Origin of the sequence: Enterobacter sp. MF024, assembly GCF_005843915.1 — a bacterium.
GTDB classification, from domain to species: Bacteria; Pseudomonadota; Gammaproteobacteria; order Enterobacterales; family Enterobacteriaceae; genus Enterobacter; species Enterobacter barmai.
This window is the reverse complement of record NZ_VCBB01000001.1, coordinates 450,373-563,406: the sequence shown is the minus strand read 5'-3', so window position 1 is coordinate 563,406 and position 113,034 is coordinate 450,373. Positions and strand designations below refer to the sequence as shown.

Here is a 113,034-nt window from a genome sequence, read left to right as displayed (position 1 = left end):
TCTACCAGCCCGTTCACCTGGGTCAGGTCCTGCTCCCAGTGCTCGCTGACGCTCAGCACCGCCGTCACCAGCTCGCGGGTATCGATCTGCTGGTCGTGATGCCGGGTCCACAGCTGCTGGAAACGGGTTAACCAGTGCGCGTCGTCCTGCACCGGGTAGCTCTCGCCGTTACGTTCCGCGCGGTAGAAGGCAATGAGCGCCGCCAGGGCAAAGGTCAGACGCGTCGGAAGCTTGCCGGTAGCCTGCTGCCCTGCCAGAAGCTGCGGCAGGATGCGGGTGCGGTACTTGGTCATGCCGTTGAGGGCAATCGACAGCAGCTGATGCTTGATATACGGATTGCGGAAGCGGCCCGTTACCGCGCTGGCAAACGAGGCCAGCTCATCGCGAGGCAGATCCAGCACCGGGATGATCTCTTCGTGAATTGCTTTTTCGACAAAGGCGCAGATCTCCGTGTCGTTCATCGCCTCGCCTACGGTATCCAGTCCGGCCTGGAACGCCACCGGCACCAGCGCGGTATGCGCCCCGTTGAGGATCGCCACTTTGCGCTCTTTGTACGGCTTGATGTCATCCACAATCAGCACGTTCAGCGCCAGCTTGTCGAGACGCAATTCCTGCGCCAGCGATTTTGGCCCCTGGATCACAAACAGATAGAAATGCTCGGCGGTATCGAGGAAGGCATCGTGATAGCCAAGGGAGGCTTCAAGCTCCGCCACTTCGTCGCGCGGATAACCGGTGACGATACGGTCAACCAGGGTGGAGCAGAAGGTGTTGGCATCGTTCAGCCACTGGGTAAAGGCCGCAGGCAGCGCCCACTCCTGGGCATAGCGCAGCACCAGTTCACGCAGGGCGTCACCGTTATAGTCGATGAGTTCGCACGGCACGATCGCCCAGCCTTTATCGGCAGCACCGTTGAAATGGCTGAAACGTTCGAACAGCAGGCGGGTCAGTTTCGCCGGATAGCTGACCGCTGGCGCATCCTCAAACTTATCCCCGGCGTGATAACTAATCCCCGCTTCCGTGGTGTTCGAGAAGACAAAGCGCATTTCCGGGTTGTGCGCCAGCTTCAGGAATTCATCGTACTGGTCGTAGACGCTGATTTCACGGTTAACCGAGCGGATCAGGCGCGCGTCGCTGACCGCTTCGCCCTGCTCGTTCAGGCCACGAATGATGGTGGTATAGAGGCCGTCCTGAGTGCTCAGCGAAGGCGGGAAGTCACTTTTAATCGGGCGGACAATCGCAATACCGGCGTTCAGATCGGTATGCTCGTTGAGCAGGTCGATTTGCCAGTCAATAAACGCGCGCAGGAAGTTGCCCTCACCAAACTGGATGATACGTTCAGGATAGAGAGCACCGGGGAAATCACGTCGGTTCAGTGTGTTCACAATGGGGGTCCTTGTAATGATTAGTCATACAGCCTGATAAGATTGGTACGATAACTTATCAAACTTAACGACCATGAAACCCCGTTTTGATCAAACCTCGTGTGAATTGTGACAGGATCTATAAGAACTTGTAGAACACTGAGGTCGCCGTCATCTCGCCATCCGGCATCAGGGCGTAGCGCGGGATCTCGCCCACTTTCTTCCAGCCTGCCCGCTGATAGAAGGTCTCCGCCCCGCTGCCGGTGGCGGTGTCCAGCACCAGCACGGTTTTGCCCTGCTCGCGGGCGACGACTTCCAGGGCCTGCATCAGGCGGCCTGCATCGCCGCAGCGGCGCGCATTCTGGTGAACCAGCAGTTTGGCGACGTCCGCCCGGTGCGGCTGATTTTCAGGTTGATCGACGATCAGTTGTACGGTGCCGGTCAGCTCGCCCTGGGCGTTGGTCGACACCAGGACGGTGCGTTCTCCGCGCCCGACGCTGTCAGCCACGCCTTGCCAGAACGCGCTGGCCTTCTCATGGCTGTAAGGCAGCATAAAACTCACCGAGGCCCCGCCGGTCACGCAGCTGTGAAGGATGTCGGCTAACTGAGGGAGATGCGCGAGAATCTCCTCGCGCGAAAAAATCTGGACTGCAGGTGATGACATCGTTTTTCTCCTTTTAATCAACGGCATCACCATGCGCGTTACAATTTTGCAACACAAGCACAATTAACAGAGGATTTTCTTATCTCAACAGCCGGTACCGCGCTGCTGTTTCATGGAGTACATCATCTGGTCGGCGGTTTTCAGCCAGCTCTGCAGATCGTCGCGGTCATGGTTGAATTCGCTCACTCCCCATGAAAACGACAGCGCCCAGGGATATTCGGCATGCTCGTTCCAGCTCGCCGCCTGTTCGGTGAGAAACTGCATCGCGATCCACGCCCCCTTCTCGTCGCTGTTGGCGAAGAGGATGGCAAACTCATCCCCGCCGTAGCGCGCCAGCACGTCGGCTTCACGGAAGGTGGATTTCAGCAGACCGGCCACCGCCTTCAGGGCGTGGTCACCATCGGCCCGGCCATAGCGCGCGTTGATCTGCTTAAAGCGATCGAGATCAAGCCAGGCCAGGGTCAGGGGCTCTGCCCGACGGCGGGCGGCGCGAATGGCATAGGTCGCCAGATGATGAAAGCCACGGCGGTTATAGAGCCCGGTCAGGTCGTCAGTGATCCTTGCGCAGGTTGCGGCGAACTCCACCTCGACCAGCGCGGCCAGGTCTGCGAGCGCCTCGATGTCGGCGGGCGAAAATATGCGCGGCTGATGATCGATAATGCACAGCGAGCCCACCGTGGCGCCACCGGGCAGGTGCAGCGGACAGCCCGCGTAAAACCGGATCGGGTTGTCGTCGGTGACCAGCGGGTTATCGGCAAAACGGGGATCGTCCAGGGTATCCTGCACTACCAGCGGGGTTTTACTGAGGACGGTGTGCCCACAAAAAGAGAGATTTCTCGGCAGGTTGGTGCTGTCACCACCGTCTGCGGATTTTACAACCACGACATGCTCGTCCACCAGGTTTATCATCGCCACCGGCACGCTGAAGAGACGTTTAGCCAGCCGGGTGAGCCGGTCGTATACCGGGTGTTTTTCAGGTTCGAGCAGTCCGGATTCGCGCAAAGCGCTGAGGCGCTCTGCTTCATTGTTGGCGAGTGTTGGTGATTTCATACGGGCTCCGTCCGGACGTCAGGCTTTTTAAAAGCTTAGCGCATCCTGAGGCCGGTTAGTGGGCAAATATGCGGTTTTTCCCGTCGCGTTTCGCCTGATAGAGCGCGGCGTCGGCAGCCTGTAACCAGTCCGTAACATTTCCCATCTCCCGGGTGGCGCAGGCAATGCCGATACTCATGGTGCACTGAACCGCCTCTTCGGCGACATCTTCTATTACCGCCGCCGCATCCATAATCCGCGTGGCGACCATTCGTGCTTCGTCGAGGGTGGTGTCGGGAAGCAGGATCACAAACTCATCCCCGCCCAGACGCGCCGGGGTATCGCTCTGGCGGGTGGCGATGTGCAGTATCTGTGACACTGTCACTAATAGCATATCCCCCACCTTATGGCCGAAGCGGTCGTTGACCTCTTTAAAGTTGTCGATATCGATAAACATCAGCGCCGAATCGCGACAGGTTTGCTGCAGTTTATGCAGCTCATGATCGATGCGTTTCTCCAGCAGACGCCGGTTGGCAATGTCGAGGAGCGGATCCATCATCGCAATACGCTCCAGCTCGCGGGATTTAAAGCGCAGCCGCACGGCGATGCTGTTAGTGAGCACGCTCAGCGCCACGGTATAGATCCCAATCAGCGGCAGCGTGGCGTACATAGTGCGCTGGGAAACCCACGGCACCAGCGCCATCCCCTGGGTCAGCCAGCTGGCCATAAACACCGCCAGCATCACCGCACCGGCTTTTTTCATCAACGGGAAACCACCCGCCGCCAGCCGGTCGGCAAGTAAGATCGTGGCAATGGTGACAGAGGGCAGCGGGTTGGCCGCCATCATGGCGATCCAGAAGCCGCCTGCCCCGGCGTCAAACACCAGGTTCTGATGTTCGGTACGCAGCGGCGAGGGTGAGCGCCGGGCGCGCCACCAGGCCAGCGTCGGCCAGACAAAAGCGTTGACCGCCAGAAGACCTATAAGCCAGCCTGAACGTTGCTGTTCCAGCAGGACAGAGAGGATAGGTAAAAAGCAGAGAAAGGTTCCAAGCACTCGCATCAGATACATGCGTTTGATAAACCGACTGCCAGGCACGCGAGGGGGTTTACTGAGTCTGTCAGTTCCGTTCATCACACGAATTTTCCGATATAATCACCCCTTTATATTATTGACGATGAAAATGCGTATCAAGGCATTTATCAGTTTTGTAAATATATGGCAGGTGCCGGTCCCATGGGCATGCAAACGTTTACAGCTGTTCCGTAGCCGTTGCGTTTTGTTCGGCAGTTTTTATCTCTGTCATTCGGGCGCTGGTACGATTTCGGCCTGCTTTTTTCGAACGATACAGATAATCATCCGCTTCGGTCATCAGACGATTAAATACGTCCGTCAGCTGCGACGGCTCCGATTTCCCACTGCCCAGACCAATACTGACGGTTAAAAACAGCGACTGACCGCGCCAGTCGAACGGATGTTGTTCAACCGTAGTGCGGATACGTTCCGCCAGGGCGTACCCCCGCTCTGCGGAAGCTGAATTGACCACCACCGCAAACTCCTCACCGCCCATCCGCGCCACCAGCCCTTCGTTGCCCACCGTCTCCTGCACTTTGCGGGCAAAGGCGGCCAGCACGGTATCACCGCACTCGTGACCATAGTTGTCGTTGATACTTTTGAAGTAGTCGATATCCAGCAGCATCACCGTCAGACGCGGGCTACTGCGCTTACCTTCACTGTTTTTAAGCGCCTCATAGAGCCCGGAGCGGGAGTAGACCTGGGTCAGATAGTCATAATCGGCGCGCAGGGAGACCTGGCGGATCAGCGAGTTGATGGCCGCCATGCTCACCGACACCATGACCGGACAGATGGCCATGGTGGCGATCCCAAGCCTGGCCGAGAACATCATCGGCGTGGTGATCGGCGTCGTCGCCACAATGGTAATAATGGCGTTGCCGACCAGGGTGATCTCCACCGCGCCGGTAACAAAGGTCAGAAGACAGGTGGCCGGCAGCGAATAGCGCACCGCACACCAGATCAGCGCCGGCATCGGAAACGCCAGCGCACCGGCCCCGCCGATCGCCACCGAGGCCACGACGGAGATAATCAGCACGACGACCGGCATCAGGTGATCGGCACGCATAGCCCGGTTGAACCTGGGCCAGGTGATGGTCAGCATGCAGGGCACGATTAACACCCCGGTGGAGAACTGTTCGCTAAACCAGTCGGCGACCAGTGGCCAGAAGTCGCGACTGTCCACCCCGCCCGACACTGCCGCCCCGACCAGAGCACACAGCAGTGCGGCCAGCAGACAATAGTTAAACAGCCTCAGCGCATTCACCGGATCCGGAGTGGTATTTTTTAGCCGTTTATCACGCTGGACCAGCAGGGCAACAATAACGATAAACATCATATTCGACAGGTTAATACCCAGCGAGGTAATGCCCCAGTTGGTGGTGATAAGGTCATACAGCAGCATGGCAATATAGGATACTGCGTAATAATGCAGCCGGTTCAGGTAAGCGTAACGGGCAAACAGGCCCGCCATCACGCCATTCAGCGGCCAGAACATCGACAGGGATTCCACCAGACGCAGCTGCGCGCCAATAAAATAGAACAGCGTGGTTAATACAAATATACCCGCTGCATTTCGGAACGGGGATTGCGGGTCAAATAATGTGAATGTTCTGGTGTTAGCAGAAGGCATGCAATTTCAATCCGTAGGGTTGCTTTTAACACTGAGTTAGCATCCGCGCGGATGAATGTTAAAAGTTTGGCATTAATTTATATCACATTAATGGGATAACGATCATCATCCCTTTAGCTCTGCTTATTAGTTGTGCCGTCAGCATAACGGCACAGCGGCTTAATAGACCGAACGTCCCAGCTGCTGGGTGAGGTGTTCCAGCACCGCCACACCCGCCAGGGAGTTCCCCGTTTCGTCCAGCTCCGGGCTCCAGACCGCAATCGCCATCTCATGAGGGACAATCGCCACCACCCCGCCGCCGACGCCCGACTTAGCCGGCAACCCCACCCGCCAGGCGAACTCACCGGCGTTCTGATACATTCCGCTCGTCGCCATCAGGGCATTGACCTGCCGGGCCTGCATCGGCGTCACGACGGGCTCAGACAGATGCGAGGCATAACCCTGGGCAGCCAGAAACAGAAAGGTGTTCGCCAGCTCGACACAGTTCATCTTCAGGGCGCAGTAGTGGAAGTAGTTTTGCAGGACCGTCGGCACGTCGTTATGGAAATTACCGAACGACTTCATCAGCCAGGCGATCGCCGCATTGCGCGCCGAGTGTTCGAATTCGGAGCGGGCAACAGCGGCATCGTAGCCGATATCACTCACCCCGGAGAGCTGGCGCACGATCTCCAGCATCCGCTGGCGCGGTGCGCTCAGACGGCTTTGCAGCATGTCGCATACCACCAGCGCCCCGGCGTTGATGAACGGGTTACGCGGTTTGCCCTGTTCGATCTCCAGCTGCAGCAGGGAGTTGAACGGCTGCCCGGAGGGATCTTTCCCGACCCGCTGCCAGATCTCGTCCTCGTCATACTGGCGCATGGCCGCCACCAGGCTCAGGACTTTGGAAATCGACTGGATGGAGAAACGCTCTGTGGCATCCCCGGCCTGAAAGTGTTGTCCGTCCACGGTGCTGATGGCAATCCCGAGTTTGTTGCCGTTGACCGAGGCCAGCGCCGGGATGTAATCGGCCACTTTGCCCTTGCCCAACAGAGGACGTACTTGCGCCAGAATGGCGTCCAGCATCTGATTAGTGATGTTCGCAGCCATCGGTTGCTCCTTGCTCACAGGCCAAAAACGGCCTGCGAGTATAACAGAGGCTTATGGATGACGTCAGGCAGGAAGTCGGAACCGCGAAACGGCCTGCAACAGCAGCCCGGATTCATCATGCAGCCGCAGGGAGGCTTCGGAGGCGGTATTCACCAGCGCATCGGTCTGGCGAGCCACCTGGTTTAGCGCCTGTAGCTGGTGGGTCATGCGGTGAATGCTGTCGCCCTGGCTGAGGGTGGCAACGGAGATCTCATTCAGCAGGCTGCAGAGATTACCCACCAGGCCGATGACCTGCTGCAGGTTATCCTCCAGCCGGGTGACCGCTTTCGAGCCATCTTCGATGCCCTGCAGCGAGTGGTTGATCAGCTCCTGGATAGTCTGGGTCGAATGGCTGCTTTTGCGCGCCAGCAGGCCCACTTCCCGCGCCACCACAGCAAAGCCGCGTCCCTGATTCCCGGCATGGGCCGCTTCGATGGCGGCGTTCAGCGCCAGAATGTTGGTCTGGAAGGCCACGTTATCGATGATCGCCACGATGCCGCGCATCTCCGAGGAGCGCTCCACGATTGCCGCCATTGAGGCATTAACCGTCTCCATCATCCGGTCGCCGCCCGCCGCCATCTCCCGGGCTTCGTCCGCCCGCGAGCTGGCCAGTCTGGCATAGCCGCTGTTCCCCTCGACGTGCGTTTCCAGCGCGGCAATATGCGCCGTCACCTCTTTCAGCTCCTGCGCCTGACGCGCAGACTGGTGATACAGATCCTGATTCCCCTGCGCCAGCGAGCCGATGTTGCTCACCATTGAGGTGGTGGCCTCGCTGACCTGGGTCACCAGCTGCTGCAGCCCCTGCTGCAGGGTATACACGCTGTCGCCAAGCTGCGCAATCTCGCGGTTAAAACGTTTAACAGTGGGTGCAGGCGCAGAGAGATCCCCCGCCGCCAGCAGATTGATATGGGCGATCAGCCGACGCAGCGGGACGATCACCCAGCGGGACATCGCAAACCACACCGCCACTGCGATAGCCAGCAGCACCACCGGAGCCAGTAAAAACAGCGATTGCAGCTTCGAAAGACTGGCGGTCAGCAACTGTCGTCCCTCGGTTGCGCGCTGGGCGCTGGCCTGCTGATAGCGGGCATAGTTGTCATTAAAATCCGCCTGAAACGCCTGGGCGGGCACGGCAAAAAAGGCATCAATCGACTGGCCGTTCACCAGCCCGTCGGCCTGTTCGCGGATGGCATCGAAAAAGAGTTGGTAGCTGTTAAGCAGCGCCTCATCCCGCGGCGGGCTCATCGCCTGCCACGCCTGCCAGGCCTGCTGTGAATCGCGTAACGCCTGTTGCGCCTCGTCCATCAGGCTGTGCCAGCTTCCGTCCGAACCGGTCTCTTTATCCTGCATAAAGTAAACCCCCGCCCGGTTAAGCAGATCGCTTGCCGCCAGCAGGGAGATACGCGCCTGATCGACCTTCGCCTGTTGCAGATAAGCCATCTGGTTACGCTGTTCATTGCGCTGAGCATCGCGCAGCGAGACGGAAAGTAAGACCGATGAAGAGATTTGCAGCGCGGAAAAGAGCCCGATGATGCAGAAGATCCCCGCCAGCAAACCAAACTGCCGGGGAGTAATGCGACGAAAAATTTGCATTAAGTTCATAATTTATTCATTAACAATGACTTAGACGTGGGCGAGTCTACGCAGTGAAAATGACAGAACTATTTCAGAATGATGACAGACGCCCGGCGGCGCTGCGGAGGTAAACGCAAAACGACAACCTCAGGTTGTCGTTTTTGGTGTTTGCGCCCTCTCCCACAGGGAGAGGGACGGGGTGAGGGCAACAGACCGCATTGAATCCTCTGCGGTGTTATTGCCCGGCGGCGCTGCGCTTGCACAGGTCTGGGATTTTGTAGGCCGGGTAAGCGCAGCGCCACCCGGCAAAACATCGGCAGAGGATTAAACCCGGTCTTTCCACACCGTCTGCACATTACAGAACTCATGCAAACCAAAGTGCGACAGCTCCCGGCCAAAGCCGCTCTTTTTCACCCCGCCAAACGCCACGCGGGCATCGCTGGCGCTGTAACCGTTGATAAACACCCCGCCGCACTCAAGCTGACGGGCAAAGCGATCCGCGGCCTCCTGGCTTGCGCTAAACACCGTCGCCGACAGGCCAAAATCGCTGTCGTTGGCCAGGGCCAGCGCGTGATCGGCATCGGTTGCTACTGTGATGGCCGCTACCGGACCGAACATCTCCTGACGAAACGCGGTCATGTTCGGGGTAACGTTGCCCAGCACGGTCGGCGCATAGTAGTTCCCTGCCCCGGCCACCTTCTCGCCGCCCAGCAGCAGGGTTGCGCCTTCGGCAAGCGTCGCCTGCACCTGCTGATGCAACTCGTCGCGCAGATCGAAACGCGCCATCGGCCCGAGGTAGTTCTCCTCGTTATCGGGTGCGCCCATCTTCAGCGCCGCAGTGGCGGCGACAAACCGACGGGTAAACTCATCGGCAATTCCCGCTTCGACGATAAAGCGCTTGGCCGCGGCACACACCTGCCCGGTGTTCTGATAGCGCCCTGTCACCGCTGCTTTCACCGCCAGATCCAGATCGGCATCGTTAAGGACAATAAAGGGATCGGAACCGCCCAGCTCAAGGACGCATTTTTTCAGCGCGGCCCCGGCCTGAGCACCAATCGCCGCCCCGGCGCGCAGGCTGCCGGTCACGGTGACGGCCGCAATGCGCGGATCGGCAATCATCTGGCTTACCCCGTCGTTGGTGGCATTCAGCTGACCGAACACCCCCTGCGGGAATCCGGCATCGGTAAAAATCGCGTCGATCAGGTTCGCGGCACCCAGCACGTTCGGGGCGTGCTTCAGCAGATAGCTGTTGCCTGCCAGGATAATCGGCACCGCGCCGCGCAGCACCTGCCACAGCGGGAAGTTCCACGGCATCACCGCCAGCACCGGGCCCAGCGGGCGATATTCAATCACCGCGTCCGCCACCTGGGTTGCTTCGGTGCTCAGCATCGCCGGACCATGTTCGGCATACCAGTCGCAAAGTCCGGCGGATTTCGCCACCTCCCCGCGCGCCTGGGCGATGGGTTTGCCCATCTCACGGGTGATCATCTGCGCCATCTCTTCGCCACGGTTGCGCAGGGCTGCACCCAGATCGCGTAATTTTTGCGCACGCGCCTCTACAGGCACGCTGCGCCACTGGCGAAACGCGGCGTCGCTTTGGGCAAGCGCACGTTCAACGTCGGTCACGGTGGCCCACGGCCAGGAAGCCAGGGTTTCGCCGTTAGTCGGATTAATGGACAGGGCATGGGTCGCAGATGAAGTCGTCATGATGTGCTCCGTGTGTTAAGTGTTGATTTAGTGTGGCGCACTCTGCTATTTCTTAAAAATGAATAATAATAACCACCTTATTCACGAAGCGAGAACGATATGGATCTGACCCAGCTGGAGATGTTTAACGCCGTCGCCCAGACCGGCAGCATTACCCAGGCCGCGCAGAAGGTGCATCGCGTGCCCTCAAATCTGACCACCCGCATCAAGCAGCTGGAGGCAGATCTTGGCGTCGAGCTGTTCATCCGCGAGAACCAGCGGCTGCGCCTCTCCCCGGCGGGACATAACTTTTTACGCTACAGTCGGCAGATCCTCGCCCTGGTGGATGAAGCGCGGATGGTGGTAGCGGGCGATGAGCCTCAGGGCCTGTTCACCCTAGGTTCGCTGGAGAGCACCGCAGCCGTGCGCATCCCGGCCTCGCTGGCGCAGTTTAACCAGCGCTATCCGCGCATTCAGTTTGCGCTGGCGACCGGTCCGTCGGGGACGATGATTGATGGCGTGCTGGAAGGCACCCTGAGCGCGGCGTTTGTCGATGGGCCCCTGTCCCACCCCGAACTTGAAGGCATGCCGGTCTACCGGGAGGAGATGATGCTGGTGGTACCGGCCGGGGATCCTGAGGTTAAACGGGCCACCGAAATCAGCGGGCGCGACATCTATGCCTTTCGCGCGAACTGTTCCTATCGCCGTCACTTTGAAAGCTGGTTTCATGCGGATCGCGCCACGCCGGGACGCATCCATGAGATGGAGTCCTATCACGGCATGCTGGCGTGTGTGATTGCCGGAGCGGGCATCGCGCTGATGCCGCGCTCAATGCTGGAAAGTATGCCTGGTCATCAGCAGGTGGAAGCCTGGCCGCTGGCGGAAAACTGGCGCTGGCTCACCACCTGGCTGGTGTGGCGCCGGGGTGCAATGACCCGGCAACTGGAGGCGTTTATAGCACTGCTAAACGAAGGTCAGCCACCAGCAACTTCTCCATAAACAGGCTCAGCGGGTCGGGTTGATACGGCGCAAACGCCGCGCACTGCTGGTAGCCGCTGCGTTCATACAGAGAGATGGCCGACAGCTGCTTGATCCCGGTCTCCAGTCGCAGGGTATGACACCCGCGGCTCTGGGCTTCATCTTCCAGCGCCGCCAGCAGCTTTTCCCCCAGCCGCTGCCCGCGATGGGTCGGGTCAATATAGACCCGCTTCATCTCCCCGCTGCCGTCGCCGTTCAGCACGATTGCCCCGCAGCCGACGGCGTTAAGCTGGCGATCGCGGATCACCATCATAATCAGTGCATGCTCAGGAAGCTGGGTCAGATCCAGCAAATGGTTGCTCTCTGCCGGATAAAGCGTGCTCTGATACTGGTCCAGAGCAGCAATCAGGGTGGTGATGTCCGGATGGGCGGGTGATTCAGAGGTGATGGAATACATGGCAGGCTCCTTTTGTCGTTTTTCTCCACCTTAACGCCGGCGGACAAACGGAGCGGCATATTTTTAACTTATAGCTGCGTCTGACTATTGCGCCCTCAGGGCGCTAAGGTCAAGGTCGTATCCAGCTGGCTTAAGGTCTGCTGCACGCCTTCGTCCAGACGTTTATCGGTGACGATATCCGTCAGGGAGTTGAGGTGCACCACGTTAAACAGCGACCAAGCGCCATATTTCGAGCTGTCGGCCAGCAGGACGCGGCGTCGGGCGTTGGCAATCAGATCGCGCTTCAGGGCCGCCTTCTCTTCCGTCGGGGCGGTGATGCCGCGCTCCAGATCCCAGCCGTTACAGCTGACAAAGGCGATATCCGGCCAGATATTTTGCAGCATACGGCGGCCATGCTCGCCGATGCAGGACTGGCTGGTATCGTCGATGCGCCCGCCAATAATCGTCACTTCAATCTGCTTAAACTCCGATAAAAACAGGGCGATATGCAGATCGCTGGTGATCACGCGCAGCGGAAGATGGGTCAGCTGACGCGCGAGTTCAATCATCGTGGTGCCCGCATCGAGCACCACCGCGTCGCCGGCTTTCACAAAACTGGCCGCCGCGCAGGCGATATCGTGTTTCTCCGCCAGGCTGCGGTGCATCTTTTCACTGGTGGTGGGCTGGGAAGGGATGAACCGGTTAAGGGTGACGCCGCCGTGGGTACGGCTGATAACCCCCTCCTGATCGAGCTTAATCAGATCGCGGCGAATGGTCGCGGGCGAGGCATCCGTTGCCGCCACCAGCTGATCCACCGTCACCAGATTGTGCCCTTTCAGGTAGTCCATTATCTGTTCTAACCGGCTATATCCCTTCATATTATTCCCGTGTGATTTGCATCGCTAACTGGATAGAAACCGTCATGCTCTCAGACTTCGCTTTACCTGTCCACGCAATGTCGAACGCGGTACCGTGGTCGGCAGAGGTCCGGATAAACGGCAGCCCGGCGGTGATGTTCACCCCGTCGTAAAAACCGAGTAATTTTAGCGGAATATGCCCCTGATCGTGATACATCGCCACCACCATGTCGTACATGCCCTCGTGGCACTGCATAAACACCGTATCCGGCGGGCACGGCCCATACACGTTCAGCCCCTTCGCTTTCATCGCCTCAACGGCCGGGCCAACAATCTTTATCTCTTCGTCGCCAAACAGGCCGTTCTCCCCGGCGTGCGGGTTAACCCCGGCCACGGCGATACGCGGATTGTCATAGCCCACGCGTTTGAGGAAGGTATCCGCAATGCCAATCACGGTTTTTACCCGATCCTGGTTCAGGGTATCAAGGAATTTGCGCAACGCGATGTGGGTGGTGATGTGAATGACCTTCAGCTGATCCGTATAGAGCACCATCGCGTAATCTTTGCTGTCGGTCAGGTGCGCCAGCAGCTCGGTGTGGCCCGGATAGTGATGGCCCGCCAGATGCAGCGCCTCTTTGTTCAGCGGCGCGGTGGCAATGGCTTTCACTTCGCCCGCCATAGCCAGCTCGGTCGCGCGACGCACGCAGCGGTAGGCCAGATCCCCCGCCTGGGCCTGCACCACGCCCGGCTGTAACGCCTCGGGATCGGCCAGGGGTTCATCCAGCACGTTGATGATTGCCGGGCCAAAATGCGCCTCGCTGACGCGGGAGACCACCCGCAGCTCTGCCGGGGCGGTGATGCCCTTCTCCAGCACCCGTTGCAGGGTTCTGGCGCAACCGACCACCACCACCGGCGCGCCGGACAACTCGCCCTCGGTCAGGGATTTGATAATGATTTCCGGGCCGATGCCCGCCGGGTCACCCATCGTTACAGCAATGATATTAGTCACTCATTTTCTCCTCGATAAAATGCAAAACCTCAAGCAGCGTGGTTTCAGTACCAAAACCGCCCGCTTTGGTCATGACTGGCCCCTGCCAGCGACAACCCAAAAATCGACCGAACGGCACGCACTGGGCCACCTGTCCGGTTATGGCAAAACCTTGCGCGTTAAGCGTGCTGGCGACCGCCATGGCTACGTCGCCCCCGGAGACATACAGCGCCGCCGGACGGCTGGTTTCCAAGGCGTTACGCGTCAGCTCCCCGAGAAACGCGCTTATGGTCTCCCCCAGCGCGGCGCGGCTTAACCCGCGCTGCTCGCATAGCGCGTCTATCTGATGACGGGCCTGGGTATCGGCGCAGGTATGCACCACGCAGTGCTGGCCTGCCGCCAGCGCCGCCGCGATCTGCTGCTGGTATCCGTCCATCGCCGCGTTAAACACATCATTGATATCTATTAGTACCGTGCTGACATTGTCCTGACCGCGCACGCGCTGGATCTGCTGCTGAGCGATTTCACTCATCGAACCGATGACCGCCAGCAGCTGGCGCGGAGTGGCAAGACGGCGGGCCAGGGCATCGCACAGCCCGGCGGAGCCCACCAGCAGCGGGCGCTCATCCCGGGCAAACGCCGCAGCGATAATCCGATCCAGATCGTCGTCGCTGCGGGCATCCACAATCACTAACCGGGCATCGCTCTCCAGGGCTGCCGCAAGCTGTTCAGGGGTGATCACCCGGCTTGCAAGCGTGGTTTGTTCCGCCAGCACTGCTGCGATTTGCGCGTAGCGCACCGGGGTTTTCGGGTCGCTGGCAAATTCGGTGTCGGTAACAGGCACCCCCTTCACCAGGCAGACGCCGTTTTCCGTGGTGCGCCCGGCCGCCGGGAACGCCGGGGCGATAATCGCCTGCCGTTTACCGCTGAGCGCAAGTAGCGCCTCAATCTCAGCGCCCGGGTTGCCGCGAAGGGTCGAGTCAATTTTCTTGATAAGCCAGTGAGCGGCGTGAACGTCGGCGGCATACTGCGCCAGTTTTTCAGCGGCCTCTGATGCCTTCATCGCCCGGCTATCGCTATTAATAACCAGCGCATCGGTGTCGTCGGTAAAGGGTGTCTTAAAGGCGACGCTGACCTTTTTGCCGCTCAGCGCCAGGCTCACACCCGCATCATTGGCACCGGTAAAGTCGTCGGCAATCACCACGATGTCTCTGTTCAGGTTATTCACTTTCATCCCCAGAGGTTTGCATTTCCTGTTAATGATTATATTCAATCATGATTGATTATATGTGAGCAAGATCAAGTTATTCGGTTTACGAATAAATTATAAATTTAGACACACGATGACTGTGATTGGCTGCGTTGAGCGAAATCAATCACAGACGCAGCAACAGGAGAGCGAAGTGTTAACCATTAACAGTACGATTATCAGCGGTGCGGGTGCGATCCCGGCCCTTGCACCACTGCTGGCAGGTAAGACGCGCCTTTTACTGGTCACCGACGGCAATATCGCCCGTCTGGACGCCGCCCGCGCCATCCGCGCCCTGCTGGAAGCCGACAACCGTAGCCTCAGCGTGATTGAGAGCGTGCCGCCGGAGCCAACGCATCACGACGTCCGCGCCCTGCTGGCGGAGATCGACAATACCGCTTTTGATCTGGTGGTGGGCGTGGGCGGCGGCAGCGTACTGGATGTGGCGAAGCTGCTCTCCGTGCTGTGTCATCCGGCATCACCGGGTCTGGATGCGTTGCTGGCGGGTGAAAAACCGACCGAGCGCCTCGCGTCACTGCTGATCCCGGCCAGCGCCGGTACCGGCTCTGAAGCCACGCCGAACGCCATCCTCGCCATTCCCGAGCAGAGCACCAAAGTCGGCATTATCTCCCCGGTTCTGCTGCCGGATTACGTGGCGCTGCTGCCGGAACTCACCACCAGCATGCCGCCGCACATTGCCTCTTCAACCGGGATCGACGCCCTCTGCCATCTGATCGAGTGCTATACCGCCACCGTCGCCAACCCGGTGAGCGATAACGCGGCGCTGACAGGACTGCGCAAGCTGGTGAATAACATCGAAACCGCCTGCGCCGAGCCGCACAACCTGATGGCGAAGCTCGAAATGCTGTGGGCCTCTTACTACGGCGGCGTGGCGATTGCCCATGCCGGGACCCATCTGGTGCATGCCCTTTCCTATCCGCTTGGCGGCAAATATCACCTGCCGCACGGCGTGGCGAACGCCATTCTGCTGGCGCCCTGCATGCGCGTGGTGCGCCCGGACGCGGTAGAAAAATTCGCCCGGGTGTGGGATCTGGTGCCAGGTGCCGATACCTCCCTGTCGGCGGAGGAGAAATCCCACGCGCTGGTGGCGTGGTTTGCCGCGCTGGTGCGCCGCCTCAATTTACCGGACAACCTCGAGACGCTGGGCGTACCGCGGGAAGATATCGCTTCGCTGAGCGATGCCGCGCTGAACGTAAAACGCCTGATGAACAATGCCCCGCGTCAGGTCAGCCATGCCGAGGTACAGGGCATCTACCAGACCCTGTTCCCCGAAATTTAAACTCGAAGGAGTGAACAATGCGTAACAAGATTGAAGGCGTGCTGACGGCGATCGTCACCCCCTTTACCGATGACGGCGACCTGCATCTGCCGGGGCTGAAGCGTCAGCTCCAGCGGCAGCTGGCGGCGGGAAACGGCATCTTCTGCGGCGGCACCAACGGTGAGTTTTTCGTCCTCACCGAAGAGGAAAAAGTGGCCGTCACCCGCACCTGCGTGGAAGAGGTCGCCGGGCGTGCACCGGTGGTGGCGCATATCGGGGAGATCTCCACCCGGGCCACTATCCGTCTCGGTAAGCAGGTTGAAGCCCTGGGCGTGGATGCCGTTTCGGTGATCACCCCGTGGTTTGTGCCCCTGACCCAGGCGGAACTCATCAGCCACTACACCGCGATCGCCGATGCCCTGAGCGTGCCGGTATTCCTCTATAACATCCCGGCGCGTACCGGCAACACCATTGAGCCGCAGACCGCGCGGGTGCTGGCCTCGCATCCGAATATCATCGGCATTAAGGACAGCGCGGGCAGCTACGAGAGCCTGAGCGGGTTCCTGAAAGCCGCCGAGGGTATCGACGGTTTCGACGTGCTGAACGGCCCGGACTCGCTGATCCATCAGGGCTTTGTCGAGGGCTGTTCGGCCTGTATTTCCGGGCTGGCGAACGTTGCCCCGGAGGCAATTAACGCCATCTGGACGCGTTTCCATGCGGGGGATATCGACGGCTCGCGCCAGGCGCAGGAAGGGGTTACTGAACTGCGGACCAGCTTGTACAAAGTGGCCTTCTCCCCGGCGGCGGTGAAAAAAGCGCTGCAGGTGATGGGCGAAGAGGTGGGTGAAAGCCGCTACGCGGTGGCTTTCGATGCGCAACAGACTGAACAGATCCGCCAGATAGTGACCAAGTCACTGCAGTAACCGGCGTTTGATTTCGTCCATAAGAATACCGGGCACCACGGGTGCCCAGGTTTCCTACGCCCTGAAGAGAGGCAAAGATGAACAATTTTACCGCTGAAGATACCCTGATCATCGTAGGCATCGTCATTGTCTACATCCTGTTTACCACCTGGCTGACCTTCCGGTTGCGCAGTAAAAACTCCGGTGATTTTATGGAAGGCTCCCGGGCGATGCCGGCGTTTATCGTCGGGATCCTGCTGATGTCTGAATACATCGGTGCTAAATCCACCATCGGCACCGCCCAGGCGGCGTTCGAAGACGGTTTTGCCGCCTCCTGGTCGGTGATCGGCGCGGCCATCGGCTTCCCGCTGTTTGGCCTGCTGCTGGTGAAACGCATCTATAACACCGGCAAAATCACCATCTCCGGGGCGATTGCCGAGAAGTACGGCACCAGCACCAAAAACATCATCTCGATTATCATGATCTACGCCCTGCTGCTGGTGAACGTTGGCAACTACGTTTCTGGCGCGGCGGCGATCTCCACCGTCCTGAAGGTCAACCTGCCGGTTGCCGCCTTTATCACGGCTATCGTCAGTACCTTCTACTTCGCCTTTGGCGGCATGAAGGGCGTGGCCTGGGTGACGCTGCTGCACAGCGCCCTGAAGTATTTCGGTATCCTGGTGATCATGGGCTTCGCGCTCTCGAAAACCGGCGGCTTTATGCCGATGATCGAGCAGATGCCGTCATACTACTGGACCTGGGACGGCAACATCGGGGCCAGCACCATCTTTGCCTGGCTGATCGGCACCATCGGCTCCATCTTCTGCACCCAGTTTGTGATCCAGGCTATCTCCTCCACCAAAGACGTGAAGTCGGCCAAACGCGCCACCTGGGTCGCCTTCTTCTTCTGCCTGCCGATCGCCCTGGCGATTGCGGTGATTGGCGTTGCCGCCAAGTATCTCCACCCGGAGATCGACAGCCTCTACGCCATGCCTATCTTCCTGCAGGACATGAACCCGTGGGTGGCCGGTCTTGTGACAACGTCACTTGTGGCGTCGATTTTCGTCAGCGTGAGCACCGTGGCGCTGGCCATCGCCTCGCTGGTGGTGAAAGATTTCTACGTGCCGTACCGCAACCCAACCCCGGAGCAAGAGTTTAAAGCCACCCGCTGGATGTCGCTGCTGATTGGCTTCCTGCCGCTGATTTTCGTCCTGCTGGTGCCGGAAGTGCTGAAGCTGTCGTTCTTCACCCGCGCCATCCGCCTGTCGATTACGGTGGTGGCGGTGATTGCCTTCTATGCGCCGTTCTTTAAGAGCACCCGCGGGGCGAACGCTGGTCTGATTGGGGCCTGCGTCGTGACCTCCCTGTGGTATCTGCTTGGCGACCCGTTTGGCATCAACAATATGTATATCGCGCTGATCACCCCGGCGGTGATTATGGTCCTCGACCGTCTGATCCCGAATAAAGCGGATCGCAAAGCGCCTGCCCCTGTTCAACATAATGGAGTCTGATATGTCTGTAACCGTAACCCGTGACGGGATTGTTCGCCCGCAGCCAGAGGACGGCCGCGTGGAAACGGCGATGTTGCCCTCTTCCTGCCCGCAGAACCACGCAGCGAACCTGCTGCCGCTGCCGGATGGCACCCTGATGTGCGTCTGGTTCGGCGGCACCCAGGAAGGGATCGCTGATATTTCGGTGTGGGGGTCGCGCCTGGCTCCCGGCAGCAACCAGTGGAGCGAGGCGGTGAAACTCTCCGACGACGCCAGCCGCTCGGAGCAGAACCCGGTGCTGTTCCTCGCCCCGGACAACGTGCTGTGGCTGCTGTGGACCGCCCAGCTCTCCGGCAACCAGGATACCGCCATCGTGCGCTATCGCCAGTCACGCGATCTGGGCCAGACCTGGGGCGAGATCGCCACCCTGCTGGATAAGCCCGGCACCTTTATCCGCCAGCCGATTGTGGTGCTGGATAACGGCAACTGGCTGCTGCCGGTCTTTTACTGCCGCACACAGCCGGGTGAAAAATGGGTGGGCAACGATGACATCAGCGCGGTGAAAATCTCTGAAGACCAGGGTCAGAGCTGGCGCGATGTCGAGGTGCCTGAAAGCCTGGGCTGCGTGCACATGAACATCACCGCCCTAAACAACGGCCACCTGGTGGCGCTGTACCGTAGCCGCTGGGCGGACAATATCTACATCAGCCAGTCGCTCGACAACGGCGAAAGCTGGTCTGTGCCGGAGCCGACTGAGCTGCCGAACAACAACTCGTCGATTCAGGTTACAACGCTTGCCAGCGGTGAGCTGGCGCTGGTGTTTAACCACATGAGTGCGGCGGGTGCGCTGGAGCGTCGCGCCTCGCTGTACGACGAGATCGACGACGGCGACGGGCGTAAAGAGCCGGAGGTCACCCACGGCCGCGCCGCCTTCTGGGGCGCCCCGCGCGCGCCAATGACCGTGGCGATTTCCGCCGACGGCGGGAAAAGCTGGGCCTGGCAGCGCAACCTCGACGAGGGCGACGGCTACTGCATGACCAATAACTCGCTGGAGAAGCTCAACCGCGAGTTCTCCTATCCGAGCATTAAACAGGGTGCCGACGGGTCGCTGCATATCGCCTATACGTACTTCCGTCAGGCGATCAAATACGTGCACGTCTCGCCGGAATGGGTGAAGGAGTCGCAACGGTGATTATCGGACACCTTAATGCCCTGCCGCTGGCAGGGCTCCCCGCCGCTCTGCGTGAGATACTCGATCGCCCGGACTGCTCTCTGGCGGCGCTGGCCGCCCGGGATGACGGACGCTGGCAGCCGGAAGGCTGTCCGTGGTTCTGCCATATCGGCCCGGCGCAGACCCAGCCGCAGGCGCAGCGCCATACGGAATATCATCATCAGTGGGCGGATATTCAGGTGGTGCTGTCGGGTGTGGAAATCATCAACGCCGGAATGCAGTCCCTGGCGCAGGAGGGCGACGAAGAGCGCAAGCCGGATCTTTTTATCGCCCCCGGGGCAGTGCATCCGGTGAGCATTACCCTGAAGCGTGCAGATTTCGCGGTGTTTCTGCCCGGCGAGCCGCATCAGGCGCTGTGTGCGGCTGATGCTACGATGACCGTGCGCAAGGCGGTATTCAAAGTGCCGCGCGCGCTGCTGGAGGTGTGATATGCGCACTGCCATCGTCACGGGTGCCAGTTCCGGTATCGGCGAAGCCATCGTGAACCGCCTGCTGGCCGAGGGCTGGCAGGTCACGGGGTTAAGCCGCCGCGGGGTGGATAATGCGCATCCGAATTTCACCAGCCTGAGCGTGGATTTGAGTGACACTGTCACGTTTGCGACTGCGTTGAATGCGCTTCCGGTGCCGCAGGCGATTGTTCACGCCGCAGGAATGATGGCCGCCGCCCCGCTCGGGGAGCTTGACCATGCGGTCAGCGCCAGACTGTGGGGGCTGCATATTCACGCCGCCGAGATCCTGTTTAACCACTTTGCGCCGCGGATGAGCGCGGGCGGACGGCTGGTGGCCATCGGCAGCCGCACCTCCCGCGGTGCGGCGGGTCGTTCGCAATATGTTGCCACCAAAGCCGCGCTGGTGGGGATGGTGCGCAGCTGGGCTGCAGAGCTGGCTCCGCGCGGGATCACCGCCAACGTGGTGGCCCCGGGTGCGACCCAGACCCCGATGCTGAGTGCCCCCGGACGGCAAACGTCCCCGCCAAAAGTGCCGCCGATGGGGAGATTAATCGCCCCGGAAGAGGTGGCGGCGATGGTGAGTTATCTGCTGAGTGCCGAAGCCGCACCCGTCACCGGGCAGGAGCTGGTGCTGTGCGGAGGGGCGTCGTTGGGGTGAGATTTGCGGCCTGTTTGCCGGGTGGCGGCTACGCCTTACCCGGCCTACAAGATCGTAGGCCCGTGCAAGCGCAGCGCCGCCGGGCATAACCACCGCAGAGGAATCCCCCGGTTTTAGTAGGCCTGTGCAAGCGCAGCGCCGCCGGGCATAACCACCGCAGAGGAATCCCCCCGGTTTTAGTAGGCCCGTGCAAGCGCAGCGCCGCCGGGCGATGCCGAGGGGGATTGTGCGGCCTGGTGCCCTCACCCCGGCCCTCTCCTTTGGTCCGAGGGTGCAAACACTAAAAACGGCAACTTGCGTTGCCGTTTTGCTTTTATCTCCGCAGGAACACGGTGCCTTTCAGATAGAGCGCCGCCTGGCCGCCGATCAACACCCGGTCGCCCTTCAGCTCGCAGCGCAGATCCCCGCCGCGGGGAGAAACCTGTCGCGCCAGCATGGCGGTTTTACCCAGCTTCTCGCTCCAGTAAGGGATCAGCATGCTGTGGGCGGAGCCGGTGACCGGATCTTCCGCCACCCCTTCGCCCGGACAGAAGAAGCGGCTGACAAAATCATACTCGTCCCCCGGCGCGGTGACGCAGACCATCTTGTCCAGCGGCATCATGCCGTCGATATCCGGGGTTAAGGCCTCGACCTGCTGCTGGTTTTCCAGCACCACCAGGTAATCGCGCCCTACCCGCACCTCTTTCGCCTCGCGGATACCCAGGGTGCTGAAAAGCAGTTCAGGCGGGTTCGCGACCGGCTCGCAGCCCCACGCCGGGAAGTCGAGGGTCAGCCAGTCGCCGCTGCGCTTGACCTTAAGCTCGCCCACAAAGCGGGTGGAGAAGACAATCTCGGTCTGCGGATAGTCGAGATACTCAAAAATCACATGCGCGCTGGCAAGCGTGGCGTGACCGCAGAGGTTGATTTCGTACTGCGTGGTAAACCAGCGCAGTTCAAAGCCGGTGTCGGTGCGCACGAAAAACGCGGTTTCCGACTGGTTGTGCTGCTGTGCCATCTTCAACAGAACGTCATCCGGCAGCCAGGCCTCCAGAGGGCAAACGGCTGCGGGATTCCCACCAAACGCGCGGTCGCTAAACGCATCGACCAGATAGAATTCTATTTCTTTCATTGGGTTAACCCTTATTTAGCGCAAAAACAGATGACCTTTCATATACAGCGATGCCTTGCCGCTCATCAGCACCCGGTCGCCCTTCAGTTCACAACGCACGTCGCCGCCCCGGGCAGAGACCTGCCGGGCAAAGAGCGACGTTTTGTTGAGCTTTTCGCTCCAGTACGGGATCAGCATGGTGTGCGCCGAGCCGGTGACCGGATCTTCCCACAGCGCCACGCCCGGCGAGAAAAAGCGGCTGACAAAATCGTACTCGCCCTCGCCCCGGGCGGTTATCGACACTTTATGCTCGCCCGGCGTCATGGCGTGGATATTCGGAGCTACCGCCTCTACCTGCTCGCGGTTTTCCAGCACCAGCACCCAGGCGCGCCCCTTGCGGGCCTCGACGTAATGGCTTATCCCCAGCGCGTGGAGCATCTCTGGCGGCGGGGTCTGTACTTGCGTCGGACAGGCCGGGAAATCGAGCGTTAACCAGTCGCCGTCGCGGCTGACGGTGAGCCTGCCGGACGCCGTATCAAAATGGATCCGGGTATCTGGATAGTCCATCTCGTTGAACAGCACCCAGGCGGTGGCCAGGGTCGCGTGACCGCAAAGATTGACCTCGCCGTGGGTGGTAAACCAGCGCAGTTCGATGCCGTCATTATGGCGCACAAAAAAAGCGGTCTCCGACTGGTTATGCTCTTGCGTCATCTTCAGCAGCGTCTCGTCCGGCAACCACTCCGGCAGCGGACACACCGCCGCCGGGTTACCGCCAAATGCACCATCGCTGAACGCATCGACCAGAAAAAACTCGATATCCTGCATCGCTTTACCTGTTGTTAACGTTATGTTGCATCCTATATTCATGGAAAAGAACCGATTTCACCAGCGATTACTGCGCCATCACAGTGAGATCTGCATCACAAAATGATTGTATTTCCACCAGGGAAGGTTTTAAGATCGTCACACCTCATTTACGTAATCAATCCCGGACATCCCTATGACAACCAACACAGTTTCCCGCCGGGTCGCGTGGCTACGGGTGGTGACGCTCGCCGTTGCCGCGTTTATCTTCAACACCACGGAATTTGTTCCCGTCGGCCTGCTCTCGGATATCGCCAGCAGCTTCGGCATGGAGACCGCCCAGGTGGGGATCATGCTCACCATCTACGCCTGGGTCGTGGCGCTGATGTCGTTGCCCTTTATGCTGCTCACCAGCCAGATCGAACGCCGCAAGCTGCTGATCGGGCTGTTCGTGCTGTTTATCGCCAGCCATGTGCTGTCGTTCCTGGCCTGGAACTTTTCGGTGCTGGTGATTAGCCGGATCGGCATTGCCTTTGCCCACGCGATTTTCTGGTCGATTACCGCCTCGCTGGCCATTCGTCTGGCTCCGGCCGGGAAGCGCGCCCAGGCGCTGAGCCTGCTGGCGACCGGCACCGCCCTGGCGATGGTGCTCGGCCTGCCGCTCGGGCGCATCGTCGGGCAGATGTTCGGCTGGCGCACCACCTTTTTCGTTATCGGCCTTGGGGCGCTGTTCACCCTGCTGTGCCTGATTAAACTGTTGCCGAAACTGCCGAGCGAACACTCCGGATCGCTGAAAAGCCTGCCGCTGCTGGTGCGTCGTCCGGCGCTGATGAGCCTCTATCTGCTGACGGTGGTGGTTGTGACGGCGCACTACACCGCCTACAGCTATATCGAGCCGTTTGTGCAGACGGTCGCCGGGTTTAGCGCCCGTTTCGCCACTATCCTGCTGTTACTGCTGGGTGGCGCAGGCATTATCGGCAGCGTGCTGTTTGGTAGACTCGGCAACCGTCACGCCTCCCTGCTGGTGAGCAGCGCCATTGGCCTGCTGCTGGCGTGTCTGCTGCTTCTGCTGCCCGCGTCGGGAAGCGAGATGAATCTGGCGCTGCTGAGCGTTGTCTGGGGCGTGGCGATCATGATCATCGGTCTCGGGATGCAGGTAAAGGTGCTGGCCCTGGCGCCAGATGCCACCGACGTGGCGATGGCGCTTTTCTCCGGGATTTTCAATCTGGGGATTGGCGCGGGTGCGCTGGTGGGGAATCAGATCAGCCTGCATATTTCGATGGCGTCGATTGGCTATCTGGGGGCGATACCGGCGCTGGCGGCGTTAATCTGGTCGGTGCTGATCTTCCGCAAATGGCCGGTTACGCTGGAAGAGCAGCCGCATCACGGTTAGAGAAAAGTCCGGGCGGCAGGACGCCGCCCGGTTTGGTTATGACGGATAGGTCTGAATAATTTCAAGCACGCCGTTGATAATAAACTGCACGCCCATGCAGACCAGCAGGAAGCCCATCAGACGGGAGATCGCCTCGATACCGTCTTTACCCACCCAGCGCATAATCGCGCCCGAACTACGCAGACATCCCCACAGGATCACGCCGATAAGGGCGAAGATCAGCGGCGGTGCAATCATAATTACCCAGTCCGGGAAGTCAGAGCCGCTGCGCACCGTCGAGGCGGAACTGATAATCATCGCAATCGTACCTGGCCCCGCGGTGCTTGGCATGGCCAGCGGCACGAAGGCGATGTTCGGTGCTTCTTTATCCTGCATCTCCTCAAGCGTGTCCTGCGCGTCGCTGGCATGCGTCGCTTTCGGGGCCGGGAACAGCATTCTGAAGCCGATAAAAGCAACAATCAGGCCACCGGCGATGCGCAGGCCGGGAATGGAGATCCCGAAGGTGTTCATCACCAGTTGTCCGGCGTAGTACGCCACCATCATGATCGCGAAGACGTAAACAGAGGCCATGAGCGACTGATGATTACGCTGTTCACGGTTCATATCCCCCGCCAGACCCAGGAACAGCGCAACGGTGGTTAATGGGTTCGCCAGCGGCAGCAGAACCACCAGCCCAAGACCAATTGCTTTAATTAAATCAACCATTTTACTGAGTTGTCCTTATCAAAAATGAACCACGCAAGTATAGGGTGAAAACCCCTGTTTCGACTACGCGCGCTTCGTAAGTAATATTTTCGCGCCGAAATCAATTCACCACGATGATATGTCGTTCTACGAAGCGGGCAAAAAAGTGATCTGAATCGCTTTAGCAAATCGTGTCATAAGCAAATGCATTCAGTTGACTTATAGTTGCCTGAGCAATAATATCTGCCGTGATTAAACTACTTGCCAGGGCAACCATTGTGAAAAGCACCAGTGACCTCTTCAACGAAATCATTCCGCTGGGTCGCCTTATCTATATGGTTAACCAGAAGAAAGACCGCCTGCTCAATGACTATCTGTCACCGCTGGATATCACCGCAACGCAATTTAAAGTGCTCTGCTCCGTGCGCTGCGAGGTGTGTATCACCCCGGTTGAGCTTAAGAAAATCTTATCCGTCGACCTCGGCGCGTTGACGCGAATGATCGACAGGCTGGTCTGCAGGGGCTGGATTGAGCGCCGCCCTAATCCGAATGACAAACGCGGCGTGCTGTTGCAACTGACCAGTGACGGCGCGGAAATGTGTGAACAATGTCATCAATTAGTAGGACAAGAACTGCACCAGGAACTAACAAAAAACTTAACGGCGGACGAAGTGGCAACTCTTGAGCTCTTGCTTAAGAAAATCCTGCCGTAAACAGAAAGAGGTATGACGATGTCCAGACGCAATACTGACGCCATCACTATTCATAGCATTTTGGGCTGGATCGAAGATAACCTGGAGTCGCCGCTCTCGCTTGAGAAAGTGTCTGAGCGTTCAGGTTACTCAAAATGGCACCTGCAACGGATGTTCAAAAAAGAGACCGGCCACTCATTAGGCCAGTACATCCGCAGCCGCAAATTAACGGAAATCGCACAGAAGCTGAAGGAAAGTAACGAGCCGATCCTGTATCTGGCTGAGCGTTACGGGTTTGAATCGCAGCAAACGCTGACCCGCACGTTCAAGAACTACTTCGATGTGCCACCGCATAAATACCGTATTACCAATATGCACGGGGAATCCCGGTATCTGCTTCCGATCAATCACTGTAACTGCTAATCGCCTGTATTAAGACGTATCGAGGAATATATGAAACTGTTAGCTTCCGCCGCCTTCACCGCACTGGTGCTGGTCTCTGCCCAGAGTTTTGCGGAGCAAACGCCTTCTGTGCCGCAGCCTCACAGCCGCGACACGATGATCCTGCCGACCGCTAACGGTCAGTCGCCCCACGATTTTAACCATATGGGCGCAGGCAGCGACAAATCCGACGAGTTAGGGGTGCCGTATTACAATCAGCACAATTAATTCGTTTTGCCCCGCCCGCGCGGGGCTTTTTTTTAGCCCCTCACCCGCGCCGTCCGGCGTACGCGAAAGCCAAAGACGTTAATATAGAGTCCAGCCATCACCAGAACGGCCCCAATCAGCTGCAGCGCCCCGAGTTTTTCATTGAGCAGCAGTGCCGCACTGGCGATCCCGACGACCGGAACGAGCAGCGACAGCGGTGCCACCCGCCAGGTTTCGTAGCGTCCGAGCAGCGTGCCCCAGATGCCGTAGCCGATGATGGTGGCGACAAACGCCAGATAGACCAGCGACAAAATGGTGGTCACATCGATAGTCACCAGGCTGTTATACATCACCGTCGGGCCATCCAGCAGATAAGACGCCAGCATAAACGGCACAATCGGGATCAGGGCGCTCCACACCACCAGCGACATGACTGCCGGACGCGTCTCGAGCTGCATGATCTTTTTGTTAAAGATATTGCCGCACGCCCAGCTGAAGGCGGCCGCCAGGGTCAGCAAGAAGCCCAGCAGCGCGACGTGCTGTCCGTTGAGACTGGCCTCTGCCAGCACCAGCACCCCAACCACCGCCAGGGCGATCCCCGCCAGCTGTTTGCCCTGAAGCCGCTCGCCAAACACCAGCGCCCCCAGGATGATGGTGAAGAACGCCTGCGCCTGCAGCACCAGCGAAGCCAGCCCGGCGGGCATGCCGAAGTTAATGGCGCAAAACAGGAAGGCGAACTGACCGAAGCTGATGGTCAGGCCGTAGCCCAGCAGCAGACGAAACGGGATCTTCGGACGGGCAACAAAAAACAGCGCCGGGAAGGCCACCAGCATAAAGCGTAAACCGGCCAGCATCAGCGGAGGCATATTGTGCAACCCGACCTTGATCACCACAAAATTCAGCCCCCAAACCACCACCACCAGTAATGCCAGCAGCCCGTCTTTACGCGTCATACCCTGCCCCTGTTTATTAAATTTTTGTAAACACTTATCAAAGTAACGAAAAAATCCGAAGAGGAACAGATCATTATTTCTGGCAGTCAGGCGAAGCACTTAGGGATAAATTTGGTGCTATACAAGCCCCTTATGGCGTGATAATCCTGATAAGACATAACAAAAAATTCACACGCAATTGTCGGGCAGGAAAATGAACACATCACTCAGGCGCTCAACCGCAGCGCTGCTGGCGTCATCGTTATTACTCACCATTGGACGCGGCGCCACGCTGCCGTTCATGACCATCTATCTGACCCGCGTCTTCAACATGAGCGTGGAGAATATTGGTTATGCCCTGACGGTGGCCCTGACGATTGGCGTGGTTTTCAGCCTGGGTTTTGGCATTCTGGCCGACAAGTTCGATAAAAACCGCTACATGCTGATCGCCATTTTCGCGGTGGCGCTGGGCTTTCTGGCGATCCCGCTGGTGGATAACGTGGTGCTGGTGGTGCTAGCCTTTTCACTGATCAACTGCGCCTATTCGGTCTTTTCCACGGTGCTGAAAGCCTGGTTCTCTGACGTGCTGAGCCCGGCGGAAAAGGCGCGGGTGTTCTCGCTGAACTACAGCTTTCTGAACATTGGCTGGACCATCGGGCCACCGCTCAGCACCCTGCTGGTGATGTACAGCCTGCAGCTACCGTTCTGGGTCGCGGCCTTCTGCGCCGCCCTGCCGCTGGTGTTGATTCAGCGCTATGTGCAGAAAAGCGTGGCGGCCGACGGTGAACACGCCCCGGTGCCGTGGCAGCCGTCGGTGCTGCTGCGCGATCGGGCGCTGTTCTGGTATACCCTTTCCGGCCTGCTGGCCTCCTACGTGGGCGGTTCGTTCGCCAGCTGTATTTCGCAGTACGTGCTGGCGGCGGACTACGACAGTGATTTTGCCCAGAACGTGGTGGCCGTGGTGCTGCCGGTAAACGCCGCATTGGTGGTCTCGCTGCAGTACATCATTGGCCGCAAGCTGTCGGCGCGGAATATCCGCCCGTTAATGACTCTCGGCACCCTGTTTTTTGTCCTCGGTCTGGCGGGGTTTATGCTCTCCGGCGAGAACCTGGTCTACTGGGGGATCGCAGCGGCGGTGTTTACCATCGGTGAGATTATTTATGCGCCGGGTGAGTATATGCTGATCGACAATATCGCCCCGCCGGGTATGAAAGCCAGCTACTTCTCCGCCCAGGCGCTCGGCTGGCTCGGCGCGGCGTTTAACCCGATGATCACCGGACTGATCCTGACCCATCTCCCGCACTGGTCGCTGTTTGTGATTATGATGGTCGCCATCGTGCTGGCGTGGATGATGATTTTGCGCGGGATGCGGGTGAAGGCGTGGGTTGAGGCGCCAGGTTTAGTCTCGCGGTAATTGCCCGGCGGCGCTTCGCTTGCACGGGCCTACAAAGTCCAAAACCGTACGCCGCAACCAAAATATCGCCCGGCGGCGCTACGCTTGCCGGGCCTACGAGGGCCACAAAACGTAGGCCGGGTAAGGCGGAGCCGCCACCCGGCACACAGGCCGCACCGAAATTAATGGTGCAACATCTCCTCGACAACCTGCTCTTTATACATTTCGTTTGGATAATAGGTCGGCCAGTTATCCATCTCTTTTAATAACGCCTCGTGGGAGGTGTTGCCCATAAAGATATGGAAATGGCTGGACTGGCGCGGGCCGATAATATGGTCGCTGAACTGGACAAATTTCGGTGCCTGACTGCTGGCGTCCTTACATTCAAACAAATAGCGCACGCCTTTTTTGCCCGACGCGTAGGTCAGGATCTTGTAGCCATTAGAGACATACTCACAGCTGGCGACGTTTTTCCCGCGATGAAACTCCATCACGTTATTTTCAATGCCGATGCTCTCGACGTCGGTGGCATAACCGGTGCGGTAATAAGCTTTTACCTGCTCAAAGGTTTTGCTCTTCTCTTTCTCGGCTTTCTTTTTAAATACCGGGTCGAGATCGCCGCTCAGCAAAAACGGATAGACCGACTGCCAGACGCCGTCCCAGTTGGAGAGCGGGCGATCCTTGACGTCTTTATCTTCAAATACGCCGTTCGCCGCTTTTTGTTCCGCTTCGGTCATTTGATGTCCATGCGAATGGGCATAGAGCTGGCCGCTGACCAGCATTGCCCCCAGAGTTATTGCAAATTTACCAATATGTCCTGCCAAGATAATGTCCTCACTCCGTTTAGAGAGTGAGGATGTTATATTATAACATTGCACAAAACAACCCTGTTAAATCGCCACCAGGCCGCGTACCCCCTCCTGCTCCATATTCTCGCCGCGTCCGCGCTGAATAATGCTTCCCCGGGACATCAGCAGATAGCTGTCGGCCAGTTCGGCGGCAAAGTCATAGAACTGCTCCACCAGCAGGATCGCCATGTCGCCACGGTTGGCTAGCTGGCGGATCACCTGGCCAATCTCCTTGATTACCGATGGCTGAATGCCCTCTGTCGGCTCGTCCAGAATGAGCAGTTGCGGACGGCTGGCAAGCGCCCGTCCAATCGTCAGCTGCTGTTGCTGGCCGCCCGAGAGATCGCCGCCCCGGCGCTGCTTCATCTCCTGTAAAACCGGAAACAGCCGCCAGATCTCGTCCGGCACCTGCTTCGCCTCTTTTGCCGGGAAACGCGACAGCCCCAGTAACAGATTCTCCTCCACCGTCAGGCGGGGGAAAATGTCCCGCCCCTGGGGCACGTAGGCCACACCCGCCTGCACCCGCTGGTGCGGTCTGGCCTGGGTGAGATTTTTGCCCTGCCAGAGGATCTCGCCGTTGCGCGCCGGGATCAGCCCCATCAGGCACTTCAGGAGCGTGGTTTTACCTACCCCGTTGCGCCCGAGCAGACAGGTAACTTCGCCGGGCAGCGCCTCAAAACTGACCCCGCGCAGGATATGGCTTCCGCCGTAATACTGATTCAGTTCGTTAACCTTAAGCATCCGCGCTCCTCAGCGTCCAAGATAGACTTCAATCACCTGCTCGTTGGCCTGCACCTCGCGCAGCGAGCCCTCCGCCAGCACCCGGCCCTGATGAAGAACCGTGACGTGATCGGCAATGGTTTCGACAAAGCCCATGTCATGCTCCACCACCATCAGGGAGTGTTTGCCCGCCAGGGTGCGAAACAGCTCGGCGGTGTACTCGGTCTCGGCGTCGGTCATCCCGGCAGCCGGTTCGTCCAGCAGCAGCAGGTGCGGCTCCTGCACCAGCAGCATGCCGATCTCGAGAAACTGCTTCTGGCCGTGGGACAACAGCCCCGCCCGGCGATGACGCTCCGCCCCAAGCCGCAACAGGCTCAGCATCTCGTTGATGCGGTCGCCCTGCTCGCTGCTCAACCGGGCGCGCAGGCTGGCCCACACCGATTTATCGCCTTTCATCGCCAGCTCGAGGTTTTCCCACACCGTCAGGGCTTCAAACACCGTCGGCTTCTGGAACTTGCGCCCGATGCCCTGGCGGGCAATGGCTATTGAATCGAGAGTCGTGAGATCCGTGGACTGATCGTAAATCGCCCGCCCGCTCTGGGGCCGCGTTTTACCGGTGATGACGTCCATCAGCGTGGTTTTGCCCGCGCCGTTAGGGCCAATCACGCAGCGCAGCTCGCCCACGCCGATGTTCAGCGACAGGTCGGTCAGCGCCTTAAAACCGTCAAAGCTGACGTTGATCCCCTCCAGCTGCAATACCGGGTCGGTCTGGTCGCGATAGCGATCCCCGGGAAGCTGGCGGGTAAATAACGCTTCGGCTGGCTGCATCATTTATCCCCTTTGCGCAACAGGCCCATGACCCCGCGCGGTAAAAACAGCGTGACCGCAATAAAGATCAGCCCCAGAAACAGCTGCCAGTACTCCGGCATCACCACCGTAAAAAGGCTTTTCGCCCCGTTCACCAGCGCGGCGCCAATCACCGGGCCGATCAGGGTGCCGCGTCCGCCGAGGGCCACCCAGATCGCCGCTTCGATGGAGTTGGTGGGCGACATCTCGCCGGGGTTGATGATCCCAACCTGCGGAACGTACAACGCCCCGGCAAGCCCGCACAGCACCGCGGATAAGGTCCAGACCAGCAGCTTAAAGCCCCTGGGATCGTAGCCGCAGAAGGTCAGCCGGTTTTCCGCATCGCGCACCGCGGTCAGAATGCGGCCAAATTTGCTTTTCGCCAGCGCATAGCCCACCGCCAGCGACGCGGCCAGCAGCAGCACGGTGGCAATAAACAGCCCGATGCGCGTTGAGGTGGCGGTCACGGAGAAGCCCAGCAGCGTGGTGAAGCCGGTAAAGCCGTTGTTGCCGCCAAAGCCGGTTTCATTACGAAAGAACAGCAGCATCCCGGCGAAGGTCAGCGCCTGGGTCATGATCGAGAAATAGACCCCTTTGATTTTTGAGCGGAAGGCAAACCAGCCGAACAGCAGCGCCAGCAGGCCCGGCACCAGCACAATCAGCACCAGCGCCCAGGCAAAATGCTGGGTGCCCCACCAGTACCAGGGCAGCTCGCTCCAGGAGAGGAACGACATAAAGGCCGGTAAGCCGTCGCCCGCGGCCTGGCGCATCAGGTACATCCCCATGGCGTAGCCGCCGAGGGCAAAAAACAGGCCGTGGCCGAGCGACAGCATCCCGGCGTAGCCCCACACCAGATCGAGGGCCACGGCGACAATGGCGTAGCAGAGGATCTTACCCACCAGCGTCAGCATCCAGGTGGAGACCGCCAGCGGATGGCTGGCGGGCAGCAGGGCCAGAAACGGCAGCACCAGCAGTGCCGCAAGGATAAGGGCGCCGAGTATCGATACGCTGCGCGGCGCCTTGCGCGCCAGCGTTAAGGTCATTGGCTGGCTCATCAGTCGATTACCCTCCCTTTCAGTGCAAATAACCCCTGCGGACGCTTCTGAATAAACAGAACGATCGCCACCAGAATCACGATTTTACCCAGCACGGCACCCATCTGCGGCTCGAGGATCTTGTTGAAAATCCCCAGCCCAAAGGCGGCTGCTACGCTCCCGGCCAGTTGCCCGACGCCGCCGAGCACCACCACCAGGAACGAGTCAATGATGTAGCCCTGGCCCAGCTCCGGCCCGACGTTGCCCAGCTGCGATAACGCCACGCCGCCGAGACCGGCAATCCCGGAGCCCAGCCCGAAGGCCAGCATGTCGACGCGCCCGGTGGGCACGCCGCAGCAGGCCGCCATACTGCGGTTCTGCGTCACCGCCCGCACGTTCAGCCCTAAACGGGTTTTATTGAGGATGAGCCAGGTGAAGAACAGCACCAGCAGCACAAAGCCGAGCACCACCAGCCGGTTCCACGGCAGGATCAGGCTGGCGTACACCTGCACGCCGCCGGAGAGCCACGCCGGGTTCGCCACCTCGAGGTTCTGCGCGCCAAAGAGCATCCGCACCAGCTGGATCAGCATCAGGCTGATGCCCCATGTCGCGAGCAGCGTCTCCAGCGGTCGACCATACAGATGGCGGATCACCGTGCGCTCAAGGGCCATGCCCACGGTCGCGGTCAGCATAAAGGCTACCGGCAGCGCCACCAGCGGATAAAAGGTGAGCCACTGCGGGGTAAACTGCGCCATCGCCTGCTGCACCAGCCAGGTGGCATAAGCCCCGAGCATCAGCATCTCCCCATGGGCCATATTGATCACCCCCAGCAGCCCGTAGGTGATCGCCAGCCCGAGCGCCGCCAGCAACAGAATGGAGCCCAGCGACAGGCCCATAAAGGCCTGGCCCAGCAGATCGCTAATCGTCTGGCGATGTTCGATCTGGCGCAGGCTCTCAGCGGCAGCTTCGCGCACCCCGGCATCCGGCTCCGTCTGCGCGCGGGTGTAGGGCAGCAGACGGGCCTGCACTTCCGGATCGCTCGATTCACCCAGCAGCGTCACGGCCTGCTTACGCACCGCCGGTTGCTGGCTGGTCAGTTGCAGGCTGGCGACGGCGAGGCTCAGCACCTGACGCACGGTATCGTCACTTTCGCTCGCCAGCTGGCGTTGTAAGAAAGGCAGCATCTGCGGCTGGGGATCGCGCTGCAGCTGCCGCGCGGCCGCCAGCCTTTCGGTGACACTGTCACCTGCAAGCTGATGGGTGGCAAGCGCGGTGGCGGCCAGCACCCTGAGGCGGTTAGTCAGACGCACCGCTTTGGTCGCGCCCTGCGCCTGAGCGGCGTCACCGAGGGCAGTTAACCCGCCATCCAGGCGGGTAAAGGCGTGTTTGTTGTCGTCGACGACGAGGTTCTCTTGCTTTAGCGCCCGCAGCAGCGGCAGCCTGGCCGGATCCGGCGCGGCGGCCCACTGCTCAAGCAGCACGGCCTGCTGGCTGCGGCTGGCGGCAACAAAGTTATCGGCGTCCGTTGCCTGCGCCATCCCTGGCAGCAGTCCGGCAAGCCATACGAGAGCGAAGATCGTGCGCATGACGTTCATGGCTTTACCCCTTTAAGATCCGCAATCAGTTGCTGGCCGTTTTCATCGGCGTGTCAGGCTTTTTGTCATTCCCGGCGATATACGGGCTCCACGGCTGGGCGCGTACCGGCTCTTCGGTCTGCCACACCACGTTGAACTGTCCGTTGCCTTCGATTTCGCCAATCATCACCGGCTTATGCAGATGGTGGTTGGTGGCATCCATGGTCAGGGTGAAGCCCGACGGGGCTTTGAAGGACTGGCCTGCCATGGCGGCACGCACTTTATCCACATTGGTGGTACCGGCTTTTTCCACCGCCTGGGCCCACATGTGGATCCCCACATAGGTGGCTTCCATTGGATCGTTGGTCACGACCGTATTGGCGTTAGGCAGTTTCTGCGCTTTCGCCCAGTTTTTGTACGCCGCCACGAAGGTCTGGTTGGCCGGGTTATCCACCGATTCGAAGTAGTTCCACGCCGCCAGGTTACCCACCAGCGGTTTGGTATCGATACCGCGCAGCTCCTCTTCACCCACCGAGAACGCGACGACCGGCACGTCGGTGGCTTTCACGCCCTGGTTCGCCAGCTCTTTGTAGAACGGTACGTTGGAGTCGCCATTGATGGTGGAGACCACCGCGGTTTTACCTGCGGCGGAGAATTTTTTAATGCTGGCGACGATGGTCTGGTAATCGCTGTGGCCGAACGGGGTGTAGACCTCTTCGATGTCTTTATCCTGTACCCCTTTCGAGTGCAGGAAGGCGCGCAGGATTTTGTTGGTGGTGCGCGGGTAGACGTAGTCGGTGCCCAGCAGGAAGAAGCGCTTCGCCGCCCCGCCGTCCTCGCTCATCAGGTATTCCACCGCCGGAATAGCCTGCTGGTTAGGCGCGGCCCCGGTGTAGAAGACGTTCGGGGACATCTCTTCCCCTTCGTACTGCACCGGGTAGAACAGCAGGCCGTTCAGCTCTTCAAACACCGGCAGGACCGATTTGCGCGATACCGAGGTCCAGCAGCCGAACACCGCTGCCACCTTATCCTGGCTTAACAGCTGGCGGGCCTTCTCGGCAAACAGCGGCCAGTTAGAGGCCGGGTCAACCACCACCGGCTCCAGTTTTTTGCCCAGCACGCCGCCTTTGGCGTTGATTTCGTTGATGGTCATCAGCGCCACGTCTTTCAGCGGCGTTTCGGAAATCGCCATCGTTCCGGAGAGCGAATGCATGATGCCAATTTTAATGGTGTCGGCGGCCTGCGCGCTGAAACTCATCCCCATGGCCACGACGGAGGCCGATAAAGCAAAGGCTTTTAACAAGGTACGACGATGCATAATTTTCACTCCTGAAAAGAAAGCTGTGCGAAATCGTCCGTTACGGCGTGGACGCAGAAAGAGCAATCAGGATCAGACAGAGCAAAAAAGATGCCAGAACGAAAAATCTCTAGATTCAGGGGGCGGGAGAGGATTTTAAAGGCAGGTGCGGATCAGGATGGCACAGCGTTGCACTTTATTAATGCAACGCTGTGGAAAAGCGATTACCAGACTTCGCTGGCGATCTGGGTGACCAGGCGAACCTTGTCCCACTGCTGGGCTTCGGTCAGGGCGTTACCCTCTTCGGTAGAGGCAAAGCCGCACTGCGGGCTGAGGCAGATCTGGTCCTTCGCGACATACTTCGCCGCCTCTTCCAGACGCGCTTTCACCCCTTCCGGGTTCTCCAGCTCGCCGCTTTTGGTGGTGATAAGCCCCAGCACCACCTGCTGCTTGCCCGGACGGATAAAGCGTAACGGGGCAAAGTCGCCGCTGCGATCGTTATCGTACTCCAGGAAGAACGCATCGACATTGACGGTGCCAAACAGGATCTCCGCCACCGGCTCGTAACCCCCTTCAGAAATCCAGGTCGAGCGGAAGTTACCCCGGCAGACGTGCAGCCCGATGGTCAAATCGTCCGGCTTGCCTTCCAGCGCCTTGTTCAGCACACGGGCATAGGTGCGCGCCAGCTGGTCCGGGTCATCGGCACGCTCCAGGATCTGACGGCGCTGATCGTCCGAGCAGAGATAGGCCCAGACGGTGTCGTCCAGCTGCAGATTGCGGCAGCCCGCCGCATAAAAGGCGTGGATGGCATCGCGCCAGGTCTGGGCCAGGTCATCAAAGTAAACATCCAGATCCGGGTAGACCGTGGCGTCGATTACCTTGCGACCGCCGCGGAAGTGCAGCACGCTCGGGCTCGGGATGGTCATCTTCGGCTGAGCATTGCCGCTGACGCTTTGCAGATAGCGGAAGTCGTCGAGCATCGGATGGCTGCCGAAGCCCAGTTTGCCGGTGACGCGAACGCCGTGGGCTTTGGTCTGCACGCCGTTAAACTGGATCCCCTGCTCGGATTCGTAACGCTCCACGCCCTGCAGACCGTCGAAGAAATCAAAGTGCCACCAGGCGCGACGGAACTCGCCGTCCGTCACCACATTAAGACCGCAGGCGCACTGCTGTTCAACCACATGACGAATCGCTTCATCTTCTACCGCACGCAGCTGCTGGGCGTCGATCTCGCCGCTGGCGAATTGGACTCGCGCCTGTTTGATGGCGTCGGGACGTAAAAAGCTACCTACCACATCGGCACGGTACGGGGCGTGTTGTCGCTGCATGCTTATCTCCTTTAACTGCCGCCAGGTAATTGCCGACAGTGATAATTCATTATTTGAACTTTTAGACTTCTGGATGGCTATATGTCCAAAAGATGTCACAGCGCTGGCCCCGCGGCAAACGAGAAAAATTCATCGGTGTTGAAAAAAATTCATGTTGCAGCGGAAGGGTAAAAAAAACCGCCAGAGACTGGCGGTAAATGCTTGCATGGATAGATTTGTATTTTGATATCTACGGACCCGGCATTCCATACCAGGCTGCGGATCCTGACCAAGCTAGCATGATGAAGATAAATGAAGGCTAAACAACCTTGCTCTGTGCCCCCTGTTTGATTGCACTTTTCTGGCGCAAGGCACGGGATAACAGCCACACCAGGGTGCAGGCAATCACCGGTACCAGCCAGTCGAGCAGGCTGGCCATGTTCCAGACCTGCCAGTCAAACCCGCCCCACCACGGCATATTGGCGCGCTTGCCGTGTCCAAAGAGAGCAATCCAGCGGTATTCCGCCTGGGTCTGCTCCCGGGCGATAAACCACAGCGCCCCCAGCGCTCCGCCGACGCCCCATCGGCCCCATTTCAGGCCGCATAAACACTGAACGGTGACTGCCGCTAACGCGTGCATTAAAGGAGAAAAATCCATAAGCCTGACTGACGCTCTCTTCTTATAGCTACGTTAACCCATCAACATACGGGTAAAGTCGGCTCGGGTGAAGAGTAGAGCAGATATGCCCATAAAAAACCGCCCGAAGGCGGTTAAAAGTGTTTTTTATAGCGGTTTCCTGGTCACGTCAGGATCATCAACGACCGGCGGGTCATTCACATCGGGGACGTCAGGAATATCATCATCAGGAAGCGGTTCATCATCAGGAAGAGGATCAACGTAATCTGGACGATCGGTCATAAAACCTCCGTCAAACATAGTATGAGAGACTACTTAGCTTTACCCGGTTTCTGTTGGGACTGATCGTCTTTCGGGTTCTTTTGAGACTGCTTTGACTGATCTTTGTTAGCACCTTGATCGTTGGATTTCATTTTGAACTCCTGTGGGTAGATGCGGTAACTTGCCGCCATTAAAATATAAGACATGCTTATAGTTATATCGAGCGAGGCGAGAGCTTAAAGAGGTAAGCAATTATTTTATTTGATGAATGCTCAATGGGTTAGCGTGCGCAAACTTAAAAGATAAAACGAAAAAACCGGGCATCGTGCCCGGTTCTGTTTCCAGCCTGAAAAAGCCTTTACGAGCTCAACCCGCGATTCACCAGCATCGGTTCGATCTTTGGATCGTGCCCGCGCCACGCGCGATAAAGTTCAGCTAAATCAGTGCTGTTGCCACGGGACAAAATCGCCTCGCGGAATTTTTGGCCGTTCTCGCGGGTCAATCCGCCCTCTTCCACGAACCACTGATAGCCATCGTCGGCCAGCATTTGGGTCCAGAGATAGGCGTAATAACCTGCTGCGTAGCCGCCTCCGAAGATATGGGCGAAGTAGCTGCTACGGTAGCGCGGCGGTACGGCGGGGAGATCCAGCTGCTCGCGCTTCAGCGCTGCGGTTTCGAATGCCTCGACGTCTGCTGGCGCTTCGCTGGCGGCGATGCCGTGCCAGTTCATATCCAGCAGCGCGGCGCTGAGCAGTTCGGTCATGTCATAGCCTTTATTAAACTGGGTAGCGCTGAGCATTTTCTCGCGCAGGGCATCGGGCATCGGCTCCCCGGTCTGATAGTGGCGGGCATAGTGGGCAAAGACATCAGGATGGCTGGCCCAGTGTTCGTTAATTTGCGACGGGAACTCCACAAAATCACGCGGCGTGTTGGTGCCGGAGAGCGTGGCGTAACGCTGGCTGGCAAACAGGCCGTGCAGAGTATGACCAAACTCGTGGAACAGGGTGATAACATCATCCCAGGAGATCAACGCCGGCTGGCCTTCCGCTGGTTTCTGATAGTTGCAGACGTTGTAGATCACCGGGCGGGTATTGAACTCATTGGATTGCTCGACAAAGTTGCCCATCCACGCCCCGCCGCCTTTCGAGTCGCGGGCGAAAAAGTCACCGTAAAAGAGCGCCATCCCCTCACCGTTGTGATCGAAGATCTCCCAGACGCGCACGTCAGGATGGTAGACGGGAATGTCGTTGCGCTCGGCAAAGGTGATCCCGAACAGCTGGGTCGCCGCCCAGAATACGCCGTCGGTCAGGACCCTGTTGAGGGCAAAATAGGGTTTAACCTGCGTCTCATCCAGAGCGTATTTCGCCAGACGCACGCGCTCGGCGTAAAACGACCAGTCCCAGGCCTGCACCTGGAAATGCCCCTGCTCGTCATCAATCACTTTCTGAATGTCGGCCTGCTCCTGCAGGGCGCGACCCCGTGCGGCCGGGACGATCCCGCGCATAAACTGCAGCGCGGCGTCGGGGGTTTTTGCCATCTGATCGGCGATTTTCCAGCTGGCATAGTTGCTGTAACCCAGCAGTTCCGCCTGGCGGGCACGCAGGGCCACCAGCCGGGCGATCACCTCCCGGGTGTCGTTGCCGTCATTTTTTTGCGTGCGCAGCCAGGCCGCCTTGAAGAGATTTTCCCTGATCTTACGATCGCGCAGCTGTTGCAGCGCCGGCTGCTGGGTGGTATTCAGCAGCGGAATGAGCCAGCGGTCGCTGAGCCCCTTCTCTGCCGCGGCCTGGGCAGCCGCCGCCTGTTCCGCCGGGCTCAGGCCATCCAGCTGGTGCTGATAATCCACCACCAGCCCACCCGCTTTGTCCGCTGCCAGCAGGCGCTGGTTAAACTGGCTGATCAGAGTGGCCGCTTCGGTATTAAGCGCCTTCAGCTCCTGCTTTTCCGCCTCGCCCAACCGGGCTCCGGCCAGAATAAAGCGCTGATGAAGTTCTTCAATCAGGCGCAGAGACTCGGCGTCCGGCGCCATCGCCTGTCGATCGTTGTAGATGGCATCCACGCGGGCAAAGAGCGCATCATTGAGCCAGATATCGTTCGCCAGCGCCGCCAGCTCGGTTGAGACCGCCTCTTCCAGCTGCTGCAGATAGTCATTGGTGTGCGCCGAGGTCATAGCGAAGAAGACGCTGCTCACCCGGCTCAGCAGAGCGCCGCTTTTCTCCAGCGCCAGCACGGTATTGGCGAAATCGGGCGCATCCGCAGACCCGGCTATCGCCGCGATCTCCTCACGCTTCTGACGGATAGCGTCGTCGAAGGCCGGACGGTAGTGCTCGTCGCGGATCAGATCAAAATGCGGTGCCTGGTACGGCAGCGAGCTGTCTGCGAAAAAAGGATTGGTGCCAGACATATCAGACTCCTGAATATGATGAATCTCACCAGAGTAGGCCAGCCCGACATGCGCTGCAATATCTGCCGCCATAAGGGCATGAAAAGTCACCTTACTCTGCGTCAGATCACATGCTATGGTAGTACAACACAAAAAGCGTTGAGGAACAGTGAGATGATAATTTTAGTTACCGGAGCAACTGCGGGTTTTGGTGAAAGCATCACGCGTCGCTTCGTCGCCAACGGCCATAAGGTGATTGCCACCGGCCGTCGTCAGGAGCGTCTGCAGGAGCTGAAAGAGGAGCTCGGCGACAGCATTTTGACCGCACAGCTGGACGTGCGTAACCGCGCATCCATTGAAGAGATGATTGCCAACCTGCCGGCTGAGTGGCGTGATATCGACGTTCTGGTTAACAACGCCGGGCTGGCGCTGGGACTTGAGCCTGCGCATAAAGCCAGCGTCGAAGACTGGGAAACGATGATCGACACCAATAACAAAGGCCTGGTCTATATGACCCGCGCCGTGCTGCCTGGCATGGTCGAGCGCAACCGCGGTCACGTGATCAACATCGGCTCCACTGCCGGTAGCTGGCCGTATGCGGGCGGCAACGTCTATGGCGCGACCAAGGCCTTTGTGCGCCAGTTCAGCCTGAACCTGCGCACCGACCTGCACGGCACCGCCATTCGCGTGACGGATGTCGAGCCGGGCCTGGTTGGCGGCACCGAGTTTTCCAATGTCCGCTTTAAAGGCGATGACGACAAAGCAGGTAAAACCTACGAGAACACCACCGCCCTGACCCCGGAAGATGTTACCGAAGCCGTCTGGTGGGTGGCGACCCTGCCGAAGCATGTCAACATCAACACCGTTGAAATGATGCCGGTGACTCAGAGCTTTGCTGGCCTGAGCGTCCATCGCGGATGATCTTTCCCCGCCCGGCCTGCGGGCCGGGACTGGGATACCAGGCAAAAGAATGGTAGTATTTCCCGGTTAACTCTCTGAGAAATCACATCGAATGGCCGCTGAATCGCAACTTAATCCGACACAACCCGTTAATCAGCAAATTTATCGTATTCTGCGCAGCGACATCGTGCATTGTCTGATCCCGCCGGGCACCCCACTTTCTGAAAAAGAGGTGTCGGTCCGTTTTGATGTCTCCCGTCAGCCGGTTCGCGAAGCCTTTATTAAGCTTGCCGAAAACGGCCTGATTCAGATCCGCCCCCAGCGCGGCAGCTACGTCAATAAGATCTCCCTCAGCCAGGTGCAGAACGGCTGTTTTGTCCGTCAGGCCATCGAGTGCGCCGTGGTCCGTCGTGCGGCAGGCCTGGTTGACGACAACCAGTGTTATCAGCTGGAGCAGAACCTGCATCAGCAGCGCATTGCCATTGAGCGTAAACAGCTGAATGATTTCTTCCTGCTCGACGACGAATTTCACCAGAAGCTGGCGCAGATTGCTGGCTGCCAGCTGGCGTGGGATACCATCGAGAATATCAAGGCGACCATGGACCGGGTGCGTTACATGAGTCTTGACCACGTTTCGCCGCCGGAGATGCTGCTGCGTCAGCATCTGGATATTTTTAATGCGCTGGAAAAGCGCGACGCCGATGCGGTAGAAAAAGCGATGACCCTGCATCTGCAGGAAATTGGCGAGTCAGTGCAGTTAATTCGTCAGGAAAACAGCGACTGGTTCAGCGAAGAGTAAAACTTCCGCATCCCGTCGAATATTCGGGATGCGGCAAATTATTTGATTAACGCACCACTAATACCGGAATTTTGGCATAACGTAATACCGATTCTGCATTCGAACCCAGCAGATGGGTCGTCACGCCAGGCTTTTTCGAACCGATAACAATAATATCGAATTTACCTTCAGTCCCCGTCGCGATAATTTCATCCCGTACGCTGCCAAAACGCACTTCGGTATGCATTCTCTCCGGCGGTACATCAAAGAGCCGCTTTAATTCGTTCATCTTTCTCTTTGACTCTTCGGTCATATAGGCTTCGAACTTAGCGATATCCGACGAAAAGCCCCGCAGCAGCGCGCGACTGTTGACCGGAAGAACATTTAACAACGTGATTTCAGCATTATCCGCCCGGGCCAGAAATGCGGCGTGACGCACGGCCTTATCACTCAAATCCATTTCAAAGACATCGACAGGCATCAATATTTTCTTATACATACGCCCTTCTCCTTATATCGACAATGTGCTTGTTAACGATATTCAGAGTGACATGTTTTTATGAAACGAACCCTAAACGACTCGGTCAGGAAATAGGCGGGATAAGTAAAGAAGTGTTTATTGACTATGCCGCCGCGAACGGCGGCATAAAGAGAGGTTAAATCTGTGCGGCGTATTGTGCGACCGTGGCTTTGGCCCCGTCTTTTAATAATGTCGCGTAGGCATTCATCACTGCATCAACAAATACCTTATCCTGCGGTAACTCCTGGCCGAAAATAGTGTCAATTCCCAGCAGCGCTTTTACGCGGCTTTCGCCTTCCGCACTGCCTTTGACCGCCGCCTGAATCACCGGCAGCAGCGGATCGCACACCTCGATGGCTTCACCACGCTCGTCCACCCCTCCGACGTAACGCATCCAGCCCGCCACGCCCAGCGCCAGCAGCGGGAAGGGCTTCTGATGCACCCGGTGCCAGCGCACGGAATCCAGCATACGCTGAGGCAGCTTCTGGCTGCCGTCCATGGCGATCTGCCAGGTACGGTGGCGCAGCGCCGGATTGCTGTAGCGTTCGATCAATAGATCGGCGTAACGTCCGAGATCCACGCCGGTGACTTTCAGGGTCGAGGCCTGCTCGTTTAGCATCAGCGCGCGGGCGGCGCGCTTGTAGTTCGCGTCCTCCATGCAGTCGTTGATGTGCTGATAGCCCGCCAGATAGCCCAGGTAGGCCAGGAAGGAGTGGCTGCCGTTCAGCATACGCAGCTTCATCTCTTCGAACGGGATCACATCGGCCACCAGTTCAGCCCCGGCTTTCTCCCACGCCGGACGACCCGCGACAAAGTTGTCTTCAATCACCCACTGGCGGAACGGCTCACAGGCCACCCCTGCCGGATCGCGCACGCCGGTGATCTGTTCGATTTTGTTCAGCGTATCGGCGGTGACGGCAGGCACAATACGGTCGACCATGGTTGACGGGAAGGTGACGTGCGTTTCGATCCAGTCCGCCAGCTCAGCGCTCAACGCGCGGGCATAGGCGCAGGTCACGTTGCGCATCACATGGCCGTTCTCCGGCATGTTGTCGCAGGACATCACGGTGAAGGCTGGCAGCCCGGCTTGTTTGCGTCGCGCCAGCGCTTCTACCACCACACCCACCGCGGATACCGGCTGGTGAGGATTCTGCAGATCGGCGGCGATCAGCGGGTGATCGAGCATCAACTGCCCGGTAGCCGGGGCATGGCAGTAGCCTTTTTCGGTGATGGTTAACGAGACGATCGCCACCTGCGGCTCGCACATGGCATCCAGCACCGCTTCCAGCCCATCCACCTGGGCATGCAGCGCTTTTTTGACCACGCCAACCACCCGCGCCGTCCAGGCATCGGCAGACATTTCCGCCACGGTGAAGAGATTATCCTGCGCCTTGAGATCCGCGATCTGCTGCTCGCCGCCAATCAGATTGACCTCGCAATAGCCCCACTCACTGCCGTGATCGGCGGCCAGAATATCGGCATAGACTGCCTGATGCGCGCGATGGAAGGCACCAAACCCGAGATGCACGATGCGTGTCTGCAGGTTGTCGCGGTTGTATTGAGGAAGCGTGGCTTGCGCATGTAATAACGGATTTTTCATGATAGTACTCGTTAATGTGATTAAGCGATGGATCCGGGCCGGTTGATTCACCTGGCCTGGCTTACTAACCCAACTAGAATGGTAGGCAGAATAAAAAATTCTCTGCCGTTAACCATACTGATTGTTGGTACGTCGATATTGATTTACGTTAACTTTTCACCATCTGGTGTGACATCAATTGCAAGTTGTGTGACAGCATTAAAATGCTGTAAACCATTTATCCTGCAATGGTGGCCTTTTCACGCTGTTGGTCTGGCAGCGAATTCGGTGCTGTCCATAATGTGTCGTAGTCATGTCCGGTCAGATCCTCCACGATACGCCGTACGTGCGGTTCGACCGCCGCTTTTGAACCATTGGCCCTGAGGCGATCAACCTCCGCCACAAAGATCTGGTGAGTCTCTTTATTCAGCCGGAACGTCAGAGCCTGCCACATAGCCAGAATTAACAGCCCGGCGGTGCCGACGAACATCAGCATGGCGATCGTATGAATGGCTTCCGGCGGCTGAACCTGGCTGCCCTTCACAAAGCCGCCGTTTTGCAGCAGCAGGCCAACCACAAAGGTGGCGATGGCAACCGTGGTTTTGCGCGAGAAGGTCATCACCGCAGCGAACAGCCCTTCCCGGCGCTGACGGCTGACCATTTCGTCAATATCGGGAATAAACGGGAAAACGTTCCACGGCGTGAACTCCAGTACGCAGCGCCCGACCTGATACACCCCAGCCAGGATGAACAGCGTGGCAACGGTATTTAACGCCGGGATCTGATACACCGCCAGAAAACCGGCCAGGCACAGCATCATCAGGGCATAAGCGAAAACGTACAGCCGGGCCGGACCGTATTTGATGATCCCGAACCCGGCAATGAGCGTCACCGGCAGGCCGACAATGCTCATCGACAGCAGGCTCCCTGCCAGCGACGACGAGACGTTCAGGCAGTAAACGCAGAAGAAGACAAACACGGTGTTATAGACATCTTTGCCGGTGAACGACAGGAGATAAATTGCCAGATGCTTTCTGAAAGCGCGGATTTTCAGCGTCGAGGCGTAGGATTTGAACAGGTCAACGACCGCGCGAAGTTTGTCAGACAGGCTACCGGGTAAGGCTGATTTTTCCAGTTCCACCTGCATTTCCGGAGTGATCTCCCGCTCCCAGGTCACTTTCCATGAAATAAAGACGCAGACCATAAACAGCACCGCGAAAATCACGCCGTTTATCAGATAGGCGTTGGCGCTCTGCTCGCCAAAATAACCAATCAACAGCCCCGGAATAAAGGTCGCCAGAAAGGTACCGGACGCCGACATAAACATCCGGCAGGTGGATAACTTAGTGCGACCATTAAACTCTTTGGTCATCTCGGAAGGCAGGGTTTCCCACGGGATCAGCACCATGGCGGCGATGATCTCAAACGCCAGGTAGACCGCCAGATAAAACGCATAGCTCATTCCGTCGAGCCAGAGTAAGGCGTAAACCAGCATCAACGGCGCGCCGATCAGCAGGAAGAAACGCCGACGGCCAAATTTCTTACCAAAATAGTTTTTATAAAAGTGGTCCGTTAGGCTGCCCATAAACAGACTGACCACCGCATCGACAATACGGGCAATGGCAACAATTGATGCTGCTTCAATGGGCGACAGACCGACAAAGGTGGTGTAGAAAAATAATAGCCAGGCGCCAATAACGGTAAATGCGCCGCCGCCCATAATATCGGTCAGACCGTATCCAATACTGACCGGAATAGTGATGTTTTTATTTGCACGAGACATAGCGTTTCCTTACCTGAAAATAAATCCAGTGAATTCCCGATGCTTCTTTGATTTAGCGTTTAATCGTTTTTATTGAGAGGAAAAAAAAGACTCCCCTGTTTTCAGGAGAGTCTTTGGACATCAGGAAATGGCGCGATGTTTACCGCTCACCCTCACTGCGGCAGATTTGTCGTCTGCGGCGTCTTCCAGCGCGCTGAGGTCGCGATCGCATACTTCAGGCATCAGCAGGGCTGAAATCAGGCCGATGCAGGAGTAGACAATCACCATCACCACAATTGGCCACCAGGAGCCGGTCATGTTGCAGAAGATACCCGCCAGCACCGGACCAAAACCAACCGCAATCAGACCGCCCGCCTCTTTTGAAATCGCCATCCGGGTAAAGCGGTTACGCGAGCCAAACATCTCGGCCATGGTGATGTTTTCCAGGGCGAACAGACCGAGTACCGCAAAGTTATGGATAACGATAATCGAGGCCATGATCACGCCAGGGCTGTACGACTTATCGACAATAATCGAGATCATCGGGTAGGCCAGAATGATGGCCGAAATGCTCAGCAGAATATAAGGCAGACGACGGCCAAATTTATCGGATAACCAGCCCAGCAGCGGAATAGTAATAAAGCCGAGAATCGAGCTGATCATTAGGGCATCGGTCGGGATCGCTTTATCAAACAGCAGCGTCTGCACCAGATAACCGGCAAGGAAGGTCTGGATCAGGCCGGAGTTACCCGCCTGGCCGAAACGCAGGCCGGTAGCCAGCCAGAACGATTTGCTCTTCAGCATTGCACCCAGGGTGCTCTCCTGAGCAACAGCGGCCTGTGCCGGAGCCTCTTCAGCGACCTGCTCAAATACCGGGCTCTCTTTGAGATTCATACGCAGCCAGATGGCAAAGATCATCACCACCACGCTTGCGAGGAACGGCACGCGCCAGCCCCAGGCAATCAGCTCTTCACGGTCGAGGGCAAAGAACATTACCGCCCAGATCGCGGTAGCGCTCAGGGTGCCGCAGTTGGTGCCCATCGCCACCAGGGAGGAGATGATCCCGCGTTTCCCTTTCGGCGCATATTCCGCCAGCATGGTGCCTGCGCCAGAGATCTCCGCGCCTGCGCCCAGCCCCTGGATAATACGCAGCGTCACCAGCAGTATCGGTGCGAAAATACCAATCTGCGCATAGGTCGGCAGCACGCCGATGAGGGTGGTGCAGATCCCCATCATGGTGATGGTGATAAACAACACCTTCTTACGGCCTACGCTGTCGCCCATTTTGCCGAAGATAAAGGCGCCGACGATACGGGCGATATAGCCCGCGCCGTAGGTGCCCATCGCCAGGATCAGCGCCATCGCGGCCGACTGCTCCGGGAAGAAGATTTCGTGGAAGACTAACGCCGCGCCCAGCGAGTAAAGCTGGAAGTCCATAAACTCTAACGCGGTGCCAAGCCACCCGGATACGGCGGCTTTGATCAGGTCAGATGTGGATCTTTCATGTTGTACTTGAGTCATATTGGCTATCTCAACAGGGTAAGATGCGTACCGCTAAACCGCATTCACTATTATTATTCAGAGAACGTCAGTAATACCTTGCAGCACTGCCGCTGGTCTTTCTCGAACAGTTCAATGGCGTCTTTAACGTGCTGATACTCAAAGGTGTGAGTAATCAATTTATCGGGATCGATAAGTCCTTTCTCCAGCCAGTCGATGACCACCGGGAACTTATTGGCATTCAGGCGTGAGGAGAAAATAGAGAGCTCTTTGCCGGTAATCCCCTGCTGGGCAACCTGGCTTGGATCGCTGGAGAAGCCCATCAGCACAATCCGCCCGCCCGGCGAGGCGAGATTGACCGCTTCCTGCAAAATAGAGGGGTGACAGGCCGCATCAATAATCAGCGTTGGTTTGATGCCCTTCTCTTCCAGCACAGCCTGCAACGACTGATTACCATTGTTGATGACCCAGTCGGCCCCGCAGCGCTGCGCCATCTCCAGGCGCTCGTCGATGCGATCGACCACAATCACCTGTTTCACCTTGTAGACGCCCTTCAGCGCCTGAACGGTGACCAGCCCCATCGGCCCGGCGCCGTAGATAAGCGCCACGTCCTGCTCTGTCGGGCTGGCATGGCCGGTAACGTTGGCGGCAATCGTGAAGGGTTCAACCATGACCGCGTGCTTATCGCTGATGGCATCCGGAATGACCCACGCGTTTTTAGCCGGCACCACGGCGTATTCACTGAAGCCGCCGTCGCGGTGTACGCCCAGCACCACCAGCGAGGTGCAGACGTTCGGTTTGCCCACCGAGCACGGGTAGCAGTGCCCACAGCTGATCACCGGATCAACCGAGACGCGCTGGCCCAGGCGCGAGGTGTCGACGCCCTCGCCTACGGCATCGATGACGCCAAAGAACTCATGGCCGATCACGCGCGGGTATCTGGCGAACGGATTGTGGCCGCGATAGATATGGCTGTCGGAGCCGCAGATCCCGGCCAGCTTCACCTTGACGCGCACTTCGCCTGCGGCAGGAGACGGTAACGGACGCTCTTCGATCGCCAGCGCATTCGGTTGTTGAATAACGATACTTTTCATCTTCTGCTCCTTTACCAGTTCCACAGCGTGCCGTCTTCGAGACGGGCAACCGGCAGGTAAGCGGGATCGTAGGGATATTTCGCCGCCAGTTTTTCATCAAAATCGATGCCCAGGCCCGGCTTATCGCCCGGATGCATGTAGCCGTCTTCGAAGGTCCAGTTATGATGGAACACTTCCAGCATCTGCTCGGAATAGCCCATGTACTCCTGCACGCCAAAGTTCGGTACCCACAGGTCGAAGTGCAGCGCCGCGGCGTGGCAAATCGGTGACAGATCCGACGGACCGTGTGAACCGGTGCGCACCTGGTAGAGCGAGGCGAAATCGGCAATCCGACGCATCCCGGTGATACCGCCCGCATGGGTGATGGTGGTACGGATGTAGTCGATCAGCTGCTCTTCGATCAGCTGCTTGCAGTCCCAGATGCTGTTGAACACTTCGCCCACGGCAATTGGGGTGACGGTGTGCTGGCGGATCAGACGGAAGCACTCCTGGTTCTCGGCTGGCGTCGGGTCTTCCATCCAGAACATGCGGTACTGTTCGATGCTCTTACCAAAACGCGCCGCTTCGATCGGCGTCAGGCGGTGGTGCATGTCGTGCAGCAGGTGTTCATTAAAGCCATACTTGTTACGCACGGCGTCAAACAGTTTCGGGGTAAAATCGAGGTACTTTTCGGTTGACCACAGCTGCTCTTCCGGCCAGTTACCCTTGGTGGCAGGCTCATACGCCAGCCCTTTCCCTTTAGACATGCCGTAGGTGGTTTTCATTCCCGGCACGCCGCACTGAACGCGGATCGCCTTGAAGCCCATCTCTTTGTGGCGGGCGTAATCTTCCAGCACGTCGTCGATGGTGTGTCCGGTGGTGTGGCAGTAAACCATCACCCCTTCACGGGAGGCCCCGCCCAGCAGCTGGTACAGCGGCATATTGGCGGCTTTGGCTTTGATATCCCACAGCGCCATGTCGATGGCGGAAATCGCCGACATAGTGACCGGGCCACGACGCCAGTACGCGCCTTTATAGAAGAACTGCCAGATATCTTCGATACGGTGAGCATCGCGGCCGATTAACTGCGGGCAGAGATGATCTTTCAGGTAGGACGCGACGGAGAGCTCGCGGCCATTTAAGGTGGCATCACCCAGGCCGACAATCCCTTCGTCGGTGGTGATCTTCAACGTGACAAAGTTGCGCCCTGGACAGGTGACAAATACTTCAGCCCCTACGATCTTCATGTTCTGGTTCCTTACATCTTTTGTTGTGATGCAGGAAATTTACGCAATCACCCTACTACCATACAAGTATGAAGATCGAAAAATCGTCGCTTGATCACAGATTGGGCGCTTATGCGCGCCCCCAGCCTGCCACAATGATTAACATGCCACACAGCGCAACCGCCGCGCCAGCCCAGTCGTAGAGGCTCAGCTTCACGCCATCCACCACCCGCAGCCACAGCAGCGCGGTGCAGACGTACACCCCGCCATAGGCGGCATAGACGCGCCCGCTTGCCGCCGGATGCAGCGTCAGCAGCCAGACAAACAGCGCCAGGGCAACGCCCGCGGGAATTAACAGCAGCACCGAAGCGCCCTTTTTCAGCCATAGCCAGGGCAGAAAACAGCCGAGAATTTCGCACAGCGCCGTGGCGAAAAAGAGCAAAGTTGTTTTAAACATATTTAACGTTGTCTGATGAGTGATGGGTTATCATAACCGAATGTGAAAGGAACCCTTCCACATACCTGATGTGGGTATGACCTCAAAATGGACTGTTGTAGAATCCCGGTGGTTATTCGAATTTCCACCGCCAATAAGGAAATCGCTATGCGTAAATTGAGCACACGCCTCTGTATGGCTGCCCTGCTGGCCGCTGTTGTCATCGCGCCAGTATCCGCCAACACCAGCAAACTGATTATTGAATCCGGCGACAGCGCCCAGAGCCGTCAGAATGCCGCCATGGATAAAGAGCAATGGAACGACACCCGCAGCCTGCGCCACAAGGTGAATACCCGCGCGGAGAAAGAGTGGGATAAAGAGGATGTAGCCTTTGACGCGCGGGATAAGTGCCAGCAGAGCGCCAACGTCAACGCCTACTGGGAGCCCAACACCCTGCGCTGCCTCGACCGCCGCACCGGCCGCGTGATGGCCCCCTGATTTCTGCCTGCAGGCACCGCGCTGTACTCCGCGCGGTGCTTAGTAGTATTCGATGCTGTTTTTGATGGTGTACTTCCGCGACACCGCAGGTTTAACGCTTTCATCCACCACTTCCAGCTCGCACTCCACGGGATTATCGTGGCTGTCGTAATCACAGGTCTGCTTCACGTTGCCCAGCGGCTTCTCGTTCAACTGGCTTACCGAGGTGTAGTCCAGCTTCTTGCGCTTGTCTGCCGCCGGTGTCGCTGTAATCGAGAGATGCTGCTCCCCGGAGACGGTGGTTTTACCCAGCGGATAACCGTCGGCATCGTAGCGATAGTTCACTTCCATATCCTTGCCGTGGGAGCTGACGATGAACCCGTTGTCATCGGTATCCCATGAGATCCCCGACGCAGGCAGTTCCGCCAGCTGGCATTTGCCCTGCAGCCGCAGCTTTTTCTGCTGGGTTTGTGCATCAAGATAATAATTAGCGTCCAGCACCAGGGCGATGCCGGTGTTGGCCTCGAGATCGTGCAGTTCCAGGCTGTCAAAACAGCCTTCCGTGGAGAGCGTGCCGCTGACGCGCTTTGCCACTTCCCCTTTTTCATTGAACAGCGTCTGGCTGAAGTCTTTCACCGGCCCGCGCAGGGGATCGAAATCAAACTCGTTGGAAAAACTGGCCATTTCTGGCGTAAACGACAGCGGCGCGGCGGTGTTGTCACACCCCGCCAACAGTACTGCAAGGACAAGCATAAGCGCGTGTTTATTCACATGACCTACCGATAGCAGAAGATAATTCCAGGCATATTAACAAATACAACCGTTTACATTAGCTATTATTATAGTCACACACAGTCGTAAGGAGGCAGATATGAAACGGTTACCCTGGATTACTGCACTTTTGCTGGCGGGCATTGCCCCGGCCGCGCTGGCGGCACCCGATAACTGCGAACGGATCAAAAGCGACATCCAGCAGCGGATCATCAATAACGGCGTACCGGAAAGCGGCTTTATGCTGAACATTGTGCCTAACGATCAGGCCGATAAGCCCGACGCCGAAGTGGTAGGCCATTGCGCCAATGACACCCTCAAAATCCTCTATACCCGCACCAGCAGCGGCAACTATCCGGTCAGCGGAGGCGGCAATCAGGCCCCGGCGCCACGCGAGCCGCAGTGAGTTTTACCCCCGTTAACGCGGGGGAATCTCCTTTGTTTTGATGTACATTAATATTAACTCCCCCTTAATGGGTAACACTCCCCTCCATTAGCCAGATCGTCATCACGGCTGAAATCAGTTCTCAACGACGAACCTAATGGAGTGAGTCATGTCAGATAATGAGCCAAGCGGCGGGATCAGCCGCCGTACCCTTGTCAAATCGACCGCCATCGGATCCCTTGCGCTTGCCGCGGGCGGCCTGTCATTGCCCTTTGGTTTACGCCCTGCCGCTGCCGCCGTGCAGCAGGCGCGCGCGGATAAAGTGGTCTGGGGCGCCTGTTCGGTCAACTGCGGTAGCCGCTGCGCCCTGCGCCTGCACGTGCGTGACGATGAAGTTTACTGGGTAGAAACCGACAACACCGGCGACGACATCTATGGCAACCATCAGGTGCGCGCCTGCCTGCGCGGACGCTCGATCCGTAGACGCATCAACCACCCTGACCGTCTGAACTATCCCATGAAGCGCGTGGGCAAACGCGGGGAAGGCAAGTTCGAACGCATCACCTGGGATGAAGCCCTGGATCTGCTCACTGCCAGCCTGCGCGACGTGGTGGCTAAATATGGCAACGAAGCGGTCTACATTAATTACTCTTCCGGAATTGTCGGCGGTAATATTACCCGCTCCTCACCTTACGCCTCTCTGGTGGCCCGTTTGATGAACTGCTACGGCGGTTTCCTGAGTCATTACGGCACCTACAGCACCGCGCAGATCGCCTGCGCCATGCCTTACACCTACGGCAGTAACGAGGGCAACAGCACCTCGGATATTGAAAACAGCGAGCTGGTGGTGATGTTCGGTAATAACCCGGCGGAAACACGCATGAGCGGCGGCGGGATCACGTATTACATTGAACAGGCGCGGGAACGCTCGAATGCGCGCATGATCGTCATCGATCCTCGCTACACCGATACCGCCGCCGGGCGTGAAGATGAGTGGATCCCGATTCGACCGGGTACGGATGCCGCCCTGGTGGCGGGTATCGCCTGGGTGCTGATTAACGAAAACCTTGTCGATCAGCCGTTCCTCGATAAATATTGCGTGGGTTACGACGAAACCACCCTGCCGGAAGGCGCGCCCGCCAACGGGCATTACAAGGCCTATATTCTGGGCCAGGGCGATGATGCCACCGCCAAAACGCCGGAGTGGGCCTCACGCATCACCGGTATTCCTGTCGATCGGATCGTTAAGCTGGCCCGTGAAATCGGCACCGCGAAACCGGCTTATATCTGCCAGGGCTGGGGGCCGCAGCGTCAGGCCAACGGCGAGCTGACCTCCCGCGCCATCGCCATGCTGCCGATCCTCACCGGTAACGTCGGCATTAACGGCGGCAACAGCGGCGCGCGTGAATCCACCTACACCATCACCATCGAACGCATGCCGTTGCCGGAGAACCCGGTCAAAACCCAAATCTCCTGCTTCAGCTGGACCGACGCCATCGCCCGCGGTCCGGAGATGACCGCCACCCGCGACGGGGTGCGCGGCAAAGATAAGCTCGACGTGCCGATCAAGTTCATCTGGAACTATGCCGGTAACACCATCATCAACCAGCATTCGGATATCAACAAAACCCACGACATTTTGCAGGACGAGAGCAAGTGCGAAATGATTGTGGTGATCGACAACTTTATGACCTCTTCGGCGAAATATGCCGATCTGCTGCTGCCGGATCTGATGACCGTCGAACAGGAAGACATCATTCCCAACGACTATGCCGGAAACATGGGCTATCTGATCTTCCTCCAGCCGGTGACCGCGCCAAAATTCGAACGTAAGCCCATCTACTGGATCATGAGCGAGGTGGCGAAACGCCTCGGCCCGAACGTGCATCAGCGCTTTACCGAAGGCCGGACCCAGGCAGAATGGTTGCAGTACCTCTACGCTAAGATGGTAGCTAAAGATCCGCAGCTCCCCTCTTATGAAGAATTAAAAGCGATGGGAATCTATAAACGTAAAGATCCGAACGGCCATTTCGTTGCCTATAAGAAGTTCCGCGACGATCCGGCGGCTAACCCGCTGAAAACGCCGTCGGGGAAAATCGAGATCTACTCCAGCAGGCTGGCCGACATTGCCGGTACATGGCAACTGGAGAAAGACGAAACCATCAGCCCGCTGCCGGTCTATGCCTCCACCTTTGAAGGCTGGGACGATCCTGAGCGCAGCCAGTTCCCGCTGCAGCTGTTTGGCTTCCACTACAAGGCCCGCACCCACTCCAGCTATGGCAACGTGGATGTGCTGCAGGCCGCCTGCCGTCAGGAGGTGTGGCTCAACCCGGTGGACGCCGCGTCGCGCGGGATAGCAAACGGCGACATGGTGCGGGTCTGGAACGCCCGGGGCGAGCTGCGCATTCCAGCGAAAGTGACCCCGCGCATCATGCCGGGCGTCAGCGCCATGGGCCAGGGGGCGTGGCACGATGCCAACATGACCGGGGATCGCATTGACCACGGTTCGTGCATCAACACCCTGACCACCCATCGCCCGTCCCCGCTGGCGAAGGGTAATCCGCAGCACACCAACCTGGTGCAGATTGAAAAAGCGTAAATAATGAGTCAGCGCGGGGCAACCCGCGCAGTTGAAGGATGAAGTATGAGAGAGTCGTTTGCTTTTACTGCCCGCGTGCTGGGCGCCCTGTTTTACTACGCGCCGGACAGCCCCGAGGCCGCGCCGCTGGTCACGGCGTTGACCCAGACCGACTGGCTGCACGACTGGCCGCTGGATAACGAGCGGCTGGCCGCCCTTGCCGACGAACTGCGCGAGCCTTGCGATGAGCCCCTGCGCACCGCCTGGCAGCGTCTGTTTGTTGGCCCCTGGGCGCTGCCCGCACCGCCGTGGGGATCGGTGTGGCTGGATCGCGAATCGGTGCTATTCGGGGATTCCACCCTCGCGCTGCGCCAGTGGATGCGGGACAACGGCATCGCCTTTGAGATGGCGCAAAACGAGCCGGAAGATCACTTTGGCGCCCTGCTGCTGATGGCGGCATGGCTGGCGGAAACCGGCCGTGACGCGGAGTGCGACCAGCTGCTGGCCTGGCATCTGCTGCCCTGGAGCAGCCGTTTTCTTACCGTGTTCACCGAAAACGCAGGCCACCCCTTCTACCGCGCGCTGGGCAAACTGACGCAACTGACGCTGGCAGAGTGGCAGTCCGGCCTGCTGATACCGGTGGCCGAAAAGCCGCTCTACCGTTAACCTTTCCCTGGCTTACTTTTGCTGAGTAAGCCAGGCTCTCCAGCCCCCGAACGCGGTAATATCCTTCGCCCCCTGCAGTCCGTACTCCTCGCAGATAAACCCGGTTAACCAGCGCCCGTCCTCCAGCTCCACTTTCCCGAGCCCCAGCGGGGCAGGAATGCCCGCCAGAAAGGATCCCACTTCGGCGTGCGGTAGCTCCCACACCTCCACGGCAATTGCCGCCCCGCGTTCGCGGTCGCGCACCATGCCGGGCCGTTTGCCGTCGGCCAGGGCATACAGACAATAGTGCGGCGCGCTGCGGGTTGTCTCGCGCAAGGTGGCCCCGCGCTGGCGCAGCTGGTGATTGAGCGCCAGTCCGTCCAGATGCGCCCCGCAAACGACAACCGGCAGACGATCGTGACTGGCCGCTGTCGCAGGTGCCGTCTCGTGGAGGGCGCGATCCCCCGGCAAGGCCAGATTCTGCTGACGCTGTAACGCATCGGCAAGGCTCAGCAGGTACTGGTCGGTAAACGCCCGGCCAAACAGGGTCACGCCCGAGGGCAGACCGTTCGCCATATGCCCGGCCGGCACCGCCACGGCGGCATAGTCCAGCAGGTTCATAAAGTTGGTATAGACCCCAAGATCGGAGTTGCGCTTCACCGGCTCCTCCGCCAGTTCTGCCAGGGTCACCGGGCGCGGATAGGTTGGCGTGAGCACGAAGTCCAGCTCCGCCATAATGGCATCGCATGCCCGTTTGTAAGCCTGGAGTTTGTACTGCGCGTCAAAGGCCGCCACCGCATCGGTGTCAGGGGCTTTGCCCAGCACGTCACGAATCACCGGCAGAACCGCATCGGGCTGCTGTTCAATGAGTTTGCCCGCCACGTGGTAACGCTCCGCCACCCACGGGCCGTTATAGAGCAGCGACGCCGCCGCCAGAAACGGCGAAAAATCGATGGTCACCGGCACGCCACCCAGGGCGATCAAACGCTCTTTTGCCGCGTGGTACAGCGCTTCGCTCTCTGTGCAGCCAAGAAACTCCAGCCGGTCCGGCACGCCGAAACGGAAGCCTGCTGCGGGCACGCCAAACGCCTGCGCCCCGTTCCACGCCGGGTTGGCGCGGCTGTAGTCGTCGCGCGGATCCTGAACCGCCGTCAGGGCCAGCAGCTGGCTGGCTTCTGTCGCGGTGGCGGTAAAGAAGTTCACGCAGTCCAGGGTACGGCAGGCCGGAACCACCCCGGCGGTGGAAATTAGCCCTTTGGTCGCTTTCAGCCCGACGAGGTTGTTCAGCGCGGCGGGCACGCGCCCGCTCCCGGCAGTGTCGGTCCCGAGGGCAAAGCTCGCCAGCCCCAGCGCCACCGCCAGCGACGAACCCGCGCTGGAGCCCCCCGACGGATAGTCCGCATGGACGCTGTTGCGACACGCGCCATACGGGGAGCGGGTGCCGTTCAGGCCGGTAGCGAACTGGTCGAGGTTGGTTTTCCCCAGCGGAATAGCCCCCAGCGCAATCAGCTGTCGGACGATGGTCGCATCTTCCCGGGCCTGGTAAGCATAGGCCGGACAGGCGGCGGTCGTGGCAACGCCAGCCAGATCGATATTGTCTTTGATGGCAAACGGCACGCCGTAGAGCGGCAGCGTCTGGGGCGATCCGCCCTCAAGCGCCGCCAGATAGGGCTCCAGCTCTCCCGGGGTGAGCAGATAAATAAAGGCGTTGAACTCCGGGTTCAAAGCCAGCGCCCGCTCGCGCAGGGTGTTAATCACTTCGCGCGGCGTCAGGCGGCCGTCGCGGTAGGCCTGCGTCAGAACGTCGAGGCGCAAATCATAAGGATGCTTCATGCTGTTTTCTCCAGAACCACCACACACTGACCCGCGCGCACCGGGGAACCCGGCTGGACGCGCACCTGGCTGACAATGCCGTCCTGCGTGGCAAGCAGCGGGATCTCCATCTTCATCGACTCCAGCACCACCAGCACATCGCCCTCGCGGACGGCTTTGCCCACCTCAACGCTCACCTGCCACAGGTTGCCGGAGACCGGGCTGTCGATGCCCTCCTGCCCCGGCTGGAGCGGCGCATCGTCGCCCTCATCCGCCAGCACATCGCTGCTGTCGAAATGGGCCTGGCCGTTGGCGATCCAGCGCTCGCGCTCGGCGTTAAAGGCCTCCTGCTGATGGGTGCGGAAGGCGTCGATTTCCTGAGCTTCGTCGGCGAGGAACTGCTGGTACTCCGCCAGCTTCAGGCTGGTGTGTTCGATGCGCAGCGGATAGCGCCCCAGCGGGAAATCGCGGCGAATGGTGAGCAGCTCGTCGGCCGAGACCGGGTAGAAGCGGATCTGGTCGAAGAAGCGCAGCAGCCAGGGCTTGCCGCCAAAATCCGCCACCGCGTGATAGCGGCTCCACATCTGCAACGTGCGTCCGACAAACTGGTACCCGCCCGGCCCCTCCATGCCGTAAACACACAGATAGGCCCCGCCGATGCCCACCGAGTTTTCCGCCGTCCAGGTGCGGGCCGGGTTGTACTTGGTGGTGACCAGACGATGGCGTGGATCCAGCGGCGTAGCCACCGGCGCCCCGAGATAGACATCCCCCAGCCCCATCACCAGATAGCTGGCGTCAAACACCGTTTTGTAGACCTCATCAACGTTCGCCAGATCGTTAATCCGCCGGATAAACTCCAGGTTGCTCGGACACCAGGGCGCATCCCGGCGCACGGTGGTCATGTATTTGTCGATCGCCTTCTGGCAGGCCGGGTCGTCCCAGGAGAGCGGCAGCCAGACGATGCGCGACGGCACCTCCAGCGCGTCCTGCTCGCAGACCGCCAGCCACAGCCCGGCTACGGTATCCAGCAGGCTCGCCAGCGTGAGCGCCTCCGGCTGATAGTGGATCTGCAGGGAGCGGATCCCCGGCGTCAGATCGATAACCCCGTCCAGCGCCCGCGCCTCAAGGGCCTGCATCAGGGCGTGGGCGCGAAAACGCAGGACCAGATCCAGCTCCGGATCGCCAATTTCCAGCAGCAGATGGGTATCGCCCGAAAGCCGGGCCACCAGCCGCTTATCAGCCTGCCCCTGCTCCAGCACCACCGGCGAGGCCGGTTCCACGGGCTGCCACGCCACGTCCAGCGGCTGCAGGCTGGCAATCTGCGCGGCCTGCCCCTGAGCCAGCTGCCGGGCGGTAGCGATATCCACGGGCACAAAGCGCACTTTATCCCCCGCCTTCAGCTGCCCCACCGCGTGGAGATCGGCTTCGATGATGGTGACCGGGCAGACAAACCCGCCCAGGCTTGGGCCGTCCGGGCCGAGGATCACCGGCATGTCGCCGGTAAAATCCACCGCGCCGATGGCGTACGGGTTGTCGTGAATGTTCGACGGATGCAGCCCCGCCTCACCGCCGCTCTCGCGCACCCACTCCGGTTTCGGCCCAATCAGGCGCACGCCGGTGCGGCTGGAGTTAAAATGCACTTCCCAGTCGGTGGTAAAGAAGGTGTTCATGTAGCCAGGGGTGAAGTACTCCGGCGCGCCGTGCGGGCCGTAGATCACCCGCAGGATACGCACCGCATCGAGCCTGGTGCGCAAGGCCTGGGGCAGCGACTGCTCCGGGCATAACGACGTCAATGGCGAAAGATGCAGCACGTCGCCGGTACGCAGCGCGCGCCCGGCGTGGCCGCCAAACTGCCCCAGGGTAAAGGTGCTTTTGCTGCCGAGATAATCCGGCACGTTAAACCCGCCGCGCAGGCACAGATAGCTGCGCACCCCGTCGCCGCGAATATCGCCCATCCGCAGGGTCATGCCGCCCTGCACCCGGTAGACCCGGTTGTTCTCCAACGGCTCGCCGTCCAGGGTGAGGGCAATTTCCGCCCCGGTCACCGCCAGCTGGGCATCGCAGTTAAATTTCAGCGTCGGGCCGCTGAGGGTGATCTCCAGCGCGGCTGCCCCCTCGTCATTGCCGAGCAGGCGGTTGCCAAGACGCAACGCGCGGCTGTCCATCGGGCCTGATGGCGGTACTCCCACCGCCCAGTAGCCGGTGCGGCCCGGGTAGTCCTGAATCGTGGTTTGCGTTCCGGCGCTGAGCACCTCAAGGGTCGCGGCCTGATAGACCAGCCCTTCCAGACAGCGGGTCCAGGGCTGGCCGCTGGCAAACGGGGTGAAGGTCAAAATCTGCTGCAGGTAGCTGCGGTTGGTCTCCACGCCGTACAGGCGGGTGTCCCCCAGCGCGGCGTGCAGGGCGTCAATGGCGGCTTCACGCGTCGGCTGCCAGGCGATGATTTTCGCCAGCATGGGGTCAAAAAAGGGCGGCACTTCGCAGCCGGATTCCACCCAGCTGTCGATGCGCAGGGTGCGGCGGTCGTCCGCCGGGAAGGCCACCTCGGTGAGCAGGCCGGGAGAAGGCTGGAACTGACGGCCTGGATCTTCGGCATACACCCGCGCCTGAATGGCGTGGCCCGCAGGGGTCAGGCTTTCCGCCAGGGTCGCCAGCGCAGGCAATGTTCCGGCGGCCAGCTCGATCATCCAGCGCACCAGATCCACGCCCCACACCTGCTCGGTGACGCCGTGCTCCACCTGCAGGCGGGTGTTGACCTCAAGGAAGTAGAACCGGGCGGCGTCGCTGTCGTAGACGAACTCCACGGTGCCCGCGCTGCGGTAGTTGACCGCCTTACCCAGCTTGATTGCCGCCTGGCACAGCGCCTCCGCCATGCCGTCCGGCAGGTTGGGCGCCGGGGTCTCCTCCAGCACCTTCTGGTTGCGACGCTGTACGGAGCAGTCGCGCACGCCGAGGGCAATCACCTCTCCGTTGCCATCACCGAAAAGTTGCACCTCCAGATGGCGCGCCCGCTCGATGTACTTCTCGATAAAGACGCCCGCATCGCTGAAGTTGTTTTTACCCAGACGCCCCACCGCGTCGAAGGCGTCATTCAGTTCCGCCGCGCTATAGCAGACGCGCATCCCGATCCCGCCCCCGCCTGCGGTGCTTTTCAGCATCACCGGATAGCCCACCTCTTGTGCCGCCCGCAGCGCCTCGTTGACGTCCGCCAGCAGTTCGGTGCCTTCCAGCATCGGCACGCCGTGCGTTTTCGCCAGCGCGCGGGCGGTATGTTTCAGGCCAAACAGGCGCAGCTGCTCTGGCGTGGGGCCGACAAAGGCGATGCCCGCCGCTTCGCAGGCTTCGGCAAAGGCGGCGTTCTCCGAGAGAAAACCGTAGCCGGGGTGGATGGCCTGCGCGCCGGTAGCACGCGCTGCGGCGATGATTTTATCGCTGACCAGATAGGTATTCGCCGCCGGGCCGTCGCCCAGGCTGATGGCTTCGTCGGCCTCGCGGATATGCAGGCTGCTGATATCCGCCTCGGAATAGACCGCCACGCCGCCGATGTTCATGGCGCGCAGGGTGCGCAGAATGCGGCAGGCAATCGCCCCGCGGTTAGCAATCAGGAGTTTCGTCAACATAGTTCAGACTCAATCGTGGCGGGTCGTCCCGCCGGAAACTGGCTCACCGCATGGTCGTCCACGGGGAAAAAAGGTTTACGGCAGGATCCGTCCGGCACGGACTTCAAACAGGCGGTAGAGCATCTGGCGCAGGCGCTGCCAGCGTGTCGGCGTCAGTTCCATACCAGCACCTCCGCAGGGGTCGGGTTCCAGCCGTTGCAGGGGTTGTTCAGCTGCGGACAGTTGGAGATCAGCACGATGACGTTACACTCTGCGCGCAGCTCGACGTATTTGCCCGGGGCGGAGATGCCGTCGGCAAAGGTCAGACCGCCCTCGGGCGTGACCGGCACGTTCATGAAAAAGTTGATGTTGGCCCCGATGTCGCGCTTTTGCAGGCGGCCATCGTGCAGGCAGGCGCAGAGGAAGTTATCCCGGCAGCTGTGCATGTGGCGTTTGTCGAGGGCGTAACGCACGGTGTTGCTCTCCTGGGCGCAGGCGCCGCCGAGGGTGTCGTGCCGTCCGCAGGTATCCGCCACAATAGTCAGCAGCGGGTTGCCGAGGCTGGAGTAAAGCACGCTGCCGCTGGTGAGATACGCATTGTTCTGGCGACGCAGGGTGCGCTGGGCGTCGTAGCGCTCCCGTGGGTTGTCCGCGTTGTAAAACAGGGTGTCTACCGCCTGGTTGCCTTCCAGATCCAGCAGACGCAGGGTCTGGCCTTTTTTCACTTCGAACAGGTAGGGCTCTCCCGCCGGGATCACATGGCGGAAGCTGGCGTCCTGGGCACGTTTTTCGCTGGCTATGGTCATTGTGTGGCTCCTTACAGGGCCAAAAGTTGGGTGTTGGTGATGGCGCGTTCGTTTTCCGGGCGCGTCAGCAGGGCGTTGATCGCCGCCTGTTCGTCCGCCTGTCGCCAGCTCAGCTGCACCGGGCGCGGGGCGTACTCTCTGGAGGGGTCCATCGGGTGTTGCAGCGCGGTCATCACCACCAGGGTGTCCATCGGGGCGAACAGCTCCACGTAGCTGCCCGGCTGTGAGTAGCCGCTGTGGAAGCTGAACTGGCCCTGCTCGTCCACCGTGACCTTGCTGAAGAAGTTGACCACCATCAGCAGATCTTCAAGGTTGAGATCCCACTTGCCCATCTCCACCAGCAGGTTTTCGGTGCCGTTACGAAAGAAGCCGTTGCGCAGCTCCTGATAGCGCCCCTGCCCGTATTTCTCCGTGGCTTCCGTCGCATTGAGCACCCCGCCAAAGGGGTCGTGCCAGCCGCAGGTGTCGGCGGTGATGCCCGCCAGCACGCGGCCCATATCGGAGTAGAAGCAGTGCCCGGCGGTGAGGCGCGCGGTGTGCTGACCTTTCAGGGTGTCCGGCAGGTTCAGGCGCTCGCTCTTTTCATGGGCGTTGAGCATCATCAGGCTGACGTTTGCTCCGCCTTCGATATCGGTGATACGCAGAGCCTGTCCGCGCTTGAGCACAAAGGAGAGATGGCCGCCGCCAGGCAGGATCTCGTCGCGTAAAGTTGTCGTATTCACAGGTTTACCCTCTTAATGCATAAACGTTGTCGGAAACCTTCCCGCTCATCGCCGAGAGCCGCGTCTCGTTGAGCGGAATGTCGTAGGTGATGCGCGCCCCGTAAGCGTTAGGGGCCTGGGGATCGAGGCGCACTTTGTCGAACACCAGCAGGCGGGTGCCGAGGTTGAAGCCTTCGGAGAGATCGTGGGTGACCATAAAGACCGTCATGCGGGTTTCGCCCCACAGTTGCAGCAGCAGCGCATGCATGTCCTTGCGGATCCCCGGGTCGAGTGCGCCAAACGGCTCGTCCAGCAGCAGCACGCGCGGCTGCATGATGAAGGCCTGGGCAATGGCCAGACGCTGCTGCATCCCGCCCGAGAGCTGGGCCGGGTATTTATCCAGGGCATGGCCGAGGCCGACCTTTGCCAGCATCTCTGCCGCCTGCTCCCGGGCGGCGCGTTTTTTGGCGCCAAAAAGACGCCCCAGGAGCGGGGATTGCGGCAGTTCGAGGCCGATGGCCACGTTATTCAGCACGCTGAGGTGTGGAAAGACGGAGTAGCGCTGGAATACCACGCCCCGACGGCTGTCCGGCTCGGCGACCAGCGGTTTGCCGTCGAGGGTGATCACGCCCCGGCTGGGACGCTCCTGACCGAGCAGCAGGCGCAGAAAGGTCGATTTGCCGCAGCCGGACGCGCCGACCATCGAGCAGAACTCGCCCTCTTTAATCTGCAGGTTCAGGCGCTCCAGCACCACGTGGTCGCCGTACTCCTGCCAGATATTGTCGATGGTGATAAAACTCATGCTTTGCCTCCTTCAGCCCACGGGAAACAGCGCTTGTGCAGCTGGCGCAGGGCCAGATCCATCAGCCAGGCCAGCAGCGTGATCCACAGGACATACGGGATGATGACGTCCATCGCCATATAGCGGCGCACGAGGAAAATGCGGTAGCCGAGCCCGGCGGTGGAAGAGATGGCCTCCGCCGAGATGAGGAATAACCACGCTGACCCCAGCAGCAGGCGCAGCGAGGTGAGCAGGCGCGACAGCAGTTGCGGCAGAACCACCCGCAGCACCAGCGTCCAGCTGTTGGCGCCCAGCGTCTGTGCCTTAATCAGGATCTCCTGCGGGATTTCGCAGGCGCGATGCTCCAGATCCCGGGCCAGCATCGGGGTGATGCCAATGACAATCAGCATCACCTTCGACAGCTCATCCAGCCCGAAGACGATAAACAGCACCGGCAGGATCGCCAGGGGCGGGATCATCGACAGCACCGTCATCAGCGGCGAAAGCGACGCGCGCCACATCGGAAACACCCCGGAGGTGATGCCGATGCACAGGCCAATCAGTGAGGCGATCGCCAGCCCCACCAGCAGCCGGGCGAGGCTCACCAGTGTGTCGACCCAGAACAGATACTCGCCGCTGCGTTTGTCCGGGGTGAACGCCATCCGGGAGAGGGCATCCAGCATCTGTTGCAGACCGGGCAGCAGCTTGTCATGCGGGTTGGCGTCCAGCCGCACCGCCGAGCCAAAGAAGTAGGCGGCCAGCAGGAGGACAAACGGCAGCATTACCAGCATCAGCCGCATACCTGAGGTGGGATGGCGATTAATCTGTCGCATGGAAACTCCGTCACTCATCACAGCTGGCCCGCAGCGGCCATTTTCACGAAGCTGTCGTCAAAGCGCAGTTTCACGTTGCCGGCATCACCCTGAGTAACCTTGCCCGGGAAGCTCATGCCGATGAAATCGGCGCTCTGCGCCCCCTCGCCCAGCAGCCCTTTATCAAAGGAGAACGCCGCCACGCGCTGCATGGTTTTTGCCAGCTCCGCTGACGTGACAAACGCCAGGTTGTCCTGCGGGGTGTAGAACAGATGGGTGGTTTTCAGCTGCGCCTGATAGCCCGCCAGATCGGTGCCGGACGCTGCAGCCATCGCGTTCAGGGCGCTGGCGTCCTGGGCTTTCATCAGGCCCATCATTTCGTACCAGGCCCCGGTAAGGGCTTTGCCGAGCGCCGGGTTGTCCTTCAGGGTTTCGCTGTTGACCACCATCATGTCGATGAGCTCGCCCGGCACCTGCGAGGAGCTGAACACTTCGGTGGTTTTCGGCGTGGCTTTAATCACCGACAGCTGCGGGTTCCAGGCCACGGCGGCCTTAACACTGTCGGTGCCGAAAGCGGAGACGATATCCGCGTCGGAGGTGTTCACCACGGTGACGTCTTTCTCCGCCAGTCCGGCCTTCTCCAGCCCGCGCACCAGCAGATAGTGAGAAACCGAGAGCTCCGGCAGGTAGATCTTCATCCCTTTCAGGTCGGTGAGGGTTTTGCCCTCGCCTTTCATCACCACGCCGTCGTTGCCTTCGGAGTAGCTTCCGAGGATCAGCGCCGTGGTGTCGACCCCGCCCGCCGCCGGAATGGTCAGCGCATCCATGTTGGTCATGGTGCAGCCGTCAAACTGGCCTGCGGTGTACTGGTTGATCGATTCGATGTAGTCGTTGAGCTGTACAACGTTGATTTTGATACCGTACTTGTCGGCCCATTTATCGATGATTTTACTGGTGCTGATAGTGCCCCAGGGCATCCACCCGGCGTAGATGGTCCAGCAGACGTTGAACTCTTTTTTGACGGCGGCAAAGGTGGGGAGACTGACCAGCATCGCCAGAGACAGTACAAGTGAGCGGAGTAATGGCGTTTTCTTCATGCTTGACCTCTGAGTGGCACAAAATTAGGGGGCAGCGCGACACCGTGGGTGCTGCTGTCTCCCGGGCTTTTGTCCCGCCGTGTAACCTCTCAGAGGTCGCCAGCTCTTGGACCAGTCATCCACCTGCGTGGACCGGAACCCTAGCCAGCTATTTTCAGATTGTGTGGTGCACTGCCCTTTCAGGTTTAGCTTTGCAAGGGGTGTGCCAGAAAATTTTTATGAGGTTTGTCAGTATATTGGGATTTTTCAGCGGTGGGTTTTCACCGTTTTGGTGAGGGGGAACGAGGATGGTGCACTGTAGTGGTGCCCTGAAGGGCGCTGGCTTTCCAGCGCCCGCCGGACAACCGGATTACTTGTTCTCTTTCTTGTCTGAATTCATCGTCATCTGCTCGGCTGACTTGAGGTGCTGCTCAACTACCGGGGTATGCGCGTCGGCCAGCGCCATCACGTCCGCATCCTTAATGTTTTTAGCATCACTTTTCAGCTTAGACAGCACCATCTCGTGATCTTTAGTGCCGGCGTTTTCCATATACATTTTGTCAAATTCGGCACCGCTCGCTTTTTCCAGCTTATCGGCCATCGCCTTATGTTTGGCATCCGGTTCGGTCGGCAGCGTTACGCCTTTTTTCTCGGCAACCGCCTGAACTTTGGTCAGGGCGCTACCATGGTCATCAACCATCTTCTGGGCGAAGGCTTTGACGTCGCTGCTCTCGGCCTTGCTCAGGGCGAGCTTCCCGGCGGCGACTTCATTTATATTGGCCTGCGCCATATCTTTTAACGCTTTTTCATCGCTGGCGCTGAGCTTCTCGCCGGAGGCGCTTGGTTTTGCGGCGCTGGACTGCGCGGCGCTCGTCGTCTGCGCCTGTACGCCGACGGTGCAGAACAGTGCGGCTACTGCCGATGCGGCCAGCAGCGTTTTAAAGGTGTTAGGCTTTTGCATAATGTTCTCCTGCCAGTAAGGGATGAGGTTTTATCCGGTCGTTAACCGCGCTTCGTCTCCTGTATAAGCGATCAGTGCAGTTGTCAGTATAGGGGGCAGACACCTGAATCATGATTCTTTGGGAGTTTTTACCCATCGCGGTTTTATTCAGCACGGCGCGTTTTATTTGTGACCGCAGTGATGAGCCCCTACCAAAAACCACATTAATATCATGCCTTTATAGAAACATTTTTTAACACAACCTGTTTACATTGTAATGATTATTCATATCATCTTGATAATCACTATCACCTCTGAAGGTGATGTTCTTGCGGTACGGGGCGTCCAGGCCACCGGCACTTTAAAAAATCAGGATGATCACAATAATGAAATCGCACAGTTATCGCGCGCTAAGCTCTTGTTTATTTATGACATTAGCCGCTAATGCCTCTGCTGAAGTACAAAAAGATGACACGCTGGTGGTCGCCGCCAGCCGTACGAATCACAGCATCACCGACATGGCACAAACCACCTGGGTCATTGAACAGGCTGAAATTGAACAGCAGGTTCAGGGTGGGAAAGAGATCAAAGAGGTGCTGGCGCAGCTGATCCCCGGCATGGATGTCAGCAGCCAGGGACGCACTAACTACGGCATGAATATGCGTGGTCGTTCGATGATGGTGATGGTCGACGGCGTGCGTTTGAACTCCTCGCGCAGCGACAGCCGCCAGCTGGATTCTATCGATCCTTTTAATATCTCCCGCATTGAAGTTATCTCGGGGGCAACTTCCCTTTACGGCGGCGGCAGTACCGGCGGCTTAATCAATATCGTCACCAAAAAAGGCCAGCCGGAGACGGAAGTCGAGTTCCAGACCGGCATGAAAACCGGCTTCAACAGCCATAACGATAATGATGAGAACGTAGCTGCGGCTGTCAGCGGTGGTAACGACAACGCCTCCGGTCGTCTGTCAGTGGCGTATCAGCGCTTTGGCGGCTGGTATGACGGCAACGGCGACGAGGTGATCATCGATAACACCCAGACCGGCCTGCAATACTCCGACCGTCTGGACGTGATGGGCACCGGCACGCTGAATATTGACGATCACCAGCAGCTGCAACTCACCACCCAGTATTACAAAAGTCAATCCGACGGCAAGCACGGCCTCTATCTGGGCGAGAACTTCTCAGCGGTGACGGGCGATGGCAACGCGTACAACAAAAATAATCTCGACTCCGATCGTATTCCGGGCACCGAACGCCACCTGATCAACCTGCAATATTCCAACACCGACTTCTGGGGCCAGGATCTGCTCGCGCAGATTTACTATCGCGATGAAAGCCTGACCTACTATCCCTTCCCTACGCTTTCCGGCGGCCGGGTCACCAGCATTGGGGCGTCACAGCAAAAAACCGATTTCTACGGCGGCAAGCTCACCCTTAACAGCAAACCGCTGGATAATCTGACCCTGACATGGGGTATGGATGCGGAGCATGAAACTTTCGACGCCAACCAGCAATTCTTCGACCTCAACAAGGCGGCTGCCAGCGGCGGAATGAAGCTGGACAACGCCTATAACGTCGGCCGCTATCCGGGCTACAGCATCACCAACCTCGCGCCATTCCTGCAAAGCAGCTACGACTTCTCCGCCATCACCCTGAGCGGCGGCGTGCGCTATCAGTACACCGAAAACAAGGTGGATGACTTTGTTGGCTACGCGCAACAGCAGGCGATTGCCACGGGCAGAGCCACCTCCGCAGACGCGGTTCCGGGCGGGAAAACTGACTACAACAACGTGCTGTTTAACGCCGGCATTCTGGGGCATCTGACCGAACGCCAGCAGCTGTGGTTTAACTTCTCCCAGGGCTTTGAGATCCCGGATCTGGCGAAATACTACGGTTCCGGCACCTACCAGTTGGTAAACGGCCATTATCGTCTGGTCAACAGCGTTAACGTGAACGACTCAAAACTCGACGGGATTAAAGTTGATGCATACGAACTGGGCTGGCGCTACACCGGGGATAATCTGCGCACGCAGATCGCCGGGTACTATTCCCTTTCCGACAAGACCATCAACATCAATAAAAGCGACATGACTATCAACGTCGAAGATGACGAACGTCGTATCTACGGCGTTGAAGGCCAGATCGATTATTTCTTCACCGACAGCGAGTGGAGCACCGGTACAAACTTCAACGTCATCAAATCGGAAACCCGCGTCGATGGGAAATGGGAGAAGCTGACGGTCGACAGCGCCAGCCCGTCCAAAATGAGCGCATGGGTTACCTGGGCGCCGGGCGACTGGACGTTGCGTCTGCAAAGTACCCAGACGTTCGATCTCTCTGATGAAGCCGGCAAGAAGATTGAGGGCTACAACACCGCTGACTTCATCGGCAGTTACCTGCTGCCGGTGGGCAAGCTGAGCTTCAGCGTAGAAAACCTGCTGGATGAAGACTACACCACCGCATGGGGCCAGCGCGCACCGGGTCTGTACAGCCCAACCTACGGTGCTGAGAACCTCTATACCTACAAAGGCCGCGGCCGCACCTTCGGCCTGAACTACTCGGTTCTGTTCTGACAGTGAATGCCGCCCGCTAAGCGGGCGGCAGTTTAACCGCCATAGCGCAATTCCCTGTTTGCATTACACTCATAAACCAGACCAACACACCTGCGAATTTTGAAGAGATAATGCATGTCTGCCAGCGATTTATCCCAGATGGGCATCGCCAGCGTGGCGAAAAAGGTCAATGACGACGGCCATACCGTTATTGAGAAGTGCCCGGTTGGCGACGTGGAATACGCTTTTTATCACTCCGCCGCGACGGAGCTTAAACAGGCAGGCATCGCGACGCCAACGCTCTGGTACTCTGATGCCACCCTGCGCAAGTTAACCCTGGAGTTTATTCCTCACCCGGTTGAACAGTCGTCTGTCGCAAGTGATAACGCTATCCGTATGCTGGGACGTCTGCATCGTTACCCGGTAAATAGTGCCTGGCGCTACCATACCCACCAGTGGTCAGCATCAGCGCTGCAAAAATCGCTCCTGCTCCTGGCCATACCTGAAAAATGCGCGCAGCAGCTACGGCGATTTCAGCAGTGCAGCGATGTGCTGTTTAGCGGCCAGGGACTGGTTTCGGGTGACAGCAACGCTGGCAACTGGGGAAGAAGAGAGAACGGTGAATGGGTTCTTTTTGACTGGGAGAGATTCGGACAAGGGAGCCCTGGTATCGACCTCGCCCCTCTTATAAAGGGAATGGGGACGAAGCACACCTTTATCGATCTCGCTGAACGCTACTGCCAGCTGTCCGGTCAGCATAATGTCCATGACCTGGCGCGGGAAATAGCCATTGCCAAAGCGTGGATTGTCACTGAGGTGATTGTGTTGTTGGATGCGCGGCAAAAGCGTGCATTTCCCCTTTATCTCAACTGGTATCAGGAACATCTTCCCGAGTGGTTAAACGACACAGTGAAAATGCTTTGAAGATGCGGGCGCTGACAGAGGCTGCCGATTGCCTTGACAGATTTTATTGCCGCGGTGAAAATGCTGTACATTAAAACAGTATTTATAGGGATCTGTTATGTTCGTTGAACTGGTTTACGACAAAAGAAACGTTGCGGGACTCGCAGGTGCCCGGGAAATCATCCTCGAAGAATTAACTAAGCGCGTGCACCGCATCTTTCCGGAAGCCGAAGTGAAGGTTAAGCCGATGCAGGCAAACGGCCTGAACAGCGATGCCAGTAAAAGCGATCGGGAAAAGCTGAACCGCATGCTGGAAGAGATGTTTGAAGAAGCGGATATGTGGCTGGTTTCGGAATGATGCCAAAATGATAAACGGTTCCCTCATTGGTGAGGGAATCATGGGGTAACTAACTGTTTTACCGCTCTGAATGTGCTCGCTGATCTTAACCAAGTAGTTTCAGGTCGGCTTTGCGGTGCCGCTTTTGCTCATCATAGTAATTCTCATGAGTGCCCAAACTCAGGAGGTAGATCACCAGCTTATGTTCAAGCCAGGTATAACCGAGCAGGTATTGCTGTTTCCCCATGTAAAACTTATGCACCCACAGATAACTGAGATCCCCCTTCTTCTTTTCGCCTATTTCCGGGTTTTCAATGATGTGTTCAATCTCTACATCAACGCTATCCTGCTCCTCTTTGGTCAGGCGTTTAAAGACTTTTTCAAAGCGACTTGACTGGTAGACCTCAATTTCCCGATCTGTCTTTTCTGCGCACATATTTCTTCATTCTCCCGTTATCCATTTCTGATTTCGCCAGCAGAATTTCGCTAATAAAGGAAAACGGCAGATCTGGATTATCCTCAGCAATACGCCCAATCTTAGCCCAGTGCTCAATCTGCTTGGGTACACTACGGCTCATCGCTTCTGCGTGAATTTTCACTTCTTCAACGAAATCATCATCCAGTCGAATGCTTGTTGCCATTTTAAACCTCATCATTTAGTCACCCGCGCCAGTAAGGTATTGGGATGGTTTCAATCGTTACGCCAGTTTGACGCATTACGATTAAAATTATGCGACAAATTGTCGCGTAATGCAATTTAGTGACGCGAGGAAATAGAGTGCTGCCTGGTTATTGGGTTGTATCCACTCCCCCTCTTTCTTTAAAAAAAGCAAAGGGGCCAATGAGCCCCTGAATGATTACACCCGCACTCAATGCGCAGTGATATAGGGTTCTTTCACAAACTCCGCCAGCAATCAGGCACACAGGAGGTGAACTTTTCTCCCACGATGAGTTGGGCTATCAGGTGCCGCAACGCATTGACTTTACGACCCTGAAACTGGGAAGAAAAGCGTTAACCCTGATTTACACAGGGTTACTTTGTGGTTTGCGAGGCGTCTTCCAGAAAGGGCTTGCCGGGGGCGCTGCGCTTGCCCGGCCTACAAAATTCACCCTCAAATTTTCAGCGTATCGATTACCGCTCTTAAGGCTGGTGACACGTTGCGATGGGGATAATAGAGGAACAACCCGTCCATACGCAGGCTGTAGCGCTGCAACACCCGGATCAGGGTCCCGCGCTGTAAATCATTCTCCACCAGCTCTACCGGAACGTAAGCCAGCCCCAGACCCAGGCGGGCGGCCTCGGCCTCCATATAGCTGTCGGAGAGCGCCCACTGCCCCTCGGGGCGATGCCTGATGCTTTTCTCGTCCTGAATCAGTTCCCAATGATAAAGGCTGCCGTCAGCAAACTGATAGGCAATGCAGGGATGAGCGGCTAAATCTGCGGGCGTCTGGGGGAATCCGTAGCGGCGAAGATGGTCGGGCGTGCCCACCACCGCCATCTCCATGTCAGGAGTGATACGCGTGGCGACCATGCCGGGCCCGACTTCCGGTCCCAGCCGGACACCGGCATCGAATCGCTCGGCGATGATGTCAACGAAACGGCTCTCATTCATCAGCTCCAGCCGGATATCCGGGTAGCGCTGTTTGAATACCGCCAGCTTCGGCAACAGACATTTATCGATGGCATGCTGGCTGGCATTGATGCGTACCCTGCCGGAGGGGGTCTCGCGATAGTGCGCCAGGGTGGCAAGCCCGCTGTCCAGCGCGTCAAAAGCGGATTCCGTCGCCTGATAGAGCTGCTCCCCTGCCTGCGTCAGCGACAGCCTGCGCGTGGTACGCACCAGCAGCTGCACGCCGAGCCGCTCTTCCAGCTCGCGTACGGAACGGCTGATCCCGGACTGGGCCAGACCAAGCCGTTGGGCTGCAGCGGTAAAGCTCCCCTCCCGCACCACCTGCATAAACAGGTACAGCTCGTTGTAATTTTCCCGTTTGGCCATCACGCCCTCAATTCAGAACAATTTGGTATGAATCCTAGCAGTTTTCACCCTCTAATCAGCACTATTTCTGCTAACTATACTGGCCTCACCCCAACACAGCCCGGTACCTCTTATGAAAACGTTCACACACAAACTGACGGCGGCCCTGCCTGCAATGCTGCTATGTGCATCTTTAAGTGGAGTAACGACGATGAGTTATGCAGAAACAACCAATCCGAACGCTCCTGTGTCGATGGTGACGACATGGGACAAGACCTTTGCCGAAAGCAAGAAGGTGGATCACCGCAAGGTGACATTCCAGACCCGCTACGGCATCACCCTGGTGGGCGATCTCTATCTGCCGAAAGACCGGGGCAACCGCAAGCTGGCCGCGATTGCCGTGAGCGGACCGTTTGGCGCGGTGAAGGAGCAGTCCAGCGGCCTGTATGCGCAGACCCTGGCGGAGAAAGGCTTTGTGACCCTGGCCTTCGACCCCTCATACACCGGGGAAAGTGGCGGCCAGCCGCGCAATGTCGCCTCCCCGGATATCAACACCGAAGACTTCAGCGCGGCAGTGGATTTCCTGGGATTACAGAAAGAGGTGGATCGCAACCGGATCGGCATTATTGGCATCTGCGGCTGGGGCGGAATGGCGCTGAACGCGGCGGCCATGGACACCCGCGTGAAGGCGGTCGCCACCAGCGTGATGTACGACATGAGCCGGGCGATGGGCCACGGCGTGGGTGATGGCAAAGACCGTTACTCTGCTGCCGATCGCCATGCCGTATTGCAGTACCTGAACGAACAGCGCTGGAAGGACGCCGAGAGCGGCACCTTTGCCCATGCCGGGCATGATATTTATGTCGAGAACGGCAAAGCGAGCGCGGCTGACCGTATTTTGCCAGAGGCGTTACCTGCCGATCCGCACCCGGTCCTGAAAGAGTTCTTCGATTACTACCGGATGCCGCGCGGCTTCCACGAACGTTCAGTGAACTCTACCGGCGCCTGGACCGCGACCATGCCGCTGTCGTTCATGAATATGCCGCTGCTGAGCTACGCCAGCGAAATCGCTATTCCGACGCTTATCGTTACCGGTGAAAAAGCCCACTCACGCTACTTCGCTGAAGACGCCTATAAGGCCGTCGGCAGCAAACAGAAAGCGCTGGTGATTGTCCCGGGTGCCAACCACGTCGACTTATACGACAACGCTGCCGGTAAGATCCCGTTCGGTCAGTTTGAGCAGTTCTTCAAAACCAGTCTGAAATAACCCTCTGCGCCACCTGTGTCTTACAGGTGGCCTTTATGAAATCTGAATATGTCACCACTGAGCCAAACCACACATCATAAAACTCCGCACGCATACTGGGGCGGTATTTTTGCCATGACCCTGTGCGTGTTCGTGCTGATCGCCTCGGAATTTATGCCGGTCAGCCTGCTTACGCCCATCGCCGGAGATCTCGGCGTCACCGAGGGGATGGCGGGCCAGGGCATTGCCATCTCCGGCGCGCTGGCGGTTCTGACCAGCCTGAGCCTCCCGCAACTTGCCGGGAGCATAAACCGTAAAATGCTCCTGTTGGGCATGACGATCCTGATGGCGTTGTCGGGGCTCATTATCGCCCTCGCCTCCAGCTATCTGGTCTATATGGCCGGGCGAGCGCTGATTGGCATTGCCATCGGCGGCTTCTGGTCGCTCTCTGCGGCAACGGCCATGCGTCTGGTGCCGCCGCATCAGGTTTCCCGCTCGCTGGCGATTTTTAACGGCGGTAACGCCCTGGCGACGGTGGTTGCCGCCCCGCTCGGCAGCTATCTCGGGGCTACCATTGGCTGGCGCGGCGCCTTCCTGTGTCTGGTTCCCGTTGCGGTTGTGGCCTTCATCTGGCAATGCTTCAGCCTGCCGAAGATGGAGAATAATCAGCCGTCACGCGGTACGGTACTGCGCCTGTTCCGTCAGCCGGTGGTTTCCGTGGGCCTGTTCGCCTGCGGCCTGTTCTTTATGGGGCAGTTTGCATTATTCACCTACGTGCGTCCGTTCCTGGAGACCGTCACCCACGTCAGCGCCTACGGTTTATCACTGATCCTGCTCACCATCGGCATCGCCGGTTTTGTGGGCACGCTGATTATCGCCACTTTTCTGAACGCGCGCTTTTATCAGACCTTAATGGCAATCCCGCTCTTGATGGCCGCCATCGCCGGAATGCTGGTCCTGACCGGACACCGCCTCTGGATCGTGGCCCTGCTATTGGGGCTCTGGGGACTGCTGGCGACAGCGGCACCTACGGGATGGTGGTCGTGGATCGCCCGTACTCTGCCCGACGATGCAGAAGCAGGCGGTGGGCTGATGGTGGCGGTGATCCAGTTGTCGATTGCCCTGGGTTCCACGGCGGGCGGCATGGTTTTTGATCATATTGGCTGGCAGAGCACCTTTGCGATGAGCAGCATTTTACTGCTGAGCGCGGTGGTGCTGACGTTCTGGACTTCGCGAAAGAGCGCTGTGGTGTGTTAGTGAAAAGCCCCGGAAAATGATTCGGGGCTGAAGCATCAGAGAGAAAGTTCGGAATCTTTAATATTGGCGATGGGTCCGAGGATCGCGGTATCAAATTCGCGTACCGTGCCGCCCGCAGCAACACGTTCAGGCCAGTCATGATTTGCCAGGGCGCCACGGCCAAGCGCAATGAAATCCGCCCCCTTCTCCATCACCTCTGTCGCCCGCGTCTCATCGTGGAGGCTGCCATTTGCCATAATCGTCAGATGGGGAGCATATTTCCGCGCCAGCTCAATCAATGAGAGCGGGTTATCAGGAAATGCGGGTTGCCAGGCTTCGTATTCCGTCAGGTGCAGGTAATCGATACCCGATTGAGCAAGCAGCGAAAATACCACACGGGCATCGTCCTCGCCGTTGGCCCATTTATGGAAAAAGTCATTTACTTTCCCCTGTGAGATACGGATCCCTACCGGAATATCATGACCTACCCGCTGTCTGACAGACTGAATAACGTCAAGGCTGAGTTGAAGGCGGCCAGCGATATCCCCGCCCCAGCGATCGGTCCGCTGATTGGTATAATCCGTGAAGAACTGATCGAGAAGATAGCCATTGGCACCATGGATCTCCACCCCATCAAAGCCTGCTTCGAAAACGGCGTGCGCAGCCGCATCGGCAAAGCTGTTAATAATGTCCTCTATTTCGTCTTCAGCGAGTTCACGTGGCACAGGGTATTCCCCTTCACCCCGATAAAACGTCATCTGCTTGCCTGCCGGACGAACAGCGCTGGGTGCCACAGTACCCTCCCTGAAATAGTTTCCCTGGGAGAGTGCGCCAGCGTGCTGGATTTGGGCAAAAATTCGCCCGTTCTGCTGGTGGACTGCGTCGGTAACGTTGCGCCAGCCTGCCATCTGTTCCGGGCTGGTTAACCCTGCCTGAAAGGCGTAGGTCTGGGACCATTTTTGATCAATATAAATCCCTTCTGATATCACCAGGCCGAAACCACCGCGGGCAAAACTCTCGTAGTAAACCTTCATACGATCGCTGGCGATCCCGTCTTCTGAGGCGGTGACCCGGGTCATGGGTGCGACGACCAGACGGTTTTTTAAATCAATCCCGCCAATTTTGCCCGGCGTAAAAAGAGGTATTGTATTCATGATGTGCTCCTGACAAATTAAATCGTTAACACACTATAATCACTGTTTATTCAGGCTTAAACGGGGCAAACTGATAAGGCTGTATAACGATTATCGTTATAATTGAGTGATTTTTGTTAGCCTGTTAATGACATTTGCGACGATGCAAATACCGGAGTGATTATGAATTTGCAGGACGTTGCCCTCTTTCTGGTTATAACCGAAACGCGCAGTCTGACCCAGGCGGCGAAACGACAGGGTATTTCAGCCATGGCCGTTTCAAGACGCCTCGCCTCGCTTGAAAGCGAGCTGGGAACGCGTCTTTTACAAAGGACGACCCGGTCTGTTTCATTAACGCAGGAGGGTATGGAATTTCTGCCTTATGCCCGGGCGCTTATTGAGGCAGAGTCAGGAGCCCGGGCGCTGTTTTCGCCTTCAACTCAAGGCGCGACCGGATTATTGAGGGTAACCGCCCCTTCAGGATTTGGGCGACGTCATATTTTGCCTCTGATATCAGAACTGTTATCAGAAAATCCAACGTTACGTATCGACCTGCAATTTACCGAAGATGTGGTTGATATTGTAGGGAAAGGGTTCGATGTCGCCATACGTATCGCCCCCTTGAAGGACTCCACGCTCATCGCCCGCAAAATTGCTGACAATCCGCGAATAGTCTGCGCCTCACCCGAGTATCTGAAGACGATTGGTATGCCGCATCGTGTTGATGATTTACTGAAGCATCATTGCCTCAGGCTCAGCAGCGTTCCTCAATGGATGTTCGAACGTGATGGCGAACTCCTCAGGGTCGGTGTTGATGGACGCTTCAGCTCCGATAACGTCGAAGGGGTAAGAGAGTTGTGTACCCAGGGTCTGGGCATTGCGCAGCTGACCCGCTGGGATGTCATGAAAGAAATCCGCAACGGGACGCTTGTTGAGATTAATTTCGCTGATGCCAACCCTCAGGCGTTGTCAGTCTGGGCGGTGCTGCCAACAACACGTTACCTTCCCCTGCGGGTCAGCACATTTATTGAAAAATTGAAGTTATCGCTGGTGCCTGGCAGCCAGGCTGAATTTGTCCTGCCGGGGCGATAATAGTTAATCCGGCGATGTCCCGCGCGCAAGGAGTGTGTTTTGCAGGCTCAGGCTGAGTAGCGGTCAACAACAGCATAATGTCTTCAGAACAGGACGCCGCCTGAAATGTGCGGCTGTCCCTGAGGTCTTACACCCCTATCGGTTGATAGCCCTGCCATTCCGGTCGGTCGCGGACACCTGTCTCGCAGGGCGTCAGATGAATAAACAGATCTCCGATCTTCTCAAGCAACAGGCAATCATCAACCTCTTTCAGGTTGTCTTTATGCTGCTGATCGACGCCACAGAGCAGCGTTTTCATCGCCTTTTTCTTCGCACCCTGCGCATTTTCGGCGACAAAGAGATCGAATTCATGCAGCTCGGCAAGGGTATCCGGCCTGTAACCACCCGCGTTGACGAAAAACAGTTTCTGCGCAGACGGCGATGGCTCAGGGGAAAGCGAGACGGAATAGCCATCGGCCCAGGTGATGCGGCTGTAACCATCGATATGAATTTTATCGCTATCCCCAAACCAGGCTTCACGTAGCGCAGGCCAGGCATCTTTCGGTTGGTTGGCGGCGACAAACTGAATGTCATGCACTTCAATATTCGATTTACCGGCGTTGCCACCGATATAAAACATATACAGATTCATTGATACCCTCTAAGCATGTTAATCGCTATATATTTGACTATATAACGATTATGGATGCAACTCACATGTCGGGCGTCATTCAGCCAGCTTTGTACGCCTGCCACTCGCCCCACACATTCTCTGGATCAATATCGCGGTAGCCGCGCTCTCTGATCATCTCCTCGGCAGCCTCGTCCGGCAGACGAATGGCCGTGGCGCCATCGCGGATGGATTCAACGTCCTGCCGGGTTAATTCCCGCCCCATCTCCTGTTCTTTATCAATCAGGACTACGATTAATGCGGGCACAAAAACAATCTTCATTCTTATAATCCCCTAATATGTTTGCATGCCACAGTATCATTGACAGTCATAGTTCCAAAGTCGTTAACACTCATCCGGACGGGGCTCCGCACTCAACCCAAAGGCGTAAAAACAATGCTCAGAATTCTTGGCAAAACCACCTCCATCAACGTGCGCAAAGTGCTCTGGACCTGCGAAGAAGCGGGCCTGGACTATCAGCAGGAGGATTACGGCAGCGGCTTTGCCTCTACGGAAACCGAGGCATTTCGCAAATTGAACCCGAACGCCATGGTGCCGGTGATAATCGATAATGATTTCGTGCTGTGGGAATCCAACGCCATCTGCCGCTATCTGGCGCGCAAGGCCGGGCGCGACGACCTGCTTCCTGTAGAACCGCAGGCCTGTGCCAACGTCGAACGCTGGATGGACTGGCAGGCCTCGGAATTCAACAACGCCTGGCGCTACGTCTTCCCGGCGCTGGGGCGCAAAAACCCGGACTATAACGATCCGGCCCGTATTGCGGCGGGGATCAAGGAGTGGAACCACTGCGTTATGATCCTTGAACGGCAGCTGCAAAAAACCGGCTGTTGGGTGGCAGGCGAAACCTTTACTCTGGCGGACGTGGTGCTGGGGCTGTCGGTGAACCGCTGGAAGATGACGCCTTTTGAGCATCCGGACGTGCCCGCGATTGAGGCCTGGTTTGAACGTTTAAACCAGCGCCCGGCGTTTTTACGCCACGGCAATAATGGCATGCTGTGAGCTGAAAGCTCAGGAGATTAATAATCACTTTCTTATCAAGGTTATTTTAATTAATTACTAAATCCATACCCTCCGGTGCAGCTTTAATAATTAAGCACTATCCTGGACAACCCGGGAATTGCCTTTGCTAGCCTGATTATTCAGGCAAAGCTCAAACCGGAGGTATTCTTTGCTGATTAAACTGAAGAAAGAACGAACCCATCAGGAGGATCGTCGCCTTGCCCTCTGGCTGGCCACCTCCGCAGGATTGCTGAACGCCATTGCGCTGGGGGCATTTGGCTTCTTTCCTTCCCATATGACGGGCAACACTTCGCAATTTTCCAGCGAAGTCTCCTCAACGGATCTGAACGATATTATTTTCTTTGCCACCATTATTCTGTCGTTTGTGACGGGCGCAATCATTGCGCGGATTATCGTTTTATGGGGCATTATTCAGAATGTGCGGCTGATTTTTTGTCAGGTTTTATTAATAGAGGGATTATTACTGGCCGGCGTCTCCCTGTATGAATTGTTTTTTCATACCTTCACCACCAATCGTGAAATTATTGTTTTTCTCTGCGGCCTGATGGGGATCCATAATTCCACCTCCACCCAACTCTCCGGCGGACGGGTACGATCCACCCACATCACCGGCACGTTAACCGACGCGGGTATTTCGCTGGCCTCCGTGGTGGTGGCGATGCTACGCCGGGATTACTCGAAAGACACGGCAGCCCAAAGAAGTCAGCTTAAAACCCATCTCACCACCCTTTTCTCGTTTATCAGCGGGGGAATTGCCGGGCTGATCCTGTTCAGGTGGTTTGGCTTTCATGCGATGCTGGCCCTGGGGCTCATGCTGGTTTTGGTGGCCGCCTTCTCCATCATCAGTACCTCGCTGCGGGTGCGAAAAGTTCGTGCTGCACTTGGCAAATAACAGTTACCGCCCTTTCGTTAAGTGACGTTGTCACTTAACGAAATCATCTTTAAGACTATTCTGCCCTCCCCCTGACCAGGCCTTACCCCATAAGGCTTAACTCCGGGTTTCCCCAAGTTTCATAGGGTTACGAATTTTCCCGCTTCGCTGGAACCCTTCCCGATCCCTTGCTATAGCTGAAATACCCCTGCCAAAACATGGCATAACAACAGGCAACCGGTGGTTGCTATAACGCATGCGCACAGGGAGACACACCGCAATGCACCCATTACTCAAACGTTCGCTGCTTTTTGTCGGCGCTATTATCGTGGTTCTCGCCCTCCTCGTCTGGGGGATTGGGCTCGAGACGATTAAAGCGCGCCAGGTCGATCTGGTCTATCTCGGGCAACAGCACCTGATTTTAGTCTTCTCATCGATGTTCTTCGCCCTGCTGGTCGGTATTCCCAGCGGTATTCTGCTGAGCCGCCCCGCTGCACGCGGTATCGCCGAATACGTGATGCAAATCTTTAACGTCGGCAACACCCTGCCTCCGCTGGCGGTTCTGGCGCTGGCGATGGTGGTGATTGGCATCGGCGATACGCCAGCCATTATCGCCCTGTTCCTCGCCTCGCTGCTGCCCATTGTGCGTAACACCTACGCCGGGCTGTGCTCGGTCCCGGCGTCGTTACTGGAAGCGGCAAACGGCATCGGGATGACCAAATGGCAGCGCCTGCGCCAGGTGGAACTGCCAAACGCCTGGCCGGTAATGCTCTCCGGGATCCGCATCGCCACCGCCATTAACGTGGGTACCGCACCGCTGGCCTTCCTGATTGGCGCCAGCAGCTACGGCGAGCTGATTTTCCCCGGCATTTATCTCAACGACTTCCCGACGCTGATCCTGGGCGCGGCGGCGACCGCCCTGTTTGCCCTGATCCTGGATACGCTGCTGGCGGCGCTGGGCCGTCTGATGAGCCCGCATATCGCGCGATAATTATAACAAGGAGCTTCTATGAGACTGTTTACCGGCCTGGCGGCGCTCTGTACCGCCGCGCTCTTTACCAGCCAGGCGCTTGCTGCGCCCCTGATCCTGGCGACCAAAAGTTTTACCGAGCAGCATATTCTTTCGGCCATGACCGTGCAGTATCTGCAGAAGAAAGGGTTTGAGGTTAAACCGCAGACCAACATCGCTACCGTTATCTCCCGTAACGCGATGATCAACAAGCAGATCGATATGACCTGGGAGTACACCGGCACGTCGCTGATCATCTTTAACCACATCAACAAACGCATGTCGCCGGAAGAGTCTTACGAGACGGTGAAACGCCTGGACGCGAAGCACGGCCTGGTGTGGCTCAAACCTGCCAACATGAATAACACCTACGCCTTTGCCATGCAGCGTAAGCGTGCCGAAGCGGAGCACATCAACACCATGTCGGAGCTGGTGGCGAAGATTGAGCAGGTGCGTAAAACCGATCCGGACAACAACTGGATGCTGGGCCTCGATCTCGAATTCTCCGGGCGCAGCGACGGCATGAAGCCGCTGCAGGCCGCCTATCAGATGGAGCTGGATCGCCCGCAGATCCGCCAGATGGATCCCGGTCTGGTCTATAACGCGGTACGCGACGGCTTTGTCGATGCGGGCCTTGTCTACACCACCGACGGGCGCGTAAAAGGCTTCGATCTGAAGGTGCTGGAAGATGATAAAGGCTTCTTCCCGAGCTACGCGGTGACTCCTGTGGTGCGTAAAGACACGCTGGAGGCTAATCCGGGGCTGGAAGAGGCGCTGAACACCCTCTCCGCCCAGCTCAATAACGACGTTATCACCGAACTGAATAAGAAAGTGGATATCGATCATCAGTCACCGCAGCAGGTCGCCCGTGATTTCCTGCGTAGCAAGCAGCTGCTGTAAGGAGGCGCTATGGAAACCGTTCACTACATCATTGATAACTGGGGCTATCTGTTAAGCCTGACGCTGCAACATCTGTGGCTGGTCGCGCTGGCCGTGGGCCTTGCCATTATTATCGGCGTGCCGCTCGGCATTCTGATTGTGCGCCACAAATGGCTGGCAACGCCGGTGCTGGGGATTGCCACTATCGTCCTGACCATCCCGTCCATTGCCCTGTTCGGCCTGATGATCCCACTCTTTTCGCTGATCGGTCAGGGTATTGGCGCCCTGCCCGCGATTACGGCGGTGTTCCTCTACTCGCTGCTGCCGATTGTGCGTAACACCCATACCGCGCTGGACAGCCTGCCGCCCGGCCTGCGCGAAGCGGGTCGCGGGATCGGCATGACCTTCTGGCAGCGTCTGCGCTGGGTAGAAATTCCAATGGCGCTGCCGGTAATTTTTGGCGGCATCCGCACCGCCGTGGTGATGAATATCGGCGTGATGGCCATTGCCGCCGTGATCGGCGCCGGCGGGCTGGGTCTGCTGCTGCTTAACGGCATTGGCGGAAGCGATATTCGTATGTTGATTGCGGGCGCGCTGATGATTTGTCTTTTAGCGATTGTGCTCGACTGGTTACTGCACCGTCTGCAGATCGTACTGACTCCAAAGGGGATTCGATAATGATAAAACTGGAAAACCTCACCAAACAATTTTCACAGAAACAGGGCCAGACATTTAAGGCCGTCGACAACGTCAACCTGAACGTGCCTGAAGGGGAGATGTGCGTCCTGCTGGGTCCGTCCGGCTGCGGCAAAACCACTACCCTGAAGATGATTAACCGGCTCATCACGCCGAGCAGCGGTACCATCCAGATTAACGGTCAGGACACCACTGACATGGATACCGTAACCCTGCGCCGCAACATCGGTTACGTGATCCAGCAGATTGGTCTGTTTCCGAACATGACCATCGAAGAGAACATCACCGTGGTTCCGCGCATGCTGGGCTGGGACAAAGCCCGGTGTAAAACCCGCGCCGAAGAGCTGATGGATATGGTGGCGATGGATCCGCATAAGTTCCTCAACCGCTATCCGCGCGAGATGTCCGGCGGCCAGCAGCAGCGTATCGGCGTTATCCGCGCGCTGGCGGCGGATCCTCCGGTCCTGCTGATGGATGAGCCTTTCGGTGCGGTGGACCCGATTAACCGTGAGGTGATCCAGAACCAGTTCCTCGAGATGCAGCGCAAGCTGAAAAAGACCGTGATGCTGGTGAGCCACGACATCGACGAAGCGCTAAAGCTGGGCGATCGTATCGCCGTCTTCCGCCAGGGGAAAATTGTCCAGTGCGCCAGCCCGGACGAGCTGCTGGCGAAACCGGCCAACGAGTTTGTCGGCTCGTTTGTCGGCCAGGACCGTACCCTGAAGCGTCTGCTGCTGGTATCCGCAGGCGACGTCACGGATCAGCAGCCTACCCTGACCGTGCGTCCGGCCACGCCGCTGACCGAGGCGTTCGGGATTATGGATGACAACGACATTCGCGCCGTCACCGTGGTGGATGAGAACGGCAAACCGCTGGGCTTCGTGAAGCGCCGCGAAGCGCGCAATGCCAGCGGCACCTGTGCCGATCTGCTGCATCCGTTCCGCATGACCGGCAAAGCCGAGGACAACCTGCGCGTGGTGCTTTCGCGTCTGTATGAGAGCAACACCAGCTGGATGCCGATTGTCGATGAGGAAGGCCGCTACAACGGCGAAATTTCTCAGGACTATATTGCGGAATACTTAAGCTCCGGCCGCACGCGCCGGGCGCTGAATATTCACAGCGAAGGTTAATCCTGTGAGCCGGGCACTGCCCGGCTCTTCACATTGCTAACCCCGCGTTTTCCCGCCAGAATATTGTATCTTCCCTGTTTGTGCGTAACCCATGCATCGACTTCATGCTTACCCTGATATCCGGGCCATGTTTCGCCGGTTGCTGATTGCCAGCATCACCGGCGTGCTGGCGGCGCTGGCCGTGGCCCTGTTTCGTCATGCCCTGTATTTGCTCGAGTGGCTGTTTCTGAGTAACGACAGCGGCAGCCTGGTCAATGCCGCCAGCGGCCTTTCGCCATGGCGACGCGCGCTGACGCCTGCTCTCGGCGGGCTGGCTGCCGGGCTGTTGCTCTGGGGATGGCAGCGGATGACCGCCCAGCGTCCGCATGCGCCCACCGACTATATGGAAGCGCTTGATACGGGTGACGGGCAGTTTGACTACGCCGCAAGCCTGGTTAAATCCCTGGCGTCGCTGCTGGTGGTCGCCAGCGGCAGCGCCATTGGCCGGGAAGGGGCGATGATCCTGCTGGCCGCCCTCGCCGCCTCCTTTTTCGCCCAACGCTTTACGCCTAAAACCGAATGGAAGCTGTGGATCGCCTGCGGGGCCGCCGCCGGGATGGCCAGCGCCTATCATGCCCCGTTAGCCGGCAGCCTGTTTATTGCCGAGATTCTGTTCGGCACGCTGATGCTGGCGTCGCTCGGCCCGGTGGTGATTGCCGCCGTAGTGGCGCTGCTCACCACCCGCCTGCTCAGCCCCGGCGCAAACACCCTGTACGAGGTGCATATCAGCGAAACGCTAACCGCGGTGGATTATTCATTGATTGTGGGAATGGGATTGCTGGCGGGCCTCTGCGGCCCGGCGCTGATGTGGCTCATGACCTTCAGCCATTCCCTTTTCCTGCGCCTTAAGCTCTCTCCGCCGTGGCAGTTGGCGATGGGTGGGCTCATCGTCGGGCTGCTGTCGCTGCTGACGCCTAAGGTCTGGGGCAATGGCTACAGCGTTTTGCAGGGGTTCCTGCTCGCGCCGCCGCTGCTGTCGGTGATTGCGGGGGTATTCATCTGCAAGCTGCTGGCCGTTCTGGCCAGCAGCGGCTCTGGCGCGCCGGGCGGGGTATTCACCCCAACGCTGTTTGTCGGCATGGCAACCGGAATGCTCTTCGCCCAGCTGTTTATGCTGTGGCTGCCCGGCTCCGAAACGGCGATTTTGCTGGGACTTGCAGGAATGGCGACGCTGCTCGCCGCCACGACGCACGCGCCAATCATGTCGGCGCTGATGGTCTGTGAAATGACCGGGCAGTACTTCCTGCTGCCCGGTTTATTGATTGCCTGTGTGGTGGCGTCGGTGCTGTCGCGGACGTTACGCCACGACTCGATCTACGGAGAGCACGCTGCCGAAAGCCGAGAGGTCGATGTAGTGCGCTAGCTCGCGCTGTTCGGCGCGCGGCAGGTACGGCAGTTCACCCACCAGCGGAGCGGGCAGCTTTTTGCTAAGCACCTCAATAATTTCGGCATAGTGCGCCAGACCCGGATTGATGCGGTTCGCCACCCAGCCCACCAGCGGCAGGCCGTCATTGGCGATGGCCTGCGCCGTCAGCAGGGCGTGGTTGATACAGCCTTCCTGAATGCCCACCACCATCAGCACCGGGAGTTGCTCCTGCACCACCCACTCTGATAACGGACGCAAATCATTCATCAGGCTGCGCCAGCCGCCGGTGCCTTCGACCACAACGTGTTCGACCTTCTCGCTCAGGCTGGCAAGCCCGTTCGACAACAGGGTGTAATTCACCAGACCACTGTGCGCCACGCTGCTCTCATCTTCGCTGAGGGCAATAGGGTTGATCGCGTGATAAGGCAGTTCTAAAGAGGAGACACTTTGCAGTACCAGCGCATCTTTATTGCGCAATCCTTCCGGCGTCTCTTTACTCCCTTTGGCTACCGGTTTGTACCCTGCAACACTCCTTCCGCTGGCCATCATGGCCTGCAGCAAGGCGCGGGATACCACCGTCTTGCCGACAGAGGTATCAGTACCCGTTACAAAGAAACGCTTAAGCATCACTTACTCCACCGTTATGCTCTGAAAATATAAATGAAGGTAATAATTCAGTGGAGGAAGTCTAAGGCATGCGCTATCTGACCGGTTTGAGATAGCGCAATTTTTGGTAAGACTGTAAAAAAACAGTTAACCCTGCAGCAGACGGATCAATAGTGAGCCGTTATACATCGCATCTTTTACCAGCGCCGCCCCGGCCATCGTGCCCTGATTGGTGAACTGGGTGCTTTCCACCACGATGTGCTTGCTGTAGGCCGGTAACGACTGCTGGCGGATCGAGTCGGCGATCGCCGGGAAGAGAACGTCAGACGCCTGGCTCAGGGGCGAGCCAATCAGAATTTTTTGCGGGTTAAAGAGGTTAACCATGATGGCGATAATGCGCCCGACGTTGATGCCGACGCCGGTAATGATATCTTTTGCCAGCAGATCGCCCTGCTGCGCGGCCGCGCAAAGCGACTCCACCGTCAGGGGCTGGCCGTGCAGCGTCGAACTCATCGACTGGCCGAGCCTGAGCTGGGCCAGCTCCAGCACGCTGTCAACGCTGGCGATGGTCTCCAGGCAGCCGTGGTTACCGCAGTAACAGCGCTTGCCGTAGGGATCGACCTGAGTGTGGCCAATCTCCACCAGGCTGCTGCTGCCCGCGTGCAGCAGGCGGCCATCGGTGATCACCCCGGCCCCTACGTTGTGGTCGATCACCACCTGAATGACGTCGCGCGCGCCGCGAGAAGCACCGAACAGCGCCTCGGCCATCGTCCAGGCGCTGATGTCGTGCTGAATATAGACCGGCACGCCGGTGTGATTTTTCAGCACCTCGCCGAGCGGCATCTCTTTAACGTCTTCATAAAACGGCATGCGGTGCACGATGCCATTTTCGGTATCAATGATCCCCGGCATAGTGATGGCAATGGCAGTGAGACGTTCCAGCTTCTGCTGATGATCAATAAAAAACCGATCGATAAGGGCTGTGATCCGTACTTCCAGCGGTTCAGCAGCGACAAGTTCAAGCGGCAGCTTGTCCTCCACCACCAGTTTGCTGCTGAGGTCGCGCAGCGCAAGGTAGATTTCACCGCGGCTGATGCGTAATGAGAGGTAGTGCCAGGCCTCGGTTTCCACCACCAGCCCGACGGCCGGACGGCCACGACTGCCCGGCTCCTGAATTTCTGTTTCCTGCACCAGATGCGCTTCGAGCATCTCACGCACAATTTTGGTAATACTGGCGGGTGCCAGTTGCGCAAGACGGGAAAGATCGATGCGCGAGACCGGCCCAAGCTGATCAATCAGGCGATAGACTGCGCCCGCATTGGTCTGCTTAATCTGATCTATATGCCCTGGCTGACTATCAGCAACCACCACGTACTCCCTTATTTTCGCGCTTCGAAATAAACTGTGGGCTATGGTGAAGCACTTCTACAGTAATCGTCAAATTTTTACTTAGCCTTGTGATTTACAGCACATTTTTACCCGCTTTTTTTGCCGGTCAGCGGCCCGATGAGGCGCTAATCAGCAGATCCTTAAACCGTTGTGCCGCTGCGCTCAGTTCATGATGCCGGGACCACACCAGCCACATCTCTGAAACCGCGTCCACTTCGGCAATCGCCACCCAGCGCATTTCATGTAGCTGAAGCCGCCTGAAGGAAGCCGGAAGGATCGACACGCCGAGCCCCGCCGCCACCAGACCGATGATGGTCATCGCCTCGCCCACTTCCTGGGTAATGACCGGATTCACCCCATGGCGGCGCAGTAATCCCAGGATGTCATCGTACAGGCCGGTACCGACGTGGGGATCGAAAAAGACGAACGGCTCCTGCGCCAGTTCCGTGACGGAGATTTCAGGTTTTGCCGCCAGGGGATGGTCGCGATGGATCATCGCCAGCAGCGGTTCGCGCAGCACCCGCTGCCACGCCAGGGTGTCCGGCAACTGGGTATTGCGCATCAGGCCCAGATCGAGCGAACCTTCGTTCAGCGGGACGATCTGCTCCCGGGTATTGATCTCCCGGGTCTGGATATGCACATCCGGCGACAGGCGGCGAAACGACGACAGGGTGTGCGAGACAGCGCTGATAAACGGCGCGGAGGAGGTAAACCCGATGCGTAGCTCGCCGGTTTCGCCATGATGCAGGCGTTCTGCCCGGGCAGCAGCCTCGTCCACCATGCTCAGGATCTGGCGGCTGTCGGCGAGAAACTGACGCCCCGCCGCCGTCAGCCCGACGCTGCGATTAGTTCGGGCCAGCAGACGTGCTCCCACCTGCTGCTCCAGGGTCTGAATCTGCTGGCTCAGCGGCGGTTGCGAGATATTAAGCCGCTGAGCCGCACGACCAAAATGCAGCTCCTCGGCAACGGCAACAAAGTAGCGCAGATGACGTAGTTCGATATTCATATTTTTAACGTATCATTTGAGATTATTAATATATTAGACAGAATATTTACAATTTCCTACCCTGATCCCTGTGGTCATACCCGTCACCAGAAATCACGGGGATGTTGAAGCAAGGAACTTACGTGAGTCGTACAACAACGGCTGATATCGCCCCCAGCAATGATATCGATCTCTTACCGAACAAAGCCTTACCGGCACAGCTAATCAAACGCGGCACCCCACAGTTTATGCGCGTCACCCTGGCGCTCTTCTCCGCCGGCCTTGCCACCTTCGCCCTGCTCTACTGCGTGCAGCCGATCCTGCCGGTGCTGTCCCAGGAGTTTGGCGTCTCCCCGGCCAGCAGCAGTATTTCACTGTCGATCTCAACGGGAATGCTGGCGGTCGGCCTGCTGTTTACCGGCCCACTCTCGGACGCTATCGGGCGTAAACCGGTGATGGTCACCGCGCTGCTGCTGGCGTCGGTCTGTACCTTGCTGTCGACGATGATGACCAGCTGGCACGGGATTTTGATTATGCGCGCGCTGATCGGGCTCTCGCTTAGCGGCGTGGCGGCGGTGGGGATGACCTACCTCAGCGAGGAGATCCACCCCAGCTTCGTTGCTTTCTCCATGGGGCTCTACATCAGCGGGAACTCCATTGGCGGCATGAGCGGACGCCTGCTGAGCGGGGTCTTTACCGATTTCTTCAGCTGGCGGATAGCGCTGGCGGCGATCGGCTTTTTTGCGCTGGCTTCGGCGCTGATGTTCTGGAAAATCCTGCCGGAATCGCGTCATTTCCGCCCTACCGCGCTGCGGCCAAAAACGCTGCTGATTAACTTCCGCCTGCACTGGCGCGATAAAGGGCTGCCCCTGCTGTTTCTCACCGGATTCCTGCTGATGGGCTCGTTTGTGACTCTTTTTAACTACATCGGCTACCGGTTGATGCTTTCGCCGTGGCATCTGAGCCAGGCGCTGGTCGGCCTGCTGTCGGTGGCTTACCTGACCGGGACCTGGAGCTCCCCGAAAGCCGGGGCCATGACCACCCGCTTCGGGCGCGGCCCGGTGATGCTGGTCTCCACCGGCGTAATGCTGGCAGGCGTACTGATGACGCTGCTCTCCAGCCTGTGGCTGATTTTCGCCGGGATGCTGCTCTTCTCCGCCGGCTTCTTCGCCGCCCACTCTGTTGCCAGCAGCTGGATCGGCCCGCGCGCCCGCCGCGCGAAAGGCCAGGCATCGTCGCTGTATCTGTTCAGCTACTATCTGGGCTCCAGCATCGCCGGGACGCTCGGCGGCGTGTTCTGGCACCAGTACGGCTGGAACGGCGTCGGCGGGTTTATTGCGCTGATGCTGTGTGCGGCATTGCTGGTGGGACGGAGCCTTCATCGTCGTTTGCAATGAGATTTTTTTCACTACATTCTCACCGGACTGTAAATTCATTTATCGCAAACCGAGGTTTTCAAAGGTTAACAGCTCAAATGCCTGATGGCGCTACGCTTATCAGGCCTACAAAACCGATCTGCACGCTTGCAATAATGTTACGTGGCCTCGTGTTTCGCCCGACCTGATGGTACTTTTAGCTATCAGTTGATGCAGACATGAGGTCTTAATGAAAAAGAATAACTATCAGCAACTCACCCGCACCTTCCAGCGTCTCTCCCGTTTCTCTCACCTCTCCGCTATCGCCAGCTGGGACATGTTCACCATGATGCCTGCAGGCGGTAGCGCCGCCCGGGGTGAAGCCCTGGCGGAACTGAGCGTGTTGCAGCATCAAATCCTGACCGACAAAAACGTAGCCGACTGGCTGCGTAACGCCGAAAGCGAAGATCTTAACGACGTTGAACAGGCCAACCTGCGGGAGATGGCTCGCCACTATCAGCAGGCGGCTTTGCTGCCGGAATCACTGGTTGAGGCGAAATCCCTGGCGGGCAGTAAATGCGAGCATGCCTGGCGTACCCAGCGTCCGGCGAATGACTGGCAGGGTTTTTCCGCCAACCTGAAAGAGGTGGTGAAACTGAGCCGGGAAGAGGCTCGCCTGCGTGCCGAGGCGAAAGGCTGCACCCCGTACGATGCGCTGCTGGATATCTTCGAGCCGGACATGACCAGCGCCCGGCTGGACGATCTGTTTGGCGATCTCAAAACCTGGCTGCCGGATCTGCTGGCGCAGGTGGTCGAGAAGCAGGCGCAGCAGTCCTTCGTGCCGCCGCAGGGCCCGTTCCCTACCACTATCCAGCGTGAGCTGGGGCTGGAGGCGATGAAGACCCTGGGGTTCGACTTTAACGCGGGCCGTCTGGACGTCAGCGCCCATCCGTTCTGCGGTGGCGTGCCGGAAGACGTGCGCATCACCACCCGTTACGACGAAGACGAACTGCTGAGCGCTCTGTTTGGCGTGATCCACGAAACCGGCCACGCGCGATATGAGCAGAACCTGCCCCGCAACTGGCTCGGTCAGCCCATCGCCCTGGCTCGCTCCACCGCCATCCACGAATCACAGAGCCTGTTCTTTGAAATGCAGCTCGGGCGCAGCAAGGCCTTCCTCAACCATCTGCTGCCGGCGGTTCAGGAACGTTTCGGCAGCCAGGCGGCGTTCACCCCAGAGAATTTCGTCGCCTGGAACCAGCGGGTCAAGCCTGGCTATATCCGCGTGGATGCCGACGAGGTGAGCTATCCGGCGCACGTGGTTTTGCGCTACGAGATCGAGCGGGCGCTGATCAATGGCGATATCGAGGTGGAGGACATCCCGGCGCTGTGGGATGAGAAGATGCAGGCATGGCTGGGGCTGTCGACAAAAGACAACTACCGCAACGGCTGTATGCAGGATATCCACTGGACCGACGGCGGCTTCGGCTACTTCCCGTCGTACACCCTGGGTGCCATGTACGCCGCTCAGCTGTTCAGTGCGGCAAAAAACGCGCTGCCGGGGCTGGACGCCTCCATCGCCGCCGGGGATTTCAGCGCCCTGTTCGACTGGCTGCGCCAGAACATCTGGCAGCATGGCAGCCGCTTCACCACCGCCCAGCTGATTGAGCAGGCGACCGGGGAAGATCTTAACAGCCGCTACTTCCGCGACCATCTGACGTCTCGCTATCTGTAACTCATCACGCCGGGCTTCTGCCCGGCGTTGTACATTAGGTTACACGCCGATACCAATCACTCACGGAAGCCCCGGATTTTCAGGGATATAGTTCTTTCAACGGCCCCGCAGTGGGGTTAAATGAAAAAACCAATTCGAGGGTAAGATGATGAAAAAAGTATTAGCTCTGGTTGTTGCCGCTGCTATGGGTCTCTCTTCTGCTGCATTCGCTGCTGACACTGTCGCGAAAACCGCTGCACCAGCTGCGACCGCAACCACCACCGCGGCACCGGCTGCCAAAACTGTGCACCACAAAAAACACAAGAAAGCTGCTGTGCAGAAAGCGCAGGCTGCTAAAAAGCACCACAAAAAAGCCGTGAAGAAAGAAGACGCAGCGCCGGTTGCCCAGAAAGCCCAGGCAGCTAAAAAACACCATAAAAAAGCAGTAAAACACGAAGCAGCCGCTCCAGCTGCTAAACCGGCTGCATAAGCCACTTAACCTACCGTGCCCCTGGCGGGTACGTTAGTCATCCGGCGCTGAACCGGCAAGGTGTCAGCGCCGTTTTTTTATCCGGAGGGCGTTATGTTGCAGCGCTATCGGTTTGAGGTGATTCTCATCACGCTTATTTTATGCGCACTTGTTGCAGGTGTGTTTTATATTTCCTGAGTGTAGCACGCTGATTTTACTCCCACTTTCGCGCTGTCCCGTCTATAGTTAATTACCAGGGTTCATATTTAATAATCATAATTATTCCCTTCAGAGTGTGATATGCGTAAATCTGTTGTGATTGTACTGGGAACGTTTTTTCTCTTTTCTGGGTTAAGTCATGCGGACAATGGCGACGACGAGGCCGCGAACGCAAAAGAGGTACAAACGCTGTTTTTTGGGCATGACGATCGCACGCGTGTCGCTGACCCCTCCCGCGCGCCGTGGGATGCCATTGGCCAGCTGGAAACGGCCAGCGGAAACCTCTGCACTGCAACCCTCATTACTCCTCAGCTGGCGCTGACCGCCGGACACTGCCTGCTGGTGCCGCCAAAAGGCAAACCCGATACCGCCGTTGCCCTGCGCTTCGTATCGCAAAAAGGGAGCTGGCGCTACGAAATCCACGGCATTGAAGGCCGGGTTGATGCATCATTAGGCCGACGGTTAAAGGCCGACGGCGATGGCTGGATCGTGCCGCCTTCCGCCGCGTCGTGGGATTTTGGTCTGGTGGTGTTGCGCAATCCGCCGTCGGGCATTACCCCGCTGCCGCTGTTTGCCGGTACCAAAGAAGAGCTGACCGCTGCCCTGAAACAGGCCGATCGCAAGGTGAGCCAGGCGGGATATCCGGAAGATCATCTGGATGTGCTCTATACCCATCAGGACTGCATCGTCACCGGCTGGGCACAAAACAGCGTGCTGTCCCATCAGTGCGACACCCTGCCAGGCGACAGCGGTTCACCGCTGATGCTGAAAACCGCTGCGGGCTGGCAGCTTATCGGCGTTCAGAGCTCGGCACCGGCGGCGAAAGATCGCTGGCGGGCCGATAACCGGGCCCTGTCAGTCACCGGCTTTCGTGACAAGCTGGCCGAACTGGCCCAGCAGTAACTCAGCACTGGCGCTGCTGGCGTAGCGCCATAATCGCCTCTATCGGCATTGGCTGGCTGTACCAGTAACCCTGGAGCTGATCGCAGCCCGCCAGTCGCAGCAGCTTCATCTGTTTTTCGTTCTCCACCCCTTCAGCCACTACCGTCATCCCCAGCGCGCTGGCAATGCGCACCGTGCCGCTCACCAGCGCCGAGGCCTGCTCGTCGTGATCCACCAGCCCGGCCAGCGACTTATCGATCTTGATGGTATTGAAGTTAAAGCGGCGCAGATAGCCGATGCTGGAGTAGCCGGTGCCGAAGTCGTCCAGCGCCACCGCAATGCCCTGCGCCTTGAGATTGTTGATGGCCGAGCGGGCCCGCTCCGGGTTCTCCAGCACGTAGGTTTCGGTCACTTCCAGCTGCAGGCGGGTTGCCGGAAAACGGCTGAGCGCCAGCGCCCCCTCCACTTTGGCTTCAAACTCGGGGTCGCGAAACTGCGCCGGGGAGATATTGACCGACAGCTTCAGATCCCTGTACGGCTCCAGATCCTGACAGGCCCGGCTGAGAACAAACTGCCCCAGGCCGTAAATCAGCCCGCTGGTTTCGGCGATGGTAATAAACTCATCCGGCGCCAGCGGCCCTTCCGGTCGCCGCGGCCAGCGCACCAGCGCCTCCACGCTGACCATTTTCTGGCTGCGGGCATCGATGATCGGCTGATACCAGACATCAAACTCGTTATGCTCCAGGCCATGGCGGATCTGCTCTTCAATCGCCAGCCGCCTCTCGCGCTCGTTGTTCAGCTCGACGTCATAGTGCGTAACCCGTCCCTTGCCGGTGATTTTGGAGTGGTACATGGCGATATCGGCGCGGCGGAACAGCTCGGTGCTGGTGCAGTCCACCAGCGTGTCGCTGGCGATGCCGATACTGGCGCCTATGTGGATCGAACGCTCACCGACGGTAATCGGTGAGTGAAGGTAATCAAGAACAAAGCCTGCAAACGCCGAGGCCAGCGCTTCGGCGTTGTCGCCGCCGATGGTCATGGCGAACTCATCCCCGCCCATCCGGGCCAGCATGCCGTCTTTGGGAACATTGTCGCGCAGCGCGCCTGCGATGGTGACAATCAGCTCGTCGCCCACCTCATGGCCATGGATATCATTGACGTCCTTAAAGCCATCGAGATCGATAAACACCACGCTTTTGCGATCGGTATCGCCGCGCTGGCTCACCCGCTCCAGCTCTTCAATCAGCGCCCGGCGGTTGGGCAAATGGCTTAGCCAGTCGGTGCGCGCCACCGATCTTGCCAGCGTCTCACCGCGCGCCAGTTTATACAGCCCCACGCAGCTGAAGAGAATAAAAAGTAATATCAGCGCCGCCGTGAGCAGCACGATTTGGGTGATATCGAGGGAGGCCGCTTTCGCCGCAGCCGCCCCCGGCAGGCGCGGTTGCCACGAGAGATACCCCAGCACTTCCCCGGATGAGCTATTCAGCGGCACGCTGACGTCGCTAGCCCGCTCCGGCGTAAAGGTCAGGTTGTCGATCTGAAAGGTATTCCCGAGGTCGCGCAGGATTTGCGGGTTAATATGACGGGTGATAACCAGATAGCGGCGGGTATTATCTCCCGCCCTCAGACTGCCGATCGTCGGTCGGATCAGCCCCACGCCAACAAAAGCGATACCCGCCCGGGTGCGGGTGATCCCGGCGTAGATGTTTTTATCCGATCGCAGGGAGTTGGTATGCATCAGGATCAGCGACTTTAAGCCGTCGCCAAAGAAATCGAGATTTTTCTCCGCAAAAGGCTGGCTTTTGAACGATCCCCACAGCACCTGGAATCGCTCATCAAGAACAAAAGTACCATCATAAAGATTATTGACCTTGTAGCCCGCGCCCCAGGTGTTGTAGAGCCAGTCGATGTCGAGCGCCGGGCGATAGGCTTCACGCACCGCGTCATCCCAGACGGCATTATCAATCACCAGCGACCAGACCCGGTTTACCGAGGTCTGTACCGCGCCCTGCACCGAGAGCGCCGTGCGCTGTTCGTCGATTTCGTTGGCTTTACTGCTGATGAGGTTGAGGGAGAGGTACAACAAGGCGACAACAGAGAAAATTAAGCCGACCCCTGCCATGAAGATCATAACAAACAAGGTCCTGGCAGAAGGAATTTTACGCCAGCTTAATGGGTTATACATGCATTGGCCGTCCTGTTTTATGCCCTCAGTTTAAGCGTAATACAGGACATGGATTTCGCTGCCTGTAATGACAGGCAGCGACGCTATCAGGCCAGTTTTATCATGATCATTCCGGCGAGCAGCAGAATCAGCCCCATCCACCCTTTATGATTCAACCGTTGACCAAACAGGATCCAGCCCGCAGCAAGCGTGGCCGCAATACCAAACCCGCCCCACAGGGCATAGGCAACCGACAGATCAATGCCTTTTACCGCCTGCGACAGGGCGCTGAACGCGCCGAGTACCGCGGCAATGGAGAGCAGACCATAGATTTTGCGGCGAAAACCGTCGGAAAACTTCAGCAGAACGTTGGCGGCAATCTCCAGCACGATAGCTAGACCTAACCAGGCAGCATGCACCCACTCAAACTGTTGCATGGGACACCTCCCCGCGTGGTTTCGCCGGTTTGCGGGTTCCGGATTTGATTAATATTATTCCCGCCACCAGCGTCGTCAGACCGGCAATTTTCATTGCGGAAAGCGACTCATCAAACAGCATAACGCTGAACAGGGTAATTAAGAGAATACCAATGCCTTCCCATAACGCGTACGCCACGCCCAGTGCGATTTTTTTAACCGCAAAACTGAGGAAAATATAGGACAGCGCAATCATCGACAGCATTAAAATATAGCCGCTGTGGCTGCCCGTGACGCTGGCCCATTTCATGGAAAGTGTGCCGGTTATTTCAGCGACAATAGCAAGGGCTAAGAGGATCCAGTAAAACATGTTTTTCTCCTGCTTGAGAATATAATCCTTCGCGGCTCGCCGTTAGCGGCAGCCGGGTAAAAAAATACAACAGATTGGCCGGGCGCGATGCGCCAGCTCAGGCAGAGAGAGGGTCTACAGCGCGTTGCGCCAGTGTTGCTCGCCAGAAAGCAGGCAAAAAGAGGAGTACAGAGCGGAACTGGGATTTGATAAAACGATGCTGAACAAATTGTCCATAAAATTACAATTATCTGCGGTGTTGCTTCTCGTCAGTGCAGATGAAAATTGTCTCCGGTAGTTAAACACAGCTGATTTTTACCATAAGCCAGGATTTTACTCAAAGCCTTTTCATTTCTTTACCCTCGCCGTTTGCGTTTGGTTAATTTATTAAAGGCGCTGCGCCGTTAGAATATATAAAAAGGACAGCATCAGGAGCCAGCATGGCGAAACCCATTATTACCCTCAACGGATTAAAAATAGTCATCATGCTTGGCATGCTGGTGATTGTCCTGACCGGGATCCGTTTTGCGGCGGATATTATCGTACCCTTTATCCTGGCGCTGTTTATCGCGGTGATACTTCAGCCCGTTGTACGGCGTCTGATGCGCCTGCGCCTGCCGCGGGTGCTGGCTATCACCCTGCCGATCGTACTTATCGTGGTGCTGATGGCGTTACTGGTGGCCTATCTTGGCACCTCGCTGAATGAGCTGGCCCGCACCCTGCCGCACTATCGCACCTCGCTTGCCGTGCCGCTGCTGCATCTGGAGCCCTGGCTGCAGCGGGCCGGGATTGAAGTGTCGATGGAAGAGCTGCTGAAGTACATCGATCCCAATGCCGCCATGACCCTGGTGACCGCCCTGCTGTCACAGCTCTCCAGCGCCATGACCTCCATCTTTTTACTGCTGCTGACGGTGGTGTTTATGCTACTGGAGGTGCCGCAGCTTCCGGCGAAGCTCCAGCCCATGATGACCCGCCCGGTGGAAGGGATGGCCGCCATTCAGCGCGCGCTGGACAGCGTTTCGCACTATCTGGTGCTGAAAACCGCCATCAGTCTGGTGACCGGGCTGGTGGTATGGGGGATGCTGACGGCGCTGGAGGTGCGGTTTGCCTTTGTCTGGGCGCTGCTGGCCTTTGCGCTGAACTATATCCCCAACATCGGCTCGGTGCTGGCCGCCATCCCGCCCATTGCCCAGGTGCTGGTGTTCAGCGGCTTTTACTCTGCGCTGGTGCTGCTGGCCGGCTATCTGCTGGTGAACCTGATTTTCGGCAACATCCTTGAACCCCGGCTGATGGGACGCGGTCTGGGCCTCTCCACGCTGGTGGTGTTTCTGTCGCTGATATTCTGGGGCTGGCTGCTGGGGCCGGTGGGGATGCTACTCTCGGTGCCCCTGACCATTATCGCCAAAATTGCGCTGGAGCAGACCGAAGGCGGTAAAAGCATTGCCCTGCTGCTCAGTGATATGAGCCAGTCTCGTTAAGCATTATTCAAACGCCAGCACCGGCTTGCAGGTACGCCCCGCCTGCCGGTAGTGGGCCAGGGCCGACTGCCAGTCGGTGAACGGCAGTAACCTGGCGTCACTGTACTGGCTTGCGGCCAGCAATGGCCATATTTCACGGAACGCCGCCTGCCACGCCTGCGGGTTCAGGGCCTCGAAGTGGTTACGGATATGGAACCAGTGCATGGGTGGGAAGTGACGTTGTAACGTAAAGGGCTGACCGGAGAGCAACCCGTAGCAGATAAAGGCTGCGCGTTTGTCCATCGCACCCAGAATGGTCTGCGCAAGCTCGCCGCCGGTGGCGTCGAAGGCCAGATCGCTGGTCGCCGCGATGGCACATATGCTGTCGATGTCCTGCTGGGCGACGGGCGTAATCCCCATCCCCCGCAGTCGCTCCCCGTGGATCGCCGAACGGTGAATGCCGTACACCGCCGTTGCCCCCTGCCGTAGCGCCCACTGCCCCAGCAAAATGCCGCAGTCCGAACCGGCGGCGGTCAGCAGCACCTGTTTGCCCTGCACGGGGTAGAGGCTGAGCATCAGCCAGGCCGCCATCGGGTTGATAAACGCTCGCGCCGCCAGCGGTGTGGCAACGGTATCGGGCACCGGGATCGCCATAGATGCCGGGCAATCCACGTACTGCTGCCAGGTGCCTTCCCCACGCAGGGGCAAAACCCGTTGACCGAGAAGAGAGGCAGCGCTGTCGGGGGCGGCAATCACGCGCCCCACGCCTTCGTATCCAGCAATGGCCGGCAAGGTAATACGATGGCGGTAGGCACCGGTAATGGGGATCAGATCGGAGGCATTGACCGGGGTCATCAGCATCTGCACCCGAAGATCGCCCGGTTGCAGCGGGGCTTTTATCGCGGTCTCCTGCTGCAGGACAGACTCAGGCTCACCAAACTGGCGGTAGCATAATGCGGTGTTTTCCATGAACGTTATGTTTTAGCGGCTGCGTTTGGCGTGGCGCTCAAAGTTTTCCTGTTTCGCCTCGCCGGATTTACGCAACGCTACGTAACAGGCACCGCTGCCGCCGTGGTGCGGCTGGGCAACGCAAAACGCCTGCACCGCGTCGAACTCCGTCAGCCAGCGCGCCAGATAGCTGCGCACGATGTTGGCGTGGGAATTATCGTCGCGACCTTTACCGTGAATGATGATCAGGTTACGCAGGCCGTCGCGCTCAGCCTGGCGAATAAAGGTAAACAGCTGCTGGCGGCACTGCTCAACGGGCTGGCGCAGCAGGGTCAGGCTCGCCTGGCGCGGATACTTGCCCGAGCGCAGCTTGTCGGTAACGCCCTGCTGCACCCCTTCGCGCTGGAAAGCCAGCGGCTCGGCCAGGGGGATCACGTCCAGAAAACCGGTGGTCAGAAAGTTATCGAGCTGGCTGGTATCCACAGGCTGGCGGGTGCGCGTGGTGCGGGCGGGTTGCCAGTGGACATCAGTGCAGCGCTTAAGAGGCTGGACCTCTTCCATCGCATCAAGAAAAAGCGATTTATCGTCTGGGTTCATGGCATCCTCCTGCTTAGCTGACAGGCTACTATACCTGCGCCCAACTCCCGGCTCAATGCGGTGTTGTCCTGCCGGACGGGTTCCTGCTCATCATTTAAAAAAGAATTATAGATAAAGTTAATGCAATTAATATTTAATCAGTCCTTAAGATTATTTTTATGAATGTTTAACTTTATGACTTACATTAAACTTTTTAAAACCAGGCGCTTTCTTATCTGTATAATCGTCAGGAAATGTTATATATAAAGGTATCTGCACTAAGGAAACAATAAGCAGAGTCGCATGTGGAGCAATGCTGTGTGTACTGTGGGGTCTGTTGGATGTCGACAGGCTCCATTTTTTTATCCTTAATTTGATTAAGAAATAACCTGCCGGGCGTGACGTCTGAATTGTGTGATTAATGACGCGGTTAACGGCGTCTGACGGGAATCCCTTCTTTGTATAAGGTAATAGGTTGCTTTGGGTAACGGCTCTTTTACCGGGATCATCACCAGACGGTGCGCCAGAAGCGGGTCGCAGCCCAGCTCCTGCGGCAGAATGCTGAGAAAATCGCTTTGCGCTATCAGACTGATACTTGACGAAAAGGTTTCACATACCACGCCAATATGCGGGATCTGCTCCCGGTGGGAAAACATCTCTTCCAGCTGCTTATAATAACTGCCGCGCGGGGTTGGCATCGTCCAGCTATATTTCAGTAACTCATTAATAGATTTAGCGCCAGTGGCCGGATGCCCTTCCCGACAAAATATCGCAAAGGGTTTCTCAAACAATTTTTCGAACGTGAATTCATGATCGTAAGGCCCCTGATAATAAGTATTAATCGTGAAATCGAGTTCGCCCTGGCGTAATTCATTTATCATCGAAACTAATTGTCCTTCCATTATGCGCACCTTGACCTGCGGGTGCTGCTGATGGAAGCGGGTAATGACGGCAGGCATTAACATGCGGGCGATACTGGCCCCCATGCCGATATTAATCTGCCCGGCCTGCTGGCCCTGCCGCTGACGAATATCATCCTGCGCGTTGCGTAGCTCCTCGAGGATCAGGCTGGCATGTTGGTAAAAGCTCTCGCCGCACTCGGTGAGGGTCACCCCTTTACTGCGCCGGACAAACAGCTGCGCCGAGATCCCCTCCTCCAGCTCTTTAATGGATTTGGTTAACGCCGGTTGCGACAGGCTCAATACCCGGCTGGCACCCCGAATGCTTCCCTGCTTTGCCACTTCCACAAATGCCCGCAACTGATGAAATTTTACCTGAAATGTCATGTCGGCACCGATAACCGTTGTTTATCAGAGAAAAGAAACTGTCATCTACTGTAATGGAAATGAATGTGCGAGGGTAAGCCACGAAAGGTTAAATCTGTGAAAAAACGGTTAGTGATAAGTAAAAACTATCACAGTGTGAAGCAGTTCACATATTCTTATGATACAGGAATCGATATGCATACTCTGGCGCAGGATCTGAAGGCCCTCTTCCCGCAACTCACCGCCTGGCGGCGCGATTTCCACCTTTATGCCGAATCCGGATGGGTGGAATTCCGCACTGCGGCAAAGGTCGCCGAGGTGCTTGACCAGCTGGGCTACGACCTGGCGATGGGGCGCGATGTGGTCGATGCCGACAGCCGTATGGGCCTGCCTGACGATGCCACCCTGGCAGCAGCCTTTGCCCGTGCCCGTCAGCAGGGCGCGCCTGAAAAATGGCTCGGCGCGTTTGAAGGCGGCTTTACCGGAATTGTCGCCACGCTGGACACTGGCCGTCCGGGGCCAACGCTGGCGTTTCGCGTGGACATGGACGCGCTGGATCTGGATGAAGCCCGTGACAATGACCATTTTCCCTTCCGGGAGGGGTTTGCCTCCTGTAACGACGGCATGATGCATGCCTGCGCCCACGACGGTCACACCACCATCGGTCTTGGGCTGGCGCATCTCCTGATGCAGTACCGGGAGCAGCTGAACGGCACCATCAAACTTATTTTCCAGCCTGCCGAAGAGGGCACCCGCGGCGCGCGGGCGATGGTTGCGGCAGGCGCGCTCGATGGCGTGGACTACTTCACCGCTATCCATATCGGCACCGGCGTGCCTGCGGGCACCGTGATCTGCGGCAGCGATAACTTTATGGCCACCACCAAATTCGACGTCCGCTTTACCGGCGTGGCGGCGCACGCTGGCGGCAAACCTGAAGAGGGACGTAATGCCCTGCTGGCTGCCGCCCAGGCCGCCATCGGCCTGCACAGTATCGCCCCGCACAGCGAAGGGGCTTCCCGGGTGAACGTCGGCGTGATGCAGGCGGGCAGCGGCCGTAACGTTGTGCCTGCCAGCGCCCTGCTGAAGGTGGAGACCCGCGGCGAGAGCGAAGCCATTAACAGCTACGTCTTCGGGCGCGCGAAAGCGGTAATTGACGGCGCGGCGACGATGCACGGCGTCAGCCATGAGCTGCGCCTGATGGGTGCGGCGACCTCAAGCCAGCCGTCCCCGGCGTGGGTGAACTACTTACGCGAACAGGCGGCGCAGGTTCCCGGCGTTGAACAGGCCATCGACAAGGTGAAAGCCCCGGCCGGCTCTGAAGACGCCACCTTAATGATGGCGCGGGTTCAGCAAAACGGCGGGCTCGCCTCCTATATGGTGTTCGGCACCACCCTCAGCGCCGGGCATCACAACGAAAAATTCGACTTTGACGAGACGGTGATGCTCATTGCCATCGAAACCCTGGCGCGTACCGCGCTTAACTTCCCGTGGACGCGAGGTGTGTAATGCAGACCATTTACCGTTTTGTTGAGGATGCCATCGACACCCGCGCGCAGCAGTTTACCGCCATTGCCGATGAGATCTGGGATCACCCGGAAACCCGTTTTGAAGAGTTCTGGTCTGCCGAACGGCTGGCCGGTGCCCTGGAAGAGGCAGGTTTTAAACTTACACGTCAGGCTGGTGGCATACCGAACGCCTTTATGGCCAGCTACGGCGAGGGGAAACCGGTTATCGCCCTGCTCGGGGAGTACGACGCCCTTGCGGGATTGAGCCAGCAGGCGCACTGCGCCGCACCGCAAAGCGACACGCCCGGGGCCAACGGCCACGGCTGCGGGCATAACCTGCTCGGCACTGCCGCCCTCGCGGGCGCCGTGGCGGTGAAAAGCTGGCTGGAGCAGCACGGAGGGAGCGGCACCGTGCGCTTTTACGGCTGTCCGGGGGAAGAAGGCGGCTCGGGTAAAACCTTTATGGTGCGCGAGGGGCTGTTCGATGACGTGGACGCCGCCGTCACCTGGCATCCCGAAGCCTTCGCCGGGATGTTTAACGTCAGTACCTTAGCCAACATCCAGGTCGCCTGGCGTTTTCACGGCACCGCGGCCCATGCGGCGAACTCCCCGCATCTGGGGCGTAGCGCGCTGGATGCCGTCACGCTGATGACCACCGGCACCAATTTCCTCAATGAACACATCATTGAAAAAGCCCGGGTTCATTACGCCATCACCGACACCGGGGGGATCTCACCGAACGTGGTCCAGGCCCAGGCGGAAGTGCTGTATCTGATCCGCGCCCCGGAAATGGCCGACGCGCAGCAGATCTATGAGCGTATCGAAAAAATTGCCCAGGGCGCGGCAATGATGACCGAAACTACCGTGGAACGACGCTTTGAAAAAGCCTGTTCCAGCTACCTGCCTAACCGCACGCTGGAAGCGGCCATGTACAGCGCCGTGCAGCATTACGGCACCCCGGCATGGAACGATGAGGAACGCGCCTTCGCCGGGGAGATCCGCGCCACGCTGAGCGACAACGATCTGCAAAACAGCCTGAAAAACATTGCCGCAACCGGGGGTGAAGAAGGAAAACAGTTTGCCCGCCGCCACCAGCAGACCCTGCTGATTGACGAAGTGGCGCCTTACGCCATCACCGATAACGTGCTGGCAGGCTCTACCGACGTGGGCGATGTCAGCTGGAAAATGCCGGTGGCCCAGTGCTTCAGCCCCTGCTTTACCGTGGGCACGCCGCTGCATACCTGGCAACTGGTGGCGCAGGGCCGCACCTCCATCGCCCATAAAGGCATGCTGCACGCCGGTAAAGTGATGGGCGCCACCGTCCTGAATCTGTTGCAGGACCCGGCGCTGCTGACCGCCTGCCGGAAGGAGTTTACTCAGCAACTCAATGACAAACCGTATCACTGCCCGATCCCAGAAAACGTGACACCGTCACCTTTAAAATAATAAAACTACACAACAACATAACAACACAACACTCCCGAGGAACGCCCATGAGTATGTCATCCATACCTTCGCATTCCCCATCCGGCAAGCTCTATGGTTGGGTTGAAAGGGTCGGCAATAAAGTGCCACATCCTTTCCTGCTTTTTGTCTATTTGATTGCGATTTTGATGGTCGCTACCGCCGTTCTGTCCGCTTTTGACGTCAGCGCCCGCAACCCGGCTGACGGCAGCATGGTGGCGGTGAAAAATCTTCTCAGCGTCGAAGGTCTGCACTGGTTTTTACCGAACGTAATCAAAAACTTCAGCGGCTTTGCCCCGCTGGGTGCCATCCTCGCGCTGGTTCTCGGGGCGGGTCTGGCTGAGCGTTCCGGCTTACTGCCTGCGCTGATGGTTAAAATGGCCTCTCACGTCAGCGCCCGCTACGCCAGCTATATGGTGCTGTTTATCGCCTTCTTCAGCCATATCTCCTCGGATGCCGCATTGGTGATCATGCCGCCGATGGGGGCGCTGATCTTCCTGGCGGTAGGACGCCATCCGGTGGCGGGCCTGCTGGCGGCCATTGCCGGTGTCGGCTGCGGCTTTACCGCCAACCTGCTGATTGTGACTACCGACGTGCTGCTCTCGGGCATCAGCACCGAGGCGGCAAAATCCATTGATGCTGCGATGCACGTCAGCGTGATCGACAACTGGTACTTTATGGCCAGTTCGGTGATTGTGCTGACCATCGTGGGCGGGCTTATCACCGATAAGATTGTCGAGCCGCGTCTCGGCAAATGGCAGGGCAGCAGCGATGAGAAGCTGGATTCGTTATCGCCGGAACAGCGCCGGGGCCTGCGCGTGGCCGGGTTGGTCTCCCTGCTGTTTATTGCCGCCATTGCGCTGATGGTGGTGCCGGAGAACGGCATCCTGCGCGATCCGGTGAAACATACCGTCCTGCCTTCGCCGTTTATTAAAGGCATCGTGCCGCTGATCATCCTCTTCTTCTTTGTGGTCTCGCTGGCCTACGGCATCGCCACCGGCAAAATACGTCGCCAGGGGGATCTGCCCCAGCTGATGATTGAGCCGATGAAGGAGATGGCCGGGTTTATTGTGATGGTGTTCCCGCTGGCGCAGTTTGTTGCCATGTTTAACTGGAGCAACATGGGCAAGTTTATGGCGGTGGGGCTCACCGACATTCTGGAAACTGCCGGGCTGAGCGGCGTGCCGGCGTTCGTTGGCCTGGCGCTGCTGTCGTCCCTGCTGTGCATGTTTATCGCCAGCGGGTCGGCCATCTGGTCGATCCTCGCCCCTATCTTCGTGCCGATGTTTATGCTGCTCGGCTTCCACCCGGCGTTTGCGCAGATCCTGTTCCGCGTGGCTGACTCGTCGGTGATCCCGCTGGCCCCGGTGTCGCCGTTTGTGCCGCTGTTCCTGGGCTTCCTGCAGCGCTATAAACCCGAGGCGAAGCTGGGTACCTACTATTCGCTGGTACTGCCCTATCCGCTTATCTTTTTAGGGGTATGGTTGCTGATGTTGGTGGCGTGGTATCTTGTCGGCCTGCCCATCGGGCCTGGGATCTACCCGCGACTGAACTAAGGAACGCCAGATGCTGAGATTACTCGAAGACAAAATTGCGACGCCCCTCGGGCCGCTGTGGGTGATTGCCGATGAGCAATTCAACCTGCGCGCCGTCGAGTGGGAGGAGCACAGCAACCGGATGGTGGAGCTGCTGAATATCCACTACCGGACGCAGGGCTACGAGCGCATCAGCGCCAGCAATCCGGGCGGGCTGAGCGATAAGCTCTCCGCCTGGTTCGAAGGCGATCTCAGCATTATCGATACCCTGCCGACCGCCACCGGCGGCACCCCTTTTCAGCGGGAAGTGTGGCAGGCGTTGCGCGCTATTCCCTGCGGGCAGGTGATGCATTACGGGCAGCTGGCAGAGCAGCTTGGCCGCCCGGGTGCGGCGCGTGCCGTTGGGGCGGCAAACGGCTCCAATCCGGTCAGCATTGTAGTGCCCTGCCACCGCGTAATCGGGCGTAACGGCACCCTGACCGGCTATGCTGGCGGGGTCCAGCGCAAGGAGTGGTTACTGCGTCACGAAGGCTATTTACTGCTGTAGTTCCAGGCTTTTAGTGCTTAATATTCCTTAAGTTAGACGAAATATCCGCAGCCAAGTTGTGGGATTTCAAGAAGATGCTGGCATGTTCACGTAACTTGTCCTTATTGATGGTTTACCAGGCTTACGCGGGGTCAAAAAAGATGTTAAAATTGACCAATATCAATTAAGGCTTGAGCAAACCTATGATCCCGGAAAAGCGAATTATTCGACGCATTCAGTCTGGCGGTTGTGCTATCCATTGTCAGGACTGCAGCATCAGCCAGCTCTGTATCCCGTTTACCCTGAATGAGCATGAGCTTGATCAGCTTGATAATATTATCGAGCGTAAAAAGCCGATTCAGAAAGGGCAAACGCTGTTCAAAGCGGGAGACGAACTGAAGTCGCTGTACGCTATCCGCTCTGGCACCATCAAAAGCTATACCATCACCGAACAGGGCGACGAGCAGATCACCGGCTTCCACCTGGCGGGCGATCTGGTGGGCTTTGACGCCATTGGCACCGGTAACCACCCGAGCTTTGCTCAGGCGCTGGAAACCTCAATGGTTTGCGAAATCCCGTTTGAAACCCTCGACGATCTGTCAGGCAAAATGCCTAACCTGCGTCAGCAGATGATGCGTCTGATGAGCGGTGAGATCAAAGGCGATCAGGATATGATTCTCCTGCTTTCCAAAAAGAATGCAGAAGAGCGCCTCGCCGCGTTTATCTATAACCTCTCCCGTCGTTTCGCCGAGCGCGGTTTCTCGCCTCGTGAGTTCCGTCTGACCATGACCCGTGGCGATATCGGTAACTACCTGGGCCTGACCGTTGAAACCATCAGCCGTCTGCTGGGTCGTTTCCAGAAAAGCGGCATGCTGGCGGTAAAAGGCAAGTACATCACCATTGAAAACGGTGAAGCGCTGGCGGTGCTGGCGGGCCACTCGCGCAACGTTGCATAAATTCATCTGACTTCTGCTTGCCAGGTCGGTAATTTTACTGATTTATTGATCTGGCAAAACTTCCCCCCTGTTTCATTTCAGATATATAGGTTACTCTTTTAATTACAGACTGTGGTGACAGTAGTAAGGAGACCTGTATGGCAAAGTATCAAAACATGCTGGTGGCCATCGATCCTAATCAGGACGATCAACCGGCGTTACGACGAGCTGTCTATTTACATCAACGGATTGGTGGCAGAATCAAAGCGTTTCTGCCGATATATGACTTTTCTTACGAAATGACCACCCTTCTGTCGCCTGACGAACGCACCGCTATGCGTCAGGGAGTGATCAGCCAGCGTACGGCGTGGATACGCGAACAGGCAAAATTCTATCTTGATGCCGGCGTGCCTATCGAGATTAAAGTGGTGTGGCACAACCGTCCGTTTGAAGCCATCATCCAGGAAGTGATTAGCGGCGAACACGATCTGCTGCTGAAAATGGCCCACCAGCACGACAAGCTTGAGGCAGTGATTTTCACCCCGACCGACTGGCATCTGCTGCGTAAATGCCCGTGCCCGGTGTGGATGGTCAAAGACCAGCCGTGGCCGGAAGGCGGTAAAGCGGTGGTGGCGGTCAATCTCGCCAGCGAAGAGAACTACCACAACGCCCTGAACGAGAAGCTGGTCAAAGAGACGGTCTATCTCGCCGAGCAGGTTAACCATACTGAAGTCCACCTTGTTGGCGCCTACCCGATTACCCCTATCAACATTGCCATCGAACTCCCGGAATTTGATCCTACCGTTTATAACGACGCTATCCGCGGACAGCATCTGCTGGCGATGAAAGCCCTGCGGCAGAAATTTGGTATCGATGAGAAACTGACCCACGTGGAGAAAGGGCTGCCGGAAGAGGTGATTCCGGATCTGTCAGAACATCTGCAGGCCGGTATCGTGGTACTCGGCACCATCGGCCGCACCGGTATTTCTGCAGCCTTCCTTGGCAACACGGCGGAACAGGTGATCGACCATCTGCGCTGTGACCTGCTGGTTATCAAGCCGGATCAGTATCAGACCCCGGTCGAACTCGACGACGACGAAGACGACTAAACGTAAAAAGCCCGCCAGTTTGGCGGGCTTTTTTTTAGCTCTCGGTAACGGGTTGCTGCGACGGCGGCTGTGCGCCCTCGCCCTCTTTCATCCAGGGGGCATGCAGCACCATGCTTGGCAGGGCCAGTTTGACACCCTCCTCGTTCAGGCTCTCGAGGATCCGGATGTTAATCTCCTGCTGAATGTCCATGTATTTATTGTAATCCGCAGTATTGACGATATGCACCACCTCAAAGGTCAGCCTGTCCTTATCAAAGCCAAGCAAGTGGGCGCGGTCAAAGCGCGTTTCGCCGATATCGGTGATGATCTTCTTCACGTTATCGCCAATGACGCGCAGTTTCTCGGGCGGGGTGTCGCTGGCCACGCCGAAGGTAAAGACGATACGGCGGGTCTGCATACGCTTATAGTTATGCAGCGTTTGCTGAAGCAGGATCGCATTGCCACAGACAATCTGCTCCCCGCTCAGGCTGCGAATACGCGTTGTTTTCAGACCGATGTGCTCCACCGTGCCGGCAACGTCGTTAAACACCACGAAATCGCCAATCTCAAAGGGCTTATCGAACCCAATAGAAAGTGACGCGAAGACGTCGCTGAGAATGGTCTGCACCGCCAGAGCGATAGCGATACCCCCCACCCCAAGGCTGGCAACCAGAGCAGTGATGTTGACGCCCGCGTTGGCAAGAATAGACAGCAGCATCACTGACCAGACAATCGCCCGCAGGATCAGGCCGGTGATCACCAGGGTGACCGGGTTTTTATGGCTCCCCGGCGACAGCATGACGTGCCGAAGCCAGGAGACCACCCCCTGATCCATCCACAGCGCCACCTGAATCGCCAGCACCAGGAACCAGGCGTGGCTGAGCGCACCGTAGAGGCGATCCGGCAGTTCGACAAAGCGCAGGCTAAACAGGAATGCCACCACGAACAGCAGGATCCGGCTGGTGCGGTTAAGCATCTCCGTGAGGATAAAATGCATCTTATTTGTGGCGGGATGTTTGTCGCCCCAGCTGGTAATGCTCTTATGGACAAAGGTGATAAGGCGTTTCAGCAGCCAGTACACCAACAGCGTCACTACCGTTACGGTCGCGAAGCCAATCCAGAATGTGGGGGTCATCATTAACGTCAGAATATCGAAACGTGACAAAAACTGCATTCTCCCTCCTCCCTTAATGTAAAAAGGAAAGTATAGACAGTGAGAATGTTTAGCCCGCATAAATGAGAAAACCGCCCTGTTGTGGGCGGTTTTTTATCAGTCGTGAAGCCTTGCTTACAGCGCTTTCAGGATCGCATCCACGCTGGCTTTGGCATCGCCAAACAGCATGTGGGTGTTCTCTTTAAAGAAAAGCGGGTTTTGTACGCCAGCGTAACCGGTGTTCATGGAGCGTTTGAAGACGATAACGTTCTGCGCCTTCCACACTTCCAGAACCGGCATACCGGCGATTGGGCTCTTCGGATCGTCCTGCGCCGCCGGGTTAACGGTGTCGTTGGCGCCGATAACCAGCACGGTATCGGTGTCGGAGAAATCGTCGTTGATTTCATCCATCTCCAGCACGATGTCGTAAGGCACTTTCGCTTCAGCCAGCAGCACGTTCATGTGGCCTGGCAGACGCCCGGCAACCGGGTGAATACCAAAACGCACCTTGATGCCGCGGGCACGCAGACGCTCGGTGATTTCCGCCACCGGATACTGAGCCTGCGCCACCGCCATGCCGTAGCCCGGAGTGATGATGACCGAGTGCGAGTTTTTCAGCATGTCGGCGGTATCTTCAGCGCTGATCTCACGATGCTCACCCACCTCGTCGTCACCATCGGAAGTTTGACCGTCGGTGCCAAAGCCCCCGGCAATCACGCTGATGAACGAACGGTTCATCGCCTTACACATGATGTAGGAGAGGATCGCACCGCTCGAGCCCACCAGCGCACCGGTCACGATCAGCAGGTCGTTGCTCAGCATAAAGCCCGCCGCCGCTGCCGCCCAACCGGAGTAGGAGTTGAGCATGGAAACCACCACCGGCATGTCCGCACCACCGATGGAGGCCACCAGGTGCCAGCCGAACGCCAGCGCGATGATGGTCATCACCAGCAGCGCCAGCACCTGCATGCCCACGCTGTCGGTACGCACGAACACCACCATCAGCACAAACGACACCACCAGCGCGGCCAGGTTCATCTTGTGACGGTTTGGCAGCATCAGCGGTTTAGAGGAGATCTTGCCGCGCAGCTTGCCGAACGCCACGATAGAACCGGTAAAGGTCACCGCACCGATGAAGATCCCAAGGAACACTTCGGTCAGGTGGATGTTGACCAGAATCGGCTCCATCCCCGGCTCGTGATACAGGTAGCTGTTAAAGCCAACCAGCACCGCCGCCAGACCCACGAAACTGTGCAGAATCGCTACCAGCTCCGGCATTTCGGTCATTTCAACGCGTTTAGCAAGACGAATACCAATAGCGCCGCCGATGATCATCGCCACCAGGATCCACGCAACGTTGCCGGTGTCCGGCCCGAATATCGTGGCAATCAGCGCAATCGCCATCCCGGCGATACCAAAGTTGTTACCCTGCTGCGACGTTTCATGTTTTGAAAGCCCAGCGAGACTGAAAATAAACAGGACCGCGGCAACAATGTATGCAGCTGTAACTAATCCTCCAGACATAAGTTACCCCTTATCCCTTACGAAACATTTTCAGCATGCGCTGAGTCACGGTGAAACCACCGAAAATATTGATACTGGCGATCAGTACCGCGATAAAGCTGAGGAAGCTGACCCAGCCGCCGTGACCAATCTGCAGCAATGCCCCTACCACGATGATCCCGGAGATAGCGTTCGTCACCGACATCAGCGGGGTATGCAGCGCATGGGAGACGTTCCACACCACGTAGTAACCCACCACGCAGGAGAGCGCAAAGACCGTAAAGTGACCGAGGAACTCTTTCGGCGCAACGTCTGCCAGCCAGCCAAACAGGATAATGGCCAGCGCCATAAAGGCGAATTTGCGCCACGGCGAGGCAGGTTTTTCCGGTTCTTTTGGTGCCGGAGCGGCTTTAGCAGCGGCCTGCGGCTGAGCGGAAACCTGAATAGGCGGTGCCGGCCAGGTGATTTCACCCTCGCGCACCACGGTAACGCCACGCACAACGACGTCTTCAAAATCAACGGTGACGTTGCCGTCTTTCTCTTTGCACAGCAGCTTCAGCAGGTTGACCAGGTTGGTACCATACAGCTGAGAAGACTGGGTCGGCAGACGGCCCGGCAGGTCGGTATAGCCGATCACTTTTACGCCGTTGGCGGTGGTAGTGACCACGCCCGGGACGGTGTATTCGCAGTTACCGCCGTTTTGCGCGGCCAGATCGACGATCACGCTGCCGGCCTTCATGGAGTCAACCATTTCGCGGGTGATGAGCTTCGGTGCGGGTTTGCCCGGGATCAGCGCGGTGGTGACAATGATGTCCACCTCTTTCGCCTGAGCGGCAAACAGCGCCATTTCGGCTTTGATAAAGGCCTCGGACATCACCTTCGCGTAGCCGTCGCCGCTGCCGGCTTCTTCTTTAAAGTCCAGTTCCAGGAACTCGGCGCCCATACTCTGCACCTGTTCTTTCACTTCCGGACGGGTATCAAAAGCACGGACGATAGCGCCCAGACTGTTTGCCGCGCCAATGGCGGCCAGACCCGCAACGCCAGCCCCAATCACCATCACTTTCGCTGGCGGGACTTTACCCGCAGCGGTGATCTGACCGGTAAAGAAGCGACCAAACTCGTGCGCCGCCTCGACGATGGCACGGTAACCGGCGATATTCGCCATCGAGCTCAGGGCATCCAGCGACTGCGCACGCGAGATACGCGGTACGGAGTCCATTGCCATTACGGTGACGCCACGCGCCGCCAGTTTCTCCATCAGCTCCGGGTTCTGGGCTGGCCAGATAAAGCTCACCAGGGTGGTGCCCGGGTTCAGCAGCGCGATCTCTTCCTCTTCGGGTGCATTGACCTTCAGAATAACGTCCGAATGCCAGACGTTAGCGCCGTCTACAATCTCTGCGCCCGTCTGAACGAACGCCTCGTCATCGAAACTTGCCAGCTTGCCTGCGCCGCTTTCAACCGCGACGGTAAAACCCAGTTTGAGCAGCTGCTCCACCGTTTTTGGTGTCGCCGCTACGCGGGTTTCATTGGCAAACCGTTCTCTTGGTACCCCAATACGCATAGTAATCCCTTCCATCGGTTTTTGATGATGGTTTGTCGAATATTCATCACAGATATATAACGACAGTGACAGGTGTTAACCTGCCGCTAACCAATATCTGCAGAAAATAAAACGGTAACAAACTTTCTATAACCTACTGAAAATACCGCCTGTGATCCACAGCAAGAAAACACTTTTTATGCCTTTAACTGTCAAAAATAAGCGATCGGCATCTCAGACAGGCATATCTGCCTTTATTTATCCGCCAGGGCCGATGTTTAGCTCAGTCGAAGCGGGAAAAACACGATATAGCGCCAGCTAGAAACAACTTATTAACATTAAATCAACTTGTGAAAGTTATATGCTTTATTAGTTTTACTGGTCAAACGCGTGTTTTTTCAACATATCACTAAATGTTATAGATATTGTTCGTCCCCATCGCCATGGCCACAAAAAATGCCGCAGACAGCAGAGGGTGTTAAATGCAATAATCGTCAACGTTTTCAAATTAACAACTACACCAGTACCTGGTTTGCGTAAGGCGAAGGATTATTTTTATGAAGCTCAAGAACACTCTCCTGGCGTCAGCACTCCTTTCTGCGACCGCCCTGTCCGCCAACGCGGCGACAGAGTTAACGCCGGAGCAAGCGGCAGCAACGAAACCTTACGACCGCGTTATGATCGTAGGTCGTTTTAACTCAATTGGCGATGCGGTTAACGCTGCATCAAAACGCGCCGATAAAGAAGGCGCCGCTGCATTTTACGTGGTTGATAACTCTGACTACGGCGACAGCGGCAACCAGCGCGTGCTCGTTGCGCTGTATAAAGAAAATGCCCCGAAAGCCGATGAGGAGAAAAATCGCGTTATTAATGGCGTGACGGAACTGCCAAAAGACCAGGCCGTTCTCCTTGAGCCTTACGATACCGTCACCATTCAGGGCTTCTACCGCAGCCAGCCTGAAGTCAACGATGCCATTACCAAAGCCGCGAAAGCGAAAGGGGCTGACGCCTTCTATATCGTTCGCCAGATCGATGCAAACCAGGGCGGTAACCAGCGTATCACTGCCTATATCTACAAAAAAGACGCGAAAAAACGTATCGTCCAGAGCCCGGACGTTATTCCTGCTGACTCTGATGCCGGCCGTGCGGCTATCGCCAAAGGTGGCGAAGAAGCGAAGAAAGTTGAGATCCCAGGCGTGGCGACCAGCGCTGCACCGGCTGCCAGCGTTGCTGGCGTAGGCCGTTTCTTTGAAACGCAATCCACCAAAGGTGGCCGTTACAGCGTCACGCTGAATGACGGCACTAAAATTGAAGAGCTGAACAACGCCACTGCCGCGCAGATGGTGCCGTTTGACAGCATTAAATTTACCGGCAACTACTCCAACATGACCGAAGTCTCCTATCAGGTGGCGAAGCGTGCGGCGAAGAAAGGGGCCAAATATTACCACATCACCCGCCAGTGGCAGGAGCGCGGTAATAACATGACCATCAGCGCAGACCTGTACAAATAAGTAAAGTGTCTCATTCAGGCGGCCTGGTGCCGCCTTTTTTTTGCTTTTTAGCCAGATTTCGGCCCATCCTCATTGCATGCTTTCGTGACACTCCGTAAAATCCCGCGCCTTAGCGTGATCCACCATTTTTATGCGCTTCGACAAAATAATTATTCTGCTTTTGACCCCTTTTTAAACAGGATGCCAATGGAAAAGAAACTTGGCCTGAGCGCTTTAACTGCGCTTGTTTTAAGCTCCATGCTCGGTGCGGGTGTATTCAGTCTGCCGCAGAATATGGCCGCCGTGGCCAGCCCGTCTGCGCTGCTTATTGGCTGGGGGATCACCGGTGTAGGGATCCTGCTGCTGGCCTTCGCGATGCTGCTGTTAACGCGCATCCGTCCTGACCTTGATGGCGGCATTTTTACCTACGCCCGCGAAGGCTTTGGTGAACTGGTAGGTTTCTGTTCCGCCTGGGGCTACTGGCTGTGCGCGGTGATCGCCAACGTCTCTTATCTGGTGATCGTCTTTTCTGCGCTGAGTTTCTTTACCGATACGCCTGAACTGCGGCTGTTTGGCGACGGCAATACCTGGCAATCCATTGTGGGCTCCTCGGTGCTGCTGTGGGTCGTGCACTTCCTGGTGCTGCGGGGCGTGCAGACTGCGGCAAGCATCAACCTGGTCGCCACTCTGGCGAAGCTGGTGCCGCTGGGGCTGTTTATTGTGCTGGCGTTTATCGCGTTTCGTCTCGATCTCTTCAGCCTGGACTTTTCCGGCGTGGCGCTGGGCGTGCCGGTCTGGGAGCAGGTGAAAAACACCATGCTGATCACCCTGTGGGTGTTTATCGGGGTGGAAGGCGCGGTCGTGGTCTCGGCCCGCGCGCGCAATAAGCAGGATGTGGGCCGCGCCACGCTGCTGGCGGTGCTGGCCGCGCTGAGCGTCTATCTGCTGGTGACGCTGCTGTCTCTGGGCGTGGTGGCGCGTCCTGAACTGGCGGAGATGCGTAACCCGTCAATGGCGGGCCTGATGGTGAAGATGATGGGCTCCTGGGGCGAAGTGGTCATTGCTGCGGGTCTGATCGTCTCCGTGTGTGGAGCTTACCTGAGCTGGACCATCATGGCGGCCGAAGTGCCCTTCCTCGCCGCGACCCATAAAGCCTTTCCGCGTCTTTTCAGACATCAGAACAAGAACAATGCCCCGTCCGCGTCGCTGTGGTTGACCAACATTAGCGTGCAGGTTTGTCTGGTGCTGATCTGGCTCACAGGTTCTGACTATAACACCTTGTTAACCATCGCCTCTGAGATGATTCTGGTACCCTATTTCCTGGTGGGTGCATATTTGTTAAAAATAGCGACCCGACCGATGCATACTGTCGTGGGAATGGGTGCCTGCATTTACGGCTTATGGCTGCTCTACGCCTCCGGACCGATGCATCTGCTGCTCTCCGTCGTGCTCTACGCGCCGGGACTGCTGGTGTTTATTTACGCCCGTCGCACGCACCAGCTCCAGCACGCGCTGAAGCGTCGTGAAATCGTGCTGATTGGATTGTTACTGGTTGCCGCACTACCGGCAACGTGGATGTTGATGGGATAAGCGACCGCGTCCCATCGTCGAACGGATAAGGAGAACACGATGGGACAGGCAAAACCGCTCCCGATCCTGATTACTGGCGGAGGCCGTCGTATTGGCCTCGCGCTTGCCCACCATTTTTTGAATCTTCACCAGCCGGTGATTATCAGCTATCGCACGAAATATCCGGCGATAGAGACGCTTTGCGAGGCGGGTGCGACCTGTGTTCAGGCCGATTTTGCCACCGACGAAGGCATTATGGCCTTTGCCGAACGGATAAAAGCGGAAACTCCGGGATTACGCGCCATCATCCATAATGCCAGTGCATGGATGCCGGAGAGCCCTGAGACGCCGCTCAGCGAAACGCTCTCGTGCATGCTGCAGATCCACGTCCATGCCCCTTACCTGCTGAACCACGCTTTACAGGAGCTGCTGCGCGGTCACGGCCATGCCGCCAGCGACATCATCCACTTTACCGACTACGTGGTTGAGCGCGGTAGCGATAAGCACATTGCTTATGCCGCCAGTAAAGCTGCCCTGGACAACATGACCCGATCCTTTGCCCGCAAGCTGGCACCGGAGGTCAAAGTTAACGCCATCGCTCCGTCGCTGATTATGTTTAACGAACACGACGATGCCGACTATCGTCAGCAGGCGCTGAACAAGTCCCTGATGAAAATCGCCCCGGGTGAAAAAGAGGTGATTGATTTAATCGACTACATTCTGACCAGCTGCTACGTCACCGGCCGGTCATTTGGCGTGGATGGCGGACGGCCGCTGCGTTAGTGAAAGCGGCTCCAGAAGAAGATTAACACCCAGGCGCTGAGGCTCCAGCAAACAACCGCTCCGCCCAGCGCCAGGGGCAAACGCATTATTCCGGTGAAATACCATAGCGAGAGCAGATAGATAAAATAGGGAATAATCGACCACATGCCAAAGACGATGGTCGCCCGCAGCGCCTCAATGCCGCGCTCAGAGGCGACAATATAGTGGGCGATTAAAGCAAAGGTCGGAAACAGCGGGATCAGCCCGGCTATATAGTAGTTTTTGGTTTTCGCCAGCACTCCAATCAGTAACACCACCAGCGCGCCAATCGCCGCCTTAATCAGCAGTCCCATCCCTTTCTCCTTAACAATTCAATAACAGTGCCGGGCAGCATAACGGAACGGCAACATTTTGCGAATGATTAATGGAAGGTTAAGGTTGCGCGGTGTATGTTGGCGTTTTCTGCAGACACAGACTTTGAATGAACAAGATCGTATACGTTGAGGATGAACCCGAAGTAGGCCAGCTGATAGCCGCTTACCTGGGTAAACATGATATTGAAGTCATCGTCGAACCGCGCGGCGACCGTGCTGAAGAGGTGGTGGCGCGGGAAAAACCCGATCTGGTGCTGCTGGATATTATGTTGCCCGGCAAA

At 57.9% G+C, this 113,034-nt stretch carries 107 protein-coding genes and 1 riboswitch (2 of these 108 cut by a window edge); of the genes, 46 read left to right on the top strand and 61 right to left on the bottom strand.

Features of this window, described 5'->3' with window-relative positions; translation table 11 throughout:
* The 8 genes from FFB58_RS02880 to sad all read right to left on the bottom strand — a co-directional run.
* Nucleotides 1-1,382: the 5' portion of a tagaturonate reductase gene (locus tag FFB58_RS02880; protein ID WP_138368917.1), read on the bottom strand. The gene continues 70 nt to the left of window position 1, outside the view; the window shows 1,382 of its 1,452 coding nt (coding positions 1-1,382); the start codon lies at nucleotides 1,380-1,382; its stop codon lies beyond the left edge, outside the window.
* Nucleotides 1,383-1,500: 118 nt separating this feature from the next.
* The gene (locus FFB58_RS02875) at nucleotides 1,501-2,025 is read right to left on the bottom strand and encodes a GNAT family N-acetyltransferase (RefSeq protein WP_138368916.1); all 525 of its coding nucleotides are present in this window, start codon (nucleotides 2,023-2,025) and stop codon (nucleotides 1,501-1,503) included.
* A gap of 84 nt (nucleotides 2,026-2,109) precedes the next feature.
* On the bottom strand, nucleotides 2,110-3,075 hold the full coding sequence (locus FFB58_RS02870) for a sensor domain-containing diguanylate cyclase (RefSeq protein ID WP_039028807.1): 966 nt from the start codon (nucleotides 3,073-3,075) through the stop codon (nucleotides 2,110-2,112).
* Between the two features lie 55 nt (nucleotides 3,076-3,130).
* Nucleotides 3,131-4,123: a sensor domain-containing diguanylate cyclase gene (locus FFB58_RS02865; RefSeq protein WP_039028808.1), complete on the bottom strand. Its 993-nt coding sequence runs from the start codon at nucleotides 4,121-4,123 to the stop codon at nucleotides 3,131-3,133.
* Between the two features lie 181 nt (nucleotides 4,124-4,304).
* Complete coding sequence (locus tag FFB58_RS02860) at nucleotides 4,305-5,756, bottom strand: GGDEF domain-containing protein (protein ID WP_138368915.1); 1,452 nt, start codon at nucleotides 5,754-5,756, stop codon at nucleotides 4,305-4,307.
* A 159-nt stretch (nucleotides 5,757-5,915) separates the two neighbouring features.
* Nucleotides 5,916-6,842, bottom strand: coding sequence for a glutaminase B (gene glsB / locus FFB58_RS02855; protein ID WP_138368914.1), 927 nt, complete (start codon nucleotides 6,840-6,842; stop codon nucleotides 5,916-5,918).
* A gap of 63 nt (nucleotides 6,843-6,905) precedes the next feature.
* Nucleotides 6,906-8,483 carry a methyl-accepting chemotaxis protein gene (locus FFB58_RS02850; RefSeq protein WP_138368913.1) on the bottom strand — a complete coding sequence of 526 codons (1,578 nt, stop codon included), beginning with the start codon at nucleotides 8,481-8,483 and terminating at the stop codon, nucleotides 6,906-6,908.
* Between the two features lie 297 nt (nucleotides 8,484-8,780).
* Nucleotides 8,781-10,163, bottom strand: coding sequence for a succinate-semialdehyde dehydrogenase (sad, locus tag FFB58_RS02845; RefSeq protein ID WP_138368912.1), 1,383 nt, complete (start codon nucleotides 10,161-10,163; stop codon nucleotides 8,781-8,783).
* Between the two features lie 99 nt (nucleotides 10,164-10,262).
* On the opposite strand from sad, the gene FFB58_RS02840 reads away from it, so the two are divergent.
* Nucleotides 10,263-11,141, top strand: coding sequence for a LysR substrate-binding domain-containing protein (locus tag FFB58_RS02840; RefSeq protein ID WP_039028813.1), 879 nt, complete (start codon nucleotides 10,263-10,265; stop codon nucleotides 11,139-11,141).
* On the opposite strand, the gene FFB58_RS02835 is transcribed toward FFB58_RS02840, so the two are convergent.
* From FFB58_RS02835 to FFB58_RS02820, 4 genes are all read right to left on the bottom strand, one after another.
* Nucleotides 11,095-11,577: a GNAT family N-acetyltransferase gene (locus tag FFB58_RS02835; RefSeq protein ID WP_039028814.1), complete on the bottom strand. Its 483-nt coding sequence runs from the start codon at nucleotides 11,575-11,577 to the stop codon at nucleotides 11,095-11,097. The genes FFB58_RS02840 and FFB58_RS02835 overlap by 47 nt on opposite strands.
* 95 nt (nucleotides 11,578-11,672) lie before the next feature.
* Nucleotides 11,673-12,434, bottom strand: coding sequence for a DeoR/GlpR family DNA-binding transcription regulator (locus FFB58_RS02830; protein ID WP_039028815.1), 762 nt, complete (start codon nucleotides 12,432-12,434; stop codon nucleotides 11,673-11,675).
* A 1-nt stretch (nucleotide 12,435) separates the two neighbouring features.
* Nucleotides 12,436-13,422 carry a D-threonate 4-phosphate dehydrogenase gene (locus tag FFB58_RS02825; protein ID WP_138368911.1) on the bottom strand — a complete coding sequence of 329 codons (987 nt, stop codon included), beginning with the start codon at nucleotides 13,420-13,422 and terminating at the stop codon, nucleotides 12,436-12,438.
* A complete protein-coding gene (locus FFB58_RS02820; RefSeq protein WP_138368910.1) occupies nucleotides 13,415-14,635 on the bottom strand; it encodes a four-carbon acid sugar kinase family protein in 1,221 nt (406 codons plus the stop codon). The genes FFB58_RS02825 and FFB58_RS02820 overlap by 8 nt, the downstream gene beginning before the upstream one ends.
* A gap of 169 nt (nucleotides 14,636-14,804) precedes the next feature.
* On the opposite strand from FFB58_RS02820, the gene FFB58_RS02815 reads away from it, so the two are divergent.
* From FFB58_RS02815 to FFB58_RS02790, 6 genes are all read left to right on the top strand, one after another.
* A complete protein-coding gene (locus FFB58_RS02815; protein WP_138368909.1) occupies nucleotides 14,805-15,950 on the top strand; it encodes an iron-containing alcohol dehydrogenase in 1,146 nt (381 codons plus the stop codon).
* A 17-nt stretch (nucleotides 15,951-15,967) separates the two neighbouring features.
* Nucleotides 15,968-16,852: a dihydrodipicolinate synthase family protein gene (locus tag FFB58_RS02810; RefSeq protein ID WP_138368908.1), complete on the top strand. Its 885-nt coding sequence runs from the start codon at nucleotides 15,968-15,970 to the stop codon at nucleotides 16,850-16,852.
* A 77-nt stretch (nucleotides 16,853-16,929) separates the two neighbouring features.
* The gene (locus FFB58_RS02805) at nucleotides 16,930-18,342 is read left to right on the top strand and encodes a sodium:solute symporter family protein (protein WP_138368907.1); all 1,413 of its coding nucleotides are present in this window, start codon (nucleotides 16,930-16,932) and stop codon (nucleotides 18,340-18,342) included.
* A 1-nt stretch (nucleotide 18,343) separates the two neighbouring features.
* Nucleotides 18,344-19,513 (top strand): exo-alpha-sialidase, encoded by a 1,170-nt coding sequence (locus FFB58_RS02800; RefSeq protein WP_138368906.1) that lies wholly within the window; start codon nucleotides 18,344-18,346, stop codon nucleotides 19,511-19,513.
* A complete protein-coding gene (locus FFB58_RS02795; protein WP_138368905.1) occupies nucleotides 19,510-19,980 on the top strand; it encodes a YhcH/YjgK/YiaL family protein in 471 nt (156 codons plus the stop codon). Before FFB58_RS02800 ends, FFB58_RS02795 begins: the two co-directional genes overlap by 4 nt.
* Nucleotide 19,981: 1 nt before the next feature.
* Nucleotides 19,982-20,659 carry an SDR family oxidoreductase gene (locus FFB58_RS02790; RefSeq protein ID WP_138368904.1) on the top strand — a complete coding sequence of 226 codons (678 nt, stop codon included), beginning with the start codon at nucleotides 19,982-19,984 and terminating at the stop codon, nucleotides 20,657-20,659.
* A 313-nt stretch (nucleotides 20,660-20,972) separates the two neighbouring features.
* Here FFB58_RS02790 and FFB58_RS02785 read toward each other — a convergent pair whose 3' ends face one another.
* Nucleotides 20,973-21,767: a PhzF family phenazine biosynthesis protein gene (locus FFB58_RS02785; RefSeq protein ID WP_138368903.1), complete on the bottom strand. Its 795-nt coding sequence runs from the start codon at nucleotides 21,765-21,767 to the stop codon at nucleotides 20,973-20,975.
* A 15-nt stretch (nucleotides 21,768-21,782) separates the two neighbouring features.
* Nucleotides 21,783-22,571, bottom strand: coding sequence for a PhzF family phenazine biosynthesis protein (locus FFB58_RS02780; RefSeq protein ID WP_138368902.1), 789 nt, complete (start codon nucleotides 22,569-22,571; stop codon nucleotides 21,783-21,785).
* 175 nt (nucleotides 22,572-22,746) lie between these two features.
* Between FFB58_RS02780 and FFB58_RS02775 the strand changes: the two genes are divergently transcribed.
* A complete protein-coding gene (locus tag FFB58_RS02775; protein ID WP_138368901.1) occupies nucleotides 22,747-23,943 on the top strand; it encodes a sugar transporter in 1,197 nt (398 codons plus the stop codon).
* Between the two features lie 36 nt (nucleotides 23,944-23,979).
* On the opposite strand, the gene FFB58_RS02770 is transcribed toward FFB58_RS02775, so the two are convergent.
* On the bottom strand, nucleotides 23,980-24,648 hold the full coding sequence (locus FFB58_RS02770) for a MarC family NAAT transporter (protein ID WP_039028826.1): 669 nt from the start codon (nucleotides 24,646-24,648) through the stop codon (nucleotides 23,980-23,982).
* Between the two features lie 257 nt (nucleotides 24,649-24,905).
* Here FFB58_RS02770 and marR point away from each other — a divergent pair, with 257 nt between their 5' ends.
* Genes marR through marB form a run of 3 tightly spaced genes read left to right on the top strand, consistent with a single transcriptional unit; the run spans nucleotide 24,906 to nucleotide 25,988 of the window.
* The gene (gene marR / locus FFB58_RS02765) at nucleotides 24,906-25,340 is read left to right on the top strand and encodes a multiple antibiotic resistance transcriptional regulator MarR (RefSeq protein ID WP_039028827.1); all 435 of its coding nucleotides are present in this window, start codon (nucleotides 24,906-24,908) and stop codon (nucleotides 25,338-25,340) included.
* 18 nt (nucleotides 25,341-25,358) lie between these two features.
* Nucleotides 25,359-25,742 carry an MDR efflux pump AcrAB transcriptional activator MarA gene (gene marA / locus FFB58_RS02760; protein WP_138369239.1) on the top strand — a complete coding sequence of 128 codons (384 nt, stop codon included), beginning with the start codon at nucleotides 25,359-25,361 and terminating at the stop codon, nucleotides 25,740-25,742.
* Between the two features lie 30 nt (nucleotides 25,743-25,772).
* Nucleotides 25,773-25,988, top strand: coding sequence for a multiple antibiotic resistance protein MarB (gene marB / locus FFB58_RS02755; RefSeq protein WP_039028829.1), 216 nt, complete (start codon nucleotides 25,773-25,775; stop codon nucleotides 25,986-25,988).
* 32 nt (nucleotides 25,989-26,020) lie between these two features.
* Here marB and eamA read toward each other — a convergent pair whose 3' ends face one another.
* Nucleotides 26,021-26,920, bottom strand: a complete 900-nt coding sequence (eamA, locus tag FFB58_RS02750) for an O-acetylserine/cysteine exporter (RefSeq protein ID WP_138368900.1) — start codon at nucleotides 26,918-26,920, stop codon at nucleotides 26,021-26,023.
* A gap of 193 nt (nucleotides 26,921-27,113) precedes the next feature.
* On the opposite strand from eamA, the gene ydeE reads away from it, so the two are divergent.
* Nucleotides 27,114-28,313, top strand: coding sequence for an efflux MFS transporter YdeE (gene ydeE, locus FFB58_RS02745; RefSeq protein ID WP_138368899.1), 1,200 nt, complete (start codon nucleotides 27,114-27,116; stop codon nucleotides 28,311-28,313).
* Between the two features lie 161 nt (nucleotides 28,314-28,474).
* Here ydeE and zinT read toward each other — a convergent pair whose 3' ends face one another.
* From zinT to dcp, 10 genes are all read right to left on the bottom strand, one after another.
* The gene (gene zinT, locus FFB58_RS02740) at nucleotides 28,475-29,116 is read right to left on the bottom strand and encodes a metal-binding protein ZinT (RefSeq protein WP_138368898.1); all 642 of its coding nucleotides are present in this window, start codon (nucleotides 29,114-29,116) and stop codon (nucleotides 28,475-28,477) included.
* 66 nt (nucleotides 29,117-29,182) lie between these two features.
* A complete protein-coding gene (gene urtE, locus FFB58_RS02735) occupies nucleotides 29,183-29,881 on the bottom strand; it encodes an urea ABC transporter ATP-binding subunit UrtE (protein WP_138368897.1) in 699 nt (232 codons plus the stop codon).
* Nucleotides 29,882-29,890: 9 nt separating this feature from the next.
* A complete protein-coding gene (gene urtD, locus FFB58_RS02730) occupies nucleotides 29,891-30,688 on the bottom strand; it encodes an urea ABC transporter ATP-binding protein UrtD (RefSeq protein ID WP_138369238.1) in 798 nt (265 codons plus the stop codon).
* Nucleotides 30,688-31,761 carry an urea ABC transporter permease subunit UrtC gene (gene urtC, locus FFB58_RS02725; protein ID WP_138368896.1) on the bottom strand — a complete coding sequence of 358 codons (1,074 nt, stop codon included), beginning with the start codon at nucleotides 31,759-31,761 and terminating at the stop codon, nucleotides 30,688-30,690. The genes urtD and urtC overlap by 1 nt, the downstream gene beginning before the upstream one ends.
* Complete coding sequence (urtB, locus tag FFB58_RS02720; RefSeq protein WP_138368895.1) at nucleotides 31,761-33,335, bottom strand: urea ABC transporter permease subunit UrtB; 1,575 nt, start codon at nucleotides 33,333-33,335, stop codon at nucleotides 31,761-31,763. Before urtB ends, urtC begins: the two co-directional genes overlap by 1 nt.
* A 25-nt stretch (nucleotides 33,336-33,360) precedes the next feature.
* Complete coding sequence (gene urtA, locus FFB58_RS02715) at nucleotides 33,361-34,632, bottom strand: urea ABC transporter substrate-binding protein (RefSeq protein ID WP_138368894.1); 1,272 nt, start codon at nucleotides 34,630-34,632, stop codon at nucleotides 33,361-33,363.
* Nucleotides 34,633-34,835: 203 nt separating this feature from the next.
* Nucleotides 34,836-35,939 carry a cobalamin-independent methionine synthase II family protein gene (locus FFB58_RS02710; protein ID WP_138368893.1) on the bottom strand — a complete coding sequence of 368 codons (1,104 nt, stop codon included), beginning with the start codon at nucleotides 35,937-35,939 and terminating at the stop codon, nucleotides 34,836-34,838.
* Between the two features lie 298 nt (nucleotides 35,940-36,237).
* A complete protein-coding gene (locus tag FFB58_RS02705) occupies nucleotides 36,238-36,576 on the bottom strand; it encodes a hypothetical protein (RefSeq protein ID WP_138368892.1) in 339 nt (112 codons plus the stop codon).
* Between the two features lie 126 nt (nucleotides 36,577-36,702).
* Nucleotides 36,703-36,837 carry a hypothetical protein gene (locus tag FFB58_RS22995; RefSeq protein WP_255296466.1) on the bottom strand — a complete coding sequence of 45 codons (135 nt, stop codon included), beginning with the start codon at nucleotides 36,835-36,837 and terminating at the stop codon, nucleotides 36,703-36,705.
* A gap of 337 nt (nucleotides 36,838-37,174) precedes the next feature.
* Nucleotides 37,175-39,220 carry a peptidyl-dipeptidase Dcp gene (gene dcp, locus FFB58_RS02700; protein WP_138368891.1) on the bottom strand — a complete coding sequence of 682 codons (2,046 nt, stop codon included), beginning with the start codon at nucleotides 39,218-39,220 and terminating at the stop codon, nucleotides 37,175-37,177.
* A 153-nt stretch (nucleotides 39,221-39,373) separates the two neighbouring features.
* On the opposite strand from dcp, the gene ydfG reads away from it, so the two are divergent.
* Both ydfG and FFB58_RS02690 read left to right on the top strand, forming a co-directional pair.
* Nucleotides 39,374-40,120: a bifunctional NADP-dependent 3-hydroxy acid dehydrogenase/3-hydroxypropionate dehydrogenase YdfG gene (ydfG, locus tag FFB58_RS02695; RefSeq protein WP_039029249.1), complete on the top strand. Its 747-nt coding sequence runs from the start codon at nucleotides 39,374-39,376 to the stop codon at nucleotides 40,118-40,120.
* Between the two features lie 91 nt (nucleotides 40,121-40,211).
* On the top strand, nucleotides 40,212-40,898 hold the full coding sequence (locus FFB58_RS02690) for a GntR family transcriptional regulator (protein ID WP_039029248.1): 687 nt from the start codon (nucleotides 40,212-40,214) through the stop codon (nucleotides 40,896-40,898).
* Between the two features lie 46 nt (nucleotides 40,899-40,944).
* Here FFB58_RS02690 and FFB58_RS02685 read toward each other — a convergent pair whose 3' ends face one another.
* The 7 genes from FFB58_RS02685 to FFB58_RS02655 all read right to left on the bottom strand — a co-directional run bounded on the left by FFB58_RS02685 (nucleotide 40,945) and on the right by FFB58_RS02655 (nucleotide 48,994).
* Nucleotides 40,945-41,376 (bottom strand): universal stress protein, encoded by a 432-nt coding sequence (locus tag FFB58_RS02685; protein WP_039029247.1) that lies wholly within the window; start codon nucleotides 41,374-41,376, stop codon nucleotides 40,945-40,947.
* A 157-nt stretch (nucleotides 41,377-41,533) separates the two neighbouring features.
* Nucleotides 41,534-42,997 carry a mannitol dehydrogenase family protein gene (locus FFB58_RS02680; RefSeq protein ID WP_138368890.1) on the bottom strand — a complete coding sequence of 488 codons (1,464 nt, stop codon included), beginning with the start codon at nucleotides 42,995-42,997 and terminating at the stop codon, nucleotides 41,534-41,536.
* A 217-nt stretch (nucleotides 42,998-43,214) separates the two neighbouring features.
* Complete coding sequence (locus FFB58_RS02675; RefSeq protein ID WP_138368889.1) at nucleotides 43,215-44,759, bottom strand: MFS transporter; 1,545 nt, start codon at nucleotides 44,757-44,759, stop codon at nucleotides 43,215-43,217.
* A 120-nt stretch (nucleotides 44,760-44,879) separates the two neighbouring features.
* Nucleotides 44,880-46,259, bottom strand: a complete 1,380-nt coding sequence (locus tag FFB58_RS02670) for an MFS transporter (protein ID WP_138368888.1) — start codon at nucleotides 46,257-46,259, stop codon at nucleotides 44,880-44,882.
* Nucleotides 46,260-46,312: 53 nt separating this feature from the next.
* Nucleotides 46,313-47,332 carry a Zn-dependent oxidoreductase gene (locus FFB58_RS02665; protein WP_138368887.1) on the bottom strand — a complete coding sequence of 340 codons (1,020 nt, stop codon included), beginning with the start codon at nucleotides 47,330-47,332 and terminating at the stop codon, nucleotides 46,313-46,315.
* A gap of 11 nt (nucleotides 47,333-47,343) precedes the next feature.
* Nucleotides 47,344-48,558: a D-mannonate dehydratase ManD gene (gene manD, locus FFB58_RS02660; RefSeq protein WP_039029243.1), complete on the bottom strand. Its 1,215-nt coding sequence runs from the start codon at nucleotides 48,556-48,558 to the stop codon at nucleotides 47,344-47,346.
* Nucleotides 48,559-48,667: 109 nt separating this feature from the next.
* The gene (locus FFB58_RS02655; protein ID WP_039029242.1) at nucleotides 48,668-48,994 is read right to left on the bottom strand and encodes a YnfA family protein; all 327 of its coding nucleotides are present in this window, start codon (nucleotides 48,992-48,994) and stop codon (nucleotides 48,668-48,670) included.
* 147 nt (nucleotides 48,995-49,141) lie between these two features.
* Here FFB58_RS02655 and FFB58_RS02650 point away from each other — a divergent pair, with 147 nt between their 5' ends.
* The gene (locus FFB58_RS02650) at nucleotides 49,142-49,471 is read left to right on the top strand and encodes a DUF1283 family protein (protein ID WP_039029241.1); all 330 of its coding nucleotides are present in this window, start codon (nucleotides 49,142-49,144) and stop codon (nucleotides 49,469-49,471) included.
* Between the two features lie 39 nt (nucleotides 49,472-49,510).
* Here the strand turns inward: FFB58_RS02650 and FFB58_RS02645 are convergent, their stop codons facing one another.
* Nucleotides 49,511-50,221 carry a YnfC family lipoprotein gene (locus tag FFB58_RS02645; RefSeq protein WP_138368886.1) on the bottom strand — a complete coding sequence of 237 codons (711 nt, stop codon included), beginning with the start codon at nucleotides 50,219-50,221 and terminating at the stop codon, nucleotides 49,511-49,513.
* A 100-nt stretch (nucleotides 50,222-50,321) separates the two neighbouring features.
* On the opposite strand from FFB58_RS02645, the gene FFB58_RS02640 reads away from it, so the two are divergent.
* The 3 genes from FFB58_RS02640 (at nucleotide 50,322) to dmsD (ending at nucleotide 53,850) form a co-directional block, all read left to right on the top strand.
* Complete coding sequence (locus FFB58_RS02640) at nucleotides 50,322-50,627, top strand: DUF1161 domain-containing protein (RefSeq protein ID WP_103824474.1); 306 nt, start codon at nucleotides 50,322-50,324, stop codon at nucleotides 50,625-50,627.
* 148 nt (nucleotides 50,628-50,775) lie between these two features.
* Complete coding sequence (gene ynfE, locus FFB58_RS02635; RefSeq protein ID WP_138368885.1) at nucleotides 50,776-53,205, top strand: selenate/tellurate reductase subunit YnfE; 2,430 nt, start codon at nucleotides 50,776-50,778, stop codon at nucleotides 53,203-53,205.
* Nucleotides 53,206-53,250: 45 nt separating this feature from the next.
* Nucleotides 53,251-53,850 carry a Tat proofreading chaperone DmsD gene (gene dmsD / locus FFB58_RS02630; RefSeq protein WP_138368884.1) on the top strand — a complete coding sequence of 200 codons (600 nt, stop codon included), beginning with the start codon at nucleotides 53,251-53,253 and terminating at the stop codon, nucleotides 53,848-53,850.
* Nucleotides 53,851-53,862: 12 nt separating this feature from the next.
* On the opposite strand, the gene atzF is transcribed toward dmsD, so the two are convergent.
* The 8 genes from atzF to FFB58_RS02590 all read right to left on the bottom strand — a co-directional run bounded on the left by atzF (nucleotide 53,863) and on the right by FFB58_RS02590 (nucleotide 64,377).
* Nucleotides 53,863-55,662, bottom strand: coding sequence for an allophanate hydrolase (gene atzF, locus FFB58_RS02625; protein WP_138368883.1), 1,800 nt, complete (start codon nucleotides 55,660-55,662; stop codon nucleotides 53,863-53,865).
* A complete protein-coding gene (gene uca, locus FFB58_RS02620; RefSeq protein ID WP_138368882.1) occupies nucleotides 55,659-59,261 on the bottom strand; it encodes an urea carboxylase in 3,603 nt (1,200 codons plus the stop codon). The genes atzF and uca overlap by 4 nt, the downstream gene beginning before the upstream one ends.
* A gap of 152 nt (nucleotides 59,262-59,413) precedes the next feature.
* A complete protein-coding gene (locus FFB58_RS02615) occupies nucleotides 59,414-60,046 on the bottom strand; it encodes an urea amidolyase associated protein UAAP2 (RefSeq protein WP_039029235.1) in 633 nt (210 codons plus the stop codon).
* An 11-nt stretch (nucleotides 60,047-60,057) separates the two neighbouring features.
* Nucleotides 60,058-60,768: an urea amidolyase associated protein UAAP1 gene (locus tag FFB58_RS02610; RefSeq protein ID WP_138368881.1), complete on the bottom strand. Its 711-nt coding sequence runs from the start codon at nucleotides 60,766-60,768 to the stop codon at nucleotides 60,058-60,060.
* 4 nt (nucleotides 60,769-60,772) lie between these two features.
* Entirely contained in the window at nucleotides 60,773-61,549 is a 777-nt protein-coding gene (locus FFB58_RS02605) for an ABC transporter ATP-binding protein (RefSeq protein WP_039029233.1), read from the bottom strand.
* On the bottom strand, nucleotides 61,546-62,361 hold the full coding sequence (locus tag FFB58_RS02600; RefSeq protein WP_039029232.1) for an ABC transporter permease subunit: 816 nt from the start codon (nucleotides 62,359-62,361) through the stop codon (nucleotides 61,546-61,548). Before FFB58_RS02600 ends, FFB58_RS02605 begins: the two co-directional genes overlap by 4 nt.
* Nucleotides 62,362-62,378: 17 nt before the next feature.
* Nucleotides 62,379-63,437, bottom strand: coding sequence for a putative urea ABC transporter substrate-binding protein (locus FFB58_RS02595; RefSeq protein ID WP_039029231.1), 1,059 nt, complete (start codon nucleotides 63,435-63,437; stop codon nucleotides 62,379-62,381).
* Nucleotides 63,438-63,493: 56 nt separating this feature from the next.
* A riboswitch (guanidine-I (ykkC/yxkD leader) is annotated at nucleotides 63,494-63,592 on the bottom strand.
* Between the two features lie 194 nt (nucleotides 63,593-63,786).
* Nucleotides 63,787-64,377 (bottom strand): DUF4142 domain-containing protein, encoded by a 591-nt coding sequence (locus FFB58_RS02590; protein WP_039029230.1) that lies wholly within the window; start codon nucleotides 64,375-64,377, stop codon nucleotides 63,787-63,789.
* 365 nt (nucleotides 64,378-64,742) lie between these two features.
* Between FFB58_RS02590 and FFB58_RS02585 the strand changes: the two genes are divergently transcribed.
* The 3 genes from FFB58_RS02585 to FFB58_RS02575 all read left to right on the top strand — a co-directional run bounded on the left by FFB58_RS02585 (nucleotide 64,743) and on the right by FFB58_RS02575 (nucleotide 68,172).
* Nucleotides 64,743-66,932 carry a TonB-dependent siderophore receptor gene (locus tag FFB58_RS02585; RefSeq protein WP_138368880.1) on the top strand — a complete coding sequence of 730 codons (2,190 nt, stop codon included), beginning with the start codon at nucleotides 64,743-64,745 and terminating at the stop codon, nucleotides 66,930-66,932.
* 114 nt (nucleotides 66,933-67,046) lie between these two features.
* A complete protein-coding gene (locus FFB58_RS02580; protein WP_138368879.1) occupies nucleotides 67,047-67,835 on the top strand; it encodes a phosphotransferase in 789 nt (262 codons plus the stop codon).
* A gap of 97 nt (nucleotides 67,836-67,932) precedes the next feature.
* Nucleotides 67,933-68,172 carry a DinI family protein gene (locus FFB58_RS02575; RefSeq protein WP_039029227.1) on the top strand — a complete coding sequence of 80 codons (240 nt, stop codon included), beginning with the start codon at nucleotides 67,933-67,935 and terminating at the stop codon, nucleotides 68,170-68,172.
* Between the two features lie 85 nt (nucleotides 68,173-68,257).
* Here the strand turns inward: FFB58_RS02575 and FFB58_RS02570 are convergent, their stop codons facing one another.
* The 3 genes from FFB58_RS02570 to FFB58_RS02560 form a co-directional block, all read right to left on the bottom strand.
* Nucleotides 68,258-68,587, bottom strand: a complete 330-nt coding sequence (locus tag FFB58_RS02570) for a type II toxin-antitoxin system RelE/ParE family toxin (protein ID WP_039029226.1) — start codon at nucleotides 68,585-68,587, stop codon at nucleotides 68,258-68,260.
* Complete coding sequence (locus tag FFB58_RS02565; protein ID WP_039029299.1) at nucleotides 68,556-68,792, bottom strand: ParD-like family protein; 237 nt, start codon at nucleotides 68,790-68,792, stop codon at nucleotides 68,556-68,558. The genes FFB58_RS02570 and FFB58_RS02565 overlap by 32 nt, the downstream gene beginning before the upstream one ends.
* 471 nt (nucleotides 68,793-69,263) lie before the next feature.
* A complete protein-coding gene (locus tag FFB58_RS02560) occupies nucleotides 69,264-70,148 on the bottom strand; it encodes a LysR family transcriptional regulator (RefSeq protein WP_171029919.1) in 885 nt (294 codons plus the stop codon).
* Between the two features lie 112 nt (nucleotides 70,149-70,260).
* Here FFB58_RS02560 and FFB58_RS02555 point away from each other — a divergent pair, with 112 nt between their 5' ends.
* Nucleotides 70,261-71,394, top strand: a complete 1,134-nt coding sequence (locus FFB58_RS02555; protein WP_138368877.1) for an alpha/beta hydrolase — start codon at nucleotides 70,261-70,263, stop codon at nucleotides 71,392-71,394.
* Between the two features lie 48 nt (nucleotides 71,395-71,442).
* The gene (locus tag FFB58_RS02550) at nucleotides 71,443-72,630 is read left to right on the top strand and encodes an MFS transporter (RefSeq protein WP_039029224.1); all 1,188 of its coding nucleotides are present in this window, start codon (nucleotides 71,443-71,445) and stop codon (nucleotides 72,628-72,630) included.
* 35 nt (nucleotides 72,631-72,665) lie between these two features.
* Here the strand turns inward: FFB58_RS02550 and FFB58_RS02545 are convergent, their stop codons facing one another.
* Nucleotides 72,666-73,763 carry an NADH:flavin oxidoreductase gene (locus FFB58_RS02545; RefSeq protein ID WP_138368876.1) on the bottom strand — a complete coding sequence of 366 codons (1,098 nt, stop codon included), beginning with the start codon at nucleotides 73,761-73,763 and terminating at the stop codon, nucleotides 72,666-72,668.
* A gap of 162 nt (nucleotides 73,764-73,925) precedes the next feature.
* On the opposite strand from FFB58_RS02545, the gene FFB58_RS02540 reads away from it, so the two are divergent.
* Nucleotides 73,926-74,834 (top strand): LysR family transcriptional regulator, encoded by a 909-nt coding sequence (locus tag FFB58_RS02540; RefSeq protein ID WP_138368875.1) that lies wholly within the window; start codon nucleotides 73,926-73,928, stop codon nucleotides 74,832-74,834.
* A 127-nt stretch (nucleotides 74,835-74,961) separates the two neighbouring features.
* Here FFB58_RS02540 and FFB58_RS02535 read toward each other — a convergent pair whose 3' ends face one another.
* Nucleotides 74,962-75,465, bottom strand: coding sequence for a DUF1543 domain-containing protein (locus FFB58_RS02535; protein ID WP_039029221.1), 504 nt, complete (start codon nucleotides 75,463-75,465; stop codon nucleotides 74,962-74,964).
* Nucleotides 75,466-75,544: 79 nt separating this feature from the next.
* Nucleotides 75,545-75,766 carry a hypothetical protein gene (locus tag FFB58_RS02530; RefSeq protein WP_039029220.1) on the bottom strand — a complete coding sequence of 74 codons (222 nt, stop codon included), beginning with the start codon at nucleotides 75,764-75,766 and terminating at the stop codon, nucleotides 75,545-75,547.
* A 114-nt stretch (nucleotides 75,767-75,880) separates the two neighbouring features.
* Between FFB58_RS02530 and FFB58_RS02525 the strand changes: the two genes are divergently transcribed.
* From FFB58_RS02525 to clcB, 7 genes are all read left to right on the top strand, one after another.
* Nucleotides 75,881-76,504, top strand: coding sequence for a glutathione S-transferase (locus FFB58_RS02525; protein WP_039029219.1), 624 nt, complete (start codon nucleotides 75,881-75,883; stop codon nucleotides 76,502-76,504).
* 169 nt (nucleotides 76,505-76,673) lie between these two features.
* Nucleotides 76,674-77,417, top strand: coding sequence for a YoaK family protein (locus tag FFB58_RS02520; protein WP_138368874.1), 744 nt, complete (start codon nucleotides 76,674-76,676; stop codon nucleotides 77,415-77,417).
* A gap of 259 nt (nucleotides 77,418-77,676) precedes the next feature.
* The gene (gene osmY, locus FFB58_RS02515) at nucleotides 77,677-78,387 is read left to right on the top strand and encodes an osmoprotectant ABC transporter permease OsmY (protein WP_138368873.1); all 711 of its coding nucleotides are present in this window, start codon (nucleotides 77,677-77,679) and stop codon (nucleotides 78,385-78,387) included.
* An 18-nt stretch (nucleotides 78,388-78,405) separates the two neighbouring features.
* A complete protein-coding gene (osmX, locus tag FFB58_RS02510) occupies nucleotides 78,406-79,305 on the top strand; it encodes an osmoprotectant ABC transporter substrate-binding protein OsmX (protein ID WP_039029216.1) in 900 nt (299 codons plus the stop codon).
* Between the two features lie 9 nt (nucleotides 79,306-79,314).
* On the top strand, nucleotides 79,315-79,962 hold the full coding sequence (osmW, locus tag FFB58_RS02505; RefSeq protein ID WP_039029215.1) for an osmoprotectant ABC transporter permease OsmW: 648 nt from the start codon (nucleotides 79,315-79,317) through the stop codon (nucleotides 79,960-79,962).
* Nucleotides 79,962-81,110, top strand: a complete 1,149-nt coding sequence (gene osmV / locus FFB58_RS02500; RefSeq protein ID WP_138368872.1) for an osmoprotectant ABC transporter ATP-binding protein OsmV — start codon at nucleotides 79,962-79,964, stop codon at nucleotides 81,108-81,110. Before osmW ends, osmV begins: the two co-directional genes overlap by 1 nt.
* Nucleotides 81,111-81,201: 91 nt before the next feature.
* Entirely contained in the window at nucleotides 81,202-82,512 is a 1,311-nt protein-coding gene (gene clcB / locus FFB58_RS02495; protein ID WP_138368871.1) for a voltage-gated ClC-type chloride channel ClcB, read from the top strand.
* On the opposite strand, the gene bioD is transcribed toward clcB, so the two are convergent.
* The 3 genes from bioD to FFB58_RS02480 all read right to left on the bottom strand — a co-directional run bounded on the left by bioD (nucleotide 82,447) and on the right by FFB58_RS02480 (nucleotide 85,516).
* Nucleotides 82,447-83,142 (bottom strand): dethiobiotin synthase, encoded by a 696-nt coding sequence (gene bioD / locus FFB58_RS02490; protein ID WP_138368870.1) that lies wholly within the window; start codon nucleotides 83,140-83,142, stop codon nucleotides 82,447-82,449. The two genes, clcB and bioD, sit on opposite strands and share 66 nt — an antisense overlap.
* Nucleotides 83,143-83,268: 126 nt before the next feature.
* Nucleotides 83,269-84,489, bottom strand: coding sequence for a sugar metabolism global transcriptional regulator Mlc (gene mlc, locus FFB58_RS02485; RefSeq protein ID WP_039029211.1), 1,221 nt, complete (start codon nucleotides 84,487-84,489; stop codon nucleotides 83,269-83,271).
* Between the two features lie 127 nt (nucleotides 84,490-84,616).
* A complete protein-coding gene (locus FFB58_RS02480) occupies nucleotides 84,617-85,516 on the bottom strand; it encodes a LysR family transcriptional regulator (RefSeq protein WP_138368869.1) in 900 nt (299 codons plus the stop codon).
* A gap of 122 nt (nucleotides 85,517-85,638) precedes the next feature.
* Here FFB58_RS02480 and FFB58_RS02475 point away from each other — a divergent pair, with 122 nt between their 5' ends.
* The 4 genes from FFB58_RS02475 (at nucleotide 85,639) to FFB58_RS02460 (ending at nucleotide 90,155) form a co-directional block, all read left to right on the top strand.
* The gene (locus FFB58_RS02475) at nucleotides 85,639-86,892 is read left to right on the top strand and encodes an MFS transporter (RefSeq protein WP_138368868.1); all 1,254 of its coding nucleotides are present in this window, start codon (nucleotides 85,639-85,641) and stop codon (nucleotides 86,890-86,892) included.
* 208 nt (nucleotides 86,893-87,100) lie between these two features.
* Nucleotides 87,101-88,585 carry a carboxypeptidase M32 gene (locus tag FFB58_RS02470; protein WP_138368867.1) on the top strand — a complete coding sequence of 495 codons (1,485 nt, stop codon included), beginning with the start codon at nucleotides 87,101-87,103 and terminating at the stop codon, nucleotides 88,583-88,585.
* A 148-nt stretch (nucleotides 88,586-88,733) separates the two neighbouring features.
* Entirely contained in the window at nucleotides 88,734-89,054 is a 321-nt protein-coding gene (gene asr, locus FFB58_RS02465; protein WP_039029207.1) for an acid resistance repetitive basic protein Asr, read from the top strand.
* Nucleotides 89,055-89,333: 279 nt separating this feature from the next.
* Complete coding sequence (locus tag FFB58_RS02460; protein WP_039029206.1) at nucleotides 89,334-90,155, top strand: serine protease; 822 nt, start codon at nucleotides 89,334-89,336, stop codon at nucleotides 90,153-90,155.
* A gap of 1 nt (nucleotide 90,156) precedes the next feature.
* Here FFB58_RS02460 and FFB58_RS02455 read toward each other — a convergent pair whose 3' ends face one another.
* The 3 genes from FFB58_RS02455 to mdtJ all read right to left on the bottom strand — a co-directional run bounded on the left by FFB58_RS02455 (nucleotide 90,157) and on the right by mdtJ (nucleotide 93,084).
* Complete coding sequence (locus FFB58_RS02455; protein ID WP_138368866.1) at nucleotides 90,157-92,319, bottom strand: bifunctional diguanylate cyclase/phosphodiesterase; 2,163 nt, start codon at nucleotides 92,317-92,319, stop codon at nucleotides 90,157-90,159.
* 86 nt (nucleotides 92,320-92,405) lie between these two features.
* Nucleotides 92,406-92,735, bottom strand: a complete 330-nt coding sequence (gene mdtI, locus FFB58_RS02450) for a multidrug/spermidine efflux SMR transporter subunit MdtI (protein ID WP_138368865.1) — start codon at nucleotides 92,733-92,735, stop codon at nucleotides 92,406-92,408.
* Complete coding sequence (gene mdtJ, locus FFB58_RS02445; RefSeq protein ID WP_039029203.1) at nucleotides 92,722-93,084, bottom strand: multidrug/spermidine efflux SMR transporter subunit MdtJ; 363 nt, start codon at nucleotides 93,082-93,084, stop codon at nucleotides 92,722-92,724. Before mdtJ ends, mdtI begins: the two co-directional genes overlap by 14 nt.
* Nucleotides 93,085-93,503: 419 nt before the next feature.
* Between mdtJ and FFB58_RS02440 the strand changes: the two genes are divergently transcribed.
* Nucleotides 93,504-94,541: an AI-2E family transporter gene (locus tag FFB58_RS02440; RefSeq protein ID WP_039029202.1), complete on the top strand. Its 1,038-nt coding sequence runs from the start codon at nucleotides 93,504-93,506 to the stop codon at nucleotides 94,539-94,541.
* A gap of 3 nt (nucleotides 94,542-94,544) precedes the next feature.
* Here FFB58_RS02440 and FFB58_RS02435 read toward each other — a convergent pair whose 3' ends face one another.
* The 3 genes from FFB58_RS02435 to FFB58_RS02425 form a co-directional block, all read right to left on the bottom strand.
* Entirely contained in the window at nucleotides 94,545-95,489 is a 945-nt protein-coding gene (locus FFB58_RS02435) for a zinc-dependent alcohol dehydrogenase family protein (RefSeq protein ID WP_138368864.1), read from the bottom strand.
* A 12-nt stretch (nucleotides 95,490-95,501) separates the two neighbouring features.
* Complete coding sequence (gene smrA / locus FFB58_RS02430) at nucleotides 95,502-96,065, bottom strand: DNA endonuclease SmrA (protein ID WP_138368863.1); 564 nt, start codon at nucleotides 96,063-96,065, stop codon at nucleotides 95,502-95,504.
* 356 nt (nucleotides 96,066-96,421) lie between these two features.
* Nucleotides 96,422-97,330 carry a LysR family transcriptional regulator gene (locus FFB58_RS02425; RefSeq protein ID WP_138368862.1) on the bottom strand — a complete coding sequence of 303 codons (909 nt, stop codon included), beginning with the start codon at nucleotides 97,328-97,330 and terminating at the stop codon, nucleotides 96,422-96,424.
* A 174-nt stretch (nucleotides 97,331-97,504) separates the two neighbouring features.
* Between FFB58_RS02425 and FFB58_RS02420 the strand changes: the two genes are divergently transcribed.
* The 6 genes from FFB58_RS02420 (at nucleotide 97,505) to uspE (ending at nucleotide 104,383) form a co-directional block, all read left to right on the top strand.
* Nucleotides 97,505-98,815: a M20 family metallo-hydrolase gene (locus FFB58_RS02420; protein ID WP_138368861.1), complete on the top strand. Its 1,311-nt coding sequence runs from the start codon at nucleotides 97,505-97,507 to the stop codon at nucleotides 98,813-98,815.
* A complete protein-coding gene (locus FFB58_RS02415) occupies nucleotides 98,815-100,260 on the top strand; it encodes a M20 family metallopeptidase (RefSeq protein ID WP_138368860.1) in 1,446 nt (481 codons plus the stop codon). Before FFB58_RS02420 ends, FFB58_RS02415 begins: the two co-directional genes overlap by 1 nt.
* Nucleotides 100,261-100,307: 47 nt before the next feature.
* On the top strand, nucleotides 100,308-101,834 hold the full coding sequence (abgT, locus tag FFB58_RS02410; RefSeq protein WP_138368859.1) for a p-aminobenzoyl-glutamate transporter: 1,527 nt from the start codon (nucleotides 100,308-100,310) through the stop codon (nucleotides 101,832-101,834).
* Nucleotides 101,835-101,844: 10 nt separating this feature from the next.
* Nucleotides 101,845-102,360 (top strand): methylated-DNA--[protein]-cysteine S-methyltransferase, encoded by a 516-nt coding sequence (ogt, locus tag FFB58_RS02405; protein ID WP_138368858.1) that lies wholly within the window; start codon nucleotides 101,845-101,847, stop codon nucleotides 102,358-102,360.
* A 182-nt stretch (nucleotides 102,361-102,542) separates the two neighbouring features.
* Entirely contained in the window at nucleotides 102,543-103,295 is a 753-nt protein-coding gene (gene fnr, locus FFB58_RS02400; protein ID WP_032617879.1) for a fumarate/nitrate reduction transcriptional regulator Fnr, read from the top strand.
* A gap of 137 nt (nucleotides 103,296-103,432) precedes the next feature.
* On the top strand, nucleotides 103,433-104,383 hold the full coding sequence (gene uspE / locus FFB58_RS02395) for a universal stress protein UspE (RefSeq protein WP_039029194.1): 951 nt from the start codon (nucleotides 103,433-103,435) through the stop codon (nucleotides 104,381-104,383).
* Between the two features lie 34 nt (nucleotides 104,384-104,417).
* Here uspE and FFB58_RS02390 read toward each other — a convergent pair whose 3' ends face one another.
* The 3 genes from FFB58_RS02390 to pntA form a co-directional block, all read right to left on the bottom strand.
* Nucleotides 104,418-105,536 carry a mechanosensitive ion channel family protein gene (locus FFB58_RS02390; protein WP_138368857.1) on the bottom strand — a complete coding sequence of 373 codons (1,119 nt, stop codon included), beginning with the start codon at nucleotides 105,534-105,536 and terminating at the stop codon, nucleotides 104,418-104,420.
* Nucleotides 105,537-105,650: 114 nt separating this feature from the next.
* Entirely contained in the window at nucleotides 105,651-107,039 is a 1,389-nt protein-coding gene (gene pntB / locus FFB58_RS02385) for a Re/Si-specific NAD(P)(+) transhydrogenase subunit beta (RefSeq protein ID WP_039029192.1), read from the bottom strand.
* Nucleotides 107,040-107,049: 10 nt separating this feature from the next.
* Entirely contained in the window at nucleotides 107,050-108,579 is a 1,530-nt protein-coding gene (gene pntA, locus FFB58_RS02380) for a Re/Si-specific NAD(P)(+) transhydrogenase subunit alpha (protein ID WP_039029191.1), read from the bottom strand.
* A gap of 536 nt (nucleotides 108,580-109,115) precedes the next feature.
* On the opposite strand from pntA, the gene ydgH reads away from it, so the two are divergent.
* From ydgH to folM, 3 genes are all read left to right on the top strand, one after another.
* Complete coding sequence (ydgH, locus tag FFB58_RS02375) at nucleotides 109,116-110,069, top strand: DUF1471 family protein YdgH (RefSeq protein WP_039029190.1); 954 nt, start codon at nucleotides 109,116-109,118, stop codon at nucleotides 110,067-110,069.
* Nucleotides 110,070-110,255: 186 nt separating this feature from the next.
* On the top strand, nucleotides 110,256-111,638 hold the full coding sequence (locus FFB58_RS02370; RefSeq protein WP_138368856.1) for an amino acid permease: 1,383 nt from the start codon (nucleotides 110,256-110,258) through the stop codon (nucleotides 111,636-111,638).
* Between the two features lie 39 nt (nucleotides 111,639-111,677).
* Nucleotides 111,678-112,400, top strand: coding sequence for a dihydromonapterin reductase (folM, locus tag FFB58_RS02365; RefSeq protein ID WP_138368855.1), 723 nt, complete (start codon nucleotides 111,678-111,680; stop codon nucleotides 112,398-112,400).
* On the opposite strand, the gene FFB58_RS02360 is transcribed toward folM, so the two are convergent.
* Complete coding sequence (locus FFB58_RS02360) at nucleotides 112,397-112,732, bottom strand: GlpM family protein (RefSeq protein WP_039029187.1); 336 nt, start codon at nucleotides 112,730-112,732, stop codon at nucleotides 112,397-112,399. The two genes, folM and FFB58_RS02360, sit on opposite strands and share 4 nt — an antisense overlap.
* A gap of 128 nt (nucleotides 112,733-112,860) precedes the next feature.
* On the opposite strand from FFB58_RS02360, the gene rstA reads away from it, so the two are divergent.
* Nucleotides 112,861-113,034, top strand: partial view of a two-component system response regulator RstA gene (gene rstA / locus FFB58_RS02355; RefSeq protein ID WP_039029186.1) — the 5' end (the start) only. It continues 543 nt past the right edge of the window; the window shows 174 of its 717 coding nt (coding positions 1-174); it begins with the start codon at nucleotides 112,861-112,863; its stop codon lies beyond the right edge, outside the window.

What these genes read in the sequence shown, in the direction of transcription:
- FFB58_RS02875 (WP_138368916.1), bottom strand. Translation starts at nt 2,025, where the DNA reads ATGTCATCACCTGCAGTCCAGATTTTTTCGCGCGAGGAGATTCTCGCG.
- FFB58_RS02870 (WP_039028807.1), bottom strand. Translation starts at nt 3,075, where the DNA reads ATGAAATCACCAACACTCGCCAACAATGAAGCAGAGCGCCTCAGCGCT.
- FFB58_RS02865 (WP_039028808.1), bottom strand. Translation starts at nt 4,123, where the DNA reads ATGTATCTGATGCGAGTGCTTGGAACCTTTCTCTGCTTTTTACCTATC.
- FFB58_RS02860 (WP_138368915.1), bottom strand. Translation starts at nt 5,756, where the DNA reads ATGCCTTCTGCTAACACCAGAACATTCACATTATTTGACCCGCAATCC.
- glsB (WP_138368914.1), bottom strand. Translation starts at nt 6,842, where the DNA reads ATGGCTGCGAACATCACTAATCAGATGCTGGACGCCATTCTGGCGCAA.
- FFB58_RS02850 (WP_138368913.1), bottom strand. Translation starts at nt 8,483, where the DNA reads ATGAACTTAATGCAAATTTTTCGTCGCATTACTCCCCGGCAGTTTGGT.
- sad (WP_138368912.1), bottom strand. Translation starts at nt 10,163, where the DNA reads ATGACGACTTCATCTGCGACCCATGCCCTGTCCATTAATCCGACTAAC.
- FFB58_RS02840 (WP_039028813.1), top strand. Translation starts at nt 10,263, where the DNA reads ATGGATCTGACCCAGCTGGAGATGTTTAACGCCGTCGCCCAGACCGGC.
- FFB58_RS02835 (WP_039028814.1), bottom strand. Translation starts at nt 11,577, where the DNA reads ATGTATTCCATCACCTCTGAATCACCCGCCCATCCGGACATCACCACC.
- FFB58_RS02830 (WP_039028815.1), bottom strand. Translation starts at nt 12,434, where the DNA reads ATGAAGGGATATAGCCGGTTAGAACAGATAATGGACTACCTGAAAGGG.
- FFB58_RS02820 (WP_138368910.1), bottom strand. Translation starts at nt 14,635, where the DNA reads ATGAAAGTGAATAACCTGAACAGAGACATCGTGGTGATTGCCGACGAC.
- FFB58_RS02810 (WP_138368908.1), top strand. Translation starts at nt 15,968, where the DNA reads ATGCGTAACAAGATTGAAGGCGTGCTGACGGCGATCGTCACCCCCTTT.
- FFB58_RS02805 (WP_138368907.1), top strand. Translation starts at nt 16,930, where the DNA reads ATGAACAATTTTACCGCTGAAGATACCCTGATCATCGTAGGCATCGTC.
- FFB58_RS02800 (WP_138368906.1), top strand. Translation starts at nt 18,344, where the DNA reads ATGTCTGTAACCGTAACCCGTGACGGGATTGTTCGCCCGCAGCCAGAG.
- FFB58_RS02790 (WP_138368904.1), top strand. Translation starts at nt 19,982, where the DNA reads ATGCGCACTGCCATCGTCACGGGTGCCAGTTCCGGTATCGGCGAAGCC.
- FFB58_RS02785 (WP_138368903.1), bottom strand. Translation starts at nt 21,767, where the DNA reads ATGAAAGAAATAGAATTCTATCTGGTCGATGCGTTTAGCGACCGCGCG.
- FFB58_RS02780 (WP_138368902.1), bottom strand. Translation starts at nt 22,571, where the DNA reads ATGCAGGATATCGAGTTTTTTCTGGTCGATGCGTTCAGCGATGGTGCA.
- FFB58_RS02775 (WP_138368901.1), top strand. Translation starts at nt 22,747, where the DNA reads ATGACAACCAACACAGTTTCCCGCCGGGTCGCGTGGCTACGGGTGGTG.
- FFB58_RS02770 (WP_039028826.1), bottom strand. Translation starts at nt 24,648, where the DNA reads ATGGTTGATTTAATTAAAGCAATTGGTCTTGGGCTGGTGGTTCTGCTG.
- marA (WP_138369239.1), top strand. Translation starts at nt 25,359, where the DNA reads ATGTCCAGACGCAATACTGACGCCATCACTATTCATAGCATTTTGGGC.
- marB (WP_039028829.1), top strand. Translation starts at nt 25,773, where the DNA reads ATGAAACTGTTAGCTTCCGCCGCCTTCACCGCACTGGTGCTGGTCTCT.
- eamA (WP_138368900.1), bottom strand. Translation starts at nt 26,920, where the DNA reads ATGACGCGTAAAGACGGGCTGCTGGCATTACTGGTGGTGGTGGTTTGG.
- ydeE (WP_138368899.1), top strand. Translation starts at nt 27,114, where the DNA reads ATGAACACATCACTCAGGCGCTCAACCGCAGCGCTGCTGGCGTCATCG.
- urtE (WP_138368897.1), bottom strand. Translation starts at nt 29,881, where the DNA reads ATGCTTAAGGTTAACGAACTGAATCAGTATTACGGCGGAAGCCATATC.
- urtD (WP_138369238.1), bottom strand. Translation starts at nt 30,688, where the DNA reads ATGCAGCCAGCCGAAGCGTTATTTACCCGCCAGCTTCCCGGGGATCGC.
- urtC (WP_138368896.1), bottom strand. Translation starts at nt 31,761, where the DNA reads ATGAGCCAGCCAATGACCTTAACGCTGGCGCGCAAGGCGCCGCGCAGC.
- urtB (WP_138368895.1), bottom strand. Translation starts at nt 33,335, where the DNA reads ATGAACGTCATGCGCACGATCTTCGCTCTCGTATGGCTTGCCGGACTG.
- urtA (WP_138368894.1), bottom strand. Translation starts at nt 34,632, where the DNA reads ATGCATCGTCGTACCTTGTTAAAAGCCTTTGCTTTATCGGCCTCCGTC.
- FFB58_RS02710 (WP_138368893.1), bottom strand. Translation starts at nt 35,939, where the DNA reads ATGCAGCGACAACACGCCCCGTACCGTGCCGATGTGGTAGGTAGCTTT.
- FFB58_RS02705 (WP_138368892.1), bottom strand. Translation starts at nt 36,576, where the DNA reads ATGGATTTTTCTCCTTTAATGCACGCGTTAGCGGCAGTCACCGTTCAG.
- FFB58_RS22995 (WP_255296466.1), bottom strand. Translation starts at nt 36,837, where the DNA reads ATGACCGATCGTCCAGATTACGTTGATCCTCTTCCTGATGATGAACCG.
- dcp (WP_138368891.1), bottom strand. Translation starts at nt 39,220, where the DNA reads ATGTCTGGCACCAATCCTTTTTTCGCAGACAGCTCGCTGCCGTACCAG.
- ydfG (WP_039029249.1), top strand. Translation starts at nt 39,374, where the DNA reads ATGATAATTTTAGTTACCGGAGCAACTGCGGGTTTTGGTGAAAGCATC.
- FFB58_RS02690 (WP_039029248.1), top strand. Translation starts at nt 40,212, where the DNA reads ATGGCCGCTGAATCGCAACTTAATCCGACACAACCCGTTAATCAGCAA.
- FFB58_RS02685 (WP_039029247.1), bottom strand. Translation starts at nt 41,376, where the DNA reads ATGTATAAGAAAATATTGATGCCTGTCGATGTCTTTGAAATGGATTTG.
- FFB58_RS02680 (WP_138368890.1), bottom strand. Translation starts at nt 42,997, where the DNA reads ATGAAAAATCCGTTATTACATGCGCAAGCCACGCTTCCTCAATACAAC.
- FFB58_RS02675 (WP_138368889.1), bottom strand. Translation starts at nt 44,759, where the DNA reads ATGTCTCGTGCAAATAAAAACATCACTATTCCGGTCAGTATTGGATAC.
- FFB58_RS02670 (WP_138368888.1), bottom strand. Translation starts at nt 46,259, where the DNA reads ATGACTCAAGTACAACATGAAAGATCCACATCTGACCTGATCAAAGCC.
- FFB58_RS02665 (WP_138368887.1), bottom strand. Translation starts at nt 47,332, where the DNA reads ATGAAAAGTATCGTTATTCAACAACCGAATGCGCTGGCGATCGAAGAG.
- manD (WP_039029243.1), bottom strand. Translation starts at nt 48,558, where the DNA reads ATGAAGATCGTAGGGGCTGAAGTATTTGTCACCTGTCCAGGGCGCAAC.
- FFB58_RS02655 (WP_039029242.1), bottom strand. Translation starts at nt 48,994, where the DNA reads ATGTTTAAAACAACTTTGCTCTTTTTCGCCACGGCGCTGTGCGAAATT.
- FFB58_RS02650 (WP_039029241.1), top strand. Translation starts at nt 49,142, where the DNA reads ATGCGTAAATTGAGCACACGCCTCTGTATGGCTGCCCTGCTGGCCGCT.
- FFB58_RS02640 (WP_103824474.1), top strand. Translation starts at nt 50,322, where the DNA reads ATGAAACGGTTACCCTGGATTACTGCACTTTTGCTGGCGGGCATTGCC.
- ynfE (WP_138368885.1), top strand. Translation starts at nt 50,776, where the DNA reads ATGTCAGATAATGAGCCAAGCGGCGGGATCAGCCGCCGTACCCTTGTC.
- dmsD (WP_138368884.1), top strand. Translation starts at nt 53,251, where the DNA reads ATGAGAGAGTCGTTTGCTTTTACTGCCCGCGTGCTGGGCGCCCTGTTT.
- atzF (WP_138368883.1), bottom strand. Translation starts at nt 55,662, where the DNA reads ATGAAGCATCCTTATGATTTGCGCCTCGACGTTCTGACGCAGGCCTAC.
- uca (WP_138368882.1), bottom strand. Translation starts at nt 59,261, where the DNA reads ATGTTGACGAAACTCCTGATTGCTAACCGCGGGGCGATTGCCTGCCGC.
- FFB58_RS02615 (WP_039029235.1), bottom strand. Translation starts at nt 60,046, where the DNA reads ATGACCATAGCCAGCGAAAAACGTGCCCAGGACGCCAGCTTCCGCCAT.
- FFB58_RS02605 (WP_039029233.1), bottom strand. Translation starts at nt 61,549, where the DNA reads ATGAGTTTTATCACCATCGACAATATCTGGCAGGAGTACGGCGACCAC.
- FFB58_RS02600 (WP_039029232.1), bottom strand. Translation starts at nt 62,361, where the DNA reads ATGCGACAGATTAATCGCCATCCCACCTCAGGTATGCGGCTGATGCTG.
- FFB58_RS02595 (WP_039029231.1), bottom strand. Translation starts at nt 63,437, where the DNA reads ATGAAGAAAACGCCATTACTCCGCTCACTTGTACTGTCTCTGGCGATG.
- FFB58_RS02590 (WP_039029230.1), bottom strand. Translation starts at nt 64,377, where the DNA reads ATGCAAAAGCCTAACACCTTTAAAACGCTGCTGGCCGCATCGGCAGTA.
- FFB58_RS02585 (WP_138368880.1), top strand. Translation starts at nt 64,743, where the DNA reads ATGAAATCGCACAGTTATCGCGCGCTAAGCTCTTGTTTATTTATGACA.
- FFB58_RS02580 (WP_138368879.1), top strand. Translation starts at nt 67,047, where the DNA reads ATGTCTGCCAGCGATTTATCCCAGATGGGCATCGCCAGCGTGGCGAAA.
- FFB58_RS02575 (WP_039029227.1), top strand. Translation starts at nt 67,933, where the DNA reads ATGTTCGTTGAACTGGTTTACGACAAAAGAAACGTTGCGGGACTCGCA.
- FFB58_RS02570 (WP_039029226.1), bottom strand. Translation starts at nt 68,587, where the DNA reads ATGTGCGCAGAAAAGACAGATCGGGAAATTGAGGTCTACCAGTCAAGT.
- FFB58_RS02565 (WP_039029299.1), bottom strand. Translation starts at nt 68,792, where the DNA reads ATGGCAACAAGCATTCGACTGGATGATGATTTCGTTGAAGAAGTGAAA.
- FFB58_RS02560 (WP_171029919.1), bottom strand. Translation starts at nt 70,148, where the DNA reads ATGGCCAAACGGGAAAATTACAACGAGCTGTACCTGTTTATGCAGGTG.
- FFB58_RS02555 (WP_138368877.1), top strand. Translation starts at nt 70,261, where the DNA reads ATGAAAACGTTCACACACAAACTGACGGCGGCCCTGCCTGCAATGCTG.
- FFB58_RS02550 (WP_039029224.1), top strand. Translation starts at nt 71,443, where the DNA reads ATGTCACCACTGAGCCAAACCACACATCATAAAACTCCGCACGCATAC.
- FFB58_RS02545 (WP_138368876.1), bottom strand. Translation starts at nt 73,763, where the DNA reads ATGAATACAATACCTCTTTTTACGCCGGGCAAAATTGGCGGGATTGAT.
- FFB58_RS02540 (WP_138368875.1), top strand. Translation starts at nt 73,926, where the DNA reads ATGAATTTGCAGGACGTTGCCCTCTTTCTGGTTATAACCGAAACGCGC.
- FFB58_RS02535 (WP_039029221.1), bottom strand. Translation starts at nt 75,465, where the DNA reads ATGAATCTGTATATGTTTTATATCGGTGGCAACGCCGGTAAATCGAAT.
- FFB58_RS02530 (WP_039029220.1), bottom strand. Translation starts at nt 75,766, where the DNA reads ATGAAGATTGTTTTTGTGCCCGCATTAATCGTAGTCCTGATTGATAAA.
- FFB58_RS02525 (WP_039029219.1), top strand. Translation starts at nt 75,881, where the DNA reads ATGCTCAGAATTCTTGGCAAAACCACCTCCATCAACGTGCGCAAAGTG.
- osmY (WP_138368873.1), top strand. Translation starts at nt 77,677, where the DNA reads ATGCACCCATTACTCAAACGTTCGCTGCTTTTTGTCGGCGCTATTATC.
- osmX (WP_039029216.1), top strand. Translation starts at nt 78,406, where the DNA reads ATGAGACTGTTTACCGGCCTGGCGGCGCTCTGTACCGCCGCGCTCTTT.
- osmW (WP_039029215.1), top strand. Translation starts at nt 79,315, where the DNA reads ATGGAAACCGTTCACTACATCATTGATAACTGGGGCTATCTGTTAAGC.
- osmV (WP_138368872.1), top strand. Translation starts at nt 79,962, where the DNA reads ATGATAAAACTGGAAAACCTCACCAAACAATTTTCACAGAAACAGGGC.
- clcB (WP_138368871.1), top strand. Translation starts at nt 81,202, where the DNA reads ATGCATCGACTTCATGCTTACCCTGATATCCGGGCCATGTTTCGCCGG.
- bioD (WP_138368870.1), bottom strand. Translation starts at nt 83,142, where the DNA reads ATGCTTAAGCGTTTCTTTGTAACGGGTACTGATACCTCTGTCGGCAAG.
- FFB58_RS02480 (WP_138368869.1), bottom strand. Translation starts at nt 85,516, where the DNA reads ATGAATATCGAACTACGTCATCTGCGCTACTTTGTTGCCGTTGCCGAG.
- FFB58_RS02470 (WP_138368867.1), top strand. Translation starts at nt 87,101, where the DNA reads ATGAAAAAGAATAACTATCAGCAACTCACCCGCACCTTCCAGCGTCTC.
- asr (WP_039029207.1), top strand. Translation starts at nt 88,734, where the DNA reads ATGAAAAAAGTATTAGCTCTGGTTGTTGCCGCTGCTATGGGTCTCTCT.
- FFB58_RS02460 (WP_039029206.1), top strand. Translation starts at nt 89,334, where the DNA reads ATGCGTAAATCTGTTGTGATTGTACTGGGAACGTTTTTTCTCTTTTCT.
- FFB58_RS02455 (WP_138368866.1), bottom strand. Translation starts at nt 92,319, where the DNA reads ATGTATAACCCATTAAGCTGGCGTAAAATTCCTTCTGCCAGGACCTTG.
- mdtI (WP_138368865.1), bottom strand. Translation starts at nt 92,735, where the DNA reads ATGCAACAGTTTGAGTGGGTGCATGCTGCCTGGTTAGGTCTAGCTATC.
- mdtJ (WP_039029203.1), bottom strand. Translation starts at nt 93,084, where the DNA reads ATGTTTTACTGGATCCTCTTAGCCCTTGCTATTGTCGCTGAAATAACC.
- FFB58_RS02440 (WP_039029202.1), top strand. Translation starts at nt 93,504, where the DNA reads ATGGCGAAACCCATTATTACCCTCAACGGATTAAAAATAGTCATCATG.
- FFB58_RS02435 (WP_138368864.1), bottom strand. Translation starts at nt 95,489, where the DNA reads ATGGAAAACACCGCATTATGCTACCGCCAGTTTGGTGAGCCTGAGTCT.
- smrA (WP_138368863.1), bottom strand. Translation starts at nt 96,065, where the DNA reads ATGAACCCAGACGATAAATCGCTTTTTCTTGATGCGATGGAAGAGGTC.
- FFB58_RS02425 (WP_138368862.1), bottom strand. Translation starts at nt 97,330, where the DNA reads ATGACATTTCAGGTAAAATTTCATCAGTTGCGGGCATTTGTGGAAGTG.
- FFB58_RS02420 (WP_138368861.1), top strand. Translation starts at nt 97,505, where the DNA reads ATGCATACTCTGGCGCAGGATCTGAAGGCCCTCTTCCCGCAACTCACC.
- FFB58_RS02415 (WP_138368860.1), top strand. Translation starts at nt 98,815, where the DNA reads ATGCAGACCATTTACCGTTTTGTTGAGGATGCCATCGACACCCGCGCG.
- abgT (WP_138368859.1), top strand. Translation starts at nt 100,308, where the DNA reads ATGAGTATGTCATCCATACCTTCGCATTCCCCATCCGGCAAGCTCTAT.
- ogt (WP_138368858.1), top strand. Translation starts at nt 101,845, where the DNA reads ATGCTGAGATTACTCGAAGACAAAATTGCGACGCCCCTCGGGCCGCTG.
- fnr (WP_032617879.1), top strand. Translation starts at nt 102,543, where the DNA reads ATGATCCCGGAAAAGCGAATTATTCGACGCATTCAGTCTGGCGGTTGT.
- uspE (WP_039029194.1), top strand. Translation starts at nt 103,433, where the DNA reads ATGGCAAAGTATCAAAACATGCTGGTGGCCATCGATCCTAATCAGGAC.
- FFB58_RS02390 (WP_138368857.1), bottom strand. Translation starts at nt 105,536, where the DNA reads ATGCAGTTTTTGTCACGTTTCGATATTCTGACGTTAATGATGACCCCC.
- pntB (WP_039029192.1), bottom strand. Translation starts at nt 107,039, where the DNA reads ATGTCTGGAGGATTAGTTACAGCTGCATACATTGTTGCCGCGGTCCTG.
- pntA (WP_039029191.1), bottom strand. Translation starts at nt 108,579, where the DNA reads ATGCGTATTGGGGTACCAAGAGAACGGTTTGCCAATGAAACCCGCGTA.
- ydgH (WP_039029190.1), top strand. Translation starts at nt 109,116, where the DNA reads ATGAAGCTCAAGAACACTCTCCTGGCGTCAGCACTCCTTTCTGCGACC.
- FFB58_RS02370 (WP_138368856.1), top strand. Translation starts at nt 110,256, where the DNA reads ATGGAAAAGAAACTTGGCCTGAGCGCTTTAACTGCGCTTGTTTTAAGC.
- folM (WP_138368855.1), top strand. Translation starts at nt 111,678, where the DNA reads ATGGGACAGGCAAAACCGCTCCCGATCCTGATTACTGGCGGAGGCCGT.
- FFB58_RS02360 (WP_039029187.1), bottom strand. Translation starts at nt 112,732, where the DNA reads ATGGGACTGCTGATTAAGGCGGCGATTGGCGCGCTGGTGGTGTTACTG.